Raw genomic sequence first — 109,705 nt, forward strand, 5'->3', positions numbered from 1 at the left:
CACTCCTACAGGGATCTGCTTTGGATTCAATATTTGCGTACGACGAAGTCCCACTGTAGGAGCGAGCCTGCTCGCGATGGCGGAGTGTCAGCCAACAAATTCTCCAGCTGCAAGACCATCGCGAGCAGGCTCACTCCTACAGGGATCTGCATTTGATTCAATATTTGCGTACGACGAAGTCCCACTGTAGGAGCGAGCCTGCTCGCGATGGCGGAGTGTCAGCCAACAAATTCTCCAGCTCAAAGACCATCGCGAGCAGGCTCACTCCTACAAGGAGCTTCAGCGCACACAAAACCCGTGCGCAACGCCGGTCAACCGTAGGAGCTGCCGAGTGCAACGAGGCTGCGATCTCTTGATCTTGCTCCCGAGCTACTCTCAACTGCTCCCTATCCCCCAAAAGCGGCCCACCCCAGGAACCCTCTCATGTTCAGCCACATCATCATCGGGGCCCGTGATCTCACGGCCATGACCACCTTCTACGACGCGGTGCTGCGCCCCCTGGGCCTGGAACGCATGCCTGACGAAAACGATGGCGGCCCGCCCGGTGCGGGGTGGCAATACCCGGGCAAGCCGTGGCCCCAGTTTTACATCCAGCTGCCCTTCAATGGGTTGCCGGCCAACTGGGGCAATGGCACCCAGGTCAGCTTCGCCTGTCGTTCGCGGGAACAGGTGCAGGCGGCCTGGTCAGCAGCTATTGCAGGGGGAGGGGCGGATGAGGGGGCTCCCGGCATACGGGCGCACTACTCGCCGGATTACTTTGGCGCGTATTGCCGGGATCCGGAGGGCAACAAATTGTGCTTCGTGCATGCCGATGGGTTGGAGTGAGCCTGCGCGGCCCTGATCAATCGTCCAGATTAATCGCCTCCACATCCCCCAGCGAGCTGTAGTGCTTGCGCAGCTTGCGCAGTTCCCGGGTGCCCATCTTGTCCAGCGATAACGTAGCGTTCTGCGCTTCCTTGGTGGCGCGGATCAGCTCGTCAATCTTCAGGTGCAAAATATCGTTGTCGCGGTTCTGGGTGTTTTGAATCAGGAACACCATCAGGAAAGTTACGATCGTGGTCGATGTATTGATGATCAGTTGCCAGGTGTCGTTGTAATGGAAATACGGTCCGGTCGTCGCCCATACGATGATCAGGACAATCGCGGCGAGGAAGGTTTTGGAGTTGCCGGCGCCGTTGGACAGTGCCTGGCAGAATTTCGAGAATTTCATGAAGTCTGGCCTTTGGGAAAGTCAGTCGTAGACCGCAGCACTTCTACGAAATTCTTTTTATTTAAGCGCCTTTCAGACCACCTGTTGGCTCGCGCGTCGGCCCGTTGAGTCGCTCATCATTCTGTTGGAACTCCTGTTATTGCACCTTCGTCATCTGCACTGAGGGGGGCTGCGAATGTGTCGTGGCGCACCCGAAAAACGCACTTTTCGAAAGGCGAGGGACGTCATGAATATTCCAGACAGCAGGACTGAAGGTCAGAACGATCATCAGGGCTCCGCAAGACCGGAGGCCGATTTTCAACATTTGAAGGAAGGTGTCACCGAGGCTCTCGGCGATGCCCGGCAGCAAGCGGATGCGCAGTTCGGGCAGTACCGTGATACCGCCGCCGACCAGATCGAGGCGTTGGCCAAAGGGGCAAAATCCTTCGTCGCGGAACTTGAAGACAAGGACAGCCTGGGCATGTCCGACTACCTGGCCGACATGGCGCAATCCATGACCGGCCTGGCGGGGAACCTGCGCGGCAAAAGCGCCGAGCAGTTGCTGCACGATGCGGCCGACCTGGCCCGCAACAATCCGGCGCTGTTCCTGGCCGGCAGCGTCGCGCTGGGCTTTGGCCTGTCGCGATTCCTCAAGGCCGGTACGGCGCCAGCCTATACCGCCAGCCCGGAACAACCCGCCGAGAGCAGCAGCTCCACGCCGCCGTCCGGTGGCTTTGGTGCTCAACGCCCTTATGAAACGTCGGTGGCCCCGCGCACCGGGCTGGACACCGGTATCACTCCGTCGGCGCCCAGCGAGCAGGACCACCCCACTGACTTTGCCACGCCAACAACCCCAGGTTCGAACGACTTCAAGGGAGCACTGTGATGAACAGAGAAGACCCAGATCTGCCGGGCGCACGCCCCGTGCCCGTGGTGGAAACCGATGCGTCAGTGGTCGGCCTGCTGCGCCAGCTGTCACGCGAGGTACCAGCCCTGTTTACCAAGGAACTGGCGCTGGCCAAGGCCGAGCTGCAGGCCAGCCTCACCACCCTCAAGGCCGGCATTGCCGCAGTGGCAGGCGGCGCGATTGTGCTGCTGGCAGGTTTCATCGTCCTGCTGTTTTCAGTGGTCTATGGCCTGTCGATGGTGATGGCACCCTGGCTGGCTGCACTGATTGTGGGCGTGGTGGTGATGATCGTCGGGTTCGCGATGCTGCAGTCCGGCAAAAAACAATTCGAGCCATCCCACTTCAAGCCTGATCGCACCCTGGACGCTTTGAACAAGGATCAGGAAGCGCTGCGGAGGAAAGTCTCATGAAAAGCGAATTCGAACTGGAATCGGGAAAAAGCCCGGAAGCTATCGAGCGTGAAATCGACGCCCAGCGCGCCAGTATTGGCAACATCGTCGATGCGTTGGAAAGCAAATTCACCCCAGGGCAAATGTTCGATCAGGCATGGGGGGTGATGCAGGGCAACGGCACCGCGTTCCTGTCCAACCTGGGCACCAGCGTGCGCAATAATCCGGTGCCCGCCGTGCTGACTTCGGTGGGGCTGCTGTGGCTGATGATGAGCCAGAATCGCCCGCCAAGCCCGAGTGTCGGTTATCGCAGTGGGCCTGAGCACAGCAAGGTCGGTGAATGGGCCGATGGCGTGTCGGATGGTATAGACAGTGCGCGGGATCACCTGCACCACACCGCTGACTCCGTGAAGGAGGGCTATCAATCCGTCAAGGGCAAGGCCGCCCATTTGAGCGACAGCCTGGGCGCCGCCACGGACAATGTCAGCCACGCCATGCATGACGCCAGCGATCGGCTGGTGCGCAGCACGCAGGCGATGGGTGACCAGTTCAGTCATCTGCTCAAGGAGCAGCCATTGATGGTCGCCGCAGCCGGCATCGCGTTAGGCGCGCTACTGGGCGCCGCGATCCCCTCGACGGCTACCGAGCAACGCTACCTGGGCAAGACCAGCGCCGGGCTCACCGACAAGGTCAAGCAGCAGGCGCGCGAGGGCTTTGAAGCGGTGCGCGATACCGTGACCAAAACCACCGATCATGCGGATGCCAAGCCGGATAGCAACAGCGATATGAGCAGCGCCCCGAACGGGCAACAGCGCACGGCATCCAGCTCTCCAGCGGATTTATCTGGAGGGTTGGGTACTTCCTGAAACCAGGCGTAAAAAGGGAGGCCTCAAGGCCTCCCGTTTGTTTGTATCACGCAGTCGGTCAATTTCCATCAGCCACTTTGCGTTCTATCTCGTCGACCTTCTTTTGCAGCTCTTCGGCATCCTGCTCCTTGGTACGCGTGGAAGAGGGCGTGATGACTTCATCGACTGCCCTGGTATCGTCGTCCCTGTCCGCCAGATCCCTCTGGACCACATTCACCGGCTTGCCGGACGAATCCGTGGGCGGTGCGTTGGATGTCACTGCTGCTTTGCCATCGTGTACCCGGTCATCATTGTTCATGTCGCATACCTCCATTGGCTTTCATATTGGATGCAACGGTGCAGTTCGAGTTCGAGATTTTTCATTGCGGCTGACCAAGGGACCGCAGGCCGGTCATGACGGTGTCGTTTCGGTCCAGTCGAGCTTTGCCGACTCGCGCCAGCGCACCTCGGCGACTCCGTATTTCTCTGCCTGGGGCCTCGAGACCACCTTGAGCGGCGGCCTTCCCGGTTTGGGGATAGGCGCGATGCCCGCATCACAACTTGCCCAATGCCAGGCATCGCGATTGCTCATCACTTTTGCCCGGATGATGAACGACCTCTTCTCCCCGTGGAGCAGGTATTCAATGATGTAGAGACCGGTGCTGTTCATGAGGACCCTCCTTATGCTCATAGACAAAGGAGTGGTGGTGTCAGAAAAAATTCAAAGCAATTTCCCAGCGGCGTTAAGCTCTTATTTTCAGGAAAAAAATTGCACTTTTCAGGTGCCTGGATGATCGCGTTTTAACCTGCTCAGCTACAGGTCAGCTTGACGGCCTTGGCGGCGCGTTCGAGCTCCTGTTTGACGTCGACCGGTATGCGCTGTTTGCGCAGGTTTTGCTCAAGGAATGCCTGGTTACCCCGACTGTCGACCTCCGCATCAATGGCGGCGTCTTCTGCACCAATCGCCGAGGCATGAGACTCCATCACCGAGTCGACTTCAACATCGCTCCTGGCCGCATCCAGCGCGCCGACCAGTTTCGCCACGTCATCTTCCTCGGCCTTGGCATAGGCATCCACCGACAAACCCGCCGCCAGCGCCCGGGCCCGCACTTCAACTCCTTTTAATGCCTCCCTGGCTTCGCCGCAGCGTAATTCCTGGGTGTGGTTCTGCACATCGCGCCACTGCAGCAGTGAATACGTCAGCGTGCCGACCATCACCAGGGTAAGACCGCTTATCAGGATCGGCTTCATGTGTAAGCTCTCGAACGTTTTCCAATGGGTCGCGATTTCTTTCTGCGAAGCATTCTCAGCGTAGCACCGGGAAACGAGGATCAGCGGTTGAAGTATCTTTGCAGGCAACGCCATTGCGCTTTGTCTGCGCGCCCCATAACGTATTGGTTTTCATCACGCAGCAGGTCGACCCTTGATCGAGAGACGTCAGTTCAGCGCCGGGTTGAAGGGCAAGAATCTTCGTTACCTGAATGACAACGCCAGTGCGACACCCCAAGTGGTGCGGTGCGGTTTTCTGTTGCTCGAGAATTTCTCGCTGCCGGCCTTTACGCAAGTACTCGATACCCTGATCACCGCCAACCTGTTGCGCCCCGGCGTATTTACCACGCGCACCTTGGGCGTGAGCGACGGCGAGGTGGTCAGCGATCTGGGCCTGGTCATTCGCCCGGATGCGCGTCTCGACTGCTCCGCCATCAAGGGCCTGGACCTGCTGGTGGTGTGTGGCGGTTACCGAACCGAACTCAAGGCCCACGAAGGGTTGACCACGCTGCTCAAGACCGCAGCGGAGCAGGGCGTGATGCTGGCTGGCCTGTGGAATGGTGCCTGGTTCCTTGGCAAGGCGGGCCTGCTCGATGGCTATCGTTGCGCTATCCACCCGGAGCACCGCCCGGCGCTGGCGGAGATTTCCCGGGCGACCCAGGTCAGCAGCGAACCCTATGTGATCGATCGCGACCGGCTGACCGCATCCAGTCCGTCGGGCGCCTTCCACATGGCCCTGGACTGGATCAAAAGTCTGTACGACAAGGCCCTGGTCGAGGGCGTCGAGGACATCCTGGCCTTCGAGGAATCGCGTTACCGGCGGATCAAGCCGGCGGAGAACATCTGTGTCAGCGCCCCGTTGCGCGAAGTAGTGAAACTGATGGACGCCAATCTTGAAGAGCCGCTGGAGCTGGAGCAACTGGCCGTGTACGCCGGCCGTTCCCGGCGCCAACTGGAACGCCTGTTCAAGGAACAACTGGGCACCACGCCACAACGCTACTACCTGGAGCTGCGCATTACCGAGGCGCGACGCCTGCTGCAGCACACCGAGTTGTCCCAGGTCGAGGTCCTGGTGGCCTGCGGATTTGTCTCGCCGAGTCATTTCAGCAAGTGCTACAGCGCCTACTTCGGCTACCGGCCATCCAAGGAAAAACGCCTGGTCAAGTAACCCTGCGTCTAGGGCCCAGTGGTCACCCGCGCAGTCCGGATGAACAGCGAGCGCAACTTCTCCCAGAAATTGCCCCCCAGCACGAAGAAGCTGGCGACCAGCATGGCATCGCCCAGCGCCTGCAGCTGCCAGAGGTTGGGGCGCAGGCCCGGCCAGATGCTATCGACGTAGGGCTCCAGAAAAGCCGATATCAGCGGTACGCAGAACATGACAATGCCGATGCGGTGGCGCCAGGGGCCCACTTCGGCGTCCATGCTGGGCGTAATTGAAGTCACGTAGCCGAACAGGCTGCGCTTGAGTTGCTGGAATCCGGATTTTCCCATGATCGCAATGACCAGGATCAACAGCACCTTGTTGCTGATGAACAACACGCCGGTCAGGGCGGCGATCCGCGAGCCGGGGACGTCGGCTACGGCGAGGATGGGTACCAGCAACCAGGAGCCCGCCATCACGCAGATGATCGCGATGCCCAGTTTGAAGCGCCAGCCGGCCGAATGCGGGGCCGCAGTGTCCGGTGCGGAGCTCATGTTTTCACCTCATCTGGCCGATTGGATTCACGTGCGTCTTCACGTTGAAAAAGCGTAGCACCTGTCACACGAAAGTGGCCGTTGGTATGGGGTTTCTGTGGCTATGCTTGACTGACTGTCGCAGCGGAAGACATTCATGCTCTCAAGCGCAACCCTGCTCATAGGCCCACGCCAACTGCTGATCCTTGGCATCCTTGGCCTAAGCGGCTGCGTGCGCCTGGGGCCGGATTTCCAGGCGCCGGGGGAGGCATGGAGCCGGCTATGGAGCAGCCCGGCGCTCGAACAGGCCAGCCAGCGCGGGCGGAGCCCTGACTTGCGCGAGTGGTGGCAGGTCTTCAACGACCCGGTGTTGGACTGCCTGATCGCCGATGCAGACGCGAGCAACGCCGATCTCAAAATCGCCGGCCTGCGGGTCATGGAAGCCCGGGCGCGGCTGGGGATTGCCGAAAGCGGGCGTTACCCGCAACTGCAGCAGGCCAGCGCCGACAGCCTGTACTTCAACCGACGGCAATCGGGCGGCAGCAACCCTCAGGACAGCCACTTCTGGCAGCACAGCGTGGGCTTCGATGTGGGCTGGGAGCTGGACTTCTGGGGGCGCTTCAGCCGTGCCATCGAATCGGCCGACGCCAGCTATTTTGCCGCGCGTGCCAACTATGAAGACGTGCTGGTGCTGTTGCGTGCACAGGTGGCGGACACCTACTTTGCATTGCGCACCACCGAGGCGCGATTACGGGTGGCAAAAGAAAATGCGCGCCAGCAGCAGCGCAATTTTGAAATCACCGAGAAGCTGTTCAACAGCGGACAGAGCGCCGAGCTCGACCTGCAACAGGCCCGCACGCAATACCTGGGCACCCTGAGCACCATCCCCAGCCTGGAGGACCAGTTGCAACGCACCCGCAACGCGCTGGCGGTGCTGGTCGGCCAGCCTCCTGGCGGCATGCCGCAGCTGGCGGCGTATGACGGACTGATCCCGCTGGTGGACCGTGCAGTGCTGCAGGATGTGCCCGCCAGCCTGCTATTGCGGCGCCCCGATGTGCGCGCCGCCGAGCTCAACGTTGCGGCGCAGTCGGCGCTGATCGGCGTGGCCGAGAGCGATTTCTACCCCTCGCTGACGTTGCTCGGCAGTATCGTCTGGTCCGCCGACTCGTTGGATGGCACCCCGCGCAGCCTGGACCTGATCGGTGGTCCGAGCCTGCGCTGGAATGTGTTCGATCATGGCCAGATCAGCAACAACGTGCGGGTCCAGGATGCGCGGTTGCAGCAGTTGATCGAGGTCTATCGGGACAAGGTTCGCCAGGCGGCGAGGGAGGCCGATGACGCCGCGGGCGGCCTGATCAAAGCCCTTGAGCGCGAACGAATCCTGGGCGAGGCCGAGGTCGCCGCCAAGCGCTCGCTGGTGCTGGCCAGCGCGCAATACCGCGAGGGTTATTCGGATTTCCAGCGGGTGCTGGATGCGCAGCGGGCGCTGTTGGAGCAACAGGACAACTACCTGGTCGCCCGCAGCAACGCCGTGAGCAATCTCATTGCCCTGTACAAATCCTTGGGCGGCGGTTGGTACAGCGCCCAGCCGATGCTGGATCCGGCCACTCGCCAGCAAATGGCCAAGCGTACCGACTGGGGCGACCTGCTGGATGAACCTGCTGCTGCCCAACCTGCCTTTCCCCAGCCTGACGAGGTAAAGACCCATGAGTGACAGCGTCCCAGCCCCGTCAGAAGCACCTCCAGCGCCGATACCGACACCGGCCCCGGCTGCTGATCCAAGTCGCAAAGGGCTGAAATGGGTGTTGCTGTTGATTGTCCTGAGCCTGGCCTGGTACCTGCTGGCGGATCGCTTCACGCCGTATACGCAGCAGGCGCGAGTCGGCGCCTTTGTGATTCCGGTGGCGGCGGAAGTGGCGGGGCGGGTCGTTCGAGTCAACGTGCGCAACAATCAGGATGTAAAGGCCGGCGACGTGCTGTTCGAGGTCGATCCCCAGCCTTATCAGATTGCGGTGGATCGAGCGCGAGCCGATCTTGAATCGACCCGGCGCCAGATCGGTGCCGGCACTGCCGGCATTGCCGCGGCGCAGGCCAATCTGCGCGCGGCCCAGGCCAACGAACTCAAGGCGCGCCAGGACAATCAACGCCTTGAAGGCTTGTACCGGGACGATCCGGGCACTATCTCGGTGCGCCTGCTGGAAGTCTCCCGGGCCAATCGCGAACAGGCGGTGAGCCAGGTGGCCGCAGCCCGCGCAGAAGTCCAGCGCGCCCGGGAACAGGAGGGCGGCAGCGAGGAGGAGAACGCGACATTGCGCAGTGCGGCCACGGCGTTATCCAAAGCCGAACTGGATCTGGCCAACACCCAGGTGCGCGCCCGGTCGTCCGGGTTGATCACCGACCTGCGCACCGATGCCGGCCAGTTTGCCGCTGCCGGAGGCGCGGTGATGACCCTGATCGCGATCCACGATGTGTGGGTCAGCGCCGACATGACCGAGAACAACCTCGGCCTGGTCCAGGTCGATACGCCGGTGGCGATCGTCCTCGATGCGCTGCCGGGCGAGGTGTTCGAGGGGCGTGTGCGCAGCGTGGGCTACGGGGTCAGCGTCGGTCAGCCGCCCGCGCCCGGGACTTTGCCCAGTGTGCAGAACAGCCGCGACTGGTTGCGCCCGGCACAGCGCTTTCCGGTGATTGTCGAGTTCTCAGCCGAAGCCAAGGAACACTTGCGCGACAGTCGCGGGATCCGCGCCGGCGGGCAGGCTGAAGTCATGGCCTTTCCCCGCGAGGGCAATCCGCTAAACCCGCTCGGCCGGATGTTTTTGGGGTTCATGAGCTGGCTGTCGTATGTCTACTGAATCCACCATCCGAGCACGGCGCGCGTTGCGCCTGGCCACGGGCACGGCGCTGTGCCTTGCTGCGAGTTTCGGCCTGGGCCTGCCGATTCCCTTCCTGGCGCCAGTGCTGGCGGTATTGCTGCTGGCGTCGCTGAATCGGCCGCTGCCGTTCAAGGCGGCGCTGGTCCTGGCGCTGGCGGCGCTGCTGACCACCGGCAGCGGCCTGCTGCTGATTCCGGTGCTGCGCTACTACCCCATCAGCGGCGTGCTGTTGGTTGGCCTCAGTCTGTTTTTGGTGTTTCGCTTCGGTTTGCGCGGTGGCAACGCGCTTATCGTCACGTTTTTGGTGATCGGGCTGACGATGATTCCGTCAGCCGGAATTGCCGATTTCGGCCTGGCGGCGGCGGTCATCGGGGCGCTGGTCAAGGGGCTGCTCCTCGCGGTGCTCGCCGTGGGCTGCAGTCACTGGCTGTTTCCCGAACCGCCAGATGCGCCCCCAGCGCCGACGCCCCCAGGCTTGCCAGCCGAAGAAACCGGACGTGTCGCGCTACGAGCGACGCTGATCGTGCTGCCGACTTTCCTGCTGGCGCTGATCGATCCGGCCAGTTACCTGCCGCTGATTCTCAAGGCCGTCGGCCTCGGCCAGCAGAGCTCCACCGCCAGCACCCACAGTGCCGGCCGGGAACTGGTCGGCTCGACTTTGCTCGGCGGATTGCTGGCGATCCTGTTCTGGTGCGCGTTGAGCCTGTTTGTGCACCTTTGGATGTTTTTCCTGTGGATGCTCCTGTCCGGCCTGCTGCTGGCGCGCAAACTCTACCGCCTAAGTCCTACCCGCCTGAGCCCGGGCTTCTGGCTCAACAGCCTGATCACCATGATCATTCTGTTGGGCCAGTCGGTGCAGGACAGCGCCGCAGGCAAAGACGTCTACACGGCATTTGCGATCCGCATGGGACTGTTCATCGGCGTGACGCTGTACGCATGCCTGATGGTCAATCTGCTGGAGGCGCGGCGACCAACAGCTGTCACCGCCAAGCCCCTGTAGGAGCTGTCGAGTGAAACGAGGCTGCGATCTTTTGATCGCTACAGCGCAGGCGTGCGCGGCGGGATCATGCGCTTCGAACCGGTAGACTCGAACGCACTGGCCAGGCGCAGCAGCGCTGAGTCGTCATAGGCGCGCCCGGCAAAGGTCAAGCCAACCGGCATACCGATGTCCGGCATCACCCCCATCGGTACCGTCACCGTTGGAACGCCCAGGTGGCGGATCGCGAGGTTGCCGTTGGCGACCCATACTCCGTTACTCCAGGCGATGTCCGCAGAGTGCGGATCGACGTCGGCGTTGGCCGGGGCCACGTCAGCGACTGTCGGAAACAGCACCGCGTCCAGGCCCAGGCGATCCATCCAGTCTTCCAGATCGATACGCCGCGTCTGCTCCAGGCCGCGCAGGCCGTCGGGCACCGTGCTGATCTGATCCCACGGCGTGATACCGCGTTCGGCCATGCGCACGTACTCGTCCATCCCCGCCACCAGGTCGCCTTCGCGGTTGGGCAGGGTGCCCGGGTCGTGGGGGAAAATCAGCGGGCCGTCGACATCGACCAGGCGGTTGAGCTTTGGATCGCCGTTGGCCTGCAGGAAATCATCGAACGCCCAGGCCGTCAGATCCCACAGTTCGTGGTGCAGAAACTCTTTCGACACCAAGCCCCGGTTGAACACCGTGGGAGCTCCGGGACGATCACCCTCGCAATTGGACACCAGCGGGAAATCCACCTCGACCACTTCGGCACCCGCCGCTTCCAGGGCCTGGCGCGCCTGTTGCCAAAGCCCGATCACCGAGTCGCGGGTGATGATGCGCTGGCCGGTAGGCCCACCGATGCCCGGCGCTTCAGCGGTGCCAGCCTCCGGGTCGGCATTGATGTACATGCGCGGCACGCCGAGGCGTTTTCCGGCCAGGGCATCAGCCTTGGCCGCCAGTGCTGGATAGCTCGCGGGACGCACCGAGGCCACGCTCGGAATCGGTACCCAGGGCTGCATGCGCCACAGATCGCCGCGGGTGTCTGGGTCTTGCGCAACTACCACGTCGAGCACTTCGAGCAGATCCGCCATGGTCCGGGCGAAAGGCACCACCACGTCCATGGTCGGCGTCAGCGGCCAGTTGCCGCGCACCGAAATCACCCCGCGCGAAGGCGTATAGGCACACAAGCCGTTGTTCGATGCCGGCCCCCGGCCACTCGACCAGGTTTCTTCGGCCAAACCGAATGCGGCGAAACTGGCCGCCGTCGCAGTACCGGCGCCGTTGGACGACCCCGACGCAAAGGGCGCAGTCAGATAGTCGGCGTTGTACGGGCTCTCCGCACGGCCATAAACCCCGCGTTGCATGCCGCCATTAGCCATGGGCGGCATGTTGGTCTTGCCCAGGCAGATCGCGCCGGCCGCGCGCAGGCGCTCGATGGTGAACGCATCACGGTATGCCACCAGATCAACAAAGGCCGGGCTGCCGGAAGCGGCCGTCAGCCCTTTGACCAGGTAACTGTCCTTGGCGGTATAGGGAATGCCATCGAGCGGGCCGAGGGTCTGGCCCTTGGCGCGGCGCTCATCGCAGGCTTGCGCTTCGGCGAGGGCTTGAGGATTACGCACCACCACAGCGTTCAACGCAGTAGGTGTGTCACTCCCGTCATAGGCATCGACCCTGGCAAGGTAAGCCTGAACCAGTTCGACTGCGGTGGTCTGGCCCGACTCGAGCGCCGCCCGCAATTGGGCAATGGAAACCTCGGTGACCTCGATCATGCGACTACCCCCGTCCTTTGCTGGATTGAACCATCACGCTGGATCGGGGCATCACACTTCTCAACTTGGATATTCATATGACTCTCGTTGCACTGCGTTCGCGACAGGGCCAGAGCTTATCGGCCGAGCGGCCATTTTGCACCAGAGCGGGCGCGCCGCTGGTAAAAAAAGTGCCGAGCCTTCAACCCTCGCGACCGTGCGCCGCAGCAGCCAGTTGCCCGGTATCGACCCGCACGAACACCGAATCGCCCACGGCGGTCAGGACTCCATCGGCAAACACCTCACAAATCACCCGAGTCTTGCGGCCAACGTCGCCTTCGACCTTGGCGCGCAGGGTCAGCGGCACACCCATGGGCGTCGGCTTGATGAACTTGATGCCCAGGTTGCCAGTGACGCAGTCGATGCGCGGCAGGCTGTCGGCTGCGCGATTTTCCGCGCGGTAGTGATAGGCCATGGCCGTCCAGTTCGAATGGCAGTCCACCAGCATGGCGATCAACCCACCGTAAACCAGATCGGGCCAGCCGCAGTACCGGGCATCGGGCAGGTGCTCGGCCATGACATGCATGCCGTCCTCATGCCAGAAGCTCTTGATATGCAGACCATGGGGGTTTTTCCCGCCACAGCCATAACAAACGCCTTCTGGCGCGGCGCTGTCCTGCAGGGAAATGTCGAGCATGGGAGGTTCCTCTTGTTGTTCTGGGAATCTGCCAAGCCTATAGGAAATACCTAACCCGCAGGAGCCTGGCTTGCCAGCGATGGCGCCCGCAAAATCGCCATCGCCGGCAAGCCAGGCTCCTACGGATTTGTGCCGCACCCAAATCCCGCATACACCCCGGCACCTGTAGGAGCCTGGCTTGCCAGCGATGACGCCCGCAAAATCGCCATCGCCGGCAAGCCGGACTCCTACGGATTGGCGCCGCACCCAAATCCCGCGTACACCCGAATCAACCGTAGGAGCCTGGCTTGCCAGCGACGAGGCCCGCAAGATCGCCATCGCCGGCAAGCCGGGCTCCTACGGATTTGCGTCGAATCCAATCCCGTGTACACCCTCGGTCATTGTAGGAGTCTGGCTTGCCAGCGATGGCGCCCGCAAGATCGCCACCCCCGGCAAGCCAGGCTCGACAAAAAGCGCTTACGGCTTCACCACCACCGCCGCATCCGCTAGCCCGCCGCTGTTCACCACCCCATAGGAAACCCGCGGCACACCGCGCATGCGCTGCTCCAGCAGCTGCGTCAGGGACTCGCCGGGATTCAGGTAGGCGTCGCCGAAATCTGCGCCGATCTGGTTGGGGTGGGCGACGATTTCCAGCACGCCGTCGGGCGGCATTGGTTCGTTGCGCAGGTCCACCGGCGTGCACACGTAATCGGCGGTGGCGCCGGCCAAGTGCTGCAGGCGAGCGTTGAGCAGCCCTTTGAACAGGCGCTTGGGCAGGCTGAGGTTTTGCCCCAGGTTGCGTGCCAGGCGCACCGGCACTCCCTGGCGGGCAGCGAAGCGCGCGACGATTTCGCCGATGGGCCAGATGTTGTGCACGTGCTGGTGGGAGTCCAGGTGGCTGGGGCGCACTCCGTTATCGAGGCAGCGTTGCCATTGCGCTTCCAGTTCCTCCAGTACCGCCTCGCGATCCTTGCGGCCGAGCCACAGGCGGTGGCGGGGCAGGTTGAGGTCGAACACCCCGGCGTTGTCGCAGAAGTTTGGGCGCGCAAGGATGCCCAGGCTCAACGGCTGGCCGTAGGTGAGGTTGAAGTGCAGGCCGATGCGCCCGCTCAGCAGCGGATGCTGGGCCATGACGCAGGCGGCTTCGAAGGCCGGCATGTTGGCCATGGCCGTGGCGGAGCTGATCACACCCGCCTGGAATGCACCGAGGATCACCGCATTTTCGTTGGGGCTGAGCCCGAAATCATCAGCGTTGACTATGACTTGGCGTGGCATGTTCGCCCTCCGGTTTGGCTGTGTTCTTGACCTTGGCCGGCTTGGCCGCAGGCACGGGCGTGGCCACGGCGGCCGCCACAGGTTGCGGCGCTGCTGGTTTGGCGGCCTGGGCGGCGCGTCGGGCTTTCCACTGCTGCAACCTTGGCTTGAGCGCCTGCCAGACTCGCAGCGCCAGGCCCAAGGCGATGCCGCTGGGACGCCAGGAATAGAAACTCCAGCGCCAGTGCTCCACGTGCCCGGTCATGCGCTCGTGCAGTTGATGGCTGGAGTTTTCCAGGCTGACTCGCGACGCATCGATCCAGCGCCAATTGTCATCCAGACCCCAGCGAATCCACTCTTCGAGCAATACCCGGCCGCTGCCCAGGTCGGCGTATTGCGGCAGGAAGGCCAGGTTGTAATCGTACAACCGACCCTGCTCGAGCAACCCCAGGCGATAGCTGATGCAACGCCCCTCCAGTTCGAGCACCACCACCCGCACCAACCCACGGGCGGCGAGGGCCGTGAAGGCTTGATTCATCCATTGGCGGTGGCGCTCATCGGCAAAGATCCCCACCCCTTCATCACCTTTCCAGCTCACCGCCTCGACTTCGCTGATCACCTGCAGCAACGCGCCCATGTTCGAGGCATCCGGGGTGATACGCCGTACTTGTGCGCCACAGGCCGCGATGCGTTTGCGCGCGCGGCGCAGTTTGTAGCGCGGGTCGCCGGAGATTTCCTGGTGGTCGGCCTCGCTGATCAGGTGCACCGGCGCCCGACAACTCAGGCGCCGCTCACCGGTCGAGCTGTGGGCCAGCCACTGGCTCAATACACCGTCTTCACCGGGCGCTTCGCACAACTCGTTCAATTGCAGCAGGGCGTGCGGCAGCTTGCGGCGAATCTGCGCCAATGCCCGGCGCACATCGGCAGCATCCAGCTGGGCGAGCAGCGCCAGGCGGTCGGCCAGGGGATAACCCAGGTGGTGCAGGACTCGACATGGCAGGCCGGCGAAACGCTCGATGGAGGCCACCAAGGGCAGGCACAACTGCAACTCATCGCCTCGCCAGGCCAGCAGGATATGCACCTGGCATCCGGCAGCCAGCGCCTGTTCCGAGGCGCACATCCAGGCCAGTGTGTTGAACGGAGTGTGCTGCGCTACCCGCAGGCGCAGGGCTTCATAAGCCGCTGCCGGGAAGTCGGCGGCGCACACTGAAGTGCGCCATTCAAATCGTGCGGTCATAGGTTCAGCTCGGTCCATTGCGATCATGAGGCGCTCCAGCTCAGGGCGAACAAAGTTTCCCCAGGCAGCTCGAAGCTGATGCGGCCGTCCTGGCATTTGAAGGGTGCTGCTCGGCTGCGATTGTCCGCGCCGAAGTAGAGCAATGCGCCGTTATTGAGCGGGCAGGCCGTGCCCGCCAGGCTCACCTGTTGAATGCGCGCGCCCTTGTTGACGCCGAACAGGCTGCGCTGCTGGTCGCTGGCCATGGCCAGCGCATCGACTTCGAAGGCATCGTTGTCCAGGCGCAGCACGTCACGCAGCCAATGCTGCTGGATGAACTGCTGGGCATAGCCCACCGGCTTGAGCTCGTAGTGCTCTTCGTCGAGCATGCGCAGCATGCCCTTGGGGTGGTCAGGTTCGTCGGCGGCCTGGAACCAGCCGAGCATTTCCAGCAAGCCGTCCTGGGACGCATTGATCGCCACCGAGGCCCACCACAGCGAAGCGTAATGGGTCTCCTGGTCGTAGGGGCTGAGGGCGCCGCCGCTGGACATGTTGGTCTGGTCCAGCAACAAGGCTTTGCGCGGGCGACCCTGGGCATCCAGCCCGACCAGTTCGGCGGCGCGGCGCACGCTGTCGCGGTAGACCCGGGTGGCCAGCAGGTCGCGGATCATCCATTCGTGCCAGGCTAGCGCATCGATGCTGTCCCCTGATTCGGCGAGCAGGCGCCGGGCCCAGTCGATGCCGCGCCGGTCGGCGGCGTTATCGATGAACGGGCCGTTGACGAACCGCGAGCTCGCCGGCATCACAATGCGCACGCCGGCCTTGGCGTTGCCTGGGTCGCTGCGCACCTGGCGGGCCATGCTGTTGAAGATCGCCTGATAGCTTTCGTAGTTGCGGTAGTTGAGGTTCGGCTCGTCGGCGAATCCGATGTAGTGCGTGCCCTTGCCGCCGAGGGCGCGCGTGGCCGCCAGCCAGGCGTCGAGCCCGGCGGTGCTGTTGGCGTCGACCCGCAGGTCGGCCACTCGATGCCGCGCGGCCAGCAGGGTGAGGTCCTGGGTCATGCCGAAGCGGTCCTGGAACAGGCGGCGGAACTTGTCTTCGTAATGCGGCCGGGTCGCCATGATGTCGACCAGGCTGTAATTGGTACCGGCTTTAAAACCGAGCGTATCGACCAGGGCAAACGTCGACGGCGGTGGCAAATTGTAGGGCATGGCGACGGCCAGGTTCGGGGTCTTGCCGAGCACTTGCTGGTGCAGGGTCAGGCGGGTCTGGCCGAAATCTTCGCGCAAGGGTTTGAGTTGCTGCGGGTTCTGGGCAAACAGGTTAGCGCTGCCATCAAGCCAGAACGCCACTTTGCCGCTGCCGCGCAAGTGCAGGCGCCAGACCTGGTCAGTGGCGGCGACCGGCAACTCGATCTGGTCGAACCGCCAATATTCCGGGTAGGGCTTGAGGGCGAGCGACAGCTGTTTGCCGTCATCCAGCCGTTGCGCCTGCAGGGCGTCGACACCGCCGTGAAACTTGCCGGCCAGTACCGCGTGTTCACCCGCTGCGACCTTGAAGTACAGCTCGGCGTCCGCCCCAGGTTCGGCACTGAAATGCACCTTGGCCGGGGCAAACAGCGCCACCGTGCGCTCGTCGTGTTCAATCGTGTAGCGGCGGAAGCTGTAGCCGGGAATTTCCAGGCGATAACTGGCCGAGCTGGGTGCCAGGGGCCAGCGCTGGCTGCCGCTGGTTTCAGTCGCGGCAATCTTGCGTTCGGCCTGCAGTTTGCCCTGGCCGTCGATCAGGTACAGCTGTTCTTCGTTGGCCTGCGCCTGCCAGGCCGGCGTCCAGCGCACGGTCAGCGTGTCGGGACTATCGGGTTGCAGATATAAGCTGCCGTCGCGAATTTGTGCCCAGCGCATGGGGGCGGCGGTCGCATCCAACACCAGACCCAGGCTCAAGCTGACCAGCACCCACAGCCGCTTCATGCGGACTTCCGTTGCAGCATTTGCAACATGGGGGCGAAGTCGCTGGGCAAGATGATCAGGGTTTGCCAGATAGGTACCCGGCTCAAGTGGCAGTACAGCAGCAGCAGCGCCAGCGTCACCGCCAAGTAGGCAATGGAGGAGGCCGCCGCCGCGCCGACAATGCCGTAGGCGGGGATCAACACCAGGTTCAGCGGCAGGCTGAGCAAGGCAGCGAAACCCATCAGCAGGGACACAGCGCCGGGGCGATTCTTGCCCAGCAGGTCGAGGCGCAGGATGCTCATGTAGCACAGGCCCAACAGCCCCGGCAGCAGTGCCAGCAGGGCCGGGTAGGCCGGTTGATAAGCCATGCCGAACAGCGTGATGATCAGCCATTCACCGATCAGCGCCATGCTCAGGCACGCACCCATCATGACCGTGGCGGTGAGGCGCAACGCCAGGGGCGTCAGCTTCTCAATGCCCTTTTCCTGTTGCAGCAGATTTTTCATCAGCGGAGTGGTCACGGCTTCAGGCACGATCAACAGCAACTCGGCGGCGGCACTGGCCATCGCGTAATGCCCCAGGGCGGTGGTGCCGAGCAGGGCGCCGATGAACAGGTAGTCGGAGCGCAGGATCACCTGCTGGAACAGAAGGTCGGGATGGCTGCGGGCACTGTAGCGCAGCAGTTCGCCCTGGCTGGCGCGGTCCCATTGCAAGATCACCGGCTGGGCGCGCTTGAGCCAGATCCAGCCAGCCAGCACCACCAGGCTCAGGCCGGCCAGCCAACTGATCAGCGCAGCTTCCAGTGGCGCACTTTTCCACATCCAGAACAGGGCAAGAAACAGCAGCAGCGGCGCCAGGGATTCGATCAGGCGCAGGACATTGAACGCCACCACGCCGCCCGAGGCATTGTGCAGGGTCAGCAGGCCACTCTTGAGCACGGACAGCGGCACCGCCAGCAACAGCAACCAGGCAAACATCCCCAGTTGCTGGGTGATGTCCAGCTCACTGCCAAATTCCCGGGTCAGCGCCACCACCACCAGGGTCAGCAAACCGGCGAGCAGGCAGCCGTACACCAGCACCTGGGTGAGCAACAGGCCCATGGACCGATGCTGCGCCGCCTGAAAGCCCACGGCAGAATTCAGCCCGCCACTGGTGGCGGCGCTGATCAGGTCGGGCAGGGTGCTGAGCAGCGCAAACAGACCGCGCTCGCTGGGCCCGAGAATCCGCGCCAGCAAGACATTGCGTAGCAGGCGCAAGGCGATCATCGCCAACTTGGTCCCCATACTCAGGGCCAGGTTTTTCAGGTAAACACTGCGACTCATGCACGAGCTCCGCGATAGATGCGCCAGGACAGCAACTGCGGATTGCGCGCCACCCGTTGGCTGACACCGAACCTTGGCACTGCCAGCGGGTCGGCGTTGCCGCGATAAATCCCGGCAGCGGTGCCCAGGGCAAACGGGAAGTCATGGTCGGCGACCTGTTGACGGACGCGCGCATCGTTGTCGCCATTGGGGTAGCAGTAGACAGGTAAGGGCCGCTTGCAGCCGTTGAGCAGCGCATCGCGACTGCGGCGGATTTCTTGCCCCAGGGTGCAGTCGTCGAGCCCGGTGAGGATGGCATGACTGGCGCCGTGCGGACCGAAACGCACCAGCCCGGAATTTTCCAGTTCGCGCACCTGCTGCCAGTCCAGCGCCTGGGGCATGGATTCTGCCGGACACTCATCGGCGAGGCGGCTGAGCTCAGGGGGAGGCAGGGTCTTCAGGCTTTGCAGAAAACGCAGCAGCGCCAGGCTGCGGCGCTGCACGTCAACGTCATCGAGCAGCACCGGCAACGGCCGGCCAAGCTGTTGCAGGCAGTCGATCAGGTGCATCCGTGGTGCCTCGCCATGGCTGCCCCAGAGGGTTTCGCCAATGCTTTCCCACCAGAATCGCTGGCGGCTGCCGATGAAATCACTGGAGAGAAAAATGCTCGCCGGCACCTGGTGCTTTAGCAGTACCGGGAAGGCGTGCAAGGCGTTGTCGCGCCAGCCGTCGTCGAAGGTCAGGGCCACTTTGGGGCGCGGCGAGGGCTGTTGTGTCGGTTGCAGGATGTCCATCAGCGGCACGCAGTCGAAGTGGCGGTTGAGCCATTCCAGGAAGTGGTCGAACGCCTTGGTGCCAATGCACAGTTCATTGCGGTGGGGCAGGTCGGCGGCGCGGTCGTTGGCCAGCACCCGATGCAGCATCAGGATCACCCCCGCGCCGTGCAGCTGATTGCGCCCCACTGGCGAGTTCAGATAGAGCCATCCGCTGGTCTGTTTGAACAATTGCATAATCCCCATGGTTCCATCCTCTTAGCGATTTTGTTCGGGGTTCCATCGTGCATAACGTTGGCCGCGCAGGAACTGCCACAGGCCGATACTCATCCCGGCCAGGGTGACCAGCAGGAAAGCGGCCAGGCGAAAAGGTTTCGGCAGCCGGTGTTGCGAGTCCAGCAGGCCGGCGATGGCGATGGCATAACCGAGCAGTTGCGCGATCAGGCACGCCCGGTAGAAACCATGCTCCTGCCACAACCAGAAATTGCTCAGCAGCAACGGCAGCAACAGGATAGGCGCCAGGCGCCGGATCAATTTGTGGCTGATCAGTGCGATGGCGTACAACCCGTGCTTGAACGGGTTGAGCAATTCGCGGCGCTGGGCCAGGCTCTGCAGCCCGCCAACGGTGACGCGCTGGCGCCGGCGAAACTGTTTGTCCGCCTCATCGACGCCCTGGTCGATGACCTGCGCCTGGGGCACATAGACGATGCGCTTGAACGCTACGGGCGCGCAGGTGCTGATGAAAAAATCATCGTTGACCTCCGCCGGCACGGTCTGGAACAACTCACGCCGCAATGCCAGCAGAGCGCCGTCGGCGGAGACCATGCAGCCGGTGCGATTTTCCACCCGGCGCAGCCAGCCTTCGTAATGCCGATAAAGACTGTCGCCGATGCTCAGGCCCTTGCCGGTGACCGGGATCAGCATGTGCCCGGCACAAGCGCCGACCGCAGGGTCCGTCAGGGGCGCGAGCAGGTGGCCGAGGGTGTCGGTGGCCCATTGGTTGTCGGCGTCGGTGAACACCAGGATGTCGCCGCGGCTCAGGGCCACGCCGGCATTCAGGGTCGCGGCCTTACCACCGCGGGGCAGGTCGAGCACGCTGATGCGCGGGTCGACGACCTTGTGCGCACAGGCCACTGTGTCGTCGGTCGAGCCGTCGCTGGCCAGGATGATTTGCAGCGAAAGTGCCTGGTAATCCTGGGCCAGCAAGGTGCGCAATTTTTCCTCGATGTGCCGCGCCTCGTTGTGTGCGGCAATCACGATACTCACGTTCATCGGTGGTGCCGGCGTTGGCCGACGCGCCGGATACAGGGGCGCGAGCAACGTCAGCAGCACGGGGTATCCGATATAGGCGTACACCGGCAACAACAAGCACATCCAGAAAATGAATTCAGCCACGGGCGGGCCTCCTGGCATTCCATTGACAAAGGCTGAGAATGAACGCGGCGCCGGCAAGATGCAGGCGCACCCAGTGCAGGCCCCAGAGTTGCACGGTCAGGCCGACGTTGCGGTGTTTAGCACTCTGGCGCACGCTCAAGACCAGGGCCGGCAGCAGCGTCAAAAACACCATCAGCAGCGCGTGGTGAGGGAAGCCGTTGAACAGCGCAGAGATGGCCAGGAAATCCACGACCCAGACCAGCAGCGACAACAACGGAAAGCGTAGCAGGCGCAGGCTCATGCCATGGGTGCGCAGCAATTGCAGGTGACTGCCTTGGCGCCACATTTCCTTGCCCATCCACTCACGCCAGCTGCCTTCGTAACCCCAGTGCAAGGCCACGCTTTCGTTGGCGGTGAGCAGGCGCGCGCCGTGTTTGCCCAGGCGCAGGGTGAATTCCTTGTCTTCACCGGTACGCAGGCTTTCGTCGAAGCCGCCGACCTTGTCGAACCAGCTGCGGCGCATCAGCAGGTTGGCGCTGGGCAGCCAGTCCACTCGCTGCACGGTATGGGCGCTGGGCCGCAAGGTCCGGCGCTGCCAGGCGGTCGCGTACCAGGGGGCTTCGGCGGGAGTGTGCAGGTCCAGGCCAAACACATCGGCCTGGCCGTCGGCTTCAAGCTCGATCAGGCGGGTCAGCCAGTCCTCGGGCGTTTCGATATCGGCATCGAGAAAGGCCAGCCAATCACCGCGGGCGATGGCGGCGCCGCGATTGCGCAGGGCGCCGATCACCAGGCCCGGCAACACCAGCACCTGGGCGCCGAACTGCCGGGCGATCTGCGGGCCGTGGTCGGTCGAGCCGTTGTCGACCACGATCAGTTCGCACTGCAGGTCGGCGGCATGCGCGGCTTTCTGCGCGGCGAGCAGCGTGCGGGCAATGTGCCGCGCCTCGTTGAACATCGGGATGACGATGCTGATGCTGTTCATTTACGGGCCTCCAGCACAACGCCTTCTTCGGCTTTGCAGCGCAGCACGCTGGTCAGCGCGAGCATGATCCACAGGTACTTGTGATTCGGCGCACTGAGGAACATCAGGAACAGCGTCAACGACAGAAAACTCATGCTCAGGTGGGTCATCATGTCGCCCTGCTCGGCATTGCCACGCAGCTTCCAGGCACGACCCGCCCGGCTCAGGTTGTATAGGCCCAGGCCGAGCATGCCGACAAACAGCAGGCCCGCAGGAATCCCCAGTTCGCTGAAAATTTCCAGGTAGGTGTTATGCGCGTGACGGTAAAGTTCTTCAGGGTTGCTGTTGAAGGCGAAGGCCTTGGAATAGCCGGTGGCTGCGTAGTGCAGCGGGAAGGTCCCGGGCCCGGTGCCGATCAGCGGATTATCGGCAATCATCCCGCTGCCGACCACGATGTAGGAAGCGCGGCGGCCCAGGGAAGCGTCCTGGCTCTTGAAGCCGGAACTGAGGATGCTCAAGGACTCGATGCGTTTGATGTAGCTGGCCGGCATTGCATACAATGCCAGCGGAATCACGATCGCCAGGCCGAGCATGGCAAACCCCAGGTGCCGCGGACGGATGCGCGGCAGCAATGCCCGGTAGTGCCAGGCGCCGATCAGCAGGCTGAGAAACAGCACCACCAGGCCCGAACGGGATTCGGTTTTGGTAATGCCCACCAGCAGCAGCAGGGTGCAGCCACCCCAGAACAGCCGATGCAGCAGGTTGGGGCTGCGCATCACCAGAAACAGTGCAAGGGGCACCGCAAAAGCGATCATCAGGGCAAAGTTGTTCGGGTCTTTGAGCAGCCCGGCAGCTCGGCCAGCATCCTGGTATTTGACCGAAAACGCCGCCATGGCGCACGTCACCGAAACGCTAAGGGTGACCAGTTTGGCGAACGTATTCAGATTCACTTCGCGACCCACCAGCAAGGTAATCACGAACAACACCAGGCCCACACTCAGGTCTCGCAGATGGCCAAGCGACACGCTCATGTTGTCGCTGTTCAGCAGGCTGAGCAGGTACAACGCCATGAAGCTCACCAGGAAGCGCCAGATATTACTGCGCAGACGTTCGGCCGGCAGCTGGTGGATCGCCAGTTGCAACATCAGGATCAGCACCAGCGAGGCGCCGAGGATTTTCGAGCCGGGAAACGCGTTGTCCTTGAGCAAGCCCTCGAAGGGCAGGATGGCGGCGATGCCCAACAGGCCCCAGGTCGGCTTGCGGTACAGGATCGCGACACCGGCCAGGCCAAGCACCACGCCCGGTGCCAGGAAAGGAAAAGGGCTGGCCAGCAAACCAAGGCAGACCAGGGCGAGCAAACTGACGATCGAGAGCGGAAAAATCACGCGCGTGCCTCCCGTGCAGTACGGATATAAAGCTGCGACCACCGTTCGGCCAGGGCCTTGAGGTCATAGCGATCCAGTTGCGTACGTCTTGCGTTGTCGATCAGCTCGCCCGTCAGCGCCGGCTCGCACATCAGGGTGCCGATCTGCCGGGCGAGGGCGCTGCTGTCGGTGGCTGGCGCCAGCAAGCCGTTGTGCCGGTCCTGCAGCACATCCGGAATGCCGCCGACGGCAAACGCCACCACCGGCACCCCGGCTTGCATCGCCTCCAGCAGGATCATCGGCGTGCCCTCGGTGCGCGAGCTGATCACCAGCGCATCGAGTTGTCGCCACCACTGGCCCATGTCGGTCTGATAGCCCGGCAAGCGGATCCGCTCCTGCAGACCTGCAGCATCGATACGTGCCTGCAGCGCCTCGCGTTCCGGACCGTCGCCCAGCATCACGGCGTCCAGTTGCGGGTATTGCTGACACAGGGGAATCAGCGCGTCGAGAAACAGGTCCGGGCCTTTTTCGCTGCTCAGCCGCCCGACATAACCGGCGAGAAAACGCTGCCGGTCGGTGCTGGGCGGCAGCAGGCCGGTGGCTGCCGGCAAACCGTTGGGAATCACCTGCAGCTTCTGCGCCCCGACGCTGGCCTGGCGGTGCAGCACGGCAATGCTTTCGGCGACGCAAACCACGCGATCCACCGAAGCCGTGCGGCACAGTTGCAGGCTGAGCCAGGTGTAGAACTTCTGCTTGCGACTGCGCGGGGTGAACCCGTGTTGAGTGATCACCAGCGGCAGGCGCAACAACGTTGCACCGACCCAGCCAAACAACAGGCCCTTGAAGTTATGCGTGTTGATCAGCGGCCGCTCGGCCCGGCGCTGGTGCAGATGCCGCAGCAAGGCGCCAAGCCCGGCACAGCTGCGGCAGTCGACCGAGCCGTCGCGAAACCGTGCGATCAGTTCCGGCGGCGCATCCAGAAACAGCACCTGGTGCTGCCCGGGCGTTGCCAGGCAGTGATCCAGCAACATCCGCTCAGCCCCGTAGAAGCCACCGCTGCTGAGCAAATGAATGATCGGCAGGGTGCTTGCAGGTGCATTTTGGCTGAGCGGCGCGTTCAATTGCGCACCCAATGCGCGAAGCGCGGCACGGTCCAGTTCTTGTGCGGATTGATCGGCTCGACGTTCTGATCGTTGATCACCAGCAGCACTGGCAAGCCCAGTTCGTGGCTGATTTGCGCTGGATGCTTGAAGCGGTGATCGAAGAACTCACGCACGTAGACGAAGGCAATCGCCAGCAGCAAACCGGTGAGCAGGCCGAATGGAATGATCACCATCGGTTTAGGAAATGCGGCTTCGGTTGGCTCGAACGGTGGGCTGAGAATCCGTGCGTTGGACAGGTCGTTGTCCAGCGAGCGGGCGGTGCTGCTTTCGGCAAAGCGCTGGGCGTAGGTGGAGAACGCGGCATGCAGTGCCTCGATCTCGGTGTCCATCTGGCGCAACTTGCTCTGGGTTTCCTGCAACTGGTGGATGCGGTTCTTGAACTGGGCAATGCGCGCGGTTTTCTGTTCGATCACCGAGCCGATCACTGCGAGGTCAGCGGTGCGTTCCTGGATGCGGTTGTTCACCACCTTGAGGAACTGCCCGCGAGTCCGGGTGATCTGTTCGCGCTGCAGCAACATGGGTTCGCTGCCAGGCTGGAACACCGACAGGTCATTCATGTACCGGCTAACCTGGCCGATCAGCAGTTCGCCGAGTTGCTTGACCTCACGATCCTCGAACGCCACGTTGTCGGTGGTGGTAGTAAAGGTGTAGGGGAACGAGTAGTCGTTGAGCTGCCGGGTGTCCTTGGCCGCAGCCAGGCTGGTTTTCAGGTAGTCGAGCCAGCGTTTGCTTTGCAGCAGGCGATCCTGATAGAGGTTCAGCGCCTGCTCCTCGGTGTTGATGGCGTTCAGGCGGAAAGTGATTTCCTCCCGAGGATCGGCCGAGCCGACGCCTTCAAGCAGGGCCAGTCGATTGCCTTCCAGGCCATCGAGACGCACCTGGTACTGCATTTTCTTGGTCTCGTAAAAGCTCTGCGGCAGATCGATCGATTGCAGGGCCTGACGGCTGACCAGGTAGTTCTGCAGCAGGGCGGCAACGAACTTGGTGCCCTGGGCCGGGTCGGGGAAGCTGTAGACGATCGAGATCACGTTGGAACCGGGCAGGGTCTCGACCTTCAGGTCGCTCATGGCTTGCTGGGTCAGTGCATCCAGTTCGGTGTCCCGTACCGGGTCGGTTTCCAGGCCCAGTGCATTGCGCACCGGATTGATCAGGTGTTCGCGAATGGGCGTGGTGACGTAGTCCTTGAATGGCTGCGCCACCAGTTTGTTGAACGTGCTCACCGGCGGGGTGTACGTGCTGTTCTCGCGCATTTGGCTGAGCGTTTCGCGAATCAACCCCGGCGAACGCAGGATATTGCTCTCGGTTTCCATGTCCGCCAGCGATGGCGGGATGAACGAGGCGTTCTCCTGGTTGAGGGAGGTGGTGGCATCTCCCTGGGAGAGTTTTTTCGACTGCACGATCACTTGGGCGGTGATATCGAAGCTCTGCTTAAGCATCAGCGGCAAGATCAGTGCGATCACTGCAAAGACCAGGAACACTCGCTTCACCAACTGCTTGTTGGCGAAGAAGATCCTGAAGAACTCGTGCAGGTAGTTTTCTTTTGGATTCATGACGGTCACCTGAGAGTTAGTTTTCGCTGCCTTTGTTGTCGACGCGGTAGCTGAAGCTCATACCCACGCCCTGGAACAGCACCACGTCTGCCAATTGCCGGGCGAGTTCGCCGGCGCTGGCCAGTTTGGTCTTGGGCACGTACAGCATGTCGTCAGGCTGCAGGTAAGCGATCTGCGTGGCATCGCCGGACAGGGCTTTCTCCACGTCATACCGATGGGCCGTGACCTGGTTGCCGTTGCGCCGCATGATCATCACCGAGTCCAGGCGCGCCTTGATGTTGGAACCGCGGGCCATGGTCAGGGCTTCCAGCACCGATACCGGACGGCGAATCGGGTAGGAACCCGGCTGGCCGACTTCGCCCAGTACGTAGATCTCGTTGCCGGCGGTGGACTTGAGCAGCACGTCCACGGTCATGCGTCCGGGCAAAGTGGCGTAGCGTTTATTAAGGAACGTTTCCAGCTGGTTGACCGTCATGCCCTGCAGCGGTACGGCGCCGATTTCCGGAAAGCTGGCGTAGCCGTCGGTCCCTACGATGATCTCGCGGCTCATACCGGTATTCGGGTGGTTGAGGGTCGATTTGAGGTTTTGCTCGTTGGTCAGCGGGCTGACCACATTGAGCGACAGCGTATTGCGATTGGGTTGGAACAGCTGCTTGCGCTCATACGCTCGCTGGATTTCCAGGCGGGCCTCTTCGCGGGTCAGGCCTTCGACTTTCACCGAAGTATTGGCCCCCGGTAGCTCGATGGTGCCGTCGGGCAGTACCAACTGGTTGCCGTTGAGCTGGCTGGCCGCAGTGAAGTTCAGCGCGACCATGTCACCCGATTGCACCCGGTAGGCGTCCGAGCCACTGGTGCTGACGTGGAAGATCACGTCCAGGACATCTTGCGGGCGCAGGGTCTGTTCGACCTTGGGCACGTCGGTGGCCTGGGCATTGGCCGGGCCGGCGGTGAGAATCTGCACCGGCATGGACTGGGTCTCTTGGGAAGTGCTGGAGCAACCTGCAAGCGGCAGCAACAGCAGGACAAGCATTCTGGCGTTCATGTCGTCATCCTTTCTTGCGTTCGCTTACAGGTTTTTGTAGAGCCATTTGGGCATGTAGTACTTGCGTCGGTTAAACACGCTGCCGACCAGTTTCGCCCCGGCCTGGGTCAGGCGCTGGACGGCGGCCTGGGCCACTTCCCAGCGCGTGTCTTCGGCGCGTACGACCATGATCACGCCGTCCACCTGGGTGCTGATGACCAGGGTGTCGGCGGCCGAGTACACCGCGTCGCCGTCGATCACCACGAAGCGGTAGCGGCTGCCCAACTGGTCGAGCAACGGGCTCAGGGTTTCCGCAGTCAGGTGTTCGTTGCCCCGGGCATAGCGTCCGTTTGGCAGCACGTGGAAGGGCAGGCTGGAGACGTCCACCACGCAGTCCTGCAACAACGGCGGGCTCTGGGTGTTGAACAGCAGGTCGCGAAAGCCGCGCTCCTTGGTCAACCCAAGCTGCTGCGTGAGGTTGGTGGTCGACTGGCTGGCGTCGACCAGCAGCACCAGGCCGCTGCTCATTTGCGCCAGTTGGCTGGCCAGCACCAGGGCGCTGGTGGTAGTGCCCGCGCCGGGGTTGGCGGCGGTCAGGAAGAGGATCCGCAGATCTTGATCGAGCACAGTCGAAGTCAGGTTGGACTCGCTCGGGTTCGCGATTGTCAGGCTTTTTGCAGTTGAACCGTCCATTTAACTCGCTCCGTGGCCGCTGAATACTTTGAAGGGGGTTTTCAACAGGATCTTCAGATCAAGCATCAGGCTCTGCTCGGCGATGTAGCTGAGGTCCAACTCAACGCGCTGGTCGAAGTCGATATTGCTGCGCCCGGAGATCTGCCAAAGGCCGGTCATGCCGGGGTAGATGCTCAGGCGTGCAAGATGATTGTCTTTGTAGCGGTAGGCATTGAACGAAGTAGGTCTTGGGCCTACCAGGCGCATGTCGCCGGCCACCACGTTGAACAGGTTGGGCAATTCGTCGAGGCTGCTGCGTCGCAGGAAGCCGCCAATGCCGGTGATGCGCGGGTCCTTGTCGATCTTGAAGTCGATCGCATCAGCCCCGTGTTTGTTGAGGTGGCGCAGGGACTCCTTGAGCTCCTCGGCGTTGGCCACCATGGTGCGGAATTTGTACATGCCGAACGTGCGACCGCGGTAGCCGGTGCGTTTCTGCACGAACATCACCGGTCCCGAACTGCTGAGCTTGATCATCAGCGCCAGGCCCAGCAGCAGTGGCGAGATCAGCACCAGGATGGTCAGCGCGCCGAGGCATGCCACCACCCGGTTGGTGCGCGATAACGTCCAGGGTCGACCACCATCGCGGCCGGTGATCCAGCCTCGACCTTGCATGTGGATGGCGGCATCCATGCGGATGCGGTGTTCGGGGTCCAGGCGCTTGTCCCTTCTCAATTGCTTGAGGGGTACACCTTTTTCATGTCCAGTCATGGAATCCTCCGCTGAAGTTCAGCCGCGAACGGCGCGTGGGCGATAGGCAGTGGGTAGTAATCGCGAAACCAGGCAATGAAGCGCCCAAGTCCCTCATCCAGCTCGATACGTGGCTGGAAACCGGTGGCCTGGGCCAGGTCGCTGGCATCGGCACAGGTATTGAGCACATCGCCGGGTTGCAACGGCAGCAACTCGACCACGGCTTTTTGTCCAAGGTGTTTTTCCAGCAGCGCCAGGTAAGCCTTGAGCTCGACCGGGTGTTGCCCGCCAATGTTGAACAGGCGCCATGGGGCCATGCTGCTGGCCGGGTCGGGCATTGCCCGGTCCCATTCAGCGTTGGCCTGGGGCGGCAGCTTGATCAGGCGGGCGATGCTCTCGATGATGTCGTCGATGTAGGTGAAATCGCGCTGGTGCTCGCCATGGTTGAACAGCTTCAACGGCTGGCCCTCGCTGATCGCCCGGGCGAACTGGATCGGCGACATGTCGGGCCGACCCCAGGGTCCGTACACGGTAAAGAAGCGCAACCCGGTGCACGGGATGCCGAACAGGTGGCTATAACTGTGGGCCATCAGCTCGTTGGCTTTCTTGGTGGCGGCATACAGCGACAGCGGGTGATTGACGCCGTCCCGCACCGAGTAGGGCGTGTGCTGGTTGGCGCCATACACTGAACTGGACGAGGCGTAGATCAGGTGCTCGACCGGATGCCGCCGGCAGCTTTCGAGAATATTCAGGAAGCCACTCAGGTTGCTGTCCAGGTAGGCCCGCGGGTTTTCCAGCGAGTAGCGCACCCCGGCCTGGGCGGCGAGATGAATGACTACCTGCGGTTGTTCCCGGGCAAACAGCGCCTCGATGGCCGCCGCATCGGCCAGGTCAACCTTGGCGAGCTGGAAACGGCCGACCTGCTCCTGCACCCAGGACACTCGATCGTGCTTGAGTTGCGGGTCGTAATAATCATTGAAGTTATCCAGCCCGCACACTTGATGCCCGTCGCGCAGCAGCCGCAACACACAGTGGGCACCAATGAAGCCGGCGGCTCCGGTCACGAGTATCTTCATGGGCGCGGCGCCTCGGGCACGATGTGCCGCAAGCCGATGCCGCTGTAGTGCAGGCCGGCAGCCGCGACGTGCTCGGGGTTGTAGAGGTTGCGCCCGTCGACGATCACTCGCGAGCGCAGCTTGCTGGCCAGCAAATCGAAGTCGACCACGCGAAAGTTTTTCCACTCGGTGCAGATCACCAGGGCATCGGCATCTTCCAGGGTGTCGTCGCGGGTGGCGCACAGGTGCAGGTCGTTGCGATAACCGTAGAGGCGGCGGCACTCGGACATGGCTTCCGGATCGTAGGCCTGCACGCTGGCGCCTTCGGCCCACAAGGCTTCCATCAGGTAGCGGCTGGGGGCTTCGCGCATGTCATCGGTGTTGGGTTTGAACGCCAGGCCCCAGATCGCAATGGACTTGCCGGCAAGGCCGTCGGGAAAGCGCGCCTTGAGTTTGCCGAAGAGGATGTGCCGCTGGCTGTCGTTGACGTCGGTCACGCTGCGCAGCAGGCGCAATGGCATGCCGTTGTGTTCGGCGGTGTGCAGCAGGGCGCGCAGGTCCTTGGGAAAGCATGAGCCACCGAAGCCGCAGCCCGGATAGATAAAGTGATAACCGATGCGCGGATCCGAGCCGATGCCCTTGCGCACTGCTTCGATGTCGGCGCCCAGCAGTTCGGTGAGGTTGGCCAGTTCGTTCATGAAGCTGATGCGGGTAGCGAGCATCGCATTGGCCGCGTACTTGGTCAGCTCGGCACTGCGGTTGTCCATGAACATGATCTTTTCATGGTTGCGGCAGAAGGGCGCGTAGAGCTCGCTCAACTGCTCGCGGGCCTGATCGTCGTCGGTGCCGACGATGATGCGGTCCGGACGCATGCAGTCGGCCAGCGCGCTGCCTTCCTTGAGGAACTCCGGGTTGGACACCACTCGCACTTTCAGCGCGGCCTTGCCCCGGCGTTGCAGTTCTTCGCGGGCGGCGGCGACCACCTGGTCGGCAGTGCCGACCGGCACGGTGGACTTGATAATCAGAGTGCGATCGGCCTCCATGAAGTTGGCGATCTGCCGGGCCACGTTCAGCACGTGACTGAGGTCGGCGGAACCGTCCTCATCGGCGGGTGTGCCCACTGCAATGAAAATCAACTCGGCATGTTCCACCGCATCACTGGCCTGGGTGGTAAACAACAAACGACCGGCCTTGATGTTCTCTTCCAGCGTGCTGGAAAGACCCGGCTCGCTGATCGGCGGTACTGCTTGTTGCAGTTGCTTGATCTTGTTTGGATCAATGTCGACGCACAAGACGCGATGTCCGACATCGGCCAGTGCCGCTGCTTGTATCAGGCCAACGTAGCCCGTACCAAATACGCTCACGTCCATTTTGGCGTGCCTCGTAAGACGGTGGAGAGGATCAGATTTAGACTGTCAAAATGGGTATAGACCAGCCGTGGAAAACCGTGTCAGCAAAATGACGTGTTGCATTAGCAACACACACCCCAGTTCTGGGGGCGATATGCCATCAAATGCTTGTCGTAGCTGCGTTTGCCCCGGTTTTGAGGGGTTTGAGGGCGGTTCAAAGAAATCGATAGACGGTCGTGAGGGTTTTTTTGCGAGGCTTGGAGCGGCTCAGGTGTGTCAGATTTGAGTCAACGTTTTTTTGACGCTTTGTAAAAATGTCGGACATTTCTTGCGCAAAGATGGCTATGTGCTAGCGCCAGTAAACAGCCGACAATCTATTGGCAAAATGCATTAGATAGTTGGATCCAGAGTATCTGGAGAAGATGCCTTGGAAGCGGTGCTGGAAGTCTGGATCGGGTCATGCAACAGGGAATATCCGCGCTCCAGCAAAGTGCGGCCGATGAACCGCGAACCCCCTTCGTTCAAATGTGAATCGTCCAGGTACAACAACTGCCCCTGAATGATCGGACTGCAAATTCCCGCCGGGCAGATCACTTGGTTAGGATCGATAAAGCGCACTTGCGGAAACTTTGCCTGCACATCTGCCCAATACGGTGCCAGCGCGCTCTGGGCCACCGAGCAATTGCGCCCGGTGCCGAACATCAAGCGCCTGATCGGGCAGCTGGCGGCCTTCTCGATGTGCTGGTTGCTCAAGATCACAATGACCTGGCCGCTGTTCTCCACGACCCGCCGGATGCTCGCCTCGACGACTTCCCTGGCAGACGCCTCCTTCGGCCAGATCGCGGCCAGCACTACGTAGGGGTAATGGTTCTGCTCGATCAGGCTGAACACCCGCTCGTTGCGTTTGGCGCAGTGGGCGGCGTACACCGGGGACATGTCGGAATCGTAGCCCGGGATCGGCGGGCACGAGTCCATGGTGTAATCCATGATCGACAGGTTGTCGGGTTTGGCCAGGATATCGACCATTCCGGTGAAGTGATTGGCAAACGAGTCGCCAATCATCAGGCCGTCCAACTGCTCTTTCTTGACCCCCAGGCGGCACGAATCATCAGGCCCCGTGCTGAACAGCGCATTGGTGACATGACAGCCGCGACGAATTTCATTGGGGCGGTTCTGGGTCATGGCTTCCAGCGCCGAGACCCCGGGACCGAAGCGCTGCGGAAAACCGCTGAACACCACGCTGAGCGCCGCTATGGCCGCCAGCCCCAGGGCTGGCACCGCAAACCGGCGGACGAACACCCGGGCAAAACCCCAGCTGGCGCCGCCCCGTCGGAACGGCACCTCGACATACCGCCAGGACAGCCAGGACAGCCCAATTGCCAGCGTGATCAGCAGTGCGCCGACCGGCAGGTCGACAGGGATCTCCAGATAATTGAGGTAAGCAATCAGCGGCCAGTGCCACAGATACAGCGAATAGGAAATCAGCCCGATGAACACCATCGGCCGGCTGGTGAGCAACCACGAGTGCCGGTCGCCGCTGCCCGCCAGGATCAACAGCGCCGCCCCCAGGCAGGGAATCAACGCATTGAGCCCGGGAAAGGTCGAGTGCGCGTTTAACTCAAACAGCGAGAAGCCGATCAACAGGTAGCCTGTCATGGCCAGGGCATGGGCTGCCAACTTGCCGATGACGCGTGGCTGCTGCAGATAAATCCCCAGCAGCCCGCCCAGCATCAGTTCAAAAAACCGCGTCGGCAAAAGGTAATAGGCCGCCGTGGCAAACACCCCTGTCGCGTATTCGGAAACGGCCACCGCGACGACCACGCCGACGGCCAGGATCGGCAGTACGTAACGGGGTGCCAGGCGGTACAGCAGGACGATGAACAGCGGCCAGATGACGTAGAACTGTTCTTCGATCCCCAGCGACCACGTATGCAAAAGCGGTGCTTCACTGGCATCGGCGGCGAAGTAGTTACCGTACTTGACCCAGATATAGATGTTGGAAACGCCCAGCAGGGAGAGCAGGGCGCTGACGTTGAGGCGGATCAGGTCGACCGGCGACAGGATGAACGCGCCGACGATCACCGTTGCCAGCAGCACCGTCGCCAGTGCGGGAACGATGCGATTGATGCGCCGCTGATAGAAGCCCTTCAGCGAGAACGCGTTGCGCTTGACCTCGGCATACACCTGGGAGGTGATCAGGAACCCGGAGATCACGAAAAAAATATCCACGCCCACAAAACCGCCCGGCAGCAGGCTGGTATTGAGGTGGTGCAACAATACTGCGATCACTGCTACTGCTCGCAGACCATCGATATCCGAGCGGTATTTGCCTTGAGCCATGCGTCTGACCATCCCTAAAGCTTGCGCCATCCACCGACGTCCGACCCATGACAACCACAGTCAAGATTGTGGACACTTGAACCACATGTCATTTGTAGCTGGGAATTCGCCGTACGCAAATGGCCATCAGTCGCCGCAGCTGCTGGCGGCCATCCCCATCGTGATCGGACAAAGGCCGTACCCGACCGCTATCCTAGGCGGATGCCCAGCTGACAGGTCGACCCATGCTTGAAGTCCACGGTGTGTACAAAAGCTATGCCACCCCGCAAGGCCCTTTGCCGGTGCTGCAAGGCGTCGACCTGAAGTTGCAGCCGGGCAGCAGCCTGGCGTTGATGGGGGAGTCGGGCAGTGGCAAGAGCACCTTGCTGCACCTGATCGCCGGGCTGGACAAGGTTGATCGCGGCGCCATTATCAACGGCAAATATCGCCTGGAACAGATGGACGAGCGGCAGCTGGCGAACTGGCGGCGCACGGAAATCGGCCTGGTGTTCCAGCAGTTCAACCTGATCGGCAGCCTGCGCGTGGAAGACAATCTGGCGTTCCAGGCGCGCCTGGCCGGGCGCCATGATGCGCGTTGGCAGGCACATCTGGTGCAGCGCCTGGGGTTGGCGGATCTGCTGCGCCGCTATCCGGAGCAACTGTCCGGTGGGCAACAGCAGCGGGTGGCTCTGGGACGCGCGCTGGCGTCGAAACCCCAATTGCTGCTGGCCGATGAGCCCACAGGCAGTCTCGATGAAGCCACCAGCGATGAGGTGTTGCAGTTGCTGCTGGAGCTGCTCGACGACAGCCCGACCACTTTATTGATGGTCACCCACAGTCCGCGGGTTGCGGCGCGACTGGCCGACAAAGTTGTGCTGCACCGTGGTCGCCTGGCTGGCGCGGACGAGCGCTGAGGTGCGGGTCTTCCACCAGGCATTGCGCGCGCTGCTCAGCCACTGGCGGCAGCACCCGGTGCAGTTTTTCAGCGTGCTGACCGGGCTGTGGCTGGCCACCAGCCTGCTCACTGGGGTGCAGGCATTAAATAGCCAGGCGCGGGACAGTTATGCCCGGGCCAGCCAGCTGATTGGCGGTGAGCCGCAAGCGAGCCTCAGTGCCCCGGGTGGCGGGACGTTTCCCCAGCAATTGTTTGTCGACCTGCGGCGCGCCGGTTGGCCAGTGTCCCCGGTGCTGCAGGGGCGGGTTTCGCTCAAGGGCCTGGAACAACAGCGCCTGCAACTGATGGGCATTGAGCCGGTGTCGCTGCCGGCAGGTTCCGCAGTGGCCGGGCAGGCGCTGGCGATCGAGCAGATTGTCGAATTTTTCACGCCTCCGGGCAGCACCTGGGTAGCGCCGCAGACTCTGCAGGCCATGGGCCTGAGTGAGGGCGAGCGGCCGCTGAGTGCCAACGGCCAGGCATTGCCGCCGCTGCGTGCACAGGCCGATATGGCACCTGGAATTCTGCTGGTGGACATCGGTTTTGCCCAGCGGATCCTCGAACAGCCGGGGCAGGTGTCGCGCCTGCTGTTGCCCAAGGATTTCGACGCGCCGCTGCCGGAGCGGTTCAGCGCCGTGCTGCAACTCACTCGCAGCGGTGAAGAAAACAATCTCTCGCGCCTGACCGAGAGCTTTCACCTGAACCTCGATGCCCTGGGTTTTCTCTCCTTCGTGGTCGGCCTGTTTATTGTTCATGCGGCCATCGGCCTGGCCCTGGAACAACGGCGTTCCCTGCTGCGCACCCTGCGTGCCTGCGGAGTGAGCGCGCGGATGCTGATCGGTTGCCTGGCGGTGGAGCTGGGCGTGTTGGCACTGATTGGCGGAGTGGCCGGGGTCGCCAGCGGTTATCTATTGGCGAGTGTGCTGCTGCCGGATGTCGCCGCCAGCCTGCGGGGCCTGTATGGCGCCGAGGTCGCCGGGCAATTGAATCTGAGCCCATGGTGGTGGTTAAGCGGCATTGGCTTGAGCCTGCTCGGTGCGTTGCTGGCCGGGGCCAACAGTCTGTTGCGGGCGGCGCGCCTGCCGTTGCTGGCACTGGCCGATCCCCAGGCCTGGCACCAGGCCCACGCCCGCTGGTTGCGCCGCCAGGGCTGGGTCGCCGCGCTGGCGGCGGTAATCGCGCTGCTCGCGTTGTTCCTGGGCGATAGCCTGGCCAGCGGGTTCGTGCTGCTGGCCGCGCTGTTGCTCGGCGCCGCGCTGGCGTTGCCGGTGGTGCTCAACCTGGTGTTGAACGGCGTCCTGCAACGCAGCCGCTCGGTGCTGGGCCAGTGGTTCGTCGCCGATTGCCGCCAGCAGTTGCCGGCCCTGAGCCTGGCGCTGATGGCGCTGCTGCTGGCACTCGCGGCGAACATCGGTGCCGGCAGCATGACCGGCGGTTTTCGCGAAACCTTCAGCCACTGGCTGGAGCAACGCCTGAGCGCCGAGCTCTATCTCAACCCGCAGGATCCGGCGCAGTCCGTCGAATTGTACGGCTGGCTCAAGCAGCAGCCGCAAGTCGCTGCGGTGTTGCCCAGTTGGCAAGTGTCGACGCAGCTGCGGGGCTGGCCGACGGACGTCTTTGGCGTGATCGACCACCCGTATTATCGCCAGCACTGGCCACTACTGGAGGCCCGGGGTGATGACCCTTGGCAGCGTCTGGCGAGCGACGACACCGTGATGCTCAGCGAACAGTTGGCCCGCCGTTTGAAACTGCACGTGGGGGACTCCCTGGCAATCACTACCCCCGGCGGCATCTGGTCGCCGCAGATCATCGGCGTGTATGCCGACTACGGCAATCCCAAGGGGCACGTGCTGGTCAATGACCGACACTTGTTGCGCCACTGGCCCCAGCTCACGCCCAATCGATTCAACCTGCGAATTGACCCAACGGCGATTCCGGCTTTGCTCGCCACGCTGCAGGCGCGGTTTGCCCTGGATGACAATCGTATCGTCGATCAGGCGCGGCTCAAGGACTGGTCCTCGCAGGTGTTCGAACGCACCTTCGCCGCGACCGCCGCCCTCAACAGCCTGACCCTGGCGGTGGCGGGGGTGGCCTTGTTCATCAGCCTGCTGACCCGGAGCCAGAGTCGCCTGGGTCAACTGGCGCCGCTGTGGGCACTGGGCGTGACGCGGCGCCAGTTGATGCTGCTCAACCTGGGGCAAACCTGGCTGCTGGCGGTGCTGACCCTGGTCCTGGCGCTGCCGTTGGGCATCGCCCTGGCCTGGTGCCTGGACGCCGTGATCAATGTCCAGGCGTTCGGCTGGCGCCTGCCGTTGCGGGTGTTCCCGTGGCAGCTGTTGCAACTGATGGGGCTGGCCCTGCTGGCGACACTGCTGGCTTCGGCCTGGCCGCTGTACTCGTTGTATCGCACGCAACCGGCGGATCTGCTGAGGACTTTTGCCCATGAGGATTAAGTTCGCGCTGCTCCTGATGATCCTGCTCAGTGGCTGCGATCAGCCGGCACCGCAGGAAAAAGGCTTTGCCGGCCTCGGCAGTGGAGGTTCTACCTTTACTCCCGTCGTCCCGGGGCGGGTGTTCAGCTTTCCGGCGGATCACGGGCCCCATGACGGTTTTCGCATCGAATGGTGGTACGTGACCGCCAACCTCAAGGACGCTCAAGGTCGCGAATTTGGTGTGCAGTGGACCTTGTTCCGCAGCGCCCTCAAGGCCGGTCCGACGCCGGCCGGCTGGGCCAATCAGGTGATCTGGCTGGGGCATGCGGCAGTGACCTCGGCCACCGCGCACCACGCCGCCGAACGTTATGCCCGCGGTGGCGTGGAGCAAGCGGGCGTTGGCCTGGCACCGTTCAATGCATGGATCGATGACTGGCAGTTCAGCAGCCAGGGCCCTGATGCGCTGGCCGAGATGCAACTCAGCGCGCGGGACAAGCACTTCAGCTACGACCTGCGATTGACGTCCTCGCGGCCTTTGGTGCTGCAGGGGGATCAGGGTTTCAGCCAGAAATCCGAACAGGGCCAGGCTTCCTACTATTACAGCCAGCCGTTTTTCCAGGCCAGCGGCGAGCTGCAAATCGATGGCAGCCGCTATCAGGTCAGCGGCCCGGCATGGCTCGATCGGGAATGGAGCAGTCAGCCGCTGACCGCCAACCAGACGGGCTGGGACTGGTTCTCCCTGCACCTGGACAGCGGCGAGCACGTGATGCTCTATCGCATGCGGCAAAAAGACGGTCAGCCTTACCTCACCGGCACCTGGATCGATGCCTTGGGCCGCAGCCAGGCGTTACTCGCCAGTGACATCAGCCTGGTTCCCGAAGGCACCGCGAAGGTAGCCGGCCGCGCCATGCCGGTCAGTTGGTCGATCAATATCCCCAGCAAGCAACTCGACATTCGCCTGGACGCGCTGAACCCGAATGCCTGGATGGATTTGCGCATTCCCTACTGGGAAGGGCCGGTGCGCCTGAGTGGCAGTCACGGCGGTCAGGGTTACCTGGAGATGACCGGGTATTAGCGGCTCGGACGGCTTGGAACTCCAGCCAACCGCCAGCTCTCTACCGTACGAACCCTGCCAGGATTGCACATCCTGAAGCCTCTGGAGGCCAGCAATGAAACCCATCACCGAAGCGGAACACCCCGACGAGCCCCGGCCACCCGGGGAAGTCGAGCGCGATAACGATGCCTTGCGACCCACGGACCCCAATCGCCGCAAGGAGAATGGCAAAGGCACTGAGAGTGGAGAATCCACCGCGCAAGAAACTGCCGACACTCCCTGATCAGCGTCTATGCTGATGGGCACAAACGGTGCTGAGCGCGCCGTTTGCTGCCTTCAAACAACAGGGAATGGAAGACTTATGAAACTTCACGTACTGGCCCAGGCCATCGCTCTTACCACCGTATTGTCCGCTGCCAGCGTCAGCGCCATGGCTGCGGATATTCCATTGTCGGCCGATGTGATTACCGGTGAAGTGGTCACTGAAGTGGTGTCGGTCGACCCTGCGCAACACCAGGTTGTGCTCAAGGGCCCGGAAGGTCGTCAAGTGCCTGTGCAATTGACCGACAAGGCAAAAAACCTGGGTAAATTGAAACAGGGCGACAAGGTCACCATTGAAGTGCTGCATTCGGTGGCTGCTTATCTGGACACCGACGTCGACAAGGGCCTGCCAGGTTCCTCCGAGCGCACCGGTGAAATCCGCGCCACGGAGCACAATCCAAATCCGGGTGGCGAAGCTTATCGTCAGGTGCAAGTGCAACTGCAAATTACCGACATCGACGTGAAGAAAAACCAGGTTACTTTTAAAGACCCAGCCGGGGTGTCCAAGACCATCGACGTAGTGAAACCAGAAGTGCAGGCAAAACTGAAGGATTTGAAAGTCGGCCAGAGTGTGGTCGTGACTTACACAGATATCTTGAAAGTGACCAGCCAGCATTGAGCCTACGGATTATTGCGCAGGTGGGTGGCGTTGAACGGTCAGGATTAACCCAGTCAGTTCTGATGGTCGAACCGGTGAGTTTAAAAGTTATGTCTGGATTATATTTAAAGTGACATGTTTTTAAATATCGTGTCGATAAATTTCATCTTTCAGTTCGAGGACTTATCCGCAAACCTATATTAAAATAAACACCGTTCGCCCAGTGTCATGGCTCTTTACCAGTGCATGGATTGCCAAGGCCACTGCACTGGGCGAACCCTGTCAGCAAGCACTGCAAAGTGTTTGCGCTGTTTAACAAAGAGCGGTCATTTGATTGCTCTTTTTTTTTGCGTTTAAATTGCGAATGACATCTTCAAGTTGCAGCGCTTTTGTCGGCGCCGAAATTTGCCAGAGTCGCGCTGAAACGAACTGGCGCAGCTGATGGTCAATGAAACAGGCACATCGACCTGGAGCGACTGCGACATGAAAATTCTGATGGTTCTGACCTCCCACGACCAGCTGGGCGACACCGGCAAGAAAACCGGCTTCTGGCTGGAAGAATTCGCTGCACCGTATTTTGCCTTCAAGGACGCCGGCGCCCAGCTGACGCTGGTGTCGCCCAAGGGCGGTCAGCCGCCGCTGGATCCGAAAAGCGACGAGCCGGATGCCCAAACCGCCGCCACCGAGCGCTTTCGCAAGGACTCTGCGGCCCAGTCCGCATTGGCATCCACTGCGTTACTGAGCAGCGCCAGGGCCGAAGACTACGATGCGGTCTTTTACCCAGGAGGCCATGGTCCGCTGTGGGACCTGGCCGAGGATAAGGTGTCGATCGCATTGATCGAAGCGTTCCATCAGGCCGGGAAACCCGTCGCGGCGGTCTGCCATGCGCCGGGTGTGTTGCGTCACGTCAAGGCCGCCGACGGCCAGCCGCTGGTGAAGGGCAAGCGGGTAACCGGGTTTACCAATTCCGAGGAAGAGGCGGTGCAATTGACCCATGTCGTGCCGTTTCTGGTTGAAGACGAGCTCAAGGCCAAAGGCGGGATCTACTCCAAGGGCGATGATTGGGCCAGTTATGTGGTGACCGATGGGTTGTTGCTCACGGGGCAAAATCCGGCGTCTTCCGAGGCGGTGGCGGAAGCCCTGTTGGCCGAGTTGCGCTGACTCGGTAGCCGCTGGCGCAGCCTGCGTTGTGTCGCGCAGCGGGCCCTGGGGTTTCAAGGCGGAAATTTAATCGTCTGGCATAGCGCCTGCTGCGTCCGATCGCGGCCCGAGCCGGACGCAGCCTTCGGCAGCTGCTACAAAAGGCCCATCCGCCACAACCCTCGTAGCAGCTGGCGAAGCCTGCGTTGGGTCGCGCAGCGGCCCCCAATGTCAGGCAAAACACTGCTCGATCGAACGCCGCTGCGTTTCGGCATACAGCGTCAGTTCATCAATGGTCGAGCGCCCCAAGGCCTGCTCGAAAGCCTGGCGGTTGGAGTGCTCGCCGTAGTGACTTTGTGCTGCATCGCCAAGATTGGACTGAAAAATCCCCGCCGCACTGACCGGCAGGAAGTCCTCGTAAACCAGTGGTTCCACCCGCAGATAGCCATCGCGCACCAGATCCTCAAGCGCCATGGTTTGCAGCTCTCCGGCCGCCCGACCCTTGTCCGTGACGAAGTAGCGGAAATACGCCAACTCTTGCTGGCGCATGCCCTCGAGCGTGTCAGGAAACTCGCTGAAATGCCGCTCCATCAAGCCGTTGTAGCGCGCAGCGTTACCCTCATTGGGAAACTCGCCGAGTTCATCCCGCGCTGCGTTGAGCAGGCGGTCATACAAGGCGCGACCTTTCGGTGTCAGCGCGGCGCCCCGTTGTTCAATCTCGCCGAACCGGGCGCTATGGCTGCCGCGACTGTCGAGCTGATCGGTGAAGGCAATCGGTTCGTCCAGTGCCTTGAAACTGGTCTGGCGCAGCAAAATCGGACACTGCCGACGTGGTGGGCCTTCGACCACCGCCTTGGGCGTGATGCCATGGGCGGGCATTTGCGCCTGCACGATATCGATGTCCAGGGTGCGCGGCGTCAGGTGGTTGATGTGCGGGCCCTTGAAAGCCACCACATCGGCGATCAGGCGATGCTGGGCACTGAGTTTCTGGTACTGCTCGGCGGTCACGGTGGCGCTGTGGTGCCAGCGAAAGGTTTCCAGCGCCTGTTCGACAAATTGCTGCGCCTGGTCTTCACCGAGGCCGCCCTCGCGTTCGGCGAGTTCGATGAGCTGTAGCGCCGCGGGGGTGAAAATACTGCGCTTATCCAGCACCGTCTGGGCGAATGTACGCAGCGATGGGTCCTCGATCAGCTCCAGGCGCAACAATGAGGTGAATACCCGAAACGGGCTGACTTGCAACGCGGCTTCGTGCACCGCGCGAAACGCGGTGGAATGCACCGGCACACCCGCAGGCGTCAGATCGTAATAGCCCACTGGCTGCATGCCCATCACCGCAAACAGGCGGGCCAGGGTGGCCAGTTCATCGGCGGTGCCCACGCGGATCGCGCCGTGGCGCTCCAGGTCCAGGCGCTGGATCTCGCCGGTACTCTCCAGTTGCCGCGCCACCTGCGGATCGCTGTGCAGCACGTGACGGTTGGTTTGCTCCACCAACTGCATCAGCGCGCCGTATAGCGGGACCTCTTCGCGGTACATGTCGGACATCGCTTTGGAGAAGCGCTGGCGGATCAAGTCGGGGCTGACGAAGCTCGGGTGGCTCATGAAAGGTTTTCCTGGCGCGGGACGTGAAGGATGGGCAAAAGATCGCAGCCTTCAGCGTCCCCGACAAACGAAGAATCTTCCGAACTTCATTCTGCCAGGGACTGCAAACGGGGATCACACCGGCAGGTGTGAGCGGTGCGATTCCAGGAATTCGCGATACAGCCGGGCCGTGTGCTCCGGATGTTCGACCATCGGCATGTGCCCGACGCCTTCGCCGATCTCCACGCGCAGGTCGGCAATGCCCTTGCTCCAGACCGCGACACTGCTGACATCGATCAGCCGGTCCTTGCGCCCCCACACCAGCAAAGCCGGGCACTTGATGTCGGCAAGCCGTGGCTCCATCGGCGGGCTGGCACGAAAGTCGCGGAAGATTTCTTCCAGCTCATCACGAGACTGTTGATAGCGTTGGGCGAAGGCATCCAGCACCACTCCCGGAACCCAGGGTGGATCGGCCATGGTCATGGCATAGAACTGGCGGAATTCCTCGCGGGAATGAATCAGGAACGGATTGTGTCCCTTGCCCAGCTGCCGCTCCAGATCGCTGATCTCCGGTGCGGTGACGCCGGCCGGGTCGATCAGTGCCACGGACACGATGCGGTCCGGGTAGTTGGCGGCGAGCCAGGCCGCAATGTAGCCGCCCATGGAGTGGCCGATCACATGGACTTTTTCCACTCCGCAGACGTCGAGCAGCTGGATCATGCGCTTGGCCTGCAGCGCAATGTCGTAGCCGCCGCCGGCCTTGAACCCGGTTTCGCCATGGCCGGCAATGTCCGGAATGATCACCCGATGGAGACCGACAAAATGCCGGGCGAAGCGCAGCCACAGGTTTTTGTCGGCACTGTAGCCATGCAGCATCAGCACGCTGCTGGTGGCTTCGTACGGCCCGCCTTGCCAGGTTGAGACGGTCATCTCGGGGATCGGCACGACGATCTTGTGCAGCCGGTACAGCTTGGCTTCGATGGCGGTGCTCAAGTCGTACAGCAGGTAACCGATTGCGGGATAGCTCAACCAGCTCCAGGCGACGAAAACTGCGATAGCGACAACCAATAAAAGCATCAGCGTCTTCCTTCTATCTAACGAATCAGGACAGCAGGTGATCGGCGGGTTTCAGCGCCCGGGTCAGCCGGTGATAGCTGAAACTGAACCCGGGAAACATGGCGATCACATGACCGCTCTTGCTGTGATACCAACTGTGACAGCCCCCGGACTTCCATACCGTGCGTTCCATTTCTCTGTGGATCATTTCAGTGTAGGTACGTTCCGCCTCGGGGCGCACCTCGATGCTGCGTAAACCCTGTTTTTTTAATGTGCCGATACAATCGAGAATGTAGTTCATCTGCGATTCGATGATGAACAACGCCGAGGTGTGGCCGATGCCTGTATTGGGCCCGGTGACGATGAACAGGTTGGGAAACCCCGGCAGGCTGGTGCCCAGGTAGGCCCGCGGGTAATGCGCCCAGACATCTTGCAGGCGTAGCGCGTTTTTCCCGTAGACCGGGTAGGAAATCACCCCGTCGGTGGCGTCGTAACCGGTGGACCAGACGATCAGGTCGACTTCGATGTGCTGGCCATCGCGGGTCACAATGCCGCTTTCATCAAGACTGGCGATTGCCTGTTCGCGGTCGTGCAGCGTCACATTGCTGCGCCCGAGCGCCGGGTAGAGGGTGCTGGAGACAATCACCCGCTTGCAGCCGATGGCGTAATCCGGGGTCAGCTTGCGCCGCAGTTCGGGGTCAGCCACCTGACGCTTGAGGAAGCCCAGGGCGTGTTGCTGGACCAGGCGAATCGCCGGCCTGCAGTACTTGAAGGCAATCACCCGGGTTTCAAACTGCCAGTAGATCAGCCAGCGCAGCAGCTTGTAGGCGGGCTTGAGCCCCAGCAGCCAGCGCTGGAAACGGCCAAACTGGCGATCCGCCCGGGGCAGTACCCAGTGCGCAGTGCGCTGGAACACGTGCAGGTGCGCGACATGCGGCGCAATCGCCGGAATCACCTGGGCGGCGCTGGCACCGCTGCCGACGATGGCCACCCGTTTGTTCCGGTAGTCGTAGGCGTGGTCCCATTGGTTGGTATGAAAAGTCTTGCCCTGGAAGCGATCCTGACCTTCGAAATGTGGGACCACCGGCTGGCTTAGTGGCCCGGTCGCATTGATCAGGAACTGCGCCTGGAACGGCCCCCGGGCGGTGTGCACCACCCAGCGCCGGTTAGCGTCGTCCCATTCAATACGCTCAACATTGGTTTGCAGCTCGACCTTGTCACGCAACCCGAAATGCTCGATCACGTACTCGGTATAGCGCTGCAGCTCGGCCTGCTCGGCAAACATCTGCGTCCAGGGGAACGGCGCGAATGACAAAGAATAGAGCGGCGAGGGCACGTCAACCGCAGCACCCGGGTAGGTATTCTGGCACCAGGTCCCGCCGAAAAAATCCCGCCGTTCCAGCAGGCGGAAATCATCGATACCCGCCTTGAGCAAATTGATCGCCGCGCACTGGCCGCCGAACCCGCTGCCGATGATCAGCACTTGAAAGGTTTGCATGGGCATCCTTTGTTGATGGCGCACTCCCTTCATGTATAGCCAAGTATTCGACGTGTGCCTGCTTTCCATGTTGGAGCGATGGCGATCTCGCGGACGCCATCGCTGGCAAGCCAGGCTCCTACGGTTGCTGCGGGTGTATGCGGGATTTTAGCTTGACGCAAATCCGTAGGAGCCCGGCTTGCCGGCGATGGCGATCTCGCGGACGCCATCGCTGGCAAGCCAGGCTCCTACAGGGGTTACTCCTTGACGCTCATGAACTCCTCAGCCCAACGAATGTAGTCCTCAGGCTGCGTGTAGGTATGCGTCAATTCAGTAGCACTCAAATCCGCTGCCTGGGTAAAGATCTGCCGCTGTTCGCGCAGGCTGTCATAGGTCGCCTTGATCGCGGCAAAATATGCCCCATGCCCGTCGATGGTGACCCGCACGCCCAGTTCGGCCAGGCGCTTGTCATCGCGTAACAGCGGATTGCCGTAAGTCACCAGCATCAACGGCACGGTCAGGTGTTCGGCCAACTGCTCCAGGTGCTCGAAGTCACGCACGCCCACCATGCAGATCCCGTCCGCGCCGGCGCGCTGATATTGCTGGGTGCGGCTGATGATTTCCTGTACGGGCAGGATGCCAGCGTTGGTTCGGGCAATGATCGCCATCTCCGAATCAACCCGGGCTTCAAGGGCTGCGCGGATCTTGCCGACACCCTCGGCGACCGAGATCAGGTCGGTGGATTTGCGGCCAAATTGCGCCGGCAGCAAAGTATCCTCGATGGTCAGCGCGGATATCCCTGCGCGTTCGAGTTCGACGATGGTGCGCATCACGTTCAGCGCGTTGCCGTAGCCATGGTCTGCGTCGGCGATGACCGGCAATTGGGCGACGCGACCAATGCGGGTGGCCTGCTCCGCGAATTCGCTGAGGGTGATCAAGGCAAAGTCGGGGGCGCCCAGCACCTGCAGCGACGCGACTGAGCCACCGAGAATGCCCACTTCGAAACCCAGGTCTGCGGCAATACGCGCCGACATCGGGTCGAACACCGAGGCGGTGTGGTAGCAGGCATTGGAAGCGAACAGCTCGCGGAAGTTACGGCGTAAGTCTTGATGAGAAAGCCTGGACATATGAGTTCCACCAATGAAATGGACGGGCTTGAGCAAAAGTGTCAACGCCGAAGAAACAAAAGGCTATCACGCGAGCGCAGGGAGAATGATGACGAATTTCCTGGGTTGCCTGCCAAAAGAACTGGGACGGATAATCAAGCGGCGGCTGCATCTCGCACAGGGGCGACCAATGGCACAGCGCGGACCGAGTCCCCAGGTTGCAGCTTCAGGCGCTTGGCGGTGAGTCGATCGATCACCAGGCTGCTGCCCACCTGCCACCCATGGGCCGCCGTGATCCGGCAGTTTTCCAGGCGCCGATTATGGATCAGCCAGAGCGGCGCCTGATCATCCGCGGGGCCAATCGCCAGCGTCAGCAGCTGGCTGTCGCGCACAGTACGTATCTCGCAGACCGGGGCCTCGATCACCGGCCCGGCATCAAAGATGTCAATGTAACCCTGATGGGAAAATCCTTCGGCGGTGAGGATCCGCAATGCCGGTTCGGTGTTCGGGTGTGCCTTGCCGATCACCGCCTGGGCCTGCTCGGTCAGCAGGCAGGTATAGAGGGGCTGGCGTGGCATCAGTTCGGCGATGAACGACTTGCTGCCCAGGCCGGACAGTTGGTCGGCATGATGGAAGTCCTTTCTGAAAAAGTGCCGGCCCAGGCTGTCCCAGAAAGGTGAGCCGCCACCGAGGTCGGCATGCCCGCGCAGTTCGGCAATCAGCCGGTCGCCGAACAGGTGCGTGAACTCTGCCACGAACAGCAGGCGTGCCAGGGACAGCAGCCGGCCGTTGCTGCCGCTTCGCTGGTCGGGCCGCAGGAACAGCGAGCAGACCTCCGATTGCCCGGTCATCTCGTTGCTCATGAACAGTGTCGGGATCTCGCGCTGAATGCCCAGGTCTGCAGACGAACTGCGGGTGAGCCCGACCCGATAGTTGTACCAGGGTTCGCGCAGCCCTACGGCGCCCCTCAAGGCGCTAACCCCGATGACTTGCTGCTCGTCGTCCTCTAGCACGAACAGGTAATCGGCATCGGCGCGCTCGACCTGCTCGGCGAAGGTGCGCCGGGCCCAGCGCACCCGGTGCGCCAGTCGATCTGCGTTGGCGGGAAGACTGGTAAACCCTGGGCCGGCCTGCCGGGTCAGCGCCAGCAGGGCAGGCAGGTCGGTGGCACTGACCGGGCGCACGATCATTGCGCAGTGCCCGGTGCGTGCGCTAGCTGGCGAAGACTGATCACAGTGCCACCAGACGGATCAGGCTGCCTTCGTGCAGATTTAACGCTGCGCACATTGCCGGGGCTAACTCCACCGGCTGCCCGGCCCGAACGTCCAGGTCGGCAACGATCGCCCGGAAATTGCGCAGCGAGTGATTGCTCACCAGATACCGGCCACGCGCATCGATGGCGCTGCCGGGCCTGACACTGGCAGTGATTGCCTGGACTACGGAGCGGATGCTGGACAGTCGCGCGTGCAGGGTCGGACCGCCATCGAACAGGTCGACATAATGGTTGGTCTTGAAGCCCTCGCGCTCAAGAATATCGAAGGCTTCCTGGCCATCGGGATGGATGCGGCCGATGCACGCTTGAGCAGCCAGCGGCAACATCGGTACATAGATCGGATAATGCGGCATCAGCTCGGCCAGGAAAGTTCGGCTCTCCAGGCCACACAGGCGCTCGGCTTCGGCGTAGGGAAGGTCGAAGAAATGCTTGCCCACCGCGTCCCAGAACGGTGAATGGCCCTCGGCGTCGCTGAACCCGACGATTTCGGTGATCACCGAGTCGGCGAACCGCTGGGGGTGGGCGCCGATGAACATCAGGCGCGCCCGGGACAACAATTCGCTGAAGTGGCTGCCGACCAGGGCCGCGTCGACATGAAAGCCGCGCAACAAGGTATGGCCGCTCAGGTCATGACACAGCGACAATGCAGGTATCGCGTGCTCGACGTTGAGTTCTCGCGAGGCGGCGGTGTAGTCGCGGTTGCGCAAGCTGTAGAAGGGCGCATCAAAACCGGCCGTGGCGAGAATTTCCGAGCAGCCCACCAGGCGTTGCGTGTCCAGGTCTTCGAGGACAAAGAAGTAGTTCTCCGACCCTTGCACGGCCGCGTCTTTGTCAAAGGAGTCGCAGGAGCCGATTATCCGCTCGCGCAAGCGATCGGTATCGTCCGGCAAGGAGGTTACACCCAGTAGGCTTTCCTGGGCGAGTCGCTGCAATTGGGGCAGATCGCTCAATTCGACTGGACGCAAGACCAGCATGGATGCACTCCTGTATCAAAGGGTCTGGTGCCAAGCACCCGACCTGACTATCACTGTCGGTTTCCACGCATTGCAGGGGCGGCTGACCTGATCGGCTTCAGGCGCCACTCTTTTAGGTCTTTCAGCATTTCAGGACGCTGCAGCGTCACGGCGAGTCGTTTAACGGGGTGACAACGGCACAGCTATAACAACAAGGCTACGGGGTGAAGGAGGTGGTTGTTCTGAGTATTCAGAGGGGGCATCCGGGCTCCTGCTGGATGTGTTGCGTTTAATTCGAGGGTTGTTGGATCCAGTATTTATGCAACGCGCCTTGGCTGTCTAGTGATTTTTTCGGGGCTGGTTGTTCGCCTTGGACGGCGGATTAAGCCCGTCAGTAAAGGCTTACAGGCAAGGCTTAAGCTGGTGTAGGCGACTCGCCTGCAAGCGTGTCAGACACTGCCGTTTTTCGCGCAAGAAATCACCTGCCGACGCCCAGTGGCGTGTTACCGTTTCCTGACTTTTTGCAGCGAGCATTCCCAAGTGCGGGCGACCCGTTTGACCTTGATCTGCCATGCGAGAACCGTCGCACAAAAATTGGCGCGGTTTCCTACAAATGAGCCGTTGGAAATGGATTGGCAGTCTGCACAGGGTTCACGCAGCGGCCAGTTCAACAAATCGTCACGAATCGTGTCTGCTCCGGAACAACGTGCCCGGCAAACTGCCAGTCTGTTCGGTCGCGAGGTCCAGACGGTGGAGGCACTGCGCGACTGCGACTTCGGGCGGTGGAGCGGGGTGCCGATCGACGATTTGCAAAAGGCCGAACCTGAAGCCTTGCAGGCTTGGCTGGAGGACCCCGAATCGGCACCCCATGGCGGCGAATCGGTAGCTGCACTTAGTCACCGGGTAGCCGCCTGGCTGGCCTCGCTCGAGGCAACACCGGGACACATTGTGGCCATCACCCATCCGTTCGTTATCCGTGCGGCGCTGACATCGGTGCTTCAGAGTACGGCGTTCAACCAGATTGACGTTGAACCGTTGTCGGTGATCGAGTTGCGGTTCAACGGGCGCTGGCGTTTTCGTTTAACCAGCGACTTTCACGAGGAACCTCAGTCATGAAACAACTCCTGGTGATCGGCATCGGCGCCGGCAACCCCGACTACATCACCCTGCAAGCGGTCAAGGCGCTGAACCGGGTCGACGTGTTTTTCTTGATGGACAAGGGCGAGAGCAAACATCAGCTCATCGACCTGCGTCACGAAATCTGCGAGCGCTACATCACCGAACAGACTTACCGCTTCGTCGAGGCACCCAGTCCGGCGCGCGAGCGTGGTGAGGTGGACTACCGCGCCAGCGTCGAAGCACTGAACCTGGCCAAGCAGCTGACCTTTGAGCGGCTGATCAATGAGCACATGGCCGACGGCGAGTGCGCAGGTTTCCTGGTGTGGGGCGACCCTGCGCTGTACGACAGCACCATCAGGATCCTGCAGGCGATCCTCGCGTCAGGCCGCTGTGAGTTCGAGTTCACCGTTATCCCCGGGATCACCAGCGTGCAAGCCCTGTGCGCGCAGCACAAGGTGCCACTCAATCGCATCGGCCAGTCCATTGAAATTACCACCGGGCGGCGCCTGGCAGCGGGGCAGGTGAGCGAGGCCGACAGCCTGGTGGTGATGCTCGATGCCCAGGATGCCTACCATCAGGTGGCGGATCCGCAGACCGAGATTTATTGGGGGGCTTATCTGGGGACGCCGGATGAACTGCTGATCAGCGGCAAGCTCGGGGATGTGGCGCCAGAGATCGAGCGGGTGCGAAAAGCCGCTCGGGAGGCCAATGGGTGGATCATGGATACTTATCTGTTGCGTAAGCCTTAAGTCAGGCGTCGGCCCTATCGCGAGCAGGCTCACTCCTACAGGGGATCTGTAGGAGTGAGCCTGCTCGCGATAGGGCCGACGCTATTACCTCAAAAATCCGCGATAACCCCACGCCCAAACCGCTCCCGATACACCGATGGCGGCACCCCCACCACGCTGCGAAACGCCACCCGGAAACTTTCCACCGAACGATAACCACAGCGCTCGGCAATCCGCTCGGTATTCTCGCGGCTGCCTTCCAGCAGTTCCCGGGCCCGGCCCATCCGTTCATGTTGCAGCCAGGCCTTGGGCGACATGCCGGTGGCTTCGGTGAAGCGGCGCAGGAAGGTGCGCTCGCTCATGGCCGCTTCGCTCGCCAGGTCGCGTACCTCCAGTGGCTGGTGCATGCGTTCGCGGGCCCATTGCATCACCCGCGACAGATCGCTGCGCGGCGCTGCACTGACCGGCGCCGGAATGAACTGCGCCTGGCCGCCGGTGCGTTGCGGTGACATCACCAGGCGGCGCGCCACCGAGTTCGCGACCTGGGTACCAAAATCCCGCGCCACCAGGTGCAGGCAGGCATCGATACCGGCGGCACTGCCTGCCGAGGTAATCAGCTGGCCTGCGTCGACATACAGCACCTGCGGGTCCACCAGGATTTCCGGATAGCGCTCCGCCAGTTCGCTGCTGTAGCGCCAGTGAGTGGTGGCGCCATGGCCGTTGAGCAAACCGCTGGCCGCCAGCACGAACACCCCCGAGCAGATCGACAACAACCGCGCGCCGCGTGCATGGGCCTGGCGCAGGGCGGCCAGCAGTGGTTCAGGCACCGGGGCGCTGCGGTCGCGCCAGCCAGGAATGATGATGGTGCGGGCTTGTTCCAGCAGTTCCATGCCGCCGTCGGCCAGCACCCGGATACCGCCGGCGGCCCGCATCGGTCCCGGGTCCACCGCGACAATGCAGTGGCTGTACCAGGTGAAATCGAACTCCGGGCGGGCCAGGCCGAAGATCTCCACGGCGATGCCGAATTCAAAAGTGCACAGGCCGTCGTAGGCCAGGATCGCAACCAATCCAGGGGCGGAATGCATTTGGCGGAAAATTCCCGGTGAGTGTCTTGTGCGCCACTGTAGCCCGAAGCGTGCGGCCGATAAAGTCATCCCACAGCCATCCACACTCAGGAGTACCGCCCATGACCAGCCTGGTCCGTGAAATTCCCGCAGCCCCCTCGGCCATCGCCCTCATGCATTTCAGCAACCGACTGACCTTCGAAACCGATTGTTCCGACGTCTACGGCAGCCAACAGGCTGGTGAAGTGGATTTTGTCCTGGTCGATGTCCGCGGACCGCTGGCGTTCGAGCGCGGCCACGTGCCGGGGGCGATCAATTTGCCGGGGCGATTGCTGACTGCCCAGGCCCTGGCGCATTACCCCAAAACCAGCCTGTTTGTGGTGTATTGCGCCGGTCCGCACTGCAATGGCGCGAACAAGGCTGCAGTGAAACTGGCGGCCTTGGGTTACCCGGTCAAGGAGATGATCGGCGGGGTGACCGGGTGGCTGGATGAGGGGTTTGCCCTCAGTGCCGGGGTGCAGCGCGCCGTCGGCTGCGAGTGTTGAGCCCGCCGCAATTCTGGTAAACGCAACGCGCCGCCCGGCCATTTGGCCAGGTGGCGTGAATCATCCACAACGCTGATCATTCTCGTAGCGTTCTTGTAAGTATTTGTCGCCTGGACGTAATTTGCCGGCCTGTAGCCGCTCTAGACTGCCGGCCACTTCGGTTTTCACCGACCGAAAGCGACCAATAGAACGCTGCCAATAAAAACCTCCGCACACAGGAGTTATGAATGAAGAAGCTAGTGATGTTCGGTGCCCTGGCACTGTCGATGCTGTCCCTGTCCGCCGTGGCGGATGACGCCAAGCCAATCCGCATCGGTATTGAAGCCGGTTACCCGCCATTCTCGATGAAAACCGCTGACGGTAAACTCACCGGTTTCGACGTGGATATCGGCGACGCACTGTGCGAACAGATGAAGGTCAAGTGCACCTGGGTCGAGCAGGAATTTGACGGGCTGATCCCGGCATTGAAGGTCAAGAAAATCGACGCCATCCTGTCGTCCATGACCATTACCGACGACCGCAAGAAGAACGTCGACTTCACCATCAAGTACTACCACACCCCGGCACGCTTCGTGATGAAGCAGGGCAGCGAGGTCAAGGATCCGCTGACCGAGCTCAAGGGCAAGAAAGTCGGCGTGCTGCGCGCCAGTACCCATGACCGCTTCGCGACTGAAGTCCTGCAGCCTGCGGGCATCATCCTGGTGCGTTACGCTTCCCAGCAGGAAGCCAACCTGGACATGGTTTCCGGTCGCCTCGACGCGATGCTGGCCGACTCGGTCAACCTCGACGACGGCTTCCTGAAAACCGACGCCGGCAAGGGCTTCGCGTTTGTTGGCCCGACCTACGAAGACGCCAAGTACTTCGGCGGCGGCGCAGGTATTGCCGTGCGCAAGGGCGATACCGCTCTGGCGGAGAAATTCAACACGGCCATTACCGAGATCCGCGCCAACGGCAAGTACAAACAAGTGCAGGACAAGTACTTCGATTTTGACGTTTACGGTCATTAATCAAACCGTTAAAAAAAAGTGGCAACCGTTGACGCGGTTGCCATTTTTTTTGCTGACACAGCTAACTGTAGGAGTGAGCCTGCTCGCGATGGCGTTGTTCCATTCAATATCAATGTGACTGACACTACGCCATCGCGAGCAGGCTCACTCCTACAGGGATTATCAGGAGTTCTGCATGCAACGCATCGACCATTCACTGCCCTGGAGCCACCTGGGCACCGAACGTACCCTGAGTGTTTTTCGTTACGGCGAGGGCACGCGCAAGGTGTATATCCAGGCCAGCCTGCATGCCGATGAATTACCGGGGATGCGTACCGCCTGGGAACTGAAGAAACGCCTGGGCGAACTCGAAGCCCTTGGACAGCTGCAAGGCGTGATCGAACTGGTGCCGGTCGCCAACCCGATCGGCCTCGACCAGCATCTGCAAGGCAGTCATATGGGTCGCTTCGAACTCGGCAGCGGCAAGAACTTCAACCGCTCGTTCGTCGAACTGAGCGCGCCGGTCGGCCAGTTGATCGGCGATCGGCTGGGGGCTGATGCAGTCGCCAACATCGCCCTGATTCGCCAGGCAATGGCTCAGGTACTCGACGGCTTGCCCGCGCCGATGTCACAGCTCGAAGCCATGCATCGCCTGCTCCTGCGCCATGCCTGTGATGCCGACATCACCCTCGACCTGCACTGCGACTTCGACGCGGCGATTCATATTTACGCCTTGCCGCAACATTGGCCGCAGTGGCAATCCCTCGCGGCTCGATTGCAGGCCGGTGTCGCACTGCTCTGCGAAGATTCCGGTGGCAGCTCGTTCGACGAATCCTGCTCTTCGCCCTGGTTACGCCTGGCGCGGGCATTTCCCGAGGCGGCGATTCCACCTGCCAACCTGGCAACCACGCTGGAACTGGGGAGCATGGGCGACACCCGGATTGATCAGGCACAGGCCAATTGCGCGGCAATCCTGGGCTTTCTCGCCGAACAGGGGCTGATCAAGGGTGATTGGCCAGCGGCGCCGGACGCATGCTGCGAAGGCATGCCGTTCGAAGGCACCGAGTACCTGTTTGCGCCTCATCATGGCGTGGTCAGTTTCCTGCGCGAAGCCGGGGAATGGGTGGAAAAGGGCGACGCCTTGTTCGAAGTCGTGGACCCGTTGAATGATCGGGCAACCACGGTGTGCGCCGGGACCAGCGGAGTGTTGTTTGCCATCGATCGCGGGCGGTATACCCAGCCGGGGACGTGGCAGGCGAAGGTGGCGGGGCGCGAGCCGATTCGGGTGGGGAAGTTGATCAACGATTAATCGCCAAGTTCTTTCGCGCCTGCAAGTCCGCTTCGCGAGCAGGGGAATGCATTCCAAGTGTAGGAGTGAGCCTGCTCGCGATGGCGTAATCGGCAGGCCCCACATGCTCGCGGGAGTGTTAGGCTTCAACCCGATCCTGCACGTGTGAAGGAAGGTTTATGTTGAAGTTTTTCGCTCTGCTGACGCTCCTGGCGTCCAGCGCCGTTCATGCGCAAACCCCGCTGCAAACCGATCTGCCGCTCAAATACCTGGAGCAGACCCACGCTGATTCGCGCAATCTGCCCCTGGTGATTTTCCTCCATGGTTATGGCAGTAACGAAGAGGACCTGTTCGGCATCAAGGATGAGTTGCCCGAGCAATACAACTATCTGTCGGTACGTGCACCCATGGTAATGCAAGAGGGCCGTTACCAGTGGTTCCGTCAAAAAGGCCAGGGCGCCTACGACGGCGAGACCGACGACCTGAAAAATAGCCGCCAGGTGCTGCTGGACTTCATCAACCAGGCCGCCAGCAAATATCACACCGCACCCAACAAGGTGTTTCTGGTCGGATTCAGCCAGGGTGCGATCATGTCCTACGAGGTCGCGCTGCGACAGCCCCAGGCGTTGGGGGGCATCGCCGCGCTGAGCGGACGGATTCTGCCGGTGCTCAGGTCCGAGCTCAAGCCGGATGAAAAACGCCAGCAGCTGGCGATCTTCATCGGCCATGGCACCGCCGACAAACGCCTGCCTTACGTCGATGGCACTCAAGCCGACAGCTTTTTGCAGAGCCTGTCACTCAAGCCGCAATTTCATGCCTATCCAGGCCTTGGGCACAGCATCAGCGCGGCTGAAATGCAGGACTTGAGCGCCTGGTTGCAACGCCTCAACCCTTGACGTTATTTGCCACTGAGCATGCGCTTGATCAGGGTCTCATGGGCTGCCATGTCGCCGGGACGGGAGATCACCCGGACCACGGCCATGTGGGTGCCAGAGGCCGCCATTAGCGTGGTGTTCAGGGTTTGCCCGCCGCCCTGGGTGGCCGTGCTGTCGACCTGGCGAACCCCCAGACCGGTGCTTTTGAGGGTCAGGCTTTTCTCGCTGAGTTTGTTGTAGTCGGGGAGGGCCTTACGTTGCGCCGCGTCAAAATCCGCCGCCGTGCCGTCGAGAAAGGCGCCGTCATTGTCTTTGACCTTGAGACCCTCGGGCAGGCTGTTTTCGGCGGCGATCACCACGGTTTTGGTGGTTTCGTTGGCGTACATGGTCCCGCTGGCGCCGGAAGTGCTGGCCGGCAACGGCGTAGCAACGAAGCCCTTGGGCAGGGTGAAGATGAACTTGCCGCCCAGCATCGAAACTTTCTGTGACGACGCGGTACTGCTGGTGGCCTTGGCCGCCTGAGCATTCAGGGCCCCCAGGCTGGCAGCAACGGCCAGCAACAGGACAACGGCTTTCTTGCTCAACAATGACATTCGGGATCTCCAGGGATGGGCGCGTTTAAGCCGCGATCATCCCATGCCGCGTGTGAGTCACTCCAGTACCGACGCTCGGTTAGTCACTCGCTGGAAGCCTGGGCGCGCACGCTGACCGCAGGTTTCGCCAGCAGGCGGCGGGTCACTCCGAGCATCGCTACCGATACCGCCACGCCAAGGGCAAAGGCGCTGATGCCCATCCCGGGCAAGGCCAGGGCCAGTACCAGGCAGAAGGCGGCGAACGAATACATCCCGGTCGCCGTGGCTCGCAGCAATGCCGCAGTGAACGCCGGCCCTCGGGTTTGCTGGGAGAACACCGCCATTACGCTGCCGAGCACCGGGAATACTGCGAGCAGGCCGCTCCAGCGCTCGCCGACGGTACTGGCCAACAACGTCACCGCCAGGGTCAGCAGGGCGCCGGCGATCATGCGCCACACCAGCTTGTCAGACTTGGGGGCGTTGCCTGACACCACCGGTTGCACCGACGGGAACAGATAGGGCGCCGCCAGCAGCGCACTGGCTGCGGCGATTGCCGATAACCACAGGGAAGCGGGGAGCAACGACAACACCACCGCCGACACGGTCCACACCGCCAACGAAATACTCAGTGCCACCGGCCAGCTGCTGCGCTGCGCCACCTGGGCATAGGTGACGCAAAAGGCAATCATCGCGAACATGGCGGACAGCGCCGCAGTGGCCGAGCGGGCGGCGAATGCTTCGCCTTGTTCGATGGCGAGGAAGAACAGGATCGGCCCCACCACCACTGGCAGCCCGGACAGCCACCCGGCTACGCTGGGCCCCCAGCGTTTACCCGCCAGGGAGATGAGTAGCAGAAATCCGGGAATGACCAGCAGTTTGAGCAGTAGCACGCACGCGTCTCCGTCCTGTGTGAGATTGCCACGTTAGCATGCACCGGATGGATTGCTGCAGAGTTTCACGTTTTTTGTATACAAAATACAAAGCTTGTACAGCCATGGTTTCGGTGTATAAGTTTTCTTCATCCTCTGCTGTGGACCGAGCCCTCATGTCCCCAATCCGATCAACCCTGCGCAATGGCCTCTGGGTGTTGGCCCTGTTGGCCAGCCAGGCGCTGGCCAATTGGCAGGAATCGTTGCCTGGCGCACGAATCATTGGCGCCGGTGAGTTTCGCTGGTTTGGTTTTGATGTGTACAACGCCCGCTTGTGGAGCGCGGCTCGGCCATTGGTGAGCGACCAGCCCTTTGCCCTTGAGCTGATTTACCAGCGCAGCATTTCCCGGGACGACCTGGTGCAGGCCAGCGTCGATGAGATCAAGCGTCTGTCTGGCGAGTCGGTGAGTGCCGGCCAGTTGGCGCAGTGGCAGGGGCAGATGCAGCAGGCATTCGTCGATGTGCAGGCCGGGACGCGCATTACCGGGTTGTATCTGCCGGGGCAGGGCGCACGGTTTTATGTCGGGCAGCGGTTGCAGCATGAGGTGAACGACCCGGAGTTTGCGCGAGCGTTTTTTGCGATCTGGCTGGATCCGCGAACGCGTAATCCGCAGTTGCGCGAGCAATTGATGGGGTTGGCCACATCCCCGTGACGGGGAGCGGTTTACCGATATGGAACCCGGCGCGACAGTTGTCACGCCGGGTGTGTTGCCAGGCTGCGCGGTTCTTCGTGGGTCCCCGCGCCGCCTGTTGAACGCTTTACGCCCGCTCGATCGCCAGCGCCACGCCCTGGCCGCCACCGATGCACAGGGTGGCGAGGCCTTTCTTGGCATCGCGCTTGATCATTTCATGCAACAAGGTCACCAGCACCCGGCAGCCCGATGCGCCGATCGGGTGGCCGAGGGCAATGGCGCCGCCGTTGACGTTGACCTTTTTCAAGTCCCATTGCAGTTCCTTGGCCACCGCCAGGGATTGAGCGGCGAAGGCTTCGTTGGCTTCAATCAGCTCAAGCTGGTCGATTGACCAGCCGGCCTTGTCCAGGCAGCGGCGAGTGGCCGAGACCGGGCCGATGCCCATGATCGCCGGGTCCACGCCCGCATTGGCATAGGCGGCAATTTTAGCCAGCACCGGCAGCCCCAGGGCCTTGGCTTTTGCTGCGCTCATGAGGATCACGGCAGCAGCGCCATCGTTCAGCGACGAAGCGTTACCCGCCGTCACCGAACCGTCTTTTTTAAACGCCGGGCGCAGTTTGCCCAGGGCTGCGGCACTGGTGTCGGCCCGCGGCTGTTCGTCGGTGACGAACGACAGCGGTTCACCCTTGCGCTGGGGAATCAGGATCGGCGTGATTTCATCGACGAACCGTCCGCCTTCGATGGCGGCCGAGGCTTTCTGTTGCGAAGCAGCGGCGAAGGCGTCCTGCTGTTCGCGGCTCAGGTTGTATTTCTCCGCCAGGTTTTCGGCGGTGATGCCCATGTGGTAATCGTTGAACGCATCCCACAGGCCGTCGCTGATCATGGTGTCGACGATTTGCGCATGCCCCATGCGCAGGCCGGTGCGGGCGCCGGGCATGACATAGTTGGACAGGCTCATGTTTTCCTGGCCGCCGGCGATGATCACCTCGGCGTCGCCGCAGCGAATCGCCTGGGTCGCCAGGTGCAGGGCCTTGAGGCCGGAGCCGCAGACCTTGTTCAGGGTCATGGCCGGCACTGTGAAGGGCAGGCCGGCCTTGATCGCCGACTGGCGCGCAGGGTTCTGCCCGGCGCCGGCGGTCAGCACCTGGCCCATGATCACTTCATCCACCTGTGCCGGGTCCAGCCCGGTTTGCGCCAGCAACTGACGGATCACAGCGGCGCCCAGGTCCACGGCGGACACACTGGCCAACGCACCCTGGAAACTGCCAATGGCAGTACGGGTGGCGGCAACAATTACGACGTCTTGCATGGAATTATTCCTCACTGCGCAGCGAACTGCATTTCCGGAACGTGATCAGGCACGATCAATTTACCCGCGGTCTTGGCGACGATTTCCTCGACGCTGACCCCTGGTGCACGCTCCTTGAGAATGAACGCGCCGTTGTCGATTTCAAGATAAGCCAGGTCGGTCAGCACGCGCTTGATGCAACCGGCGCCGGTCAGCGGCAGGCTGCATTTTGCCAGGAGCTTGGACTCACCGTCCTTCGAGGCGTGGGTCATGATGACGATGATGTTGTCCGCGCCGGCCACCAGGTCCATGGCGCCGCCCATGCCCTTGACCAGCTTGCCGGGGATCATCCACGAGGCGATGTTGCCTTGTACGTCCACCTCGAAAGCGCCCAGCACAGTCAGGTCGACATGGCCGCCGCGAATCATCGCGAAGGACTCGGCCGAGGAAAAAATCGATGCGCCGATGCGTGCCGTGACGGTTTGTTTGCCGGCGTTGATCATGTCGGCATCGATGGTGTCTTCAGTCGGGAACGGGCCCATGCCGAGCAGGCCGTTTTCCGACTGCAGCATGACTTCCATGCCTTCTGGAATGTAGTTGGCGACCAGGGTCGGAATACCGATGCCGAGGTTGACGTAGAAGCCGTCCTGCATTTCGCGGGCGACGCGTTGAGCCATTTGTTCGCGGGAAAGTGCCATTGTTGTTATTCCTTCAATTCGGGCCGGGGGCAGGTGATCACTTACGCACGGTGCGCTGTTCGATGCGCTTCTCGAACGTGCCGCAAATGACCCGGTCGACGTAGATGCCAGGGGTGTGGATCTGCGCCGGGTCCAGCTCGCCGGGCTCGACGATTTCCTCGACTTCAACCACGGTGATCTTGCCGGCGGTGGCCGCCAGCGGGTTGAAGTTCTGGGCGGTGTGGCGATAGATGACGTTACCGAAATGGTCGGCTTTCCAGCCTTTGACGATGGCGAAGTCACCGGTGATGGATTCTTCCATCAGGTACTGGCGACCGTGGAATTCGCGCACTTCCTTGCCTTCGGCCACCGGGGTGCCGACACCGGTTGCAGTGAAGAACGCTGGAATGCCGGCGCCGCCCGCGCGCATTTTCTCCGCGAGGGTGCCTTGGGGTGTCAGGACGACTTCGATCTCGCCTTTGAGCAGCTGGTCTTCGAACAGTTTGTTCTCGCCGACATACGAGGCCACCACTTTGCTGATCTGCCGGTCTTCCAGCAGGACGCCGAGGCCAAAACCATCAACTCCGCAGTTGTTGGAAACCACGGTGAGGTCGCGTGTGCCTTTGCGCTTGATCTCGGCGATCAGGTTTTCCGGGATCCCGCACAGTCCAAAGCCGCCGGCGATCACGGTCATGCCATCTTCCAGACCTGCCAGAGCTTCCTCGTAGGAACTCACGCGCTTGTCGAAACCTGCCATATGCACCTCTTTTATTCTTAATGGGCGGCTGGCTAGCCGAATGACTCAAGTGTCTCGCCGGAGGATTGATTTGTTAAGTTGATTTTTATGGCGCATTGATAGATAAATCTCACTAATTGAGGTATCACCCTTTCTCATATCACCCTGCACTGTGGGAGCAAAGCTTGCTCGCGATAGCAATCCCAGGCACGCCATCGCCGCCAGGATTTGCTCCCACAAGCTTGCAGCTCAAAGCCTGTGGCTTCCACCCGGAGCATTGCGACCATGACTGTCAAACAGATCCGCGCCTTTCTCGCCGTCGCCCAGAGCCTGAGTTTTGCCGTGGCCTGCGAACGCCTGCACCTGTCGCAGTCGGCATTGAGCCTGACCATCAAGGCGCTGGAAGAGGGTCTGGGCGGGCGCCTGTTCACGCGCAACACCCGCAACGTCGCCCTGACCGCAGAGGGGGAGGCCTTGGTGCCCCTGGCGCGGCGCCTCATTGCCGACTGGGACAACGCCGAGGACGAGTTGCGCCAGCGTTTCACCCTGCAGCGCGGGCGAGTCACGCTGGCGGCGATGCCCTCGTTTGCCGGTAACCTGCTGCCGCCCATCCTCAAGACGTTCCGCGCGCGTTACCCCAAGGTCAACGTCACCGTGAATGACGTGATCAACGAGCAGGTCCTGGAGATGGTGCGCGACCGCCAGGTCGAGTTGGGCGTGGCGTTCGAGCCGACCACCAGTTCGTCATTGGCCTTCACGCCGTTGTACATGGATCGATTCATCGCAGTGGTGCCCCTCGATTCACCGCTGGCCCAGCTCGACGATATCGCCTGGCAGACATTGCTGCAGCAACCGTTCATTACCTTGCAGCGCCCGTCCACGGTGCGGGTGATGCTCGAAGAGCATCTGCAGGCCCGTGGCATGAAATTGCCGGTGGAGTTTGAAAGCCATCAGCTGGCGACCGTCGGGCGTATGGTTGCCAGTGGGCTGGGGGTGAGCGCGGTGCCAGCGTTGTGCGCCGGGCAGATGCGAGAATTGGGCGCGCATTGCCTGACCCTGCATGACCCGGTGATTGAGCGGGCAATCGGGGTGCTGACCAAGCCCGGGGTGGAGTTGTCGGCGGCGGCGCAGGCGTTGTTTGATGTGCTGCGCGAGGAAAACCTGGCCCAGCGAATATCAGGGCCTAAGCACCAACCCTTGTAGGAGCGAGCCTGCTCGCGATGGCGGAGTGTCAGGCGAAGAAGAGGCCAAACGTGCCGGCCCCTACGGACCGGGTTCGCCACAAACCCGTAGGAGCCCGGCTTGCCGGCGATAGCGATCTTGCCGGCCCCATCGCTGGCAAGCCAGGCTCCTACAGGGATTGCGTTGCTCAGCTGGACAGGTGTTGAGCCAGCAACGGCAGCAGTTGTTCGCATGAAGCCTCGATCTTCAGGTCCAGCAGCTCATCCGCCCGCGTCTTGCCCAGATTGATCGCGATCAATGGCTTGCCCTGATCCGCCACTGCCCGGCACAGGCGGAACGCCGAGTACGCCATCAAGGACGACCCTACCACCAGCAACCCCGCAGCCTTTTCAACCGCCGCCATGGCCTTCGCTGCCGTTACTTGCGCGACGTTCTCGCCAAAAAACACCACGTCCGGTTTCATTCGCTCCCCGGCGCAGTGCGGGCAGCTCGGCACTTGGAAGCGCGCCTCAAAAGCAGGGTCGAGCAGGGTGTCACCATCTGGTGCCTGCACTGCGTCGACGCCCGCCAGGTAAGGGTTGCGCTGTTCCATCAGGTGCTGGATCGAGTCTCGCTCGCTGCGCTTTCCGCAATCCAGGCACAGCACCCGCTGCAGGCTGCCATGCAGCTCGATCACGTCATGGCTGCCGGCCTGGTCGTGCAACGCGTCGACATTCTGCGTGATCAGCGCGCTGATCCGCTGGCGGCTTTGCAGCCCGGCCAATGCCTCGTGCGCTGCATTCGGCTGAGCCAGGCGCACTCGCGGCCAGCCAAGCATCGCCCGCGCCCAGTAGCGGCGCCGGGACTCGGCAGCCGAGAGAAACTCCTGGTACATCATCGGCTGCCGGCCACGGCGCACACCCTGGTTGTCGCGGTAGTCCGGAATCCCTGAAGGCGTGCTGATACCGGCTCCGGTCAGCACCGCGAAGGGTTGTTCGGCCATCAGCTGATTGAGCTGATCGAGTTGTTCGCGGATTTGGCCATTGAGCATGTTCAACACTCCAAAAGGTTTCCATATTGTAGGAGCCCGGCTTGCCGGCGATGGCGATCTCACGGACGCCATCGCCGGCAAGCCGGCTCCTACTTGCGCGCCTCCAATATCAGGTTGAACGGCGTTTGAGTCGCCCGTCGAAACGTCTTGAAGCCCGCCTCCATGAACACCTTGCGCAGCCGCGCCTCGCCGGCCTGTGCGCCGAGGCCCAGGCCGACTTCCTGGGACAGCGAATTGGGCGTGCAGATAAACGTCGATGCAGCATAGAACAGGCGTCCCACCGGGGTAATGTTGTCATCAAGTGCATCGTTGGCGAAAGGCTCCACCAGCAATACCGTGCCGTCCGGTTTCAGCGACTGATAGGCGTGCCGCGCCGCGCCCACCGGGTCGCCCATGTCATGCAGGCAGTCGAAGTAGCAGACCAGGTCGTAATCATCGCCCGGATAACTCTTGGCGGTGCCCTGGAAGAACCGCGCGCGCCCGGCCACGCCACCTTCTTCGGCGCGCTGGGTGGCGACGCTGACGGAGGGCGCGTGGTAGTCGAACCCCACGAACCGCGAATTCGCAAACGCCTGGGCCATGATCACCGTGGACGCGCCATGGCCACAGCCAATGTCCGCGACCTTCGCCCCGGCCTCCAGCTTGGCGACCACCCCATCCAGGGCCGGCAGCCATTCGGCGATCAGGTGCGCCTTGTAGCCAGGTCGGAAGAAGCGCTCGGTGCCGCTGAACATGCACGGATGGTGATCGCCCCAGGCCAGGGCCCCGTTGCCACGCATGGCATTGACCAGTTTGTCCTTGTCGTGGAAAAACGACGCGACCACGCCGACTCCACCGGCCACGTACACCGCAGAGTCTTCGACCGCCAGCGCCAGGGCCTGCTCTTCAGGCAGGCGGAACTGGCCGTCAGTGTGTTCCATATAGCCCGACGCGGCGTGCGCGCTGAGCCATTCACGCAGCAGCCGCGGATTGCAGCCGGTCTTGTCGGCCAGTGCTTCGGGAGTAATGGGTTGACTGTCCGCCATCGCCCGGTACAGCCCCAGCTCTTCGCCGAGGATGACGTTGGCGAGCATCGCGGCGCCGCCCATGTCGTTGATCAATTTGCCCATGAAATCGTTGAGTCTGGCCTCGTCCATCACGTGTGCTCCTTTGGCAGGATCACGGTCCAGGGCGGGGGGATTCAAAGCGTTCGCCACTGGGCGGTGGTCGTGGGAATGAACAGGACGGTTGGGGGGTGTCCTGTGTGCATTAAGTCTAGTTCGCAGACGATGAGGTGCATTTTTCGGCGACGAAAGTGTCAGCTGGAGCAAGCTTTTCTGTAGGAGCCTGGCTTGCCGGCGATGGCGATCTTGAGGGCGCCATCGCTGGCAAGCCAGGCTCCTACAGGGGTGCTTGTATTGGAGTGTATCCAACACGGCTGACGATACAGTTGCCCACAACTCATGGGTGCAAACGAACACAGGCCTGATACATCCCGGCGCTTAACTGGCCATCCGATTCATCACCCCGGGATCAACCTCATGACCACAGCCATCCCCACAGCCAGCGTCGGCCTCGGCCTGCGTCGCGGCCTGATGAAGGACCTGCAGGCCGCTCCTGCAGGTGATTTCGACTTCCTCGAAGTCGCCCCGGAAAACTGGATTGGCATCGGAGGCGCGCACGGTGCGGCGTTGCGAGCCCTGGCGGAAAGGTTTGCGCTGTCGTGCCACGGCTTGTCGCTGTCCCTCGGCGGGCCGACGCCCCTGGACGTCGAATTTCTGCGCGAAGTCAGGGTTTTTCTCGACCACTACAAAGTGCCGCTGTACAGCGAACACCTGAGCTACTGCAGCGATGACGGCCACCTCTACGACTTGCTTCCACTGCCATTCACCGAGGAAGCGGTGCATCACGTTGCCGCGCGGATTCGCCAGGCCCAGGACATCCTGGGCCGGCGCCTGGCGGTGGAGAACGTGTCCTATTACGCGGCGCCGCGCCAGGACATGGACGAAGTCACCTTCACCAATGCAGTGCTGCGCGAAGCTGATTGTGACCTGCTGCTGGACGTCAACAATGTGTACGTCAATTCGATCAATCACGGTTTTGATCCGCGGGCCTTCCTGCAAGGCATCGAGGCGGGGCGGGTGGTGGGCATGCACGTAGCGGGGCATTTTGATCAGTCGGATACTTTGAAAATCGACACCCATGGTGCCTCGGTGAAACCGGCAGTCTGGTCATTGCTGGCGCAGGCCTATGCTCGCTTCGGCGCACAACCGACGCTGCTCGAGCGGGACTTCAATTTTCCGGCCTTTGCCGAACTGGTCGCCGAACTGCAGACCATCCGCCGTCTGCAGGCCGCAGGGGGCAGTCGTGGATAAGCCCAGTCTGTTTCAGCAACAGCGCACCCTTGGCCGTTACCTGCGTGACCCCGAGCACTGCGCGCCGCCAGTCGAAATGGACGTGGCGCGGGCCGAGGTCTACCGCGACCTGATCTTCGCCAACCTGTCGCAGTTGCTCAGTGGCACTTTTCCAGTGCTGATCAGGATCCTCGGCGATGCGCGCTGGCGTGTGCTGGTACGCAGTTTCCTGCGAGACCACCGCGCGCGCACGCCAAAATTTGCCGAGATCGCCGAGGAGTTCGTGGGCTTTCTCGCCCGTATCCCGTCGGGTGACTGGCCTGGATTCATGGTCGAGCTGGCGCACTACGAATGGGTCGAGATGGCTTTGCAGCAGTCCGATGCCGAACCCTTGCCGGCCAGCTCTGCCGGGTTGCTGCTGGAGCGACCGCTACAGATTTCGCCACTGGCCTGGCCATTGGCGTACGCCTGGCCGGTTCAGCAGGTCGGGCCGGACTTCCAGCCACAAACGCCGCCGGCCCAGCCAACCTTGCTGCTGGTACGGCGGGCCGAGGACTGGAGCGTGAAGTTTTCGCAACTGAGCCCGTTGACCTGGCGCCTGTTGCAGCGGATCGAGGAGTTTCCCGCACTGGATGGGCGAGCCCAGCTGCAGGGCCTGGCGCGGGAGGCAGGTGCTGCGGATGTGCCTGTTTTTATGGCAAGCGGCCTGGCCTTGTTGCAGCAGCTGCACGGCGAAGGCGTGGTGGGCGGGGTAGGCCGTTGAGCTTGCGGGCCAGGCTGGACTACAGCCGAAACACCAAAGCCTTCAACCCACACTCGATATCCGTGTCCGGAAACTCCGGCGGATTTTCCAGCCGTTGTTCAAAGCGCAGGCTCGGCGCTTCGCGGGTCACGCCCTCGATCAGGAAGTCCGCACCCAGCGCCGGGTCATTCATGCAGGCCAGAACAGTGCCGCCTTGCGCGAGCAGCTCCGGCAGTCGACGCAGGACCCGCTGGTAGTCCTTGGTCAGCAGAAAGCTGCCTTTCTGGAAGGACGGCGGGTCGATGATCACCAGGTCATAGGGGCCCTTGCCGATCACCTTGCCCCAGGACTTGAACAAGTCGTGCCCCAGGAACGTCACCTTGCCGAGGTCGTGGCCGTTCAATCGGTGATTGTCGCGACCACGACTCAGGGCCGCGCTGGACATGTCCAGGTTGACCACGTGCTCGGCGCCACCCTCGATCGCCGCTACCGAGAAGCCGCAGGTGTAGGCGAACAGATTGAGTACCCGTTTGCCCTGTGAATTGGCCCGAACCCAGTCACGTCCGTAACGCATATCGAGGAACAGGCCATTGTTCTGCTTGCGGCCCAGGTCGACCCGATAATGCAGGCCACCCTCGGTGATGGTCAGGTCATCGAGCGCATCCCCCACCAGCCACTCGGTGGTGCTTTGCAGCATGTAGCGATGCTGCAGCGCCAGGGTATGGGCGCCGCACGCCAGCCACGCGGGTGAGGCGGCAAGACGCAGCAGGTCGGCCTTCAACGCCGCCAGTTGCGGCGCTGGGGGTTCCTTGAACAGGGACACCAGCACCACCCCTTGCAACCAGTCGACCGTCACCTGCTCAAGGCCCGGCCAGCAACGCCCGCGGCCGTGGAACAGCCGGCGGGTTTCTGCGGGGGCGTCTGCCACGGCGGTCAGCAGATGAGCGTGGAGAAGGGTGAGCGCGTCTGGATTCATCGGCCTGCTTCGGTCATTTGAGGGGGCGGCATTTAACCACAACTTTGGCCGAAGCCTGCTTTCCAGGCGTCGGGACTTATCACGTTTAATTTAACTTTTCGTGAGGATTTGGCGATCTGGCCGCCCACATACTCGGCTTCAACGAACAACAACCGCCGCCGGGAGAGCCACCATGTCGCAGCAACCCACGGTCAGCACTCATCCGCGCTGGCTCAGGCTGACCCACTGGCTCAATGCCCTGGCCGTGCTGGTAATGGTCACCAGCGGCTGGCGCATCTACAACGCCTCGCCGCTCTACGATTTCAGTTTTCCCGCCTCGATCACTTTGGGTGGCTGGCTCGGCGGGGCACTGCAATGGCACTTTGCGGTGATGTGGTTGTTGGCTTTCAACGGCCTCATTTATCTGCTGGTCAACTTGTTCAGTGGGCGCCTGTCGCGACGGTTTTTTCCCCTGTCGCCCAAGGGGGTTGGGCACGACCTGCTGGCTGCGTTCAGGGGAAAACTGGGCCATGCGGACCTGCGCCAGTACAACCAGGTGCAGCGGCTGGCCTACCTGTTCGTAATGCTCGACATCGTGCTGCTGGTGGTCTCCGGACTGGTGCTGTGGAAGTCCGTGCAATTTCCCTTGCTGCGCGAGTTGCTGGGTGGCTACGAAACGGCGCGGCACGTGCACTTTATTGCCATGGCGTTGTTGCTGGGGTTTGTCGCGGTGCATCTGGTGATGGTCGCGCTGGTCCCGAAAACCTTGGTCGCGATGCTGTTCGGTCACAAGGAGCCATTATGAAAAAGCCCATCCAGGGACCGGGGCTGGATGAAACATCCATTCTCGCCGACGCCCGCAAAATCATCGCCCCGCAAATCGAAGATCGCTCGCGCCGTTCGTTCCTGCTGCGCGGCCTGACCTTGGGCGGCGTGGCGATGTTGTCCGGCTGCAACCTGACCGACAACGACAGCGTCGAGACTGCCTTGTCTTCCATGTCGCGTTTCAACGATCGAGTGCAGGGTTGGTTGTTCAACCCCAACGCACTGGCGCCAACCTATCCGGCATCGATGATCACCCGGCCATTTCCGTTCAACGCCTTTTACGGCATCGACGAAGCGCCGAGCGTCGAAGCCGACAGTTATCGCCTGGAAGTCACCGGACTGGTCGCCGACAAACGCAGCTGGCGTCTGGAGGAGCTGCGCGCCATGGCCCAGACCGAGCAGATCACCCGGCACATTTGTGTCGAAGGCTGGAGCGCGATCGGTCGCTGGGGCGGGGTGCGCTTCAGCGATTTCCTCAGGCGCATCGGCGCCGATACGGACGCCAGGTATGTCGGTTTCAAATGCGCGGACGATTACTACACCAGCATCGACATGGCCACCGCACTGCACGCGCAAACGCTGCTGGCACTGACCTACGACGGCGCGGTGCTGCCGCGTGAGTACGGCTTCCCGATGAAGCTGCGCATGCCGACCAAGCTGGGCTACAAGAATCCCAAGCATATCCAGGCGATTTTCGTCAGCAACACTTACTCCGGTGGCTACTGGGAAGACCAGGGCTACAACTGGTTTGGTGGCAGCTGACCCCCCGAATTCAACCGCGCAGCCCGTGCTGCGTCCATTCGCAATCCCAGCGTCAGGAGATCCACCATGAAAAAATTGACCAGCGTTGTTCTGTCCATGTGCCTTGCTGTCGGTGCCGGCAGCGTGTTTGCCGCCGACTCGATGAGTAACGACGGCATGAGCAAGGACTCGATGTCCAAGGATGCGATGAAAAAAGACCAGATGAAAAACAATGGTATGAGTAAGGATTCAACGAACAAGGAAATGTCCAAGGACTCGATGAGCAAAGACGGCATGAAGAAAGACGGCATGAAGAAAGATGCAATGTCGAACGACGCCATGAAGAAGGACGATATGGCACAGTAAATCTCGCCTGGCCTCGTAGGCTGGACGCCTGATTTCGTCGACTGCCTGTATCAAAAATGAATTTCCGCCGAGTCCGCTGCTCATACCTGTAAGCAGCGGATTTGAGCCCGCGAAATTTTTGAGCAATCAGGGAGTGGCAGCGTCATGAGTCCAGTCACAACGGCAAGCGATCACCTTCCCAACGGGTTGATTCTTGTGGTCGAGGATGATCCGTTGATCCTGGAGTTTCTCTGCGAAATTCTTCAGGAAGAAGGTTTTACCGTCGAGCCACAAATCAGCGCGGACGCAGCCTCGGCCTATCTGGAGGAGCACTCCAACAAGGTCAGTTTGTTGCTGACCGACATCACCATGCCCGGCAAGCTTAACGGCGCTGACCTGGCGAACCAGTTCGGCGATCGTTGGCCGAACAAGCCGATCATGATCATGTCGGGTTTCGAAACGCCGGAGACTTCCGGAGTACGGCACCATGTCTCGTTCATCAAAAAGCCTTGGGCGCTTGGGCAATTGCTCGATTGCGTTGAAGGGGCATTGAAGACTGCCCCGGTGCAACGTTGATCATGTACATTGCGTGAAAACCCGCCCGTTACCTGGATAGGAAGTCTGCTTTTGCCTGCTGACGACGCTGTTTTCACCACCTCTTACCGCGCTTTTCTGTTCGACATGGATGGCACCGTTCTCAACTCCATTGCTGCCGCAGAGCGTATCTGGACCACCTGGGCTCGGCGCCATGGTCTGGATATCGCCGCGTTCCTGCCGACCATTCATGGCGCCCGCGCCATCGACACGGTTAACCGTCAGGGGCTGACAGGCATAGATGCACAGGCGGAGGCAGCATGGGTAACCCAGGCTGAGATCGAGGATGTGCAAGGGATTGTCGAAGTTTCAGGCGCTGCGCGATTTCTGCAGTCATTACCTGCCAGGCAGTGGGCAATAGTCACTTCCGCACCTCGAGCACTGGCGTTGCGCCGCTTGGCGGCGGCCGGTATTGCTGCACCCGCGGTGATGATCACCGCCGAGGATGTCAGCGCGGGCAAGCCTGATCCTGCCGGTTACCGGCTGGCGGCTGAGCGTTTGGGGGTCAAGATTGACGACTGCCTGATTTTCGAAGATGCCACGGTTGGCATTCAGGCGGCTGAAGCGTCAGGGGCTGATCTGTTGGTGATCACTTCGACTCATCCGCACCCGATCGAGACGCCTCATGCGACGCTGAAAGACTATGAGCGGGTGAGTGTCGCAGTGGCTGCAGATGGGAGTATTGGCCTGCAAAAAGTTTTCGCAGGTTAACCGCGTAGGAGCTGCCGAAGGCTGCGATCTTTTGATCCACAGCGGGTGTGGACGCGCCAAAGATCAAAAGATCGCAGCCTTCGGCAGCTCCTACAGAGGTGTCGCAGGACTTGGGTCGAGCTTATTGCCCCGACGCAGCACCATCATTGATCAGGATCGCCCGAGCCAGGTCTTCATCGGTGGCATTCAAACCGGGATTGTCCTGGCGAATCTGCTGCATTACCGACTCCAAATACACTCCCCGAATCGCCCCACCGCTGGCAACGAAGCTTGAGGCATCGTCCTTGGCGGGAATCATCAGTTTGTGATCCTTGAACGTCGAATACAGCGAAGCTGAAACCCCGGCCGAAGTGGCAACATCGCCGGCATCGACTTTGGCCATGGCAGAACCGAACGGCAAACAGAGTACCAGGGAAGAAACGAGGATTAGACGGCGCATGACGGTGTCCTCCGACAGCTTGAAGCGTAAGGGAAATATCTCATAGCTTAGGATGCTCGCCGGGGCTCAGTAGTTCCTTGGCGGGGCAGATAATCATTTCACGCTACCGATGATCAGGCCCCGGGCCGCTGCGGCTCACCGGGTCTATGCTTGCCAGTGCGCCCATCGCAATGGGAGAACTGCAATGATCAACACAGCCACAGCCTGCCTGCTTGCCGATTACAAACGCTGGGCGGATCTGCGCCTTTTCGACAGCCTCGCTGCACTGCCACCGGGTGAAGTCGATAAACAGCGGGCGTCGGTGTTCAGCAATATGATTGGCACCTTGAACCACATCTACGTAGTGGATTGCATCTGGCAAGCCCACCTCGAAGGCCGGGGACACGGCTTCAAGACTTCACACGATCTGCTCCACGCCGAACTTCCCGAACTGCGCCAGGCGCAAAAGGACATCGATCACTGGTACTGCGACTGGAGCACGCGGCAGACCGATGCTTCGCTGCTCAAACCCGTCGAGTTTGCCTTCGTCTCCGGCGAGAGCGGCACCATGACCGCCGGAGCGATGCTGATGCATGTGATCAACCATGCGAGCTACCACCGCGGCTGGGTGGTGCAGATGTATTTCGAGATCCCGGCGATGCCACCGGTGACGGACTTGCCGGTGTTTTTGCGCGAGCATGATCCGCAGTTCACTACGCAGAAGGCACCGGCAGCGGCGCCGACATGTGTTGGGCTATTCGCGAGCGCAACCAACGTTCTGCCGGATCGTTATCGTTGACCCCGTTCCACACCATCGACAGCTGCGACAACACAATGTCGAAGGGCGGATCGTCGGCACGCAACTGGCCGCTGCCTTCGATCAAGGCGCACGCAGCGTAGTCCGGCACCGTCGCCAGCATCTCGGTACCCGCCAGCAATGCGCGCAGGCCGGAGAACTGCGGGACCGCCAACACCACCCGGCGCGAACGGCCGATGCGCGCCAGGTCGTTATCGATCGCCCCGGTCAGGTCCCCGGAAAACGACACCAGGGCATGCGGCCGCTCACAGAATTCATCCAGGGTGAGAGGTCCCGGCCGGTCGTCGCCGCGCAGGATTTTCACGCTCAGGTCGCGCAATTTCTTGCGCTTGGCGTTGGCCGGCAGCTCGGTGGTGTAGCTGATGCCGACGGAAATCTCGCCGCTGGCGAGCATCGATGACATCAACAGGAAATTCACCCGCCGCACCACCACCACGACGTTCTGTGCCTCTTCGCGGATCTGCTTGAGCAGGGGTGGAAACAGGCCAAACTCGGCATCATCGGACAGGCCGATACGAAACACGTCGCGACTGGTCGACGGGTCAAAATCCTTGGCCCGGCTGACCGCCCCGGAAATGGTGTCCATCGCCGGCTGCAACTCCTTGAGAATCTGCAGGGCGCGCTGGGTCGGTTCAAGGCTGCGGCCATTGCGCACCAGTAACGGGTCATCGAACAAATCGCGCAACCGCGCCAACGCTGCACTCACCGCAGGCTGGCCGAGGAACAGCTTTTCTCCGGCCCGGGTGAGGTTCCTCTCGAACATCAGGGTCTCGAAGATCACCAGCAGGTTCATGTCCACGCGGCGCAGGTCGTTGCGGTTCATGGTGGTGGCTCGCAGGATTTTCGGGTTAGTTGAGTAAAGCAGCAAAGCCGGGAAGGGGTCGTCTGGTTGACTCATTCCAGGCTTTAGTCGGTCAACACCTTCCTGAACGTCTCCACCAATGGGCGCAAATTGATCCGGTGCCAGGCCGCCCACAACGGCGTGGTGAACACAATCCAGGGCACTTCCCGCAGCACCACCCCCGGCGGCGCATTGCGGCTCAACCCCTTCTGAATCATCGCAATCCCCAGCCCTGACGCCACCAGGCCCAAGGCGGTGAAAGGTTCGGTGGCTTCCATGCGGATGTCGGGGGTAAAGCCTGCGCGGATGCAGGCGCTGACGAAGTCTTCGCGGCTGGCGCAGTTCTGCCGGTGTTGCACTCCGATCCATTCCTGGGTGGCCAGGTCCGCAGGCGTCAGTAGGGTTTGCTGAGCCAGCGGGTGGTGCTCGGGCAGGGCCAGGAGCATCGGGTCGTCGAGGACCTGGAATCCCAGCAGGTCGGGGTCGTCGTCGGTCGGCGGTTCGCTGACAAGTGCGATATCCAGACTACGCTGACGCAGGCCTTCGAGTTGTTCGACGGAGCTCAGGTTGTACAGCGCAACGTGGACGTTTGGACGCTCGACTCGCAGCACGCGCAAGGCATTGGGCAGCACTCCGGCATGCATGGCGTTTTCGATATAGCCAATGCACAGGCCGCCTTCTTCGCCGCGGCCCAGGCGTTTGCCGAGGGACTCCAGGCGGTTGGCGTGGGTGAGCAGGGCGCGGGTTTCGGCAAGGAAGGTCTGGCCATCGCGGGTCAGGCGGATGCGTTGCTGGCTGCGCTCGAACAGGGTCAGACCCAGGCGTTCTTCGAGTTGGGCGATCTGCCGGCTCAAGGGCGACTGGGAGATGTGCAGGCGCTCGGCGGCGCGGCCGACATGCTCTTCTTCGGCGACAGCAACGAAGTAACGCAATTGGCGGATGTCGATCATATCAGACCTATGGGGACTCAAGTGCTGCGTATTATGTCTTGGACGGTCCGATCATCACAATCCAGAATCTGCTCAACGGTCGCTTGACCGATTTCTGAATACGACGAGGTTTGCATCATGAGCTTGAAAGACAAACTGCCAGGCGCCCTGGGTTTCGGTACCGCGCCTTTGGGCAACATGTTCCGCGCCATTCCTGAAGAAGAGGCAATGGCCACCGTTCACGCAGCCTGGGATGCCGGCGTGCGGTATTTCGACACCGCACCATTCTATGGCTCGGGCCTGGCGGAAATTCGTCTAGGGGCTGCATTGGCCCAGTACAAGCGCGACGACTACGTGCTGAGCAGCAAAGTGGGTCGGGTAATCCTCGATGAAGTCGAAGACGCCGCTGCCCGGGATCTGGGCGAGAAGAGCGGGGTATTCGAGCACGGCCGACCGAACAAAATTGTTAATGACTACAGCGCCGACGCGACGCTGCGCTCGGTCGAGGACAGCCTCAAGCGCCTGCAAACCGATCGCCTGGACATCGTCTGGGTGCATGATATCGCCCAGGATTTTTATGGCGATCAATGGCTCGAATACTTCAACCAGGCTCGTACCGGTGCGTTCAAGGTGCTGACGCGCTTGCGTGAAGAAGGCGTGATCAAGGGCTGGGGTCTGGGCGTGAACAAGGTCGAGCCGTGTGAGCTGACGCTGGATCTGACTGAAGCGCAGCCGGACGGGTTTCTGCTGGCTGGGCGTTATACCTTGCTTGATCACGACCGTGCCTTGCAGCGTTTGATGGACTCGGCCCTGGCGCAGAATGTCGAAATTGTGGTCGGTGGCCCTTACAGTTCGGGGATTCTGGCCGGTGGTGCGCATTTTGAGTACCAGAAGGCCAGCCCGCAGATCGTCGACAAAGTCGCGCAGATCAAGCGCATTGCGGCGGCCCATGGGGTCGACATTAAAGCCGCAGCGTTGCAGTTCTCCCTGGCTAACCCGGCCGTGGCGGCAGTGATTCCCGGCTCCAGTCGCCCGGGGCGGATTGCCGAAGATGTGGCGGCGTTGTCGGCGGTTATTCCTGCGGCGTTCTGGCAGGCGATGCGTGAAGCGAAACTGGTGTCCGAACGGGCGCCGTTGCCAACGATGGGAGCATGAGCATGAAAATTGATCTGAGCGGGAAACTGGCGATTGTCAGTGGCAGCACTGCTGGAATTGGCCTGGGCATCAGCAAGGCGCTGGCCGAATCGGGGGCGACGGTGGTGGTAATCGGCCGGGATACCGCCAAGGTCGAGCAGGCCCTGGCAAGCATCCGTCAGAGCGTGCCGGGCGCGCGGTTGCGTGGCCTGACGGCCGACCTCGGCACCGCAGAAGGCGCAGAGCAGTTGTTCGCCGCCGAGCCGCGGGCGGACATCCTGGTGAACAATCTGGGGATCTTCAACGAAGTGGATTTCTTCGACGCGCCGGACAGTGAATGGACGCGCTTCTATGAGGTCAACGTGATTTCCGGCGTGCGCCTGTCCCGGCATTATGTGCCGGACATGGTCAAGCAAGGTTGGGGGCGGGTGATTTTCCTGTCTTCGGAATCCGGGGTGGCGACGCCGGCGGACATGATCAACTACGGCGTGACCAAAAGCGCCAACCTCGCGGTGTCCCATGGCCTGGCCAAGCGGCTGGCGGGCACAGGGGTAACGGTGAACGCTATTTTGCCCGGCCCGACGTTCACCGATGGCCTGGAGCAGATGCTCAAGGACGCCACCGCCAAGTCCGGTCGCAGTGCCCGGGATGAAGCTGACGCCTTTGTGCGCAAGGCGCGCCCGACTTCGATCATCCAGCGAGTGGCGGATGTCGAGGAAGTGGCGAATCTGGTGGCGTATATTGCTTCGCCATTGTCGTCGGCCACCACCGGTGCCGCTTTGCGGGTCGATGGCGGTGTCGTCGACAGCATGGCGATCTGAATTTTTAATGGATCGATTGAGAGAGAAAACATACATGGCAACTGCATCAGCGTTCATCGATATCCCGGCCTCGGCCGACCAGGTTTGGCAATTGATTGGCGGCTTCAATTCGCTGCCGGAGTGGCTGCCGTTCATTCCCAAAAGCGAGCTGAGCGAAGGCGGGCGCGTGCGCACCCTGCAAACCTCGGACGGCGCCGTGGTGGTTGAGCGGCTTGAGTCGTTTGATAACGCCGGGAAGACTTACAGCTATTCGATTCTGCAGGCGCCGTTTCCGGCGAAGGATTATCTGGCGACTATCCGTGTTGAACCCCTGGGCGAGGTGGCAAGGGTGACGTGGTCGGGGCAGTTCACGCCGGTGGGCGTGACCGAGGCAGAAGTGGTGGAGCTGTTTACTGGGATTTATCAGGGCGGGGTGGAGGCCTTGCGCAGCAATTACCCCGCGTAAACGCCGTACCTGTAGGAGCCCGGCTTGCCGGCGATGCGATCTTGCGGACGCCATCGCTGGCAAGCCAGGCTCCTACAGGTGATCGGGGTGTACGCGGGATTTGGGCTCGGCACACATCCGTAGGAGCCCGGCTTGCCGGCGATGCGATCTTGCGGATGCCATCGCTGGCAAGCCAGGCTCCTACGGTTGATCGGGGTGTATGCAGGAATTGGGCTCGGCACACATCCGTAGGAGCCCGGCTTGCCGGCGATGGCGATCTTGCGGGCGGTAGCATCAGCTTTGGGCAATGAGGTTTTGCCTGCACTCCAGCACCAACCGCGCGCCACCTAGTTCGCTTTCACCGACCTCAAGCGTGAAGCCATGCAGGCTGACAATCGCGGCGACGATCGATAGACCCAGACCAAATCCGCTTTGCTGATTGCCGCCTTCGGCGCGATAGAAGCGCCGGAACACCGCTTCTCGCTCCGCCAGCGCAATGCCAGGGCCAGAGTCGAGCACTTCGATTCGCGTATGCCCACCCGCATCGATCCCGCGCAAGATTACCTGGCCACCCGGCGGCGTGAACTTGATCGAGTTGCTCAACAGATTGGCCACCGCCTCGAACAACAACGCCCGATCGCCATTCAGCGGTGGCAACGCATCCGGCAGCTGCAGCGTGAATCGCAATTCGCCTTCTTCCGCCAGCGGCAGGTAAAAATCATGTAGCTCCTGCAGCATTGGCACCGGGTCCAGCAGCACAAAACCGGAGCGTCGCTGGCGGTCTTCCAGCTCGGAAATGCGCAATAAACCACGAAAGCGGGCCATCAGGGTATCCGCTTCACCCAGCACTGAATCAAGCTGGGCGGCCAGCGGTGAGCCGTCGCCCGCCTGTTGCTGAATCCGGTAAAGCTGCGCCCGCAGGCGGGTCAGGGGCGTGCGCAGGTCATGGGCGATGTTGTCACAGACGCCCTTGACCTCGTTCATCAGGCGCTCGATGCGTTCAAGCATGGCGTTGACGATGGCCGCTAGCATGTCCAGTTCGTCGCGGCGGTTGGACAGCGGCAGGCGGCGGGTCAGGTCGCCGGCGACGATCGCCTCGGCGCTCGCCTGGATTGCGCGAATCCGCCGCAGGGGGCGGCGGCGCAACAGGTGCCAGCCAGCGATGCCCGGAACAATGGTCAGGGTCACTCCCCAGAACAGCGCGTGCAGGATGATCCGGGTCACCGCGAACAGCGAGCCGTTGTCGCGCACCAGGATCAGCCAGCGACCATCCAGGGTCTGGGTGGCCACCGCGTCACAGCTGTCGGCGGGCAGGCTCGGGTCATCGGAATCGGCGCAGTCGCCGAGCATGTGAATCTTGCCGTCCAGGGCCAGGCCTTTGGGGATGTGGTCCAGGGCGCCACTGAGGTAACGGTGCTGATCGTCGAACAGGCCATAGGCGTCGATGCCGCGGATGTCGAAAGTCATGCTGACGGCGAGGGCATCGAGCAATTGCTGGCCCTGGAAATGTGAGAACAGGTGCTGGCGTTGCAACAGCGAATGTTTGGCCAGGTTGTCGAGGTAGGCGGACACCTCGTAATACATCACCCCCATCAGAATCCCGCTCCAGATCACGAACAGCGAACTGTAGAGCGCCAGCAGCCGGCTGCTGGAGGACCGCCAGCCGTTAGAGGGGTTCGGCAATGACATAACCCGAGCCTCGCACGGTCCGAATTAGTGGGGCATTGCCGGGTGGGTCGATCTTTTTGCGCAGGCGGCCGATGTGCACGTCGATAAGGTTAGTGCCCGGGTCGAAGTGATAACCCCAAACCTCCTCGAAGATCATCATGCGCGAAAGGATCTGCCCGGTATTGCGCATCAGGAATTCGAGCAATTTGTATTCGGTGGGCAGCAATGTCAGCAGTTGGCCGTCGCGGCTGGCTTCGTGGCTGATCAGGTTCAACTCCAGGTCCGCCACCCGCAGCGTGGTCACCTGGGCGGTCACCGTGTTCTGCCGGCGCAGCAGCACTTCCACCCGGGCCGCCATTTCATCGGTGGCAAAGGGCTTGGTCAGGTAATCGTCGCCGCCGGCGCGCAACCCGCGAACCCGCTCATCGACGTCGGAGAGGGCGCTGATCATCAGGATAGGCGTGGCCACTCCCATGGTGCGCAAGGTGGTGACGATCGCCAGGCCATCCAGCTCGGGCAACATACGATCGAGAGTAATCAGGTCGTAGTCGCCACTGACTGCCCGCGCCAGACCTTCACGGCCGTTGTCTACCCAGTCCACGTCGAGGCCGTGGCTGCTGAGTTCGGCGACGATTTCCCGGGCGGTCACTGCGTCGTCTTCGATGGTCAAGATTCGGGTCATTGGCGGGCCTGATTGGGATTCACAACGGTGGGACACATTTTGCCAACAAAACCGCTGGTTCTTTCTAAATAAAAATTCATTCGGCGATGCAATGCATAAAACCCGCTGATATCAGCGTTTCGTTGCATTTTGCATGGTTTTCGCAAGTTCAATTTTTATAAATCTTTGAAATATATAGAGTTATTCAAATCATCGGTTTGGCACGCCGACTGCAATTATTCAGGCAGCTACTTGTAACAACATCTTTCCTGCCTGGAGCGACACAATAATGAATAGATCCTCGGATGGTTTCTATCCTGCCGCAGAAGAATCAAACGCGCGGTCGGGCGTTTCCTGGGGTGCGATTTTCGCCGGTGCCGCTGCAGCGGCAGCGTTGTCGCTGATCCTGGTATTGCTTGGCTTCGGTCTCGGTTTTTCGGCAGTTTCCCCCTGGGCCAATGAAGGCGTGAGCGCCAAGGGCCTGGGCATTTCCACGATAGTCTGGCTGGCGTTTACGCAAATCGTCGCATCGGGTCTGGGTGGCTATATTGCCGGTCGCCTGCGGGTCAAATGGGCCAACATGCACGGTGATGAAGTGTATTTCCGTGACACCGCTCACGGCTTCCTCTCCTGGTGTGTCGCCACACTGGTTGCAGCCACTCTAGTAGTCGGCTCGGTCAGCAGCATCATCAGTGGCGGCGTACAAGCCGGTGCCAGCGCTATTGGCGGTGCCGCCAGCGTTGCTACTCAGGCCGCAGGTTCTGCAGCTGGTAATACCGACAGTGATCAGTACGGCTATTTCATCGACAGCCTGTTTCGTGACGACCGTCCAGCCGCCGTCAGCGATGACGCCGCCCGTGGCACCGTTACCCGCATCTTCGTACGCAGCCTGAACGACGGCCAACTTGCCGCCGAGGACCGTACCTACCTTGCGCAACTGGTTGCCCAGCGCACCAACCTGACCCAGGCCGATGCCGAACGTCGCGTTGACGAAGTGTATGCCCGCACCCAGAAAGCCGTAGCTGACGCCAAGCAGGCCGCCAAGGAAGCTGCCGACACCGCTGCCAAAGTGGCTGCAACTACCACCTTGTGGATGTTCGTTGCGCTGCTGATCGGTGCCTTCTTCGCCAGCTTCGCTGCAACCTTCGGCGGTCGTCGTCGGGATGCGGTGGTGTATGTCGAATCTGACGCCTACGTCACCACTACTAACTCTATTCGTTAAACCAGGAGAAACCTCATGCGCTCATTACTGTTGTTCTTTCTCGGTGTACCGATCCCGATCATCATCCTGATCGCCCTGTTTATGCACTGATAGACCTGGAGCTGGTGCTCCTGCCGCTTCTGCCTCTGGTAGAAGCGGCTTTTTTGTTTATGCGCAGCTCATTCAATCGGCGTGTCGAGGAATTCTTCCAACTGCTCGGCGTACGCGGTGAACTGACTGATCCGCGGGAATTGCCCGGCATTTATCTGTTCTGGCACTACCAGCTTGGAGAAGCTCCAGGCCACCGCCACGCTGATGCCGGCTTGGTCGATCGAACCATCGGTGTTTAATGGCGCAAACTCCAGCTCGCGCTCAAGCGCCGAATAAGCCGCCGCCAGTTGTCCTTCAACCCGTTCCACCCAAGGCTCGAACTGGATTTCGGCCGGCCGCAGGTTGCGCTCGTAATAAAGCTGAACGGATTTTTCGCAGGCTGCCAGTGCCAGGCCAGTCAGGCGCAGCGCCCGCAAGCGTTGCGCGAGTTCACTGGGCATCAGCGACTTGCCCGGGCCGGCCAGCGCCTCCAGGTAGTCGATGATCAGCGTCGAATCAATCAGTACATCGCCGTTGTCCAGCACCAGGGTCGGTGCCTTCACCACGGGATTGATCTGCTGGAACTGCTCGAAGTGACGAAACACCGACACCGACTGATGTTCCAGGGCGATGCCCAGGCACTTGGCGGAAATGGCGACGCGCCGCACATAAGGCGAATCCAGCATTCCGATCAACTTCATAGATATTCTCCTTGGGGATGGCCATTGCCGACGCTCAACCTTAGCTCAGGTTCGGCGCGGTGCAATAGATGAAGCGGTGGGCCGCCGTTTGTCCTCTATATACAGCCACTGGATTGAATTTCTTGCTATAAACGCACTCCGATAACCACTGCAACGACTGCCGCAGAGCATTTTCGGGGTCTTGTCGGACAAATTCACTGTCTTTTCAGTTGCTGAGGCCTCAAGTCGGCCTTAGACTGCCGCCCCTCGTAAATTGAGTGCCGGGTGGCGCTTGGAATAAATGGCGCCTTTGCGTTGGCCTTCCGAGGCCCAGCGGAACGCTCCCTAATTCGCCTTAATGCACGTTTTTTTATAGAGATATCAATGACAAAGGACAAGTTGCTGGCCATGCCGGCGGATGACTACATGAATGCCGAGCAACATGCTTTTTTCTCCGAGCTGTTGCAGAACATGAAAGTCGAAACCCACGAGCGCATCGAACAGAACCGCATCGCCATCGAGAGCCTGGACACCCCAGCCGATCCGGCCGATGCTGCTTCCGTTGAAGAAGAGCGTACCTGGTTGGTCAACGCGATCGATCGCGACCAGCGCATGCTGCCTCAGTTGGAACAAGCCCTGGAGCGCATCAAGGAAGACAGCTTCGGCTGGTGCGATGACAGCGGCGAGGCCATCGGCCTCAAGCGTCTGCTGATCAGCCCGACCACCAAGTACTGCATCGAAGCGCAAGAGCGTCACGAACAGATCGACAAGCACCAGCGTCAGGCCTGATTTAGTTTCGTAGCGCCCCCATCGCGGGCAAGCCTTGCTCCCACAGGTCCCATGCGGACTATGCAGGAGCCAGGCTTGCCCGCGATGCTTTTGCACGTCTGCAGAAAACCTCACACGCTTCTATTGATCTGCTGCAAGACCCACGACTAATGGACCATGGATAATGGCCATGTAGTGGCGTTAAATGCGGATACAACAATTAGAAGATACGTGGGGTGACGAAGATGACGAGAGACGGATCTCTGGTTGGGCCAGTGCCGGCAGCAGTACCGGCGACACGCAACCGCTGGCTTACGCCGACGTTGCAAAGCGTGGCGCTGCTGCTCCTGCTATGGGGCATCTCGCTGGGAGGCTGGTCGCTGGCTGTCGGCCTGCCGCTGGCCATGCTGATTGTCTGGCTGCCGCGCCTGCGCCAGCGCACCGCTGTTGAGCTGCCTGGCGACCAGTGCGACGGCATCGCCGAGTTGACCCGCGATCTTTCCTACGCCACCAGCCACAATGCGCTGTCAGCCGCGGGAGTCGCGTACTCGGTCAAGCAATTGGCCGACCGTCTGCAGTCGCAATTGGGTGCTGCCGCGCAAATCGTCAGCAGCGCCGAGGTGCTGATCGCCACCGAACAAGTCACCTCACAGCTCAGCCAGCAAGCCCTGGGCGCCGCCAGCGAGGCGCATCACAGCAGCGCGGCCGGGCGTTCGCAGCTGGTCGAATCGATCACGCGCATGCACCAGCTCAGCCAGCGCGCCAGCAGCAGCCGGGAAATGATCGAAGCCTTGAGCCTGCGCAGTGACGATATCCAGCGGGTCACGCTGGTCATCCAGTCCATCGCCAGCCAGACCAATCTGCTGGCCTTGAACGCGGCCATCGAAGCGGCCCGTGCGGGTGAACACGGCCGTGGTTTTGCGGTGGTCGCCGATGAAGTGCGCGGCCTGGCTGCACGCACCGCGACGGCCACCGGTGAAGTCGGTGAAATGGTCGCCGACATCCAGCAACGCACCGCGCAGGTGGTGGAGCAGATTCGTCAGTTGTCCAGCGACCTCGACCAGGGTGTCGAGCAGGTCGAGCAAACCGGCCAGCACCTGGAGAACATTGCGCGGCTGGCGGCGGGAGTCGAGAATCAGGTAGGCGAGATCGCCCAGGGCGCGGCGACCAATCGCGAGCAACTGGACAGCCTGTTTCACGCCATCGAGCAAATGCGCAGCGATCTGGCGGTCAGCGACCAGCAGACCCGGCGCCTGGCCCTGGCGGCGGTGCAAATGGAAGGGCAGGCCGAAACCATCAGTGAGCGCCTCGCCGAAGTTGGCCTGGACGACTACCACCAACGCATCTACGACCTTGCCCTTGAAGGCGCAAGCCAGATCACGGCGCGTTTCGAGGCTGACATTGACCAGGGGAAAATCAGCCTTGATGACCTGTTCGATCGCAGCTACCAGGCAATCCCGAACACTGATCCGGCAAAATTCCATACCCGTTTCGATCGTTATACCGACCAGACATTGCCGACCATTCAGGAGCCACTGCTGGCGCGTCACGAAGGCCTGGTGTTCGCCATCGCCTGCACCCAGCAAGGTTACGTGCCGACCCACAACAAAATATTCAGCCAGCCTTTAACCGGCGATGCGCAGATGGACGCGCTGCACAATCGCACCAAGCGCAAGTTTGCCGATCGCACGGGAATTCGCTGTGGCAGCCACCAGCAACCGGTGCTCCTGCAAACCTACACCCGCGACACTGGCGAATTGATGCACGATCTCTCGGTGCCGATCCTGCTCAAAGGGCGTCATTGGGGTGGTTTGCGCCTGGGCTATAAACCAGAGAGCCCGCGCTGACCGGGCGGCCATTGTTACCGGTTCGGCAACGAAGCTGTGCAGCGGCGTTGCTGTTTCCTCGCAAGGAAACTCATTAACCTGACGATATCGTTAGGCGGCTAATGAATTGAGCGAGGCAATATGCAAAGCAAAGTGGATGTCGCGGTGATGATTGGCAGCGCGGTGCCTTCGAATCTGCGGGCGATGGGGCAAAGCGTGTGCTGGGTGGTCCTGCTCAACGGAGAGCGGCGCGGGACGGCATTTGCCAGTCGTAATGAAGCCCAGGAGTGCAAGGCTGCCTGGTTGGCGCAATTGAGCGCCGCCCAACCTGGCAGCCTGCATTGAGTGCGCTGCTTAGTGAACCTGGTGCATGCGCAGGTTGAGGTCGTCGACCACCCGCGCCCAGTCAGCATCCTCACGCAATTGTTCTTTGAGGAAACCGGCCTGCTGCGGAGTCCAGAAATCGGCGTCGATGAGTTTCTTGTCGTCGGGGAGGGGGGAGTGGCTGGCGATGAAGTCGTCGATAGCCTTCTCGCTGGAATCCAGGCCTAGTTGGTCAAACAGGCCTTTCAAATCATGTGTAGGTGCATCCATGTTGATCTCCTTGAGTGTCGCGTCGAGTGCGAGTGCTGAAGTACGGCTCATTGCATCTGAGGCGGCCGCGCTCCAGGAGTTCGATAGCGATGTTCGAAAGCAGGGCAAGCATAGACTGCAAACTGATTTTCAGGCTTTTAACGCGCCTTCGTCGACCGCGAGTTTGAGTGCCTTGGCTGCTTCCTTGGCGGCGGTGGCGGCAACGTCGGCAGTCTTGAACCAGCGGTCTTTTTCGACCTGGTGAAAGGTGACAGTGGTCAGCGGCGGTTTGGCACGCATGATGATGACTGCCTGGAATTCGCCTTCGACTTCCCTGACGTCGCCCCGGATAAAAAATTCGCCGATATCAAATTCCGTCACGTCGCAGCCTTCCCTTGAGAATATTCTGTTGTTTTAGAACGTCGCCCGCCGGTGGGGCGACTTTCATTGGTCGGGCAGTATGGCAGCAGTTGCCTGCCGGCGGCTGAGATAAGTCGCCGGCATGACGAAACGCCTGTCGAAGAAAATGGAGGGAACGCTCAGCGGCGTGATTCAAGTGAACGGGCGAGGGCGCAGGCTTCATTATGGTTGGCGCGGAAACCTCTTACATGACCAGTGGAAATTTCTTTGATATGGAAAAAGGCACTTCCGGCCAGAACCACCTGGAAGCGTGGCTCTTCAGGGCCGGAAGGCTGCTCGTGAAAGTCGGCAAAACTTGGCCGATTGAGGGCCTGCAGGTGATTGGAAGAGGGGTGAAACTGTTGGCTGAAGTGTGTTTGTGTGCACATATGAAGTCCTTTTCGTGGGTTAACCGACGTCTGTACGTCGTTATGGGTAGTCTCCAAGAGCTTCGCTGCTCTAGAATCACCCGCAGTGCCGGGCGTCCGCGCCTATCTAAAGCAATTTTTGCCTGGCGATCTGTCGGAAAAGTGCTTTTTTCAAAGGGATTTTTCCCTAAAGTTGATAGTCCGTTTTCTCCGGCGTAAAAAAAGGCGTTTTCCTTCAAGTCTTGAAGAACGCCAGGCAGGACGACGTGGGTGGTATTCCATTATTCTGCTCGTCCGGGAATTCAACTCGGTTCATGTGTCATTTCGGCATTGCCGCTATTTTCTGCCGTGCGCCAGTTTCGCGTGCGGCGTCATTTCAGATGTGGGGATGTTTCCTTGGCAGTAAGTAATCTCGATATGCATGCTTTGTTCGTGCTGGGTGATCTGCGCGCAAAGCTGGTTAAACAATTTCAATCACGTTTCGTTTACATCACCGAACAAAACGCCGAAGGCATCTACATTGCCGAAATCGACACCGAAGAGTCGCTGGTCGTCGATGACAAACCAGGCCTCAAGCTCAAGGTCGGCGATCACTTCAGCGCCTCTGTGCTGCCCAGTCGCGAAGGCGGCAAACTGGATATCAAGTTTCGCGAAATCAAACTGACCGTTTACGGCTTGGGCGATTACGCGTTCGTGACCACGGCTGATGGCCACGGCATCGTGTTCAAGGAAGGCCATAGCGTGGTGATGGTGTTTGCCGCTAACCAGCAGTTGCAGGAAGGTTTGACCAAGACGCTCAAGGCTGTCACCGCCAAGGCCGCCAAGTGGCGCAAGGGTGAACTGGTGACCTTCAAGGCCAGCGAGTAATCGGTCGCTGCTGCAGGAAATTTCCTAATATTGATTCATGCCCCTCGAAAACAGGAACCTCTACTACAGTCAGTGGACTGAGTATTTTGAGGCTTGCGGTCTTCTGCCCGGCCATCCTGCTATTGCTGTGAACAGCACGAGGTGCAAAGCATGAAAGGATTACGACGGTTGCTGGCCGCTGTCCTGGCCACTGGCGCATTGTTCGTTTCATCCGGTCCGGTGGCTGCTGCCCAGGCGCCCATCCATTTCGCCGACCTGAACTGGGAAAGTGGCAGCCTGATCACCGATATCCTGCGGATCATTGTCGAGAAGGGCTACGGGCTGCCTACCGATACGTTGCCAGGGACCACCATCACCTTGGAAACCGCGCTGGCCAACAACGATATCCAAGTGATCGGTGAGGAATGGGCCGGGCGCAGTCCGGTCTGGGTCAAGGCTGAGGCCGAAGGCAAGGTGGTGAGCCTGGGCGATACGGTCAAAGGTGCGACTGAAGGTTGGTGGGTGCCGGAGTATGTGATCAAGGGCGATCCGGCCAAGGGCATCAAGGCCGTGGCGCCAGACCTGCGCAGCGTCAGCGACCTGCCCAAGTACAAGGACGTGTTCAGCGATCCGGAATCCCCCGGCAAGGGCCGTTTTCTCAACAGCCCGATCGGCTGGACTTCCGAGGTGGTCAACAAACAGAAGCTCAAGGCCTATGGGCTGGACGACAGCTACGTGAACTTTCGCAGCGGCTCCGGGGCGGCCCTGGATGCCGAGATCAGTTCTTCTATTCGTCGGGGCAAGCCGATCCTGTTCTATTACTGGTCGCCTACGCCGTTGCTCGGACGCTTCAAGTTGATCCAACTGGAAGAACCGCCGTTCAATGCCGAAGCCTGGAAGACCCTCACCGACGCCGACAATCCAAACCCACAGCCGACCCGTTCGCTGGCCTCGAAGCTGTCGATCGGCGTGTCCACCCCATTCCAGAAGCAATACCCGCAGATTGCCGAGTTTTTCAGCAAGGTCGATTTCCCGATCGATCCGTTAAACAAGGCGTTGGCTGATATGAGCGAAAAACACACGGCGCCGCGTCAGGCCGCCGAAGCGTTCATGAAGGCGCATCCGCAGGTGTGGCAGGCCTGGGTGCCCAAGGATGTCGCCGCCAAAGTGGCTGCCGAGTTGAAGTGAGTTTGGGCCTGCCCTTACATAATCGTGCGGGGAGGTTCATCCTGCGCCGACATTTCACGCTGGAAGTTTGACTATGAGCCTGGTAATTGCGCAATGGATGGCTGCCATCTTCCTCCTGATCAGCCTGGTCCACCTGTACTGGGCGGCAGGTGGCAAGTTGGGCAGCGAGGCCGCAGTGCCGCGAGTGCCGGAGGAGGGCGCCCAAGGCTCCAGGCCGGCCTTCAAGCCTTCAGGGTTCGCCACGCTGCTGGTGGCGGTCGGCCTGTTGCTGATAGCGATGCTGGTGTGCCTGCGGGTCGGCCTGTACCTGCCGACGGTACATCACTGGTCGCTGCAATGGGTGATCAGTGCCATTGCGATGCTGATGTTCGCCCGGGCGATCGGCGATTCGAACCTGGTGGGGTTTTTCAAGCAGGTAAAGAATTCGCAATTTGCCCGCCTGGATACCTGGGCGTATTCGCCGTTGTGTGTGGTGCTGGGGGCGGGGTTGCTGGCAGTGGCATGGATCTGAGCAGTGGCCCGCGGCTCAACTCCCGCTTTCCATGCTCCGGCTACTGACCTCGGCAGGCACGTCATCCCCGGCCATGCGCTTGCGAAACAATGCTGCCCGAGCCAGCAGCAAGGTGGTGACCGGCACCGTCAGCGCCAGCAGGATCGGGATCAGCCAGGCGTGCAGCACGGGCGCCGACTTGAGCGCCGAGAAGTAGATGATCGAGGCCAGCGCCACGCTCCAGGCGCCTAGTGTCGAAGCCAGTGCTGGCGGATGCATGCGCTGGAAATAATCCTTCATGCGCAGCAGCCCGACGGCCCCGACCAGCGCAAACAGGCTGCTGAGCACCAGCAGGATCGCCACCGGCACTTCAATCCACAAAGACAGTTCCGCGTTCATTCGATCACCTCGCCGCGCAGGAGGAATTTCGCCAGGGCAAATGAGCCGACGAAGCCGAACAGCGCGATCAGCAGCGCTGCCTCGAAGTAGGTGTCACTGGCATACCGGATCCCGAGGGTGAGCATCATCAGCATCGCCACGATGTACAGGTAGTCCAGCGCCAGTACCCGGTCTTGTGCCGAAGGGCCCTTGAACAGCCGGATCAGGGTCAGGACCATGGCCAGCGAGAAGATGAACAGGCTCAGCAGGATCGCATTCGATAGCAACGGGCTCATTCGAAGATCTCCATCAGGGGGCGTTCGTAGGTCGCCTTGAAGTGCTCGATGAACAGCGCTTCGTCATCCAGGTCGAACACATGCAGCAGTAGAATGCTGCGGTCCAGCGCCAACTCCGACCAGACGGTGCCGGGGACCACCGTGGTGATCATCGACAAAGCCGCCAGGCCATTGGCGTCGCGCAGGTCCAGCGGCACCTTGATGAAGCGCGAGCGCGGCGGTCGGCGGCCGGCATTGAGCACGCTCCAGGCGACTGCCAGATTGGATACCACCACGTCACGACCCACCAGCAGGAACAGGCGCAGGATCACCCCGGGCCGGCGAATGCGCACCGGCAGTGGCCGCAACTTGCGCATCATCAGCGGTGCGCAGACGCCGAGAATCGCGCCCAGCAGCACATTACCCGGGCTGATCGACAGGTTCAGCGCCAGCCACAAGACCCACAGGGCCAGCGTCAGCCAGGGTGCAGGAAACAGGCGTTTCATGGGCGCACCTCCGCAATCGCCGCTTTTGCTTCGGGGCTGGGCACGGCGCGAGTGCCGAGCACCGCCATCACGTACTGCTGGGGATTGTTCAGGGCGTCTGCCGCGGCCTGGGTGTAGCGCAGCAGCGGCTCGGCCTTGAAGGTCAGCGCTATGCTCAGACCGAGCAACGCGAAGATCGGCACGCATTCAAAACGCCGCAGTAGCGGTGAAGGGCGCTCCTCCGGCGTCCAGAAACGTTGGATGCCCAGGCGCGAGAAGGCGATCAGCGATGTCAGCCCCGAGATGATCAGCAGTGCCAGCAGGCCCCACGCGGCATTCGACACCGGTTCGTCGCTGCCACTGCCCAGGCCCATGGGGTTGAGCAGGGCGTGCAGCAAGCCGAGCTTGCCGATAAACCCCGAAAGCGGCGGCATGCCGATGATCAGCAGGGAGCAGGCGATAAAGCTCAGGCCCAGGAAGGCCATGGTCCAGGGAATGACCTGGCCGACTACGGCTTTCTGTTCATCATCGAGGTTGATGCCTTTGGCCGGCTGCAGGGATTCCATGGGCCGTGGCAGCAAGTCGCCGTCATCGAACAGCGGTATTTCATTGGCCGAGCGCGAACGTTCGATCAACTCCGCCAGCAGGAACAGGGCGCTTAGCGCCAGGGTCGAGCTGACCAGGTAGAACAGCGCCGCGCCAATCAGCTTGGGCTGGGCGAAGCCAATGGACGCCAGCAGAATCCCTGCCGACACCAGGATGCTCAGGCTGGCCAGGCGTTCCAGGCGCTGGGCGGCAATGATCGCCACCGCCGCGCAGACAATGGTCGCCATGCCGCCGTAGATCAGCCAGTCGCCGCCAAAATACGCCGACGCCCCGGCTTGCCCGGAAAACAGCAGGGTCCACAGGCGCAGCAAGGTGTAGACGCCGACCTTGGTCATGATCGCAAACATCGCCGCCACTGGGGCGCTGGCGGCGGAATAGGCCGGGACCAGCCAGAAATTCAGCGGCCACATGCCGGCCTTGGCCAGAAACGCCACCGCCAGAATCGCCGCGCCGGCGTGCAACAAGCCGCGATCGGCCTCTGGCACCAGGGGGATTTTCAGCGCCAGGTCGGCCATGTTGAGGGTGCCGGTGACCCCGTAGATCAGCGCCGCGCCAATCAGGAACAACGACGAGGCCAGTAGGTTGATCGAAATGTAATGCAAGCCGGCCGAGACTCGAGAGCGTCCCGAGCCGTGCAGCATCAGCCCGTAGGAGGCGGCCAGCAGCACTTCGAAGAACACGAACAGGTTGAACAGGTCGGCGGTCAGGAACGCGCCATACAGCCCCATCATCTGGATCTGGAACAGCGCGTGGAAGCTCGACCCGGCACCATCCCAGCGGGCCATCGCAAACAGCAGGGCGCTGACGCCGATGATCCCGGTCAGTACCAGCATCATTGCCGAGAGCCGATCGACCACCAGTACGATGCCGAAGGGTGCCTGCCAGTTACCCGGCAGGTACACGCCGATGGAACCGGGAATGCCGGTCTGCATGGTCCATTGCAGCAACAGGACGGCAATGCCCAGGCCCACCAGGCTGGAGAACAGGTTGATCCTGGCCTTCAGCGGGCGGTGTTTTTCCCCGAGCATCAGCATCACCGCAGCGGTCAGCAGCGGCAGCAAAATGGGTGCGGCGATCAGGTGCGGCATCAGGTTCATTCCTTAGGCTCCCGGCCGTCCACATGGTCGGTTCCGGTCAGGCCCCGGGAAGCCAGCAGCACCACCAGGAACAGTGCGGTCATGGCGAAGCTGATGACGATGGCGGTCAGCACCAGCGCTTGCGGCAATGGGTCGGTGTAGTGCAGCAGGTCCTGGGGCACGCCGTCCTTGATGATCGGTTCCTTGCCGATGAACAGGCTGCCCATGCTGAAGATGAACAGGTTGACGCCGTAGGACAGCAGGCACAGGCCCATGACCACCTGGAACGTTCGCGGTCGCAGGATCAGCCACACACCGGAGGCAGCCAGGACGCCGATGGCGATTGCGATGACTTCTTCCATCAGACGGCTCCTTTACTGGCGACGGATTTGGGCAGGGCCGCAGTCTTGTGTCCACGGACCGACTGGTGGGCGAGGGCGGTGAGGATCAGCAAGGTCGAACCCACGACCACCGAGTACACGCCAATGTCGAAGAACAGGGCGCTGGCGATGTGGATGGCGCCGAACACCGGCAGGTCGAAATGCCAGGTATGGGTGGTCAGGAATGGATACCCGACGGCCATTGCCCCAAGCCCGGTGACCGTGGCGAACAACAGCCCGGTGCCCATCCAGCGCAGTGGCCGCAGGCTCATTTGCGCCTCGACCCACTGGGTCCCGGCGACCATGTATTGCAGGATGAACGCGACCGACATCACCAGCCCGGCCACGAACCCGCCACCGGGCTGGTTGTGGCCGCGCATGAACAGGTAGATCGACACTACGAAGGCGATCGGCAGCAGCAGGCGCACCAGCACCGCCGGCACCATCATAAAGCCCAGGGCGGTGTCGCTGGCCTGGCGCGGGTTGACCAGGTCGGTCACCACGTCGGGCGCCAGCAGGCGCTGCTGAGCCGGCAATTGCAGGCTTTCTTTCGGTGGGCGGAAGCGTCGCAACAGGGCGAATACGGTCAGCGCCACGGCGGCCAGCACGGTGATTTCTCCAAGGGTGTCGAAGCCGCGGAAATCCACCAGCATCACGTTGACCACGTTGCTGCCGCCGCCTTCGGGCAAGGCGCGGCTGAGGTAGAACGAGGAGATGTCGTTGGGCGTCTGGCGCGTCAGCATGGCGTAGGACAACAGCGCCATGCCGCCACCGACGGCGGTCGACAACAGCAAGTCGCGCAGGCGCCGGATGCGTGCCTTGCGCAAGGTGCTTGGCAAGGGCGAGACCTCTTCGATCCGCCGCGGCAGCCAGCGCAGGCCGAGCAGGATCAGGACCGTGGTCACCACTTCGACCACCAGTTGCGTCAGGGCCAGGTCCGGCGCGGAGAACCAGACGAAGGTGATACAGGTCATCAGGCCACAAACGCTGACCATGGTCAGGGCTGCCAACCGGTGATACTTGGCCTGCCAGGCGGCGCCCAGGGCACAGGCGATCGCCAGAAGCCAGAGGGTGACGAATACCGCCGAGCCAGGAATTTTCGGCCGGTCGCCCCAGGTCAGGCTGCCGTGCAGCATCGGGATCAGGCCGACCAGCACGGCGGCGAGCACCACCAGGAACAGCTGGGTCTGCAGGCGCTTGGTGCTGATCCGCCGCTCCAGGCGTCGCGCCAGGCGCATCATCACCACCAGGCTGCGTTCGAACTGGCGCTTGCCGTTGAAGCGACCAATCAGCGGCGGGTACTTGAAGCGTCCGCGCTTGAGCTGGTTGCGCAGCAGCAGGTAGAGAACGATGCCGCCGGTCATGGCAATCAGGCTCATGATCATCGGCGCATTCCAGCCGTGCCAGATGGCCAGGCTGTATTCCGGCAAAACGCCGCCGACCACGGGCAGCGCAGCGGCGGCCAGCAGTGGCCCCACGACCTGAGCCGGGAAAATCCCAACGACCAGGCAGGCGAACACCAGCAATTCAACCGGCGCCCGCATCCAGCGTGGCGGCTCGTGCGGGGTGTGGGGCAGGTCGGTGGCAGTCGGGCCGAAGAACACGTCGGCGGTAAAACGCAGCGAGTAGGCGACGCTGAAAGTCCCGGCAATGGTCGCGACGATCGGCAAGGTCATTTCGACCCAGGCCGTGGCATTGATGAATACGGTTTCGGCGAAGAACATCTCTTTTGACAGGAAACCGTTAAGCAGCGGCACGCCGGCCATGGAGGCGCTGGCAACCATGGCCAGCGTGGCGGTGTAGGGGATCAGTCGGATCAGGCCACTGAGCTTGCGAATGTCGCGGGTGCCACTTTCGTGGTCGATGATCCCGGCGGCCATGAACAGCGACGCCTTGAAGGTGGCGTGGTTGAGGATGTGAAACACCGCAGCCACAGCGGCCAGCGGGCTGTTCAGGCCCAGCAGCAGGGTGATCAGGCCCAGGTGGCTGATGGTCGAGTAGGCCAACAGACCCTTGAGGTCGTTCTGGAACATTGCGCAGTACGCGCCCAGCAACAGGGTGCAGGCTCCGGCGCCGCTGACGATGTAGAACCATTCTTCACTGCCGGACAATGACGGCCAGAGTCGCGCCAGCAGGAACACCCCGGCCTTGACCATGGTCGCCGAGTGCAGATAGGCCGAGACCGGAGTCGGTGCCGCCATGGCATGGGGCAGCCAGAAGTGAAAGGGGAATTGCGCGCTTTTGCTCAGGGCGCCGATCAGGATCAGGGGAAGCAGAACAGGATAAAGGGCATGTGCGCGAATCAGCTCGCCGGCGGCCAGGACCTTGTCCAGGTCATAGCTGCCAACCACATGGCCAAGCAGGATAACCCCCGCCAGCAGGCACAAACCGCCGGCGCCCGTGACCATCAGCGCCATGTAGGCGCCGCGTCGCGCATCGGCGCGGTGGTGCCAATAGCCGATCAGCAGGAATGAAAAGAGGCTGGTCAGCTCCCAGAAGAACACGATCTGGATCAGGTTGCCGGAGATCACGAGCCCGAGCATGGCGCCCATGAACGCCAGGAAAAACGCGAAGAAGCGCGGTACCGGATCGTCCGGTGACATGTAGTAACGAGCGTACAGCGAGACCAGGGTGCCGATGCCCAGCACCAGCATGGAGAACAGCCAGGCGAAGCCGTCCATGCGCAGGACGAAGTTCAGCCCAAGGCTGGGCAGCCAGAAAAACTCCTCGCGAATCACGCCGCCGTCGGCGATTTGCGGGTACAGCAAGCCGACCTGGATGGTGCCTATGAGAGCGACCAGGCCAGCGAGCAATGATTCGGTGTTACGCGCGTTGTGCGGCAGCATGGCCGCCACACAGCTGCCGATAAAGGGCAGAAGCAGTAGAACTATCAGGGACATAGGCTTCTAATCTGCGGAGGTTTGTGAAGCATCATACGTGCCAGTCCGCAGATTACCAAACGCGAACCTGTGGCAGAATCCTACACGGGTTGCGGAAAAGTCCCGCATTTGCTGGTTTGACATTCTGTGACATGCACGTCTGGCCTCTTCGCGAGCAAGCCCGCTCCCACAGAGGATCTTCGGTGAATGCAGGATTTGTGTATGCCGCAGATCAACTGTGGGAGCGGGCTTGCCCGCGAAGACTATCGGTCAACCGCCGCAAATATTGCCGGTTAGCGCAGGGTTTCCCTCTCCAGGTCTTCAGCCGCCACCACCACCTTACCCTTGGTCTTCAACTCACTGACGATCACCGCCGCCACAATCAAACCCGCGCCCACCAGGGCAATCGCCGGCAAACGCTCCCCGGCAATCCGCCCGACAATTCCTGCCCATACCGGCTCACCGGCATAGATCAACGTGGCGCGGGTCGGCGAGACGCTTTTCTGGGCCCAGTTCATCGCCACCTGAATCGCCGCGCTGGCTGCCCCCAGGCCCAGGGCGCTGCACAGCAGCAACCAGGAAAAGTCCGGAATAGGTTCCTGGGTCGGCACCACCAGCAGGAACGACAGCACCGAGGTCACCGCCAATTGCACCACGGTCACCCGGCGCACATCGACCTGACCGGCAAAGGTACTGATCAGAATGATTTCCGCAGCAATCGCCACGGCGCTGATGAGGGTGGCAATTTCCCCCGGGCTGAAATTCAACGAAGCCCCAGCGGGCCCCGACAGCAACATCAACCCGGTGAACGCCAGCATGATCCCGATGCTCGGCATCAGGCCCGGACGCCGCCCCAGCACCAGCCATTGCAACAACGGTACAAAGGGCACATACAGCGCGGTTATGAACGCCGACTGGCTGCTCGGAATGCTCTGCAACCCCACCGTCTGCAAGCCATAGCCGAGCATGATCGCCACGCCGATGAAGGATCCGGCCTTGAGCTCGAACAGCGTCAGGTCACGCAGGTGCCGCCAGGAAAACAGTGCGACGATGAGGGCGGCGGCAGCGAATCGCAGGCCGACGAAAAACATCGGTCCGCTGACAGTCATCGCATGTTGTACCAGCAGGAAAGTCCCGCCCCAGACCATGGTGATCAACACCAGCACGCACTCGGCCTTGCTGAATCGCGAGAAGCGCAGAGAAGTATTGTGGGGAGAGTTCACTGACGTCATGTCCTTGCGCGCTACCTGAGGGGGACGCACAATGCGTCGAATGTTGCGCAGTATACTGCCCAACCCTACCGAGTGAGCAATATAGTGCACAAAGATTCCACGCAAAGGGCCTCGGTCCTGCAACACGTCAGCCTCAATGTCCGGCGCCTGCGGCATGCCGCCGATATGAGCCAGACGGCGCTCGCGGAAAAATCCGGGGTCAGCCGGCGGATGCTGGTGGCGATCGAGGCGGGTGAAAAGAACGTCAGCCTGACTACCCTCGATCGAGTCGCCGAAGCCCTCGACGTCGCGTTCAGCGACCTGATCCAGGCCCCCGATGCCCGCGATCCGAGTCGCATCAATGAACTGGCCTGGGCCGGAACCATTCCTGGCAGCAAGGCGGTGTTGCTGTCCAAGGCCAGTGCCACCCGCGCGGTGGAACTCTGGGAGTGGCGCCTGGAACCGGGCGAGCACTATCCCTCCGAACCTGATGCCGATGGCTGGAGCGAACAGCTCTACGTGTTTGAAGGTTGCCTGACGCTGATGCTCGGTGATGTGCCGCACACCATCGCAGCCGGGGAGTTCTACATGTTTGCCAGCAACCAGCCGCACTCCTATCGCAATGACGGCGAGGTCGCCGCGCGTTTCGTGCGTAACGTGGTGATCTGAACTGTTGGCTTGGCAACAGTAGATCAACACTTTGGCTGATTGCGAGTGCAGCTTCTAAACCGAATCTGCAGACAATCCCCCGAAATCCAGCGGTTTGAAACGAGGCACGGGATCTGCATTGTCTGGGTAACTTTCAGAACTGCAGCACCCCACCAGCCCAGCGGACCACTGCACGCTTTTGCCCATGAACAGAGGGTTATTCCCATGAGCGTGCACCCACTCAAATCTCAAGCCGATGCGCACTTCAACCAATATTTAATCAGCGCTCCCCGTGCCCTGGGACAGTTACAGCGCAGGGCCCAGGTCAGTCCGCTGCAGCCGGCGCTGTGGCAGCAACGTCGCGGGCAATGGCAGGTGTGGCGCTGGATCGACGTGTTGCGCGATGTCGAACGTTTGGCCGATGGCTTGCGCCAGCAGGGTTTCAGCCAGGCATCGCGGCTGGCCGTGAGTGGTACTCGCGCGCCGGACCAGGTACTGCTGGCCTTGGCAGCGTTGCGCAATGGCGGCCAGGTGCTGAGCATGCCGGATGCCGGGAATGCCGAGTCACTGCAGCCAGCGCTCCTGCGCAGCCGGGCCAGTCACGCTTTCCTGCCGGGTGCGCCCCACCGGCGACAGTTCGGCTTGGCGCTGCTGGACTTCGACGAATTGCTGGGCCCGAGTGAATCTGCTCATCACTTCCTGCGTTGGGGCCAGTACCCGCAGATCCGCTGCGAGGAGGCGGACGGCCTCGGCGAGCTGCTCGAACAGTGGCTGCACGGCGGCCATGTCCTGGCGTTTACGCAAAGCCCTGACAGCGCCCGCCGCGATCGAGGCGCAGGCCCGCCATCGCTACTTTGGTACTGCTTGATGACGCTCCCGCGGATTTGGCGCTTATTATCGTCCCATGACTTCCATTCAGGAAAACACTGATCTGTGAGAACGCCATGAGTGAAATCCCGCGCGGGCAGGCCAACGACGCCATCCGCCAAGCTGACATCCTGATCATCGGCGGCGGCCTCAGTGGCGCGATGTTGGCCGTGCAGCTGCTGCGCCTGCCGGGCAAACGCTCGGTGCTGGTGATCGAACCCCGGCCCGAGCTGGGTCGGGGCGAGGCCTACAGCGCGGTCGAACTGGGCCACACGCTTAACGGTAACGCGGCGCGGATGAGCGTCGATCCGGACAATGCCGACGACCTGACGCAGTGGCTGACCGAGCATATCGCGGCGGGCGGCTGGCCTGAGTCCGATCAGCAGCATGTGCCGATCAGCCAGTTGTTCCCGCCACGCGGGCTGTTCGGCGAGTATGTGCAACAACGTCTGGCGCAAGCCCGGGCGCTGGGCGCGGTGAACGGATCAAGTGTCGAACACGTGCAGGCGCAGGTGGTAGACCTGGAGCACTTGGCCGATGGCGTGCGACTGATCTTGAGCGATGGGCAACGCCTGCAGGGCGCTTTCGCGGTGCTGGCCACCGGAATGTTTCCCGCCGCACGCACGCCCCAGACCCAATCGAGCGGTTTGAACGCCGCGGCACTCGATCCATGGGACGTGGCTGCGATGCGCCAGCTGGATCCGCAGTCGACGGTCTTGATCATCGGCTCCGGGCTGACCATGGTGGATGCCGTGGTCTCGTTGGAGCAGGCCGGACACCGTGGACCGATCGAAGTGTTTTCCCGGCACGGCCTGCTGCCCCATGTACGCCGTCAGCCACCGGCCTGGCCCGACTTTCTCGCCGAAGACCAGGGCATTCGTACGCCGCGGCAACTGGTTCGCGAACTGCGCCGGCATTGTCGGCACGCCATCGCCCAGGGTATCGACTGGCAAGCGCCGTTGGATACGGTGCGGGTGCACATTCCACGCCTGTGGAGCCAGGCAACGGACGAGCAACGTCGGCAGTTCGTGCGGCACGTGCGCCCTTGGTGGGAAAGCCATCACCATCGCTCGCCGCCCTTGAGCGCCGAGTTGGTGGCGCGGTTGCATGGGGAAGGGCGGCTGCGGATTCAGGCAGCGTCGTTCAAGGGGCTTGAGCCTTCGTCGGGGCATGGGGTGGGCATCCGCATTCGCCGCCGCGGTGAGTCGGTGGAATGTGTGGTCAGGGGGGCGGCGTTGATCAATTCCAGTGGCATCGAATATGACTGGCGGCGGGTGGCGCGACCTCTGCCCAGGCAGTTGCTGGCCCGCGGCTTGATCCAGCCTGGACCGCTGGCGCTGGGAATCGCGGCGGCGGTGGACGGCGCGGTGATCGGCGCTGACGGAGGAGTCTGCGGCCGGCTGTTCGCCATGGGGCCGCCGTTGCGTGGCATGTGGTGGGAAAGTACAGCGGTGACGGACGTGGCGCTGCAGGCCAAAGCGCTGGCCCTCAGACTCACTCAATAACTGTAGGAGCAAAGCTTGCTCGCGATGGCGTCAGTCGGCTCACATCAATGCTGAATCTGAGCCCGCCATCGCGAGCAGGCTCGCTCCTACAGTGGCGACGCGCAAATCAATAACGCTGATACTTCGAGCCGAATTCAGGGCGGTTCTCAGCCACATACAGTTTGCTCGCCTGAACATCCTTGCGCTCAATGCCCACGGTATTGACGTTCAACGTCGCCGGTTGGGTAACCGTCGCCGCAGCAACGACCTGCGAAGTTGCATGGGGCGCGGCCATGGCCGAAGTGGCACCGAGGACCGACAGGGCAAATCCAACACCGATGATAGTTTTCATGAGGTAGCTCCAGAACGTGGGAAGAAGATGTGGCCACTGTAGGGCTGGAGCCCCCTGATGAAAAAACACCCGTGCGCATAGTCTTTATCAAGGACGTTGATCCGCGAGTGCGGGTTCAGTCCTGTCGCGCCGAGGCTTCGAGAACATTTCTTCAGGTAATTGCCGACCCGTTCGCCGATCATTTTGTATCGGACTGTATCCATCGCCCCGTCGGACACCTTATGCCGCAATCACGCGGGTTTTGCGACACAAGGCAGATACCTCAGCCCGGCTTAATCGGCTGCAGCGAGAGCAGCCCTCTCATCCGCCACCTGCAGGAGCACCCTGACGTGAACAACGCCTTGTCGAACATTAGATCCACTCAACGCCGGCGCCTGGTCGGTTCTTCGCTACTTGCTGCGGTCATGCTGCAGTTGGGTGCCCTCGGTGTGGCCAATGTGCAGGCCAGCACACCCGCAGCTGCGGTCAGCGTCAAGGTCGATCCCTCTCCCGTGTTTGGCCCGTTGAAGCACGTGCAGGCCGGATTGCTCAATGTCGCTTATGCCGAGGTGGGGCCGGCTGACGGCCCGGTGGTCATTCTGCTGCATGGCTGGCCTTATGACATTCACAGCTATTCCGAGGTGGCGCCACTGCTCGCGGCGCAGGGTTATCGCGTGCTCATGCCGTATGCGCGGGGCTACGGCGATACGCATTTTCTCTCCGATAAGACTCTGCGCAACGGCCAGCCGGCCGCATTGGCCAGTGATGTGATCGACTTCATGGACGCGCTGAAAATCAAGCGTGCAGTGCTGGGTGGCTACGATTGGGGCGCGCGTTCGGCGGACATCGTGGCGGCACTCTGGCCGGAGCGGGCGGAGGCGTTGGTGGCGGTCAGCGGCTATCTGATTGGTAACCAGGCCGCGGGCAAAAATCCATTACCGCCCAAGGCCGAGTTGCAGTGGTGGTACCAATTTTATTTCGCGACAGACCGTGGCCAGGCCGGGTATGAAAAAAATCGCCATGACTTTGCCAAATTGATCTGGGAACTGGCCTCACCGAAGTGGACCTTCGACGACGCCACGTTCCAGCGCAGCGCGGCGGCCCTGGATAACCCCGACCACGTCGCGATCACGGTCTTCAATTACCGCTGGCGCCTGGGGTTGGTCCAGGGTGAAAGCCAGTACGAAGCCCTGGAGCAGAAACTGGCCAAGGCGCCGTCCATCAGCGTCCCGACCATCACCCTCGAAGGCGACGCCAACGGCGCACCGCATCCAGCTCCCGAAGACTATGCGCAACGTTTTACCGGCAAGTACGAGTTCCGCCTGATCAAGGGCGGAATCGGCCACAACCTGCCACAGGAAGACCCGCAGGCCTTTGCCAAGGCGGTGATTGATGCCGATAACCTGTGACGGATGAGCGACCATCGCCTGGGAGGAGACCTGTCTGTGGGAGCAAGGCTTGCCGGCGATGGCGATCTTGCGGGCGCTATCGCTGGCAAGCCAGGCTCCTACGGTTGATCCGGGGGTACGCTTGATTTTGGCTCGCCACAGACCCGTAGGAGCCCGGCTTGCCGGCGATGGCGATCTTGCGGGCGCTATCGCTGGCAAGCCAGGCTCCTACGGTGGATCCGGGGGTACGCTTGATTTTGGCTCGCCACAGACCCGTAGGAGCCCGGCTTGCCGGCGATGGCGATCTCGCGGGCGCTATCGCTGGCAAGCCAGGCTCCTACAGTTGATCCGGGGGTACGCTTGATTTGGCTCGCCACAGACCCGTGGGAGCAAGGCTTGCCCGCGATGGCGATCTTGCGGGCGTTATCGCTGGCGAGCCAGGCTCCTACGGTTGATCCGGGGGTACGCTTGATTTTGGCTCGCCACAGACCCGTAGGAGCCCGGCTTGCCGGCGATGGCGATCTCGCGGGCGCTATCGCTGGCAAGCCAGACTCCTACGGTGGATCCGGGGGTACGCTTGATTTTGGCTCGCCACAGACCCGTAGGAGCCCGGCTTGCCGGCGATGGCGATCTTGCGGGCGCTATCGCTGGCGAGCCAGACTCCTACAGTTGATCCGGGGGTACGCTTGATTTTGGCTCGCCACAGACCCGTAGGAGCCCGGCTTGCCGGCGATGGCGATCTCGCGGACGCTATCGCTGGCAAGCCAGGCTCCTACGGTTGATCCGGGGGTACGCTTGATTTTGGCTCGCCACAGACTCGTACGAGCCCGGCTTGCCGGGGATGGCGATCTTGCAGGCGCCATCGCTGGCAAGCCAGACTCCTACGGTTGATCCGGGGGTACGCTTGATTTTGGCTCGCCACAGACCCGTAGGAGCCCGGCTTGCTGGCGATGGCGATCTCGCGGGCGCTATCGCTGGCAAGCCAGGCTCCTACGGTGGATCCGGGGGTACGCTTGATTTTGGCTCGCCACAGACCCGTAGGAGCCCGGCTTGCCGGCGATGGCGATCTTGCGGGCGCTATCGCTGGCAAGCCAGGCTTCTACAGAGCCAGACTCCTACAGGAATAACTCCCCCGGCGGCTTGCGCAATTCAGGCACTTTTGATCATTTCGATCAGGCGTTCCGGCCATACCGTTTCGCGGGTTTGCTGTAACTCATCGACCGACCACCACTTGTGCTCGGTCATCACCCGTGCCTCATCTGCCGTCCAGCCATCACGCGTCAATTGCTCATACCGGGAACGCACCACGTAATAGCGCTCCACCGACAACACGGTCTCGCCGCTGGGTAACATCATCGTAAAGTTACGCTCGGCCACGCAGGTGCCCACGTCGTCTACCTGCAGCCCGGTTTCTTCGCGCAGTTCACGAACCGCAGCAGCCTCGAAGCTCTCTCCCTCTTCAACACCGCCACCCGGTGTCGCCCAGTAGTCACGGCCGTCGAGTGCATCGCCCTGGTGCTGGAACCGAAAGAGCAGCACCTCGTTCGACGGGTTTATCACCAGCAGTCGTGCAGCATTACGTTGTCGCATTGTCATTCCCTGAAAAGCAGCGAGCCGAAGCAATGGCTTCGGCTCGCGATATTACAGGACAGGCCTGCGGGCTATGCAACCACGCGATAACACGGCACATACGCCGCGCCGCCCGGCAGTTTCATCCGGTGCTGGGCCACGAAGGCCTTGAGCAGTTGATCCAGCGGCTGCATGACCGCCGCATCGCCACGGATCTGATAGGGCCCATGTTCTTCGATCAGGCGGATGCCCTTGTCCTTGACGTTGCCGGCAACGATGCCGGAAAACGCCCGGCGCAGGTTGGCGGCCAGTTCGTGGGCCGGCAGGTCGCGGCTCAGGTTGAGGTTGGCCATGTTTTCGTGGGTCGGATCGAACGGGCGTTGCAGGCTTTCGTCGATCTTCAACAGCCAGTTGAAGTGGAACGCATCGTTACGCTCGCGGCGGAACTGCTTGACCGCCTTGAGGCCCTGGGTCATCTGCCGGGCCACTTCGGCCGGGTCGTCGATGATGATTTCGTAATGCTGTTTCGCCGCCTCGCCAAGGGTGGCGGCAACGAACGCGTCAAGCTGCTCCAGGTAAGGCGCCGCATGTTTTGGCCCGGTGAGGATCACCGGGAATGGCAGGCCTTTGTTGTCCGGGTGCATCAGGATCCCGAGCAGGTACAGGAACTCTTCGGCGGTGCCGGCGCCGCCCGGGAAGATAATGATGCCGTGGCCGACTCGCACGAAGGCTTCCAGGCGTTTTTCGATGTCCGGCAGGATCACCAGTTCGTTGACGATCGGGTTCGGCGCTTCGGCGGCGATGATCCCGGGCTCGGTCAGGCCCAGGTAGCGGCCACCGTGAATCCGCTGCTTGGCGTGGGCGATGGTGGCGCCCTTCATCGGGCCTTTCATTACGCCGGGGCCGCAACCGGTGCAGATGTCCAGGCTGCGCAGGCCCAGTTCATGGCCGACTTCCTTGGTGTACTTGTATTCTTCGGTGTTGATCGAATGGCCACCCCAGCACACCACGATCTTCGGCTCGATACCGGGACGCAGGGTGCGGGCGTTGCGCAGCAGGTGGAAGACGTAGTCGCTGATGCCCTGGGAACTGCTCAGGTCGATGCGCTGGCTGTCCAGTTCGTTTTCGGTGTAGACGATGTCGCGCAAGGCGCTGAAGAGCATTTCCCGGGTGCTGGCGATCATTTCGCCATCGACGAACGCATTGGCCGGGGCGTTCAGCAGTTCGAGACGCACGCCACGGTCCTGCTGGTGAATGCGGATTTCGAAGTCCTTGTAGGCTTCGAGAATGGTCTTGGCATTATCAACATGCGCGCCGGTGTTGAGGATGGCCAGGGCGCACTGGCGGAAGAGGGTGTAGGTGCTGCCGGATCCGGCTTCGCTCAGTTGCTGCACTTCACGTTGAGAAAGGGTTTCCAGGCTGCCTTTAGGGCTGACAGAGGCGTTGATTACATGTCGTTGGGTCATTCAGTGATCCTTAAAACGATGTCACTCGCACGGGGACCGGCCAATGGCATCCGAATAGTGTGTATCCATGAAAGAAGATGGCACGAACTGCGCAGTATCGCCACGTTGCCCTTTGACGATGAAAAGATGAAAAGGAGCTCCAGCATAGCTAAATCTGTCGGGAAGGCGATAATGCCCCGCAGTCTTTTGCCCCTGAATCTATTACCTGAGCAAGGAACCCCGTCGCAATGTTCGAAATCCAGCCGATGAACGCCCAGACCTATCGACAACAGACTCGGCGCAGCACGGTGATTATTGCCCTGGTGTTCCTGGTGCTGGCGATGCTGCTGTCGACGGTGGCGGTGGCCGTGTTCGGCGAACCCGGCGGCGACAACATGCGCTTCAACGTCGGCGGGGTGTTCGTGGCGGTGTTGCTGATGGTCGCGTTGATGCGTTCAGTGTTCTGGAACCAGCCGTGGATGGCCGCAGCCGTCTATGGCTGGCAGCTCAAGCGCAGCCTGATGAGCGTGACCAATGTCATGCACCAGGTCACCGCTGCGGTGGAACGCGATGACCCCCGCGCGCTGAAGTTGCTACGCTTCTATCATCTGGGCCTGACCCAGATGCACGAGCTGGACGGCAACTCCAGCGACCACGGGCAATTGAACCGCGAGATCGACCAGCACAAGGCGCGAATGGAAGCGCTGGGCATCGACATCGGGCAGACACGACTGGATCCCGCCTGGATCGACGCCGTGAAGCAGACGTCGAAACCATAAGAGGTCAGGGAGTGACATGGGACAAATGTCCATCAACGAGCATCTCGATAATACCCAGCCGGCCGTGCTATTGAACGATGGCCAGGGGTTGTTCAGGCTGAAAATCCGTTCACTGGTGTTTTTCCTGATCGCCGTGTGCCTGTCGATGACCACCATCGCCGGCTGGGAAGTCTGGAGTTCGCGCCAGTACCACCTGCGGGACAAGGAAGTGGCGATGTCCAACCTTGCGCAGGCCCTGGCCTGGCAGGCGCAGGCGTCGATCAAGCAGGCGGACACGCTGCTGCTGACGTTGGTCGAGCGCCTGGAGAACGAAGGCATCGAATCGGCTCGCCAGCCCAGGATGCAACGCCTGCTGGCAGTCCAGCGTCGCGAGCTGAGCCAGCTGCACGGCCTGTTCGTCTACGACCAGAGCGGGCAGTGGATCGCCAACTCCAACGGCGCCGACCTGCCGAACGCCAATAATTCGGACCGCGAGTACTTTATTTATCACCGCGATCATCTTGATCGCGGGCCCCACATCGGCCCGTCGATCAAGAGTCGATCCACTGGCGAATGGATCATGACCGTGTCGCGCCGGGTCAGTCATCCGGACGGCAGCTTTGCTGGCGTGGCCCTGGCGACCATACATCTGAGCCATTTTCTCGCGCTCTACGACAGCATCGACATGGGCCGCAACGGCGTGATCAACCTGATCGCCGATGACGCGACGATCGTCGTGCGTCGTCCGTTCAAGGAAGCCGAAGTCGGCAGCAGCGTGGCCAATGGTCCGCTGTTCAAGCAACTGCTGCCCCTGGGCGATTCCGGAACGGCCAGGGTCAGGTCGGTGGTTGATGGGGTGGAGCGGGTGGTCGGCTTTCGTCGGGTCGAGGGTTACCCGCTGATCGTGTTCACCGCGTTGAATCAGCAAGAAGTACTCACCGGCTGGCGCGAGGAATCGTGGCTCAGCGCCGGCATCGTCGCCCTGTTCCTCGGGCTGTTGGGGCTGCTGGGGTATCGTCTGATCCGCTTGATGAAGCAGCAGAACCACATTCAGAGCGTGCTGCTGGACGCCCAGGAAAAGCTGCTGGAGGTTAATCGCGGCCTGGAGTTGATTGCCTTGGAAGATGCCCTGACGGGACTGTCCAACCGGCGCCAGTTCGATTTGTTCATCATCACCGAGATGCGCCGCGCCCGACGCACCCAGACCCACCTCGCGCTACTGATGATCGATGTCGATCATTTCAAGCGTTTCAACGATCTGTACGGCCACGTGGCGGGCGACGCGTGCCTGCGCAAAATCAGCTCGATCATCAGCGCGCACATCAAGCGCCCCGGTGATCTGGCCGCGCGATACGGCGGCGAGGAGTTCACGGTGGTGCTGCCGGGTACCGACTATGTCGGCGCGTTCCTGGTGGCGGAGAAAATCCGCCAGGCAGTGCAATTGGCGGCGATCGAACACAGCGAGGGCGTCGAAGGCACGGTCACCGTGAGCGTTGGGGTCTGCGCCTGGGATCCGGCTTCGCACGCTCAGCCCGATGACCTGGTGCGATCCGCCGACCGCGCGCTGTACGTGGCCAAGGCCAGTGGACGCAACATGAGTGTGATCGACAAATAGCTTCAGCGGCGCGGCCCCGGGCGCATTTTCAGCAGCAGACGCAGGTAGATCCCGAGGTTGAGCACCAGTACCACGGCGCCCAGCCCCAATTGGATAGTCGGGGTCAGGCCGGCCGGATAGATCGCCGGCCAGATGTAATGTTCGACGAAACCGCCGGCATAGCCGGTCTGGCCGGCCGCGTCGCGCATGCGGTTCTCCCATTCGGTGAGCGGGCAAAACAGGTGAAAGACTTCCACCGAGATGCCCCATGCGACCGCAGGCAGGTGCAGCACCGCCAGCTGGCGCCATTTGAGTACCAGCAGCCCGCCAAACAGCACGACCAGAATGAACAGCAGATGAAACAGCACCAGCCCGTCGGCGGCGATTCGGTAGAGCATAGGGGCTTCCCTGGTTGTGCCGGATGGACTGCGCCATGGTACTCGGTCGACGGGCGGCAAATAACTGGAAATTGTGCATGCCTTCGCGAGTAAGTACTGGCAAAGTTGCAGGTCTTTTTTCCAGTCGCAGAACGCTATGTCCAACGCTCATATGCCCCGCAGCGCATTCTTGCGCGGCGCCGTGGCGATCCTTCCCTTGTCCCTGGCGACCGCGCCCTGGGGCCTGCTGGCCGGCTCCATGGCCATCGAAGCCAACCTTACGCCCCTGCAAGGCCAGGGCTTGTCGAGCATCGTATTTGCCGGCGCCGCACAACTCGTCGCCATTGGCATGCTTAAGGGCGGCGCGGGGATCTTCTCGATCCTGCTAACCACGCTGCTGCTGACCTCCCAGCATTTGCTCTACGGCATGAGCCTGCGCTCGGTGATCTCGCCGCTGCCGGGGCGCTGGCGGGTGGGCTTGGGCTTTTTGCTCACCGACGAGCTATTCGCCCTGACTAGCCAGCACGATAAGCAACAGTTCAACCGCTGGTACGCCCTTGGGGTCGGGTTGACGTTCTATATCGCCTGGAATCTCTTCACCCTGGCCGGCATCGTGCTCGGCAGCAGTATCCCTGGGCTGGAACACCTGGGCCTGGACTTCTCGATCGCCGCGACCTTCATCGCCCTGATCACTCCCGTGGTGCGCAACGTGCCCACCGTGGTGTGCGTCGCGGTGGCGCTGTTCTGTTCGGTGCTGTTCAGTTACTGGCAATGGGGCTCGGCGCTGGTACTGGCGGGGCTGGCGGGAATGATGGCGGGATTTGTGTGCAACAAACTTTATCTGGGGCAAACGGCATGATGGTCTGGGCAGTCATTTTCGGCATGGGCGTGCTGGTGTTTCTCAACCGCTACGTATTTCTGGAGCCGCGCTTGCCAGTACGCCTGAGCAGCAACGCCCGGCAATTTCTCGGTTTTGCCGTACCCGGCATGCTCACCGCCATCTGCGGGCCCATCGTGTTCATGCCGGAAAAGCAACTGAACCTGCAGTGGGACAATCCCTACCTGCTTAGCTCACTGGTGGCGGTGGGGCTGGTGCTGTGGTCCCGCAGCACTTTGCTGAGCATGCTGTTGAGCATGGCGTTTTTCTTTGCGCTGCGCTGGTGGCTGTAATTCTGTTCTACGCTTGAGTGGATGACCTTCAGGATGAGAGGTGAACATGGCCAATGAACCCAAGCGTCCGGATCCGGACGAACCCGACGAAGCAGAAATACAAGAGCAGAACAGGCGCTCGAAGCAGGACTGGAAACATGACGACAGCCGAGAGCTGTCAGAGCGTGATCAGGAACGTCCACTGAAACCTTGAACCGTGTTTTCTTCGCGGCGGCGCCTGCAGTTGTGTTTGCAAGAGCCGCCGCGCTGCAGCCGTGCGCTCAGATATCTTCCAGCTGGGAGAAATCGGGGTGCGTCGCGCGATAGCCCAGGGTCCTGTCGATCCAGGCATTGAGCTCATTGACCATCACCGGAGGCTTGCCTGGGTAGCGCTGCAAGGTTGCGCGCAGGGTGGTGTCGATATTGGGCACCGAGGCCAGGTTTCGGGTCTTGATGTATTGCCCGATGAAACAATCGAGTTGATAACGTTCGGTGGTCGACAGGTGGACACACTCGAGGCTGCTGATTTGCCTGATGTAAAAATCGTCGCGCAACTGGGTTCTCTGCAAGGCTGGAGTTACTGGGTTTCCGTCCTTGTTGACTCTGCGGTCAGTCAAGGAAATGGCCATGGAAATGCGGCGCGCATGCTAGCGGCACTGACCCGGAATGTATGTATTACAGTCGAAATGTCAGACAGGCGGTTGGCGCGGCAAATGGCCATGCTTCGTTCGCTTGTTAAGCTGTTGAAACACTCTGTGTAACGTTGCAGATGCCTGCATATTTAGCTGTGCAGTTACATAAGTTGTTCAATCAGTTCTGGTCCCTGGTTACGCACATTACCCACTGCCTTGCTGACTCGGAACCACTCGAACACTTCGCTGGCTTCGCCTTGAAACAAGGCCATCTGCTCGGCGCGTTCCTTGGGCGTGGCGGGGTCGAGCCATTCCTGGGCAAGTTCGGCAGATAGCACAATCGGGCGGCGATCGTGGATGTCGAGCATGCCGCCTGCGCTGTCGGCGGTCAGGATGACAAAACCGTCCTCGGGGTTGGGTTCGGCGTCGCCCGCAGGAAATTGGCCGATGGCCGCACAGTAGACTGGCGCCCGGTCCTTGCGGCGGATCAACCAGGGTTGTTTGCCTTCGCCGCTGTCGACCCATTCGAACCAATTGTCCACCGGCACAATCGCCCGGTGCGGCCAGATGGGGCGGAAGTAGGGGCCATGGGCGACCTTTTCCACCCGGGCGTTGATGGGCGGGGCACGGTCCTTGGCCCAGTGCGGCCGCCAGCCCCAGCGCACCAGGTCGGCGTGCACACCGTCGGGTTCCAGGTGCAGCAGGGCGAGGCGGGTGGTTGGCGCGGCGTTATAGCGAGCCAGGGGTTCATTGCCGACGTGGTTGATCAGTGCGTCGGGGATGCTCAGGGCCGCGACGAAGTCATGGATGCCGCGGTATTGGGTGAGGCGTCCGCACATAGATTGGTCCTCTTTCCGCCCTTACGGCGTTTGTATGTCCTATAGGACTGTAGGAGCTGTCGAGTGAAACGAGGCTGCGATCTTTTGATCTTGCTTGGCGTACATATCCGTTGCTGCGGTAACGGCTTCTAAGGGTTCCGCCCTTACGGCGGGTCACTTTCGAAAAGCGCGAAAGTAACCAAAGCGCTTTTTGCCCCACCACTCGGCACCTCGCCCAGGCTCGGTGTGCCCGAACGCAGGCATTGCTCCGCGGGTCGCCGCGATGGGCCGTCCCTGGCCCAGCGCGGCTAAACCGGCATCCTTGCCGGTTTCCCCGCTGCGCAATACCTGCGTTCGGCCAGCGTGGTTAATGGGGCGTCCGTGATCAACAACAGGGCCGTGGCGGCCTTCGGGCCGACCAAGGCATCAAGCCGGCTCGCTGCGCTCGTTGCTCGTGCGCATCCTCGACGTTGGCGCTGCCTTCCCTGTAGGAGCCTGGCTTGCCAGCGATGGCGTCCGTAAGATCGCCATCGCCGGCAAGCCGGGCTCCTACGGGTCCACGTCGACCCCAAATCCCGCGTACACCCGAATCACTGTAGGAGCCTGGCTTGCCAGCGATGGCGTCCGTAAGATCGCCATCGCCGGCAAGCCGGGCTCCTACGGGTCCACGTCGAACCCAAATCCCGCGTACACCCGAATCACTGTAGGAGCCTGGCTTGCCAGCGATGGCGGCGTATCATTCACCATCAATGTAGACTGACCCACCGCCACCCCCCTTCAATTCCTATTCGCCCCCGCCGCGCCGCAGAGGCGCAATCGTCTGGCCAAGGCAAACCATGAAACTGCTGTGCAAGCTCCTCGCTCCACTCCTGATCGCTGCCGGCTTGGCCGGGTGCATTGCTGCGCCTATAGAAATGACCGCGCAAACCGAGCAACGTTTAACCGCGCAACCTCCCATCCGCTTTTTACTGACCTTCGACGACGGCCCCAGCGCCTCAAGCTTCTGGAACCCGACGCTGACGATACTCGACAGCCTCGCGCAAAATCCGCTGCAACCGGGCATCAAGGCGGTGTTTTTCGTGCAAACCCGCGCGTCCCGGGCGGGGGGCAGTGAGATCGGGCGGCAGGTCATGCGCCGCGAGCAGGCTGAAGGCCACGTCATCGGCTTTCACACGGCCACGCCCGGCCACAGCAACCATCGATCCCTGGACGACCTGGCGCTGAGTCAATCGCTCAAGGATGGTGTGGCCGATATCGCCGCAATTACCGGCGCGCCGCCGACCCTGGTGCGCCCGCCGTTCTGGAACTACGACCAACGCACCTTCGCCGCCTACCAGCAACACGGCCTGCATGTGCTGCTCACCGACCTCAGTGCCAACGACGGCAAGATTTGGGGCTTCAACGCCAGCCCGCGACGGCGCTCGCACATGCTGCGGTCAATGTCCGAGGTGCGCGAACGCATTGCCCAAGGTCAATTGCCGGCAGTCGACGGGGTGATTCCGGTAGTGGTGACCTTTCATGACCTCAATCGCTACACCGCAAGGCATGCTCGCGAGTACCTGCAGATCCTCATGGACAGCGCCCGGGAGACAGGCGTCAAGGTCGCGCAAAAGCCTTTCTACGATGACACTGCGGCCCTGCAACGGGCTGCGCTGGCGCGTACCGTGCGCGACAGTTCGCAGCCGGTGCAATTGCCCGGGCTGTGGAACTGGATCTGGTCCCGGGATTCACGCTGAGAAAATTGCTCAAAGTGAGAGCTGGATAACACTGCGACGGGCGCGCAATCGGCAAAGTGGATCTATTCTCACCGGGTCGTTTCCATCAACTGCCGCCGAGTCGTCAGCCATGATGCCCATTTCAGTCCTTTCCAGCATTGTAGAATCCGGGTTCAAGCCGCTGTCGTGCGAATGTACGGAGAGCCTAGGATTACTGGAGAACACGATTTTCGATCCTGGTACCCGCCAGATCGTGCTTTTTATCCGCAATGTATCCGCTGCAGACCTGACCAGCATCCGTTCCATCAACAATCTCATCGCCGAGTTGCGCAGGGAAATCAACGCCGGACGCCGCGCGTTTGCCGGATGACCGGCGGATCAATCCTGCAGCTCGACCGGCAGCAATTCATCAATCATCTGCAGGCAGTGTTTCAAGCCCGGCGATACATCGCCCACCCGCCGACTGAGAATGATCGGTGAAGTTGCGTTGTCTTCCAGCAACGCGGTAAAGCCAATGTCGTCCCGGTGCAGGAGTTGCACGGACGCCGGCACCAGGGTCACTCCGATGCCTGCCCCGACCAGGCCGATCGCGGTTTGCAGCTCGTTGGTCCATTGCGCCACCTGGATGCTCACACCATAGGATTCGAACAGCGCGATCACATGGTCGGCATAACTGGGGCGCGGGTTGCCCGGATAGAGTACGAACGGTTCCCTGGCCAGTTCCCGCAGGCTGATCGGCGCGCCCAGCAGCGGGTGCCCGGCGGGCAGGGCGGCGACCAGGCGGTCCTCGGTCAGCACGGTCTGGATGATGGCCGGGTCGTCAATGCGGATTCGCCCAAAGCCGATATCGATCCTGCCGGCCTTGAGCGCCTGCACCTGCTGCAGCGTGGTCAGCTCCGACAGCCCCAGTTCCAGCTCCAGGGGCTCGCCGCTGCGCAAGCGGCGGATCAGTTCCGGCAGCACGCCATAGAGCGTCGAGGGCGCAAAGCCGATCCCCAGCCAGGTTTTTTCCCCGAGGCCAATGCGCCGGGTGTTGTCACACACCTTGCTCAGTTGCTCCAGAAGCGCACTGGAGTGCTCGTGGAAAAACCGGCCGGCGTCGGTCAACTTCAATGGTCGGCCACGTTCTAACAACAGCACCCCCAACTCCTCTTCCAGCTGCTGGATCTGCCGGCTCAGGGGCGGTTGCGCGATGTGCAGCAACTCGGCAGCGCGGGTGAAGTTGAGGGTTTTCGCCAACACCTGAAAGTAGCGCAGGTGACGCAGTTCCATGGAGCCTCCAGAACTTTCAAGTTTTCATACCTGTAAGGTATCAAGTCAGACCAATTCTATATTGGCTTCCAGAAAAAAGCCGTACCAGAATCGGTTGCAGAACTCCAAGAACCTGACGGGTATCGAAATGCTTGCAACAGCCATTGAATCGATCGAGACGATCATCGTCGATCTGCCGACCATTCGCCCGCACAAGCTGGCCATGCACACCATGCAGAACCAGACGCTGGTGATCATTCGCGTGCGTTGCGCCGACGGCATCGAAGGTATCGGCGAAGCCACCACCATCGGTGGCCTGGCGTATGGCAACGAAAGCCCGGACAGCATCAAGACCAACATCGACCGCCACTTCGCGCCGCTGCTGCTGGGTCAGGACAGCGCCAACGTGAATGCGGCGATGCTGCGCCTGGAGCGCAGTATCCGTGGCAACACCTTCGCCAAATCAGGTATCGAAACCGCCTTGCTCGACGCCCAGGGCAAGCGCCTGGGCCTGGCGGTCAGCGAATTGCTCGGTGGCCGGGTGCGCAATGCGCTGCCCGTGGCCTGGACCCTGGCCAGTGGCGATACCGCCAAGGACATCGCCGAAGCGGAACAAATGCTCGACCTGCGCCGCCACCGCATCTTCAAGCTGAAAATCGGCGCCGGTGAAGTCAATCGCGACCTTGCGCATGTGATCGCCATCAAGAAAGCCCTGGGCGATCGCGCAAGCGTGCGGGTGGACGTCAATCAGGCCTGGGACGAAGCGGTGGCCATCCGTGCCTGCCGGATCCTCGGCACTAACGGTATCGACCTGATCGAACAGCCGATTTCGCGCAACAATCGCGCCGGCATGGCACGCCTGAATGCCATGAGCCCGGCGCCGATCATGGCCGACGAATCCATCGAATGCGTGGAAGATGCGTTCAACCTGGCCCGTGAGGGCGCCGCTTCGATCTTCGCCCTGAAGATCGCCAAGAATGGCGGCCCACGCGCCGTGCTCAAGACCGCAGCCATTGCCGAAGCGGCCGGTATCGGCCTGTACGGCGGCACCATGCTCGAGGGCGGGATCGGCACCATGGCTTCGGCCCAGGCGTTCATCACCCTGAACAAGCTGGCCTGGGACACCGAGCTGTTCGGCCCGTTGCTGCTGACCGAAGACATCCTGCGCGAACCGCTGGAGTATCGCGATTTCGAGCTGCACGTACCGACCACCCCGGGCCTGGGCCTGGTGCTGGACGAAGAACGCCTGGCGTTTTTCCGCCGCGACAAGTCTTCCACTGTTCTTCATCAAGTCTGAGGAGTGCATCATGCTGTTCCACGTAAAGATGACCGTGAACCTGCCGGTCGACATGAATACCGAGTTGGCCGCCAAGCTCAAGGCTGACGAAAAGGCGTTCTCCCAGCGTCTGCAAGACCAGGGCAAGTGGCGTCACCTGTGGCGCATCGCCGGGCTGTACGCCAACTACAGCGTGTTCGATGTCGAGAGCGTCCAGGAACTGCACGACCTGCTGATGCAACTGCCGCTGTACCCGTACATGGCGATCGAAGTCACCGCGATGTGCCGGCATCCTTCGTCGATTCGCGAGGATGACCGCTGAACCCAGCCTGTTCAGTTCGCTACGCTAATAATTACAAGATGAGGAACCACCATGAACGTCAAGATTTCCCACACTGCTGCTGCCCAGCAATTTCTCGAAGAAGCCAGCGGCCTGCACAACGATGCCGGCAGCCCGCGGGTCAAGGCGTTGATCTACCGCATTCTGCGTGACTCGGTGAACATCATCGAGGACCTGGCGGTAACGCCGGAAGAGTTCTGGAAAGCCGTCAACTACCTCAACGTGCTGGGCTCGCGCCAGGAAGCCGGGCTGGTCGTCGCTGGCCTGGGGCTGGAACACTATCTCGATTTGCTGATGGATGCCGAAGACGAGCAGGCCGGCAAGGCTGGCGGCACTCCGCGCACCATCGAAGGCCCGCTGTACGTGGCGGGCGCATCTTTGTCCAACTTCGAGGCGCGCCTGGACGACGGCGTTGATCCGGGCGTAACCCTGTTCATGCAAGGCCAGGTGCTCAATACCGCTGGCGAACCACTGGCCGGTGCGGTGGTGGATGTCTGGCACGCCAACACGGGCGGCACTTATTCCTACTTCGACAGCACTCAATCGGAATTCAACCTGCGCCGCCGTATCGTGACCGACGCCGAGGGCCGTTACCGTTTCCGCAGCATCGTGCCGTCTGGCTACGGTTGCCCACCGGATGGCCCGACCCAGCAATTGCTGGATCAACTGGGACGCCACGGCCAGCGCCCGGCGCATATCCACTTCTTCATCTCGGCTGCCGATCATCGCCACCTGACCACCCAGATCAACCTGGACGGCGACGAATACCTGCACGACGATTTCGCCTACGCCACCCGTGATGAGCTGATCGCCAAGATCACCTTCAGCGACGACCAGGCGCGCGCGGCGGCCTACGGTGTCAGCGGCCGATTCGCCGAAATCGACTTCGACTTCACCCTGCAGTCGTCGGCCCAGCCGCAGGAGCAGCAACGCATGGAGCGGGTTCGCGCACTCGAAGATTGATCTTTGCAATGCTCGTGGGGGGACTGACTTCAACGTTAATGTTGAATGTCAATCCGTCTTCGCGAGCAAGCCCGCTCCCACATTGGACCGCGTGAAATGCAGTGCAATGTGGGAGCGGGCTTGCTCGCGAAGAGGCAAGAAGCCCCACGTGTCAGCTCACGGATACACCGCTGCCTGTATTGCCTTAGAATGCCCAGAAGCACCCATAACAACAACGAGAGTGACCCGATGATGCACGCGC

Annotated in this window: 116 protein-coding genes (1 of these 116 cut by a window edge); 55 read left to right on the top strand and 61 right to left on the bottom strand. The window is 61.6% G+C overall.

From position 1 onward, the window contains the following. Positions 1 to 423: 423 nt before the first annotated feature. The gene (locus tag ORL50_RS15810; RefSeq protein WP_266016341.1) at positions 424 to 825 is read left to right on the top strand and encodes a VOC family protein; all 402 of its coding nucleotides are present in this window, start codon (positions 424 to 426) and stop codon (positions 823 to 825) included. 16 nt (positions 826 to 841) lie between these two features. Here ORL50_RS15810 and ORL50_RS15815 read toward each other — a convergent pair whose 3' ends face one another. After that, positions 842 to 1,210, bottom strand: coding sequence for a low affinity iron permease family protein (locus tag ORL50_RS15815; protein WP_266016342.1), 369 nt, complete (start codon positions 1,208 to 1,210; stop codon positions 842 to 844). A gap of 226 nt (positions 1,211 to 1,436) precedes the next feature. Between ORL50_RS15815 and ORL50_RS15820 the strand changes: the two genes are divergently transcribed. The 3 genes from ORL50_RS15820 to ORL50_RS15830 are packed head-to-tail and all read left to right on the top strand — an operon-like array spanning position 1,437 to position 3,351. Then, entirely contained in the window at positions 1,437 to 2,075 is a 639-nt protein-coding gene (locus tag ORL50_RS15820; protein ID WP_266016343.1) for a hypothetical protein, read from the top strand. Beyond that, positions 2,075 to 2,506: a phage holin family protein gene (locus ORL50_RS15825; protein WP_266016344.1), complete on the top strand. Its 432-nt coding sequence runs from the start codon at positions 2,075 to 2,077 to the stop codon at positions 2,504 to 2,506. Before ORL50_RS15820 ends, ORL50_RS15825 begins: the two co-directional genes overlap by 1 nt. Further along, the gene (locus tag ORL50_RS15830; protein WP_266016345.1) at positions 2,503 to 3,351 is read left to right on the top strand and encodes a DUF3618 domain-containing protein; all 849 of its coding nucleotides are present in this window, start codon (positions 2,503 to 2,505) and stop codon (positions 3,349 to 3,351) included. Before ORL50_RS15825 ends, ORL50_RS15830 begins: the two co-directional genes overlap by 4 nt. Before the next feature lie 58 nt (positions 3,352 to 3,409). Here the strand turns inward: ORL50_RS15830 and ORL50_RS15835 are convergent, their stop codons facing one another. The 3 genes from ORL50_RS15835 to ORL50_RS15845 form a co-directional block, all read right to left on the bottom strand. Beyond that, positions 3,410 to 3,649, bottom strand: coding sequence for a hypothetical protein (locus ORL50_RS15835; protein WP_266016346.1), 240 nt, complete (start codon positions 3,647 to 3,649; stop codon positions 3,410 to 3,412). A gap of 93 nt (positions 3,650 to 3,742) precedes the next feature. Continuing rightward, on the bottom strand, positions 3,743 to 4,000 hold the full coding sequence (locus ORL50_RS15840) for a DUF6555 family protein (protein ID WP_266016347.1): 258 nt from the start codon (positions 3,998 to 4,000) through the stop codon (positions 3,743 to 3,745). A 140-nt stretch (positions 4,001 to 4,140) separates the two neighbouring features. Beyond that, positions 4,141 to 4,581 carry a hypothetical protein gene (locus ORL50_RS15845; protein ID WP_266016348.1) on the bottom strand — a complete coding sequence of 147 codons (441 nt, stop codon included), beginning with the start codon at positions 4,579 to 4,581 and terminating at the stop codon, positions 4,141 to 4,143. 172 nt (positions 4,582 to 4,753) lie between these two features. On the opposite strand from ORL50_RS15845, the gene ORL50_RS15850 reads away from it, so the two are divergent. Then, positions 4,754 to 5,767, top strand: coding sequence for a GlxA family transcriptional regulator (locus ORL50_RS15850; protein WP_266016349.1), 1,014 nt, complete (start codon positions 4,754 to 4,756; stop codon positions 5,765 to 5,767). 8 nt (positions 5,768 to 5,775) lie between these two features. Here ORL50_RS15850 and ORL50_RS15855 read toward each other — a convergent pair whose 3' ends face one another. Continuing rightward, complete coding sequence (locus ORL50_RS15855; RefSeq protein WP_266016350.1) at positions 5,776 to 6,294, bottom strand: transporter suffix domain-containing protein; 519 nt, start codon at positions 6,292 to 6,294, stop codon at positions 5,776 to 5,778. Positions 6,295 to 6,430: 136 nt separating this feature from the next. Here ORL50_RS15855 and ORL50_RS15860 point away from each other — a divergent pair, with 136 nt between their 5' ends. Genes ORL50_RS15860 through ORL50_RS15870 form a run of 3 tightly spaced genes read left to right on the top strand, consistent with a single transcriptional unit; the run spans position 6,431 to position 10,146 of the window. Further along, positions 6,431 to 7,987, top strand: a complete 1,557-nt coding sequence (locus ORL50_RS15860) for an efflux transporter outer membrane subunit (RefSeq protein WP_266016351.1) — start codon at positions 6,431 to 6,433, stop codon at positions 7,985 to 7,987. Beyond that, a complete protein-coding gene (locus ORL50_RS15865) occupies positions 7,980 to 9,125 on the top strand; it encodes an HlyD family secretion protein (RefSeq protein WP_266016352.1) in 1,146 nt (381 codons plus the stop codon). The genes ORL50_RS15860 and ORL50_RS15865 overlap by 8 nt, the downstream gene beginning before the upstream one ends. Beyond that, positions 9,115 to 10,146 (top strand): DUF2955 domain-containing protein, encoded by a 1,032-nt coding sequence (locus tag ORL50_RS15870; RefSeq protein ID WP_266016353.1) that lies wholly within the window; start codon positions 9,115 to 9,117, stop codon positions 10,144 to 10,146. The genes ORL50_RS15865 and ORL50_RS15870 overlap by 11 nt, the downstream gene beginning before the upstream one ends. Before the next feature lie 38 nt (positions 10,147 to 10,184). On the opposite strand, the gene ORL50_RS15875 is transcribed toward ORL50_RS15870, so the two are convergent. From ORL50_RS15875 to ORL50_RS15960, 18 genes are all read right to left on the bottom strand, one after another. After that, a complete protein-coding gene (locus tag ORL50_RS15875; protein ID WP_266016354.1) occupies positions 10,185 to 11,885 on the bottom strand; it encodes an amidase in 1,701 nt (566 codons plus the stop codon). 181 nt (positions 11,886 to 12,066) lie between these two features. Beyond that, on the bottom strand, positions 12,067 to 12,561 hold the full coding sequence (locus ORL50_RS15880) for a PaaI family thioesterase (protein ID WP_266016355.1): 495 nt from the start codon (positions 12,559 to 12,561) through the stop codon (positions 12,067 to 12,069). 456 nt (positions 12,562 to 13,017) lie between these two features. Further along, positions 13,018 to 13,815: a ChbG/HpnK family deacetylase gene (locus tag ORL50_RS15885; RefSeq protein WP_266016356.1), complete on the bottom strand. Its 798-nt coding sequence runs from the start codon at positions 13,813 to 13,815 to the stop codon at positions 13,018 to 13,020. After that, on the bottom strand, positions 13,787 to 15,031 hold the full coding sequence (locus ORL50_RS15890; protein WP_266016357.1) for a GNAT family N-acetyltransferase: 1,245 nt from the start codon (positions 15,029 to 15,031) through the stop codon (positions 13,787 to 13,789). The genes ORL50_RS15885 and ORL50_RS15890 overlap by 29 nt, the downstream gene beginning before the upstream one ends. 23 nt (positions 15,032 to 15,054) lie before the next feature. Beyond that, positions 15,055 to 16,980 (bottom strand): hypothetical protein, encoded by a 1,926-nt coding sequence (locus tag ORL50_RS15895; protein ID WP_266016358.1) that lies wholly within the window; start codon positions 16,978 to 16,980, stop codon positions 15,055 to 15,057. Continuing rightward, complete coding sequence (locus ORL50_RS15900; RefSeq protein ID WP_266016359.1) at positions 16,977 to 18,281, bottom strand: lipopolysaccharide biosynthesis protein; 1,305 nt, start codon at positions 18,279 to 18,281, stop codon at positions 16,977 to 16,979. The genes ORL50_RS15895 and ORL50_RS15900 overlap by 4 nt, the downstream gene beginning before the upstream one ends. After that, a complete protein-coding gene (locus ORL50_RS15905; RefSeq protein ID WP_266016360.1) occupies positions 18,278 to 19,279 on the bottom strand; it encodes a polysaccharide deacetylase family protein in 1,002 nt (333 codons plus the stop codon). The genes ORL50_RS15900 and ORL50_RS15905 overlap by 4 nt, the downstream gene beginning before the upstream one ends. A gap of 12 nt (positions 19,280 to 19,291) precedes the next feature. Next, positions 19,292 to 20,428, bottom strand: coding sequence for a glycosyltransferase (locus tag ORL50_RS15910; protein WP_266016361.1), 1,137 nt, complete (start codon positions 20,426 to 20,428; stop codon positions 19,292 to 19,294). Next, positions 20,421 to 21,389 (bottom strand): glycosyltransferase, encoded by a 969-nt coding sequence (locus tag ORL50_RS15915; RefSeq protein WP_266016362.1) that lies wholly within the window; start codon positions 21,387 to 21,389, stop codon positions 20,421 to 20,423. Before ORL50_RS15915 ends, ORL50_RS15910 begins: the two co-directional genes overlap by 8 nt. Next, a complete protein-coding gene (locus tag ORL50_RS15920) occupies positions 21,386 to 22,753 on the bottom strand; it encodes an O-antigen ligase family protein (RefSeq protein ID WP_266016363.1) in 1,368 nt (455 codons plus the stop codon). The genes ORL50_RS15915 and ORL50_RS15920 overlap by 4 nt, the downstream gene beginning before the upstream one ends. Then, positions 22,750 to 23,853, bottom strand: coding sequence for a glycosyltransferase family 4 protein (locus ORL50_RS15925; RefSeq protein WP_266016364.1), 1,104 nt, complete (start codon positions 23,851 to 23,853; stop codon positions 22,750 to 22,752). Before ORL50_RS15925 ends, ORL50_RS15920 begins: the two co-directional genes overlap by 4 nt. Further along, positions 23,850 to 25,445 (bottom strand): GumC family protein, encoded by a 1,596-nt coding sequence (locus ORL50_RS15930; protein WP_266016365.1) that lies wholly within the window; start codon positions 25,443 to 25,445, stop codon positions 23,850 to 23,852. The genes ORL50_RS15925 and ORL50_RS15930 overlap by 4 nt, the downstream gene beginning before the upstream one ends. Positions 25,446 to 25,461: 16 nt before the next feature. Then, on the bottom strand, positions 25,462 to 26,487 hold the full coding sequence (locus ORL50_RS15935) for a polysaccharide biosynthesis/export family protein (RefSeq protein ID WP_266016366.1): 1,026 nt from the start codon (positions 26,485 to 26,487) through the stop codon (positions 25,462 to 25,464). A gap of 24 nt (positions 26,488 to 26,511) precedes the next feature. After that, the gene (locus tag ORL50_RS15940; protein ID WP_266016367.1) at positions 26,512 to 27,159 is read right to left on the bottom strand and encodes a CpsD/CapB family tyrosine-protein kinase; all 648 of its coding nucleotides are present in this window, start codon (positions 27,157 to 27,159) and stop codon (positions 26,512 to 26,514) included. Further along, a complete protein-coding gene (locus ORL50_RS15945; protein ID WP_266016368.1) occupies positions 27,160 to 27,906 on the bottom strand; it encodes a sugar transferase in 747 nt (248 codons plus the stop codon). Next, positions 27,903 to 28,961, bottom strand: coding sequence for an NAD-dependent epimerase (locus ORL50_RS15950; protein WP_266016369.1), 1,059 nt, complete (start codon positions 28,959 to 28,961; stop codon positions 27,903 to 27,905). The genes ORL50_RS15945 and ORL50_RS15950 overlap by 4 nt, the downstream gene beginning before the upstream one ends. Further along, positions 28,958 to 30,310: a UDP-glucose dehydrogenase family protein gene (locus ORL50_RS15955; protein WP_266016370.1), complete on the bottom strand. Its 1,353-nt coding sequence runs from the start codon at positions 30,308 to 30,310 to the stop codon at positions 28,958 to 28,960. Before ORL50_RS15955 ends, ORL50_RS15950 begins: the two co-directional genes overlap by 4 nt. A gap of 369 nt (positions 30,311 to 30,679) precedes the next feature. Further along, entirely contained in the window at positions 30,680 to 32,629 is a 1,950-nt protein-coding gene (locus ORL50_RS15960; protein WP_266016371.1) for an acyltransferase family protein, read from the bottom strand. Between the two features lie 224 nt (positions 32,630 to 32,853). Here ORL50_RS15960 and ORL50_RS15965 point away from each other — a divergent pair, with 224 nt between their 5' ends. The 6 genes from ORL50_RS15965 to ORL50_RS15990 all read left to right on the top strand — a co-directional run bounded on the left by ORL50_RS15965 (position 32,854) and on the right by ORL50_RS15990 (position 39,108). Continuing rightward, positions 32,854 to 33,522: an ABC transporter ATP-binding protein gene (locus ORL50_RS15965; RefSeq protein WP_266016372.1), complete on the top strand. Its 669-nt coding sequence runs from the start codon at positions 32,854 to 32,856 to the stop codon at positions 33,520 to 33,522. A 1-nt stretch (position 33,523) separates the two neighbouring features. Next, complete coding sequence (locus tag ORL50_RS15970; RefSeq protein WP_266016373.1) at positions 33,524 to 35,995, top strand: ABC transporter permease; 2,472 nt, start codon at positions 33,524 to 33,526, stop codon at positions 35,993 to 35,995. Further along, a complete protein-coding gene (locus ORL50_RS15975) occupies positions 35,985 to 37,049 on the top strand; it encodes a lipocalin-like domain-containing protein (RefSeq protein ID WP_266016374.1) in 1,065 nt (354 codons plus the stop codon). Before ORL50_RS15970 ends, ORL50_RS15975 begins: the two co-directional genes overlap by 11 nt. Positions 37,050 to 37,143: 94 nt before the next feature. After that, entirely contained in the window at positions 37,144 to 37,311 is a 168-nt protein-coding gene (locus ORL50_RS15980; protein WP_266016375.1) for a hypothetical protein, read from the top strand. 78 nt (positions 37,312 to 37,389) lie between these two features. Then, positions 37,390 to 37,968, top strand: coding sequence for a hypothetical protein (locus ORL50_RS15985; RefSeq protein WP_266016376.1), 579 nt, complete (start codon positions 37,390 to 37,392; stop codon positions 37,966 to 37,968). A gap of 462 nt (positions 37,969 to 38,430) precedes the next feature. Then, positions 38,431 to 39,108: a type 1 glutamine amidotransferase domain-containing protein gene (locus tag ORL50_RS15990; protein ID WP_266016377.1), complete on the top strand. Its 678-nt coding sequence runs from the start codon at positions 38,431 to 38,433 to the stop codon at positions 39,106 to 39,108. 210 nt (positions 39,109 to 39,318) lie between these two features. Here the strand turns inward: ORL50_RS15990 and hglS are convergent, their stop codons facing one another. The 6 genes from hglS to ORL50_RS16020 all read right to left on the bottom strand — a co-directional run bounded on the left by hglS (position 39,319) and on the right by ORL50_RS16020 (position 46,551). Next, positions 39,319 to 40,686 carry a 2-oxoadipate dioxygenase/decarboxylase HglS gene (gene hglS, locus ORL50_RS15995; protein ID WP_266016378.1) on the bottom strand — a complete coding sequence of 456 codons (1,368 nt, stop codon included), beginning with the start codon at positions 40,684 to 40,686 and terminating at the stop codon, positions 39,319 to 39,321. 114 nt (positions 40,687 to 40,800) lie between these two features. Then, entirely contained in the window at positions 40,801 to 41,742 is a 942-nt protein-coding gene (locus ORL50_RS16000) for an alpha/beta fold hydrolase (RefSeq protein WP_266016379.1), read from the bottom strand. A gap of 25 nt (positions 41,743 to 41,767) precedes the next feature. Beyond that, a complete protein-coding gene (locus ORL50_RS16005) occupies positions 41,768 to 43,219 on the bottom strand; it encodes a flavin-containing monooxygenase (RefSeq protein WP_266016380.1) in 1,452 nt (483 codons plus the stop codon). A gap of 236 nt (positions 43,220 to 43,455) precedes the next feature. After that, a complete protein-coding gene (locus ORL50_RS16010; protein ID WP_266016381.1) occupies positions 43,456 to 44,325 on the bottom strand; it encodes an isocitrate lyase/PEP mutase family protein in 870 nt (289 codons plus the stop codon). A gap of 134 nt (positions 44,326 to 44,459) precedes the next feature. After that, positions 44,460 to 45,494, bottom strand: a complete 1,035-nt coding sequence (gene astA, locus ORL50_RS16015; protein ID WP_266016382.1) for an arginine N-succinyltransferase — start codon at positions 45,492 to 45,494, stop codon at positions 44,460 to 44,462. A 40-nt stretch (positions 45,495 to 45,534) separates the two neighbouring features. Next, a complete protein-coding gene (locus ORL50_RS16020; protein ID WP_266016383.1) occupies positions 45,535 to 46,551 on the bottom strand; it encodes an arginine N-succinyltransferase in 1,017 nt (338 codons plus the stop codon). Positions 46,552 to 47,070: 519 nt separating this feature from the next. On the opposite strand from ORL50_RS16020, the gene ORL50_RS16025 reads away from it, so the two are divergent. After that, positions 47,071 to 47,646, top strand: coding sequence for a histidine phosphatase family protein (locus ORL50_RS16025; RefSeq protein ID WP_266016384.1), 576 nt, complete (start codon positions 47,071 to 47,073; stop codon positions 47,644 to 47,646). Next, positions 47,643 to 48,398 carry a precorrin-6A synthase (deacetylating) gene (gene cobF, locus ORL50_RS16030; RefSeq protein WP_266016385.1) on the top strand — a complete coding sequence of 252 codons (756 nt, stop codon included), beginning with the start codon at positions 47,643 to 47,645 and terminating at the stop codon, positions 48,396 to 48,398. Before ORL50_RS16025 ends, cobF begins: the two co-directional genes overlap by 4 nt. Positions 48,399 to 48,487: 89 nt before the next feature. Here cobF and ftrA read toward each other — a convergent pair whose 3' ends face one another. Beyond that, a complete protein-coding gene (gene ftrA, locus ORL50_RS16035) occupies positions 48,488 to 49,462 on the bottom strand; it encodes a transcriptional regulator FtrA (RefSeq protein WP_266016386.1) in 975 nt (324 codons plus the stop codon). 101 nt (positions 49,463 to 49,563) lie between these two features. Here ftrA and ORL50_RS16040 point away from each other — a divergent pair, with 101 nt between their 5' ends. The 4 genes from ORL50_RS16040 to ORL50_RS16055 all read left to right on the top strand — a co-directional run bounded on the left by ORL50_RS16040 (position 49,564) and on the right by ORL50_RS16055 (position 53,156). Beyond that, positions 49,564 to 49,986, top strand: a complete 423-nt coding sequence (locus ORL50_RS16040; RefSeq protein WP_266016387.1) for a rhodanese-like domain-containing protein — start codon at positions 49,564 to 49,566, stop codon at positions 49,984 to 49,986. Between the two features lie 227 nt (positions 49,987 to 50,213). Beyond that, positions 50,214 to 50,993, top strand: coding sequence for an ABC transporter substrate-binding protein (locus ORL50_RS16045; protein WP_266016388.1), 780 nt, complete (start codon positions 50,214 to 50,216; stop codon positions 50,991 to 50,993). A gap of 175 nt (positions 50,994 to 51,168) precedes the next feature. Beyond that, positions 51,169 to 52,281 carry a succinylglutamate desuccinylase/aspartoacylase family protein gene (locus ORL50_RS16050; protein WP_266016389.1) on the top strand — a complete coding sequence of 371 codons (1,113 nt, stop codon included), beginning with the start codon at positions 51,169 to 51,171 and terminating at the stop codon, positions 52,279 to 52,281. A 158-nt stretch (positions 52,282 to 52,439) separates the two neighbouring features. Further along, entirely contained in the window at positions 52,440 to 53,156 is a 717-nt protein-coding gene (locus tag ORL50_RS16055) for an alpha/beta hydrolase (RefSeq protein WP_266016390.1), read from the top strand. A 2-nt stretch (positions 53,157 to 53,158) separates the two neighbouring features. Here ORL50_RS16055 and ORL50_RS16060 read toward each other — a convergent pair whose 3' ends face one another. Together ORL50_RS16060 and ORL50_RS16065 are read right to left on the bottom strand one after the other, a co-directional pair. Further along, positions 53,159 to 53,728 carry a DcrB/PsbP domain-containing protein gene (locus ORL50_RS16060; protein WP_266016391.1) on the bottom strand — a complete coding sequence of 190 codons (570 nt, stop codon included), beginning with the start codon at positions 53,726 to 53,728 and terminating at the stop codon, positions 53,159 to 53,161. Positions 53,729 to 53,811: 83 nt separating this feature from the next. Next, on the bottom strand, positions 53,812 to 54,597 hold the full coding sequence (locus ORL50_RS16065; protein ID WP_266016392.1) for a hypothetical protein: 786 nt from the start codon (positions 54,595 to 54,597) through the stop codon (positions 53,812 to 53,814). Positions 54,598 to 54,752: 155 nt separating this feature from the next. Here ORL50_RS16065 and ORL50_RS16070 point away from each other — a divergent pair, with 155 nt between their 5' ends. Continuing rightward, positions 54,753 to 55,289 carry a chalcone isomerase family protein gene (locus ORL50_RS16070; RefSeq protein WP_266016393.1) on the top strand — a complete coding sequence of 179 codons (537 nt, stop codon included), beginning with the start codon at positions 54,753 to 54,755 and terminating at the stop codon, positions 55,287 to 55,289. A gap of 106 nt (positions 55,290 to 55,395) precedes the next feature. Here ORL50_RS16070 and ORL50_RS16075 read toward each other — a convergent pair whose 3' ends face one another. From ORL50_RS16075 to ORL50_RS16085, 3 genes are read right to left on the bottom strand one after another with little or no spacing between them, the layout of a single operon-like run. Then, positions 55,396 to 56,577 (bottom strand): acetyl-CoA C-acetyltransferase, encoded by a 1,182-nt coding sequence (locus ORL50_RS16075; protein WP_266016394.1) that lies wholly within the window; start codon positions 56,575 to 56,577, stop codon positions 55,396 to 55,398. Between the two features lie 11 nt (positions 56,578 to 56,588). Beyond that, positions 56,589 to 57,254: a CoA transferase subunit B gene (locus ORL50_RS16080; RefSeq protein WP_266016395.1), complete on the bottom strand. Its 666-nt coding sequence runs from the start codon at positions 57,252 to 57,254 to the stop codon at positions 56,589 to 56,591. 37 nt (positions 57,255 to 57,291) lie between these two features. Further along, a complete protein-coding gene (locus ORL50_RS16085; RefSeq protein WP_266016396.1) occupies positions 57,292 to 57,990 on the bottom strand; it encodes a CoA transferase subunit A in 699 nt (232 codons plus the stop codon). 264 nt (positions 57,991 to 58,254) lie between these two features. Here ORL50_RS16085 and ORL50_RS16090 point away from each other — a divergent pair, with 264 nt between their 5' ends. Further along, positions 58,255 to 59,172, top strand: coding sequence for a LysR family transcriptional regulator (locus tag ORL50_RS16090; RefSeq protein WP_266016397.1), 918 nt, complete (start codon positions 58,255 to 58,257; stop codon positions 59,170 to 59,172). Between the two features lie 166 nt (positions 59,173 to 59,338). Here ORL50_RS16090 and ORL50_RS16095 read toward each other — a convergent pair whose 3' ends face one another. Both ORL50_RS16095 and ORL50_RS16100 read right to left on the bottom strand, forming a co-directional pair. Next, positions 59,339 to 60,181, bottom strand: coding sequence for an NAD-dependent protein deacetylase (locus ORL50_RS16095; protein ID WP_266016398.1), 843 nt, complete (start codon positions 60,179 to 60,181; stop codon positions 59,339 to 59,341). Positions 60,182 to 60,270: 89 nt separating this feature from the next. Next, positions 60,271 to 61,317 carry a class I SAM-dependent methyltransferase gene (locus tag ORL50_RS16100; RefSeq protein ID WP_266016399.1) on the bottom strand — a complete coding sequence of 349 codons (1,047 nt, stop codon included), beginning with the start codon at positions 61,315 to 61,317 and terminating at the stop codon, positions 60,271 to 60,273. A 384-nt stretch (positions 61,318 to 61,701) separates the two neighbouring features. Here ORL50_RS16100 and ORL50_RS16105 point away from each other — a divergent pair, with 384 nt between their 5' ends. Both ORL50_RS16105 and ORL50_RS16110 read left to right on the top strand, forming a co-directional pair. After that, the gene (locus ORL50_RS16105; RefSeq protein WP_266016400.1) at positions 61,702 to 62,535 is read left to right on the top strand and encodes an HvfB family MNIO-type RiPP peptide maturase; all 834 of its coding nucleotides are present in this window, start codon (positions 61,702 to 61,704) and stop codon (positions 62,533 to 62,535) included. Next, positions 62,528 to 63,277, top strand: a complete 750-nt coding sequence (locus tag ORL50_RS16110; protein WP_266016401.1) for an HvfC family RiPP maturation protein — start codon at positions 62,528 to 62,530, stop codon at positions 63,275 to 63,277. The genes ORL50_RS16105 and ORL50_RS16110 overlap by 8 nt, the downstream gene beginning before the upstream one ends. Positions 63,278 to 63,296: 19 nt before the next feature. Here ORL50_RS16110 and ORL50_RS16115 read toward each other — a convergent pair whose 3' ends face one another. Further along, a complete protein-coding gene (locus ORL50_RS16115) occupies positions 63,297 to 64,232 on the bottom strand; it encodes a class I SAM-dependent methyltransferase (RefSeq protein ID WP_266016402.1) in 936 nt (311 codons plus the stop codon). Between the two features lie 172 nt (positions 64,233 to 64,404). On the opposite strand from ORL50_RS16115, the gene ORL50_RS16120 reads away from it, so the two are divergent. The 5 genes from ORL50_RS16120 (at position 64,405) to ORL50_RS16140 (ending at position 67,427) form a co-directional block, all read left to right on the top strand. Then, positions 64,405 to 65,016 carry a cytochrome b/b6 domain-containing protein gene (locus ORL50_RS16120; protein ID WP_266016403.1) on the top strand — a complete coding sequence of 204 codons (612 nt, stop codon included), beginning with the start codon at positions 64,405 to 64,407 and terminating at the stop codon, positions 65,014 to 65,016. After that, entirely contained in the window at positions 65,013 to 65,798 is a 786-nt protein-coding gene (locus tag ORL50_RS16125; RefSeq protein WP_266016404.1) for a molybdopterin-dependent oxidoreductase, read from the top strand. Before ORL50_RS16120 ends, ORL50_RS16125 begins: the two co-directional genes overlap by 4 nt. A 66-nt stretch (positions 65,799 to 65,864) precedes the next feature. Beyond that, the gene (locus ORL50_RS16130; protein ID WP_266016405.1) at positions 65,865 to 66,143 is read left to right on the top strand and encodes a pentapeptide MXKDX repeat protein; all 279 of its coding nucleotides are present in this window, start codon (positions 65,865 to 65,867) and stop codon (positions 66,141 to 66,143) included. Positions 66,144 to 66,287: 144 nt separating this feature from the next. After that, positions 66,288 to 66,698, top strand: coding sequence for a response regulator (locus ORL50_RS16135; RefSeq protein WP_266016406.1), 411 nt, complete (start codon positions 66,288 to 66,290; stop codon positions 66,696 to 66,698). Positions 66,699 to 66,749: 51 nt separating this feature from the next. Beyond that, complete coding sequence (locus ORL50_RS16140) at positions 66,750 to 67,427, top strand: HAD-IA family hydrolase (RefSeq protein WP_266016407.1); 678 nt, start codon at positions 66,750 to 66,752, stop codon at positions 67,425 to 67,427. A gap of 121 nt (positions 67,428 to 67,548) precedes the next feature. Here the strand turns inward: ORL50_RS16140 and ORL50_RS16145 are convergent, their stop codons facing one another. After that, positions 67,549 to 67,866, bottom strand: a complete 318-nt coding sequence (locus ORL50_RS16145; RefSeq protein WP_266016408.1) for a DUF2388 domain-containing protein — start codon at positions 67,864 to 67,866, stop codon at positions 67,549 to 67,551. Between the two features lie 184 nt (positions 67,867 to 68,050). Between ORL50_RS16145 and ORL50_RS16150 the strand changes: the two genes are divergently transcribed. Further along, positions 68,051 to 68,644: a DinB family protein gene (locus ORL50_RS16150; RefSeq protein ID WP_266016409.1), complete on the top strand. Its 594-nt coding sequence runs from the start codon at positions 68,051 to 68,053 to the stop codon at positions 68,642 to 68,644. Here ORL50_RS16150 and ORL50_RS16155 read toward each other — a convergent pair. Beyond that, the gene (locus ORL50_RS16155; RefSeq protein WP_266016512.1) at positions 68,559 to 69,485 is read right to left on the bottom strand and encodes a LysR substrate-binding domain-containing protein; all 927 of its coding nucleotides are present in this window, start codon (positions 69,483 to 69,485) and stop codon (positions 68,559 to 68,561) included. The two genes, ORL50_RS16150 and ORL50_RS16155, sit on opposite strands and share 86 nt — an antisense overlap. 83 nt (positions 69,486 to 69,568) lie before the next feature. Then, positions 69,569 to 70,453: a LysR substrate-binding domain-containing protein gene (locus ORL50_RS16160; RefSeq protein WP_266016410.1), complete on the bottom strand. Its 885-nt coding sequence runs from the start codon at positions 70,451 to 70,453 to the stop codon at positions 69,569 to 69,571. Between the two features lie 117 nt (positions 70,454 to 70,570). On the opposite strand from ORL50_RS16160, the gene ORL50_RS16165 reads away from it, so the two are divergent. Genes ORL50_RS16165 through ORL50_RS16175 form a run of 3 tightly spaced genes read left to right on the top strand, consistent with a single transcriptional unit; the run spans position 70,571 to position 72,832 of the window. Then, positions 70,571 to 71,587, top strand: a complete 1,017-nt coding sequence (locus tag ORL50_RS16165; RefSeq protein WP_266016411.1) for an aldo/keto reductase — start codon at positions 70,571 to 70,573, stop codon at positions 71,585 to 71,587. Positions 71,588 to 71,589: 2 nt separating this feature from the next. Beyond that, positions 71,590 to 72,387 carry an SDR family NAD(P)-dependent oxidoreductase gene (locus tag ORL50_RS16170; protein WP_266016412.1) on the top strand — a complete coding sequence of 266 codons (798 nt, stop codon included), beginning with the start codon at positions 71,590 to 71,592 and terminating at the stop codon, positions 72,385 to 72,387. Between the two features lie 34 nt (positions 72,388 to 72,421). Beyond that, positions 72,422 to 72,832, top strand: a complete 411-nt coding sequence (locus ORL50_RS16175; protein WP_266016413.1) for an SRPBCC family protein — start codon at positions 72,422 to 72,424, stop codon at positions 72,830 to 72,832. 273 nt (positions 72,833 to 73,105) lie between these two features. Here the strand turns inward: ORL50_RS16175 and ORL50_RS16180 are convergent, their stop codons facing one another. Both ORL50_RS16180 and ORL50_RS16185 read right to left on the bottom strand, forming a co-directional pair. Next, positions 73,106 to 74,500: a sensor histidine kinase gene (locus ORL50_RS16180; RefSeq protein WP_266016414.1), complete on the bottom strand. Its 1,395-nt coding sequence runs from the start codon at positions 74,498 to 74,500 to the stop codon at positions 73,106 to 73,108. After that, positions 74,478 to 75,161 carry a response regulator transcription factor gene (locus ORL50_RS16185; RefSeq protein WP_266016415.1) on the bottom strand — a complete coding sequence of 228 codons (684 nt, stop codon included), beginning with the start codon at positions 75,159 to 75,161 and terminating at the stop codon, positions 74,478 to 74,480. Before ORL50_RS16185 ends, ORL50_RS16180 begins: the two co-directional genes overlap by 23 nt. A gap of 268 nt (positions 75,162 to 75,429) precedes the next feature. Between ORL50_RS16185 and ORL50_RS16190 the strand changes: the two genes are divergently transcribed. Beyond that, positions 75,430 to 76,362 (top strand): hypothetical protein, encoded by a 933-nt coding sequence (locus tag ORL50_RS16190; protein ID WP_266016416.1) that lies wholly within the window; start codon positions 75,430 to 75,432, stop codon positions 76,360 to 76,362. A gap of 158 nt (positions 76,363 to 76,520) precedes the next feature. Here ORL50_RS16190 and ORL50_RS16195 read toward each other — a convergent pair whose 3' ends face one another. Continuing rightward, positions 76,521 to 77,132, bottom strand: coding sequence for a glutathione S-transferase (locus ORL50_RS16195; RefSeq protein ID WP_266016417.1), 612 nt, complete (start codon positions 77,130 to 77,132; stop codon positions 76,521 to 76,523). A gap of 363 nt (positions 77,133 to 77,495) precedes the next feature. Here ORL50_RS16195 and ORL50_RS16200 point away from each other — a divergent pair, with 363 nt between their 5' ends. The 3 genes from ORL50_RS16200 to ORL50_RS16210 all read left to right on the top strand — a co-directional run bounded on the left by ORL50_RS16200 (position 77,496) and on the right by ORL50_RS16210 (position 80,050). Next, positions 77,496 to 77,900 carry a TraR/DksA family transcriptional regulator gene (locus ORL50_RS16200; RefSeq protein WP_007907888.1) on the top strand — a complete coding sequence of 135 codons (405 nt, stop codon included), beginning with the start codon at positions 77,496 to 77,498 and terminating at the stop codon, positions 77,898 to 77,900. A gap of 383 nt (positions 77,901 to 78,283) precedes the next feature. After that, positions 78,284 to 79,726: a methyl-accepting chemotaxis protein gene (locus ORL50_RS16205; protein WP_416236033.1), complete on the top strand. Its 1,443-nt coding sequence runs from the start codon at positions 78,284 to 78,286 to the stop codon at positions 79,724 to 79,726. Positions 79,727 to 79,846: 120 nt separating this feature from the next. Then, entirely contained in the window at positions 79,847 to 80,050 is a 204-nt protein-coding gene (locus ORL50_RS16210; protein ID WP_266016419.1) for a hypothetical protein, read from the top strand. Between the two features lie 9 nt (positions 80,051 to 80,059). Here ORL50_RS16210 and ORL50_RS16215 read toward each other — a convergent pair whose 3' ends face one another. From ORL50_RS16215 to ORL50_RS16225, 3 genes are all read right to left on the bottom strand, one after another. Further along, positions 80,060 to 80,299, bottom strand: coding sequence for a DUF2789 domain-containing protein (locus ORL50_RS16215; protein WP_266016420.1), 240 nt, complete (start codon positions 80,297 to 80,299; stop codon positions 80,060 to 80,062). Between the two features lie 129 nt (positions 80,300 to 80,428). Continuing rightward, entirely contained in the window at positions 80,429 to 80,659 is a 231-nt protein-coding gene (locus ORL50_RS16220; RefSeq protein WP_266016421.1) for a hypothetical protein, read from the bottom strand. A 158-nt stretch (positions 80,660 to 80,817) separates the two neighbouring features. Beyond that, positions 80,818 to 81,066, bottom strand: a complete 249-nt coding sequence (locus ORL50_RS16225; protein WP_266016513.1) for a hypothetical protein — start codon at positions 81,064 to 81,066, stop codon at positions 80,818 to 80,820. A gap of 375 nt (positions 81,067 to 81,441) precedes the next feature. On the opposite strand from ORL50_RS16225, the gene ORL50_RS16230 reads away from it, so the two are divergent. The 3 genes from ORL50_RS16230 (at position 81,442) to ORL50_RS16240 (ending at position 83,590) form a co-directional block, all read left to right on the top strand. Beyond that, on the top strand, positions 81,442 to 81,912 hold the full coding sequence (locus ORL50_RS16230; protein WP_266016422.1) for a hypothetical protein: 471 nt from the start codon (positions 81,442 to 81,444) through the stop codon (positions 81,910 to 81,912). A 150-nt stretch (positions 81,913 to 82,062) separates the two neighbouring features. Next, positions 82,063 to 83,079 (top strand): ABC transporter substrate-binding protein, encoded by a 1,017-nt coding sequence (locus ORL50_RS16235; RefSeq protein ID WP_266016423.1) that lies wholly within the window; start codon positions 82,063 to 82,065, stop codon positions 83,077 to 83,079. Positions 83,080 to 83,152: 73 nt separating this feature from the next. Beyond that, the gene (locus ORL50_RS16240; RefSeq protein WP_266016424.1) at positions 83,153 to 83,590 is read left to right on the top strand and encodes a DUF3995 domain-containing protein; all 438 of its coding nucleotides are present in this window, start codon (positions 83,153 to 83,155) and stop codon (positions 83,588 to 83,590) included. Positions 83,591 to 83,605: 15 nt separating this feature from the next. On the opposite strand, the gene ORL50_RS16245 is transcribed toward ORL50_RS16240, so the two are convergent. The 7 genes from ORL50_RS16245 to ORL50_RS16275 form a co-directional block, all read right to left on the bottom strand. Then, a complete protein-coding gene (locus tag ORL50_RS16245) occupies positions 83,606 to 83,968 on the bottom strand; it encodes a Na+/H+ antiporter subunit G (RefSeq protein WP_266016425.1) in 363 nt (120 codons plus the stop codon). Further along, positions 83,965 to 84,243 (bottom strand): K+/H+ antiporter subunit F, encoded by a 279-nt coding sequence (locus ORL50_RS16250; protein WP_045060409.1) that lies wholly within the window; start codon positions 84,241 to 84,243, stop codon positions 83,965 to 83,967. The genes ORL50_RS16245 and ORL50_RS16250 overlap by 4 nt, the downstream gene beginning before the upstream one ends. Beyond that, entirely contained in the window at positions 84,240 to 84,728 is a 489-nt protein-coding gene (locus ORL50_RS16255; protein WP_266016427.1) for a Na+/H+ antiporter subunit E, read from the bottom strand. The genes ORL50_RS16250 and ORL50_RS16255 overlap by 4 nt, the downstream gene beginning before the upstream one ends. Then, the gene (locus ORL50_RS16260) at positions 84,725 to 86,410 is read right to left on the bottom strand and encodes a monovalent cation/H+ antiporter subunit D (RefSeq protein WP_266016428.1); all 1,686 of its coding nucleotides are present in this window, start codon (positions 86,408 to 86,410) and stop codon (positions 84,725 to 84,727) included. The genes ORL50_RS16255 and ORL50_RS16260 overlap by 4 nt, the downstream gene beginning before the upstream one ends. Continuing rightward, positions 86,407 to 86,751: a Na+/H+ antiporter subunit C gene (locus ORL50_RS16265; protein WP_007986256.1), complete on the bottom strand. Its 345-nt coding sequence runs from the start codon at positions 86,749 to 86,751 to the stop codon at positions 86,407 to 86,409. The genes ORL50_RS16260 and ORL50_RS16265 overlap by 4 nt, the downstream gene beginning before the upstream one ends. Beyond that, positions 86,751 to 89,669 carry a monovalent cation/H+ antiporter subunit A gene (locus ORL50_RS16270; protein ID WP_266016432.1) on the bottom strand — a complete coding sequence of 973 codons (2,919 nt, stop codon included), beginning with the start codon at positions 89,667 to 89,669 and terminating at the stop codon, positions 86,751 to 86,753. Before ORL50_RS16270 ends, ORL50_RS16265 begins: the two co-directional genes overlap by 1 nt. A gap of 272 nt (positions 89,670 to 89,941) precedes the next feature. Beyond that, on the bottom strand, positions 89,942 to 90,970 hold the full coding sequence (locus ORL50_RS16275) for a DMT family transporter (protein ID WP_266016434.1): 1,029 nt from the start codon (positions 90,968 to 90,970) through the stop codon (positions 89,942 to 89,944). On the opposite strand from ORL50_RS16275, the gene ORL50_RS16280 reads away from it, so the two are divergent. The 3 genes from ORL50_RS16280 to ORL50_RS16290 all read left to right on the top strand — a co-directional run bounded on the left by ORL50_RS16280 (position 90,965) and on the right by ORL50_RS16290 (position 93,879). Further along, on the top strand, positions 90,965 to 91,528 hold the full coding sequence (locus tag ORL50_RS16280) for a helix-turn-helix domain-containing protein (protein ID WP_266016435.1): 564 nt from the start codon (positions 90,965 to 90,967) through the stop codon (positions 91,526 to 91,528). The genes ORL50_RS16275 and ORL50_RS16280 overlap by 6 nt on opposite strands. 204 nt (positions 91,529 to 91,732) lie before the next feature. Further along, positions 91,733 to 92,437 carry an AMP-binding protein gene (locus tag ORL50_RS16285; RefSeq protein ID WP_266016436.1) on the top strand — a complete coding sequence of 235 codons (705 nt, stop codon included), beginning with the start codon at positions 91,733 to 91,735 and terminating at the stop codon, positions 92,435 to 92,437. 14 nt (positions 92,438 to 92,451) lie between these two features. Beyond that, on the top strand, positions 92,452 to 93,879 hold the full coding sequence (locus ORL50_RS16290; RefSeq protein WP_266016437.1) for an FAD/NAD(P)-binding protein: 1,428 nt from the start codon (positions 92,452 to 92,454) through the stop codon (positions 93,877 to 93,879). A 106-nt stretch (positions 93,880 to 93,985) separates the two neighbouring features. Here ORL50_RS16290 and ORL50_RS16295 read toward each other — a convergent pair whose 3' ends face one another. Next, a complete protein-coding gene (locus ORL50_RS16295; protein WP_266016438.1) occupies positions 93,986 to 94,210 on the bottom strand; it encodes a hypothetical protein in 225 nt (74 codons plus the stop codon). A gap of 329 nt (positions 94,211 to 94,539) precedes the next feature. Here ORL50_RS16295 and ORL50_RS16300 point away from each other — a divergent pair, with 329 nt between their 5' ends. Beyond that, positions 94,540 to 95,598 carry an alpha/beta fold hydrolase gene (locus ORL50_RS16300; RefSeq protein ID WP_266016439.1) on the top strand — a complete coding sequence of 353 codons (1,059 nt, stop codon included), beginning with the start codon at positions 94,540 to 94,542 and terminating at the stop codon, positions 95,596 to 95,598. A gap of 1,128 nt (positions 95,599 to 96,726) precedes the next feature. On the opposite strand, the gene ORL50_RS16305 is transcribed toward ORL50_RS16300, so the two are convergent. Both ORL50_RS16305 and ppnN read right to left on the bottom strand, forming a co-directional pair. Further along, positions 96,727 to 97,167 (bottom strand): NUDIX hydrolase, encoded by a 441-nt coding sequence (locus ORL50_RS16305; RefSeq protein ID WP_266016440.1) that lies wholly within the window; start codon positions 97,165 to 97,167, stop codon positions 96,727 to 96,729. 71 nt (positions 97,168 to 97,238) lie between these two features. Further along, a complete protein-coding gene (gene ppnN / locus ORL50_RS16310; protein ID WP_266016441.1) occupies positions 97,239 to 98,612 on the bottom strand; it encodes a nucleotide 5'-monophosphate nucleosidase PpnN in 1,374 nt (457 codons plus the stop codon). Positions 98,613 to 98,839: 227 nt separating this feature from the next. Here ppnN and ORL50_RS16315 point away from each other — a divergent pair, with 227 nt between their 5' ends. Both ORL50_RS16315 and ORL50_RS16320 read left to right on the top strand, forming a co-directional pair. Next, positions 98,840 to 99,370, top strand: a complete 531-nt coding sequence (locus ORL50_RS16315; RefSeq protein ID WP_266016443.1) for a DUF3087 domain-containing protein — start codon at positions 98,840 to 98,842, stop codon at positions 99,368 to 99,370. Positions 99,371 to 99,386: 16 nt separating this feature from the next. Then, positions 99,387 to 100,964, top strand: a complete 1,578-nt coding sequence (locus ORL50_RS16320) for a sensor domain-containing diguanylate cyclase (protein WP_266016444.1) — start codon at positions 99,387 to 99,389, stop codon at positions 100,962 to 100,964. A gap of 2 nt (positions 100,965 to 100,966) precedes the next feature. Here the strand turns inward: ORL50_RS16320 and ORL50_RS16325 are convergent, their stop codons facing one another. Continuing rightward, positions 100,967 to 101,341 (bottom strand): DUF2784 domain-containing protein, encoded by a 375-nt coding sequence (locus ORL50_RS16325; RefSeq protein WP_266016445.1) that lies wholly within the window; start codon positions 101,339 to 101,341, stop codon positions 100,967 to 100,969. Positions 101,342 to 101,477: 136 nt separating this feature from the next. On the opposite strand from ORL50_RS16325, the gene ORL50_RS16330 reads away from it, so the two are divergent. Genes ORL50_RS16330 through ORL50_RS16340 form a run of 3 tightly spaced genes read left to right on the top strand, consistent with a single transcriptional unit; the run spans position 101,478 to position 102,683 of the window. Further along, a complete protein-coding gene (locus ORL50_RS16330) occupies positions 101,478 to 102,179 on the top strand; it encodes an AzlC family ABC transporter permease (protein ID WP_266016446.1) in 702 nt (233 codons plus the stop codon). After that, positions 102,179 to 102,490, top strand: coding sequence for an AzlD domain-containing protein (locus ORL50_RS16335; RefSeq protein ID WP_266016515.1), 312 nt, complete (start codon positions 102,179 to 102,181; stop codon positions 102,488 to 102,490). The genes ORL50_RS16330 and ORL50_RS16335 overlap by 1 nt, the downstream gene beginning before the upstream one ends. Before the next feature lie 46 nt (positions 102,491 to 102,536). Beyond that, positions 102,537 to 102,683, top strand: a complete 147-nt coding sequence (locus ORL50_RS16340) for a hypothetical protein (RefSeq protein WP_266016448.1) — start codon at positions 102,537 to 102,539, stop codon at positions 102,681 to 102,683. A 67-nt stretch (positions 102,684 to 102,750) separates the two neighbouring features. On the opposite strand, the gene ORL50_RS16345 is transcribed toward ORL50_RS16340, so the two are convergent. Both ORL50_RS16345 and ORL50_RS16350 read right to left on the bottom strand, forming a co-directional pair. After that, positions 102,751 to 103,023 (bottom strand): hypothetical protein, encoded by a 273-nt coding sequence (locus ORL50_RS16345; RefSeq protein WP_266016450.1) that lies wholly within the window; start codon positions 103,021 to 103,023, stop codon positions 102,751 to 102,753. Between the two features lie 239 nt (positions 103,024 to 103,262). Next, entirely contained in the window at positions 103,263 to 103,940 is a 678-nt protein-coding gene (locus tag ORL50_RS16350) for an SOS response-associated peptidase (protein ID WP_266016451.1), read from the bottom strand. 815 nt (positions 103,941 to 104,755) lie between these two features. Here ORL50_RS16350 and ORL50_RS16355 point away from each other — a divergent pair. Continuing rightward, on the top strand, positions 104,756 to 105,655 hold the full coding sequence (locus ORL50_RS16355) for a polysaccharide deacetylase family protein (RefSeq protein WP_266016453.1): 900 nt from the start codon (positions 104,756 to 104,758) through the stop codon (positions 105,653 to 105,655). A 109-nt stretch (positions 105,656 to 105,764) separates the two neighbouring features. Next, complete coding sequence (locus ORL50_RS16360; RefSeq protein WP_266016454.1) at positions 105,765 to 106,004, top strand: DUF1652 domain-containing protein; 240 nt, start codon at positions 105,765 to 105,767, stop codon at positions 106,002 to 106,004. Between the two features lie 8 nt (positions 106,005 to 106,012). Here the strand turns inward: ORL50_RS16360 and ORL50_RS16365 are convergent, their stop codons facing one another. After that, entirely contained in the window at positions 106,013 to 106,906 is an 894-nt protein-coding gene (locus ORL50_RS16365) for a LysR family transcriptional regulator (RefSeq protein WP_266016455.1), read from the bottom strand. Positions 106,907 to 107,033: 127 nt separating this feature from the next. Here ORL50_RS16365 and ORL50_RS16370 point away from each other — a divergent pair, with 127 nt between their 5' ends. The 4 genes from ORL50_RS16370 to ORL50_RS16385 form a co-directional block, all read left to right on the top strand. Then, on the top strand, positions 107,034 to 108,182 hold the full coding sequence (locus tag ORL50_RS16370) for a muconate cycloisomerase family protein (RefSeq protein WP_266016517.1): 1,149 nt from the start codon (positions 107,034 to 107,036) through the stop codon (positions 108,180 to 108,182). Between the two features lie 10 nt (positions 108,183 to 108,192). Further along, the gene (gene catC, locus ORL50_RS16375; protein ID WP_266016456.1) at positions 108,193 to 108,483 is read left to right on the top strand and encodes a muconolactone Delta-isomerase; all 291 of its coding nucleotides are present in this window, start codon (positions 108,193 to 108,195) and stop codon (positions 108,481 to 108,483) included. Positions 108,484 to 108,534: 51 nt separating this feature from the next. Then, positions 108,535 to 109,464, top strand: a complete 930-nt coding sequence (gene catA / locus ORL50_RS16380; RefSeq protein WP_266016457.1) for a catechol 1,2-dioxygenase — start codon at positions 108,535 to 108,537, stop codon at positions 109,462 to 109,464. Between the two features lie 228 nt (positions 109,465 to 109,692). Then, positions 109,693 to 109,705 carry the start of an AraC family transcriptional regulator gene (locus tag ORL50_RS16385; protein WP_314531165.1) on the top strand. It continues 947 nt past the right edge of the window, so 13 of the gene's 960 nt are visible here — the first part of the coding sequence; the start codon lies at positions 109,693 to 109,695; the stop codon falls past the right edge of the window.

Source organism: Pseudomonas sp. RIT-562 (genome assembly GCF_026241895.1).
Taxonomy (GTDB): Bacteria; Pseudomonadota; Gammaproteobacteria; order Pseudomonadales; family Pseudomonadaceae; genus Aquipseudomonas; species Aquipseudomonas mandelii_F.

What these genes read in the sequence shown, in the direction of transcription:
- ORL50_RS15810 (WP_266016341.1), top strand. Translation starts at nt 424, where the DNA reads ATGTTCAGCCACATCATCATCGGGGCCCGTGATCTCACGGCCATGACC.
- ORL50_RS15815 (WP_266016342.1), bottom strand. Translation starts at nt 1,210, where the DNA reads ATGAAATTCTCGAAATTCTGCCAGGCACTGTCCAACGGCGCCGGCAAC.
- ORL50_RS15820 (WP_266016343.1), top strand. Translation starts at nt 1,437, where the DNA reads ATGAATATTCCAGACAGCAGGACTGAAGGTCAGAACGATCATCAGGGC.
- ORL50_RS15825 (WP_266016344.1), top strand. Translation starts at nt 2,075, where the DNA reads ATGAACAGAGAAGACCCAGATCTGCCGGGCGCACGCCCCGTGCCCGTG.
- ORL50_RS15830 (WP_266016345.1), top strand. Translation starts at nt 2,503, where the DNA reads ATGAAAAGCGAATTCGAACTGGAATCGGGAAAAAGCCCGGAAGCTATC.
- ORL50_RS15835 (WP_266016346.1), bottom strand. Translation starts at nt 3,649, where the DNA reads ATGAACAATGATGACCGGGTACACGATGGCAAAGCAGCAGTGACATCC.
- ORL50_RS15840 (WP_266016347.1), bottom strand. Translation starts at nt 4,000, where the DNA reads ATGAACAGCACCGGTCTCTACATCATTGAATACCTGCTCCACGGGGAG.
- ORL50_RS15845 (WP_266016348.1), bottom strand. Translation starts at nt 4,581, where the DNA reads ATGAAGCCGATCCTGATAAGCGGTCTTACCCTGGTGATGGTCGGCACG.
- ORL50_RS15855 (WP_266016350.1), bottom strand. Translation starts at nt 6,294, where the DNA reads ATGAGCTCCGCACCGGACACTGCGGCCCCGCATTCGGCCGGCTGGCGC.
- ORL50_RS15860 (WP_266016351.1), top strand. Translation starts at nt 6,431, where the DNA reads ATGCTCTCAAGCGCAACCCTGCTCATAGGCCCACGCCAACTGCTGATC.
- ORL50_RS15865 (WP_266016352.1), top strand. Translation starts at nt 7,980, where the DNA reads ATGAGTGACAGCGTCCCAGCCCCGTCAGAAGCACCTCCAGCGCCGATA.
- ORL50_RS15870 (WP_266016353.1), top strand. Translation starts at nt 9,115, where the DNA reads ATGTCTACTGAATCCACCATCCGAGCACGGCGCGCGTTGCGCCTGGCC.
- ORL50_RS15875 (WP_266016354.1), bottom strand. Translation starts at nt 11,885, where the DNA reads ATGATCGAGGTCACCGAGGTTTCCATTGCCCAATTGCGGGCGGCGCTC.
- ORL50_RS15880 (WP_266016355.1), bottom strand. Translation starts at nt 12,561, where the DNA reads ATGCTCGACATTTCCCTGCAGGACAGCGCCGCGCCAGAAGGCGTTTGT.
- ORL50_RS15885 (WP_266016356.1), bottom strand. Translation starts at nt 13,815, where the DNA reads ATGCCACGCCAAGTCATAGTCAACGCTGATGATTTCGGGCTCAGCCCC.
- ORL50_RS15890 (WP_266016357.1), bottom strand. Translation starts at nt 15,031, where the DNA reads ATGACCGCACGATTTGAATGGCGCACTTCAGTGTGCGCCGCCGACTTC.
- ORL50_RS15895 (WP_266016358.1), bottom strand. Translation starts at nt 16,980, where the DNA reads ATGAAGCGGCTGTGGGTGCTGGTCAGCTTGAGCCTGGGTCTGGTGTTG.
- ORL50_RS15900 (WP_266016359.1), bottom strand. Translation starts at nt 18,281, where the DNA reads ATGAGTCGCAGTGTTTACCTGAAAAACCTGGCCCTGAGTATGGGGACC.
- ORL50_RS15905 (WP_266016360.1), bottom strand. Translation starts at nt 19,279, where the DNA reads ATGGGGATTATGCAATTGTTCAAACAGACCAGCGGATGGCTCTATCTG.
- ORL50_RS15915 (WP_266016362.1), bottom strand. Translation starts at nt 21,389, where the DNA reads ATGAACAGCATCAGCATCGTCATCCCGATGTTCAACGAGGCGCGGCAC.
- ORL50_RS15930 (WP_266016365.1), bottom strand. Translation starts at nt 25,445, where the DNA reads ATGAATCCAAAAGAAAACTACCTGCACGAGTTCTTCAGGATCTTCTTC.
- ORL50_RS15935 (WP_266016366.1), bottom strand. Translation starts at nt 26,487, where the DNA reads ATGAACGCCAGAATGCTTGTCCTGCTGTTGCTGCCGCTTGCAGGTTGC.
- ORL50_RS15940 (WP_266016367.1), bottom strand. Translation starts at nt 27,159, where the DNA reads ATGGACGGTTCAACTGCAAAAAGCCTGACAATCGCGAACCCGAGCGAG.
- ORL50_RS15945 (WP_266016368.1), bottom strand. Translation starts at nt 27,906, where the DNA reads ATGACTGGACATGAAAAAGGTGTACCCCTCAAGCAATTGAGAAGGGAC.
- ORL50_RS15950 (WP_266016369.1), bottom strand. Translation starts at nt 28,961, where the DNA reads ATGAAGATACTCGTGACCGGAGCCGCCGGCTTCATTGGTGCCCACTGT.
- ORL50_RS15955 (WP_266016370.1), bottom strand. Translation starts at nt 30,310, where the DNA reads ATGGACGTGAGCGTATTTGGTACGGGCTACGTTGGCCTGATACAAGCA.
- ORL50_RS15960 (WP_266016371.1), bottom strand. Translation starts at nt 32,629, where the DNA reads ATGGCTCAAGGCAAATACCGCTCGGATATCGATGGTCTGCGAGCAGTA.
- ORL50_RS15965 (WP_266016372.1), top strand. Translation starts at nt 32,854, where the DNA reads ATGCTTGAAGTCCACGGTGTGTACAAAAGCTATGCCACCCCGCAAGGC.
- ORL50_RS15975 (WP_266016374.1), top strand. Translation starts at nt 35,985, where the DNA reads ATGAGGATTAAGTTCGCGCTGCTCCTGATGATCCTGCTCAGTGGCTGC.
- ORL50_RS15980 (WP_266016375.1), top strand. Translation starts at nt 37,144, where the DNA reads ATGAAACCCATCACCGAAGCGGAACACCCCGACGAGCCCCGGCCACCC.
- ORL50_RS15985 (WP_266016376.1), top strand. Translation starts at nt 37,390, where the DNA reads ATGAAACTTCACGTACTGGCCCAGGCCATCGCTCTTACCACCGTATTG.
- ORL50_RS15990 (WP_266016377.1), top strand. Translation starts at nt 38,431, where the DNA reads ATGAAAATTCTGATGGTTCTGACCTCCCACGACCAGCTGGGCGACACC.
- hglS (WP_266016378.1), bottom strand. Translation starts at nt 40,686, where the DNA reads ATGAGCCACCCGAGCTTCGTCAGCCCCGACTTGATCCGCCAGCGCTTC.
- ORL50_RS16000 (WP_266016379.1), bottom strand. Translation starts at nt 41,742, where the DNA reads ATGCTTTTATTGGTTGTCGCTATCGCAGTTTTCGTCGCCTGGAGCTGG.
- ORL50_RS16005 (WP_266016380.1), bottom strand. Translation starts at nt 43,219, where the DNA reads ATGCAAACCTTTCAAGTGCTGATCATCGGCAGCGGGTTCGGCGGCCAG.
- ORL50_RS16010 (WP_266016381.1), bottom strand. Translation starts at nt 44,325, where the DNA reads ATGTCCAGGCTTTCTCATCAAGACTTACGCCGTAACTTCCGCGAGCTG.
- astA (WP_266016382.1), bottom strand. Translation starts at nt 45,494, where the DNA reads ATGATCGTGCGCCCGGTCAGTGCCACCGACCTGCCTGCCCTGCTGGCG.
- ORL50_RS16020 (WP_266016383.1), bottom strand. Translation starts at nt 46,551, where the DNA reads ATGCTGGTCTTGCGTCCAGTCGAATTGAGCGATCTGCCCCAATTGCAG.
- cobF (WP_266016385.1), top strand. Translation starts at nt 47,643, where the DNA reads ATGAAACAACTCCTGGTGATCGGCATCGGCGCCGGCAACCCCGACTAC.
- ftrA (WP_266016386.1), bottom strand. Translation starts at nt 49,462, where the DNA reads ATGCATTCCGCCCCTGGATTGGTTGCGATCCTGGCCTACGACGGCCTG.
- ORL50_RS16040 (WP_266016387.1), top strand. Translation starts at nt 49,564, where the DNA reads ATGACCAGCCTGGTCCGTGAAATTCCCGCAGCCCCCTCGGCCATCGCC.
- ORL50_RS16045 (WP_266016388.1), top strand. Translation starts at nt 50,214, where the DNA reads ATGAAGAAGCTAGTGATGTTCGGTGCCCTGGCACTGTCGATGCTGTCC.
- ORL50_RS16050 (WP_266016389.1), top strand. Translation starts at nt 51,169, where the DNA reads ATGCAACGCATCGACCATTCACTGCCCTGGAGCCACCTGGGCACCGAA.
- ORL50_RS16055 (WP_266016390.1), top strand. Translation starts at nt 52,440, where the DNA reads ATGTTGAAGTTTTTCGCTCTGCTGACGCTCCTGGCGTCCAGCGCCGTT.
- ORL50_RS16060 (WP_266016391.1), bottom strand. Translation starts at nt 53,728, where the DNA reads ATGTCATTGTTGAGCAAGAAAGCCGTTGTCCTGTTGCTGGCCGTTGCT.
- ORL50_RS16070 (WP_266016393.1), top strand. Translation starts at nt 54,753, where the DNA reads ATGTCCCCAATCCGATCAACCCTGCGCAATGGCCTCTGGGTGTTGGCC.
- ORL50_RS16075 (WP_266016394.1), bottom strand. Translation starts at nt 56,577, where the DNA reads ATGCAAGACGTCGTAATTGTTGCCGCCACCCGTACTGCCATTGGCAGT.
- ORL50_RS16080 (WP_266016395.1), bottom strand. Translation starts at nt 57,254, where the DNA reads ATGGCACTTTCCCGCGAACAAATGGCTCAACGCGTCGCCCGCGAAATG.
- ORL50_RS16085 (WP_266016396.1), bottom strand. Translation starts at nt 57,990, where the DNA reads ATGGCAGGTTTCGACAAGCGCGTGAGTTCCTACGAGGAAGCTCTGGCA.
- ORL50_RS16090 (WP_266016397.1), top strand. Translation starts at nt 58,255, where the DNA reads ATGACTGTCAAACAGATCCGCGCCTTTCTCGCCGTCGCCCAGAGCCTG.
- ORL50_RS16095 (WP_266016398.1), bottom strand. Translation starts at nt 60,181, where the DNA reads ATGCTCAATGGCCAAATCCGCGAACAACTCGATCAGCTCAATCAGCTG.
- ORL50_RS16100 (WP_266016399.1), bottom strand. Translation starts at nt 61,317, where the DNA reads ATGGACGAGGCCAGACTCAACGATTTCATGGGCAAATTGATCAACGAC.
- ORL50_RS16105 (WP_266016400.1), top strand. Translation starts at nt 61,702, where the DNA reads ATGACCACAGCCATCCCCACAGCCAGCGTCGGCCTCGGCCTGCGTCGC.
- ORL50_RS16115 (WP_266016402.1), bottom strand. Translation starts at nt 64,232, where the DNA reads ATGAATCCAGACGCGCTCACCCTTCTCCACGCTCATCTGCTGACCGCC.
- ORL50_RS16120 (WP_266016403.1), top strand. Translation starts at nt 64,405, where the DNA reads ATGTCGCAGCAACCCACGGTCAGCACTCATCCGCGCTGGCTCAGGCTG.
- ORL50_RS16125 (WP_266016404.1), top strand. Translation starts at nt 65,013, where the DNA reads ATGAAAAAGCCCATCCAGGGACCGGGGCTGGATGAAACATCCATTCTC.
- ORL50_RS16130 (WP_266016405.1), top strand. Translation starts at nt 65,865, where the DNA reads ATGAAAAAATTGACCAGCGTTGTTCTGTCCATGTGCCTTGCTGTCGGT.
- ORL50_RS16135 (WP_266016406.1), top strand. Translation starts at nt 66,288, where the DNA reads ATGAGTCCAGTCACAACGGCAAGCGATCACCTTCCCAACGGGTTGATT.
- ORL50_RS16145 (WP_266016408.1), bottom strand. Translation starts at nt 67,866, where the DNA reads ATGCGCCGTCTAATCCTCGTTTCTTCCCTGGTACTCTGTTTGCCGTTC.
- ORL50_RS16150 (WP_266016409.1), top strand. Translation starts at nt 68,051, where the DNA reads ATGATCAACACAGCCACAGCCTGCCTGCTTGCCGATTACAAACGCTGG.
- ORL50_RS16155 (WP_266016512.1), bottom strand. Translation starts at nt 69,485, where the DNA reads ATGAACCGCAACGACCTGCGCCGCGTGGACATGAACCTGCTGGTGATC.
- ORL50_RS16160 (WP_266016410.1), bottom strand. Translation starts at nt 70,453, where the DNA reads ATGATCGACATCCGCCAATTGCGTTACTTCGTTGCTGTCGCCGAAGAA.
- ORL50_RS16165 (WP_266016411.1), top strand. Translation starts at nt 70,571, where the DNA reads ATGAGCTTGAAAGACAAACTGCCAGGCGCCCTGGGTTTCGGTACCGCG.
- ORL50_RS16170 (WP_266016412.1), top strand. Translation starts at nt 71,590, where the DNA reads ATGAAAATTGATCTGAGCGGGAAACTGGCGATTGTCAGTGGCAGCACT.
- ORL50_RS16175 (WP_266016413.1), top strand. Translation starts at nt 72,422, where the DNA reads ATGGCAACTGCATCAGCGTTCATCGATATCCCGGCCTCGGCCGACCAG.
- ORL50_RS16180 (WP_266016414.1), bottom strand. Translation starts at nt 74,500, where the DNA reads ATGTCATTGCCGAACCCCTCTAACGGCTGGCGGTCCTCCAGCAGCCGG.
- ORL50_RS16185 (WP_266016415.1), bottom strand. Translation starts at nt 75,161, where the DNA reads ATGACCCGAATCTTGACCATCGAAGACGACGCAGTGACCGCCCGGGAA.
- ORL50_RS16190 (WP_266016416.1), top strand. Translation starts at nt 75,430, where the DNA reads ATGAATAGATCCTCGGATGGTTTCTATCCTGCCGCAGAAGAATCAAAC.
- ORL50_RS16195 (WP_266016417.1), bottom strand. Translation starts at nt 77,132, where the DNA reads ATGAAGTTGATCGGAATGCTGGATTCGCCTTATGTGCGGCGCGTCGCC.
- ORL50_RS16200 (WP_007907888.1), top strand. Translation starts at nt 77,496, where the DNA reads ATGACAAAGGACAAGTTGCTGGCCATGCCGGCGGATGACTACATGAAT.
- ORL50_RS16205 (WP_416236033.1), top strand. Translation starts at nt 78,284, where the DNA reads ATGCTGATTGTCTGGCTGCCGCGCCTGCGCCAGCGCACCGCTGTTGAG.
- ORL50_RS16210 (WP_266016419.1), top strand. Translation starts at nt 79,847, where the DNA reads ATGCAAAGCAAAGTGGATGTCGCGGTGATGATTGGCAGCGCGGTGCCT.
- ORL50_RS16215 (WP_266016420.1), bottom strand. Translation starts at nt 80,299, where the DNA reads ATGGATGCACCTACACATGATTTGAAAGGCCTGTTTGACCAACTAGGC.
- ORL50_RS16225 (WP_266016513.1), bottom strand. Translation starts at nt 81,066, where the DNA reads ATGTGCACACAAACACACTTCAGCCAACAGTTTCACCCCTCTTCCAAT.
- ORL50_RS16235 (WP_266016423.1), top strand. Translation starts at nt 82,063, where the DNA reads ATGAAAGGATTACGACGGTTGCTGGCCGCTGTCCTGGCCACTGGCGCA.
- ORL50_RS16240 (WP_266016424.1), top strand. Translation starts at nt 83,153, where the DNA reads ATGAGCCTGGTAATTGCGCAATGGATGGCTGCCATCTTCCTCCTGATC.
- ORL50_RS16245 (WP_266016425.1), bottom strand. Translation starts at nt 83,968, where the DNA reads ATGAACGCGGAACTGTCTTTGTGGATTGAAGTGCCGGTGGCGATCCTG.
- ORL50_RS16250 (WP_045060409.1), bottom strand. Translation starts at nt 84,243, where the DNA reads ATGAGCCCGTTGCTATCGAATGCGATCCTGCTGAGCCTGTTCATCTTC.
- ORL50_RS16255 (WP_266016427.1), bottom strand. Translation starts at nt 84,728, where the DNA reads ATGAAACGCCTGTTTCCTGCACCCTGGCTGACGCTGGCCCTGTGGGTC.
- ORL50_RS16260 (WP_266016428.1), bottom strand. Translation starts at nt 86,410, where the DNA reads ATGAACCTGATGCCGCACCTGATCGCCGCACCCATTTTGCTGCCGCTG.
- ORL50_RS16265 (WP_007986256.1), bottom strand. Translation starts at nt 86,751, where the DNA reads ATGGAAGAAGTCATCGCAATCGCCATCGGCGTCCTGGCTGCCTCCGGT.
- ORL50_RS16270 (WP_266016432.1), bottom strand. Translation starts at nt 89,669, where the DNA reads ATGTCCCTGATAGTTCTACTGCTTCTGCCCTTTATCGGCAGCTGTGTG.
- ORL50_RS16285 (WP_266016436.1), top strand. Translation starts at nt 91,733, where the DNA reads ATGAGCGTGCACCCACTCAAATCTCAAGCCGATGCGCACTTCAACCAA.
- ORL50_RS16290 (WP_266016437.1), top strand. Translation starts at nt 92,452, where the DNA reads ATGAGTGAAATCCCGCGCGGGCAGGCCAACGACGCCATCCGCCAAGCT.
- ORL50_RS16295 (WP_266016438.1), bottom strand. Translation starts at nt 94,210, where the DNA reads ATGAAAACTATCATCGGTGTTGGATTTGCCCTGTCGGTCCTCGGTGCC.
- ORL50_RS16305 (WP_266016440.1), bottom strand. Translation starts at nt 97,167, where the DNA reads ATGCGACAACGTAATGCTGCACGACTGCTGGTGATAAACCCGTCGAAC.
- ppnN (WP_266016441.1), bottom strand. Translation starts at nt 98,612, where the DNA reads ATGACCCAACGACATGTAATCAACGCCTCTGTCAGCCCTAAAGGCAGC.
- ORL50_RS16315 (WP_266016443.1), top strand. Translation starts at nt 98,840, where the DNA reads ATGTTCGAAATCCAGCCGATGAACGCCCAGACCTATCGACAACAGACT.
- ORL50_RS16320 (WP_266016444.1), top strand. Translation starts at nt 99,387, where the DNA reads ATGGGACAAATGTCCATCAACGAGCATCTCGATAATACCCAGCCGGCC.
- ORL50_RS16325 (WP_266016445.1), bottom strand. Translation starts at nt 101,341, where the DNA reads ATGCTCTACCGAATCGCCGCCGACGGGCTGGTGCTGTTTCATCTGCTG.
- ORL50_RS16330 (WP_266016446.1), top strand. Translation starts at nt 101,478, where the DNA reads ATGTCCAACGCTCATATGCCCCGCAGCGCATTCTTGCGCGGCGCCGTG.
- ORL50_RS16335 (WP_266016515.1), top strand. Translation starts at nt 102,179, where the DNA reads ATGGTCTGGGCAGTCATTTTCGGCATGGGCGTGCTGGTGTTTCTCAAC.
- ORL50_RS16340 (WP_266016448.1), top strand. Translation starts at nt 102,537, where the DNA reads ATGGCCAATGAACCCAAGCGTCCGGATCCGGACGAACCCGACGAAGCA.
- ORL50_RS16350 (WP_266016451.1), bottom strand. Translation starts at nt 103,940, where the DNA reads ATGTGCGGACGCCTCACCCAATACCGCGGCATCCATGACTTCGTCGCG.
- ORL50_RS16355 (WP_266016453.1), top strand. Translation starts at nt 104,756, where the DNA reads ATGAAACTGCTGTGCAAGCTCCTCGCTCCACTCCTGATCGCTGCCGGC.
- ORL50_RS16360 (WP_266016454.1), top strand. Translation starts at nt 105,765, where the DNA reads ATGATGCCCATTTCAGTCCTTTCCAGCATTGTAGAATCCGGGTTCAAG.
- ORL50_RS16365 (WP_266016455.1), bottom strand. Translation starts at nt 106,906, where the DNA reads ATGGAACTGCGTCACCTGCGCTACTTTCAGGTGTTGGCGAAAACCCTC.
- ORL50_RS16370 (WP_266016517.1), top strand. Translation starts at nt 107,034, where the DNA reads ATGCTTGCAACAGCCATTGAATCGATCGAGACGATCATCGTCGATCTG.
- catC (WP_266016456.1), top strand. Translation starts at nt 108,193, where the DNA reads ATGCTGTTCCACGTAAAGATGACCGTGAACCTGCCGGTCGACATGAAT.
- catA (WP_266016457.1), top strand. Translation starts at nt 108,535, where the DNA reads ATGAACGTCAAGATTTCCCACACTGCTGCTGCCCAGCAATTTCTCGAA.